The sequence below is a fragment of the Chromobacterium sp. Panama genome, assembly GCF_003052555.1.
Taxonomy (GTDB): Bacteria; Pseudomonadota; Gammaproteobacteria; order Burkholderiales; family Chromobacteriaceae; genus Chromobacterium.
In genome coordinates this window covers 4,187,159-4,302,501 of record NZ_QARX01000001.1, presented here as the reverse complement: position 1 = coordinate 4,302,501, position 115,343 = coordinate 4,187,159, and the positions used below count along the sequence as shown (strand labels likewise).

General features: G+C 63.4%; 95 protein-coding genes and 1 pseudogene (1 of these 96 cut by a window edge). 54 read left to right on the top strand and 42 right to left on the bottom strand.

The window, feature by feature from the left end:
* From DB032_RS19395 to DB032_RS19355, 10 genes are all read left to right on the top strand, one after another.
* Window positions 1–1,271 carry the 3' portion of a glyoxalase superfamily protein gene (locus DB032_RS19395; protein ID WP_107802020.1) on the top strand. It extends 382 nt beyond the left edge of the window, so 1,271 of the gene's 1,653 nt are visible here — the last part of the coding sequence; the start codon falls outside the window, past its left edge; the stop codon is at window positions 1,269–1,271.
* Window positions 1,268–2,221, top strand: a complete 954-nt coding sequence (locus tag DB032_RS19390; RefSeq protein WP_107800910.1) for a DUF2726 domain-containing protein — start codon at window positions 1,268–1,270, stop codon at window positions 2,219–2,221. The genes DB032_RS19395 and DB032_RS19390 overlap by 4 nt, the downstream gene beginning before the upstream one ends.
* A gap of 170 nt (window positions 2,222–2,391) precedes the next feature.
* Window positions 2,392–2,991: a helix-turn-helix domain-containing protein gene (locus DB032_RS24455; protein ID WP_199225938.1), complete on the top strand. Its 600-nt coding sequence runs from the start codon at window positions 2,392–2,394 to the stop codon at window positions 2,989–2,991.
* Window positions 2,992–3,233: 242 nt separating this feature from the next.
* A complete protein-coding gene (locus tag DB032_RS19380; protein WP_107802018.1) occupies window positions 3,234–4,070 on the top strand; it encodes a vWA domain-containing protein in 837 nt (278 codons plus the stop codon).
* An 8-nt stretch (window positions 4,071–4,078) separates the two neighbouring features.
* Window positions 4,079–4,807 carry a protein phosphatase 2C domain-containing protein gene (locus DB032_RS19375; protein ID WP_107800908.1) on the top strand — a complete coding sequence of 243 codons (729 nt, stop codon included), beginning with the start codon at window positions 4,079–4,081 and terminating at the stop codon, window positions 4,805–4,807.
* Window positions 4,808–4,812: 5 nt separating this feature from the next.
* Window positions 4,813–6,561 carry a serine/threonine protein kinase gene (locus DB032_RS23895; protein ID WP_146176738.1) on the top strand — a complete coding sequence of 583 codons (1,749 nt, stop codon included), beginning with the start codon at window positions 4,813–4,815 and terminating at the stop codon, window positions 6,559–6,561.
* A 72-nt stretch (window positions 6,562–6,633) separates the two neighbouring features.
* A complete protein-coding gene (locus tag DB032_RS19370) occupies window positions 6,634–8,184 on the top strand; it encodes a hypothetical protein (RefSeq protein ID WP_107800907.1) in 1,551 nt (516 codons plus the stop codon).
* A 151-nt stretch (window positions 8,185–8,335) separates the two neighbouring features.
* Window positions 8,336–10,729, top strand: coding sequence for a TerB N-terminal domain-containing protein (locus DB032_RS19365; RefSeq protein WP_107800906.1), 2,394 nt, complete (start codon window positions 8,336–8,338; stop codon window positions 10,727–10,729).
* Entirely contained in the window at window positions 10,726–12,030 is a 1,305-nt protein-coding gene (locus tag DB032_RS19360) for an ATP-binding protein (RefSeq protein WP_107800905.1), read from the top strand. Before DB032_RS19365 ends, DB032_RS19360 begins: the two co-directional genes overlap by 4 nt.
* An 8-nt stretch (window positions 12,031–12,038) precedes the next feature.
* Window positions 12,039–14,276, top strand: coding sequence for a DEAD/DEAH box helicase (locus tag DB032_RS19355; protein ID WP_107800904.1), 2,238 nt, complete (start codon window positions 12,039–12,041; stop codon window positions 14,274–14,276).
* A gap of 50 nt (window positions 14,277–14,326) precedes the next feature.
* On the opposite strand, the gene DB032_RS19350 is transcribed toward DB032_RS19355, so the two are convergent.
* The 5 genes from DB032_RS19350 to DB032_RS19330 form a co-directional block, all read right to left on the bottom strand.
* Window positions 14,327–15,508: a type VI immunity family protein gene (locus DB032_RS19350; RefSeq protein WP_107800903.1), complete on the bottom strand. Its 1,182-nt coding sequence runs from the start codon at window positions 15,506–15,508 to the stop codon at window positions 14,327–14,329.
* A gap of 14 nt (window positions 15,509–15,522) precedes the next feature.
* Window positions 15,523–16,701, bottom strand: a complete 1,179-nt coding sequence (locus DB032_RS19345) for a VRR-NUC domain-containing protein (protein WP_107800902.1) — start codon at window positions 16,699–16,701, stop codon at window positions 15,523–15,525.
* Window positions 16,701–19,562 (bottom strand): type VI secretion system Vgr family protein, encoded by a 2,862-nt coding sequence (locus tag DB032_RS19340; protein WP_107800901.1) that lies wholly within the window; start codon window positions 19,560–19,562, stop codon window positions 16,701–16,703. Before DB032_RS19340 ends, DB032_RS19345 begins: the two co-directional genes overlap by 1 nt.
* A gap of 234 nt (window positions 19,563–19,796) precedes the next feature.
* Window positions 19,797–21,119 carry a DUF6035 family protein gene (locus tag DB032_RS19335; RefSeq protein WP_107800900.1) on the bottom strand — a complete coding sequence of 441 codons (1,323 nt, stop codon included), beginning with the start codon at window positions 21,117–21,119 and terminating at the stop codon, window positions 19,797–19,799.
* 99 nt (window positions 21,120–21,218) lie between these two features.
* Window positions 21,219–22,973, bottom strand: coding sequence for an SIR2 family protein (locus DB032_RS19330; protein WP_107800899.1), 1,755 nt, complete (start codon window positions 22,971–22,973; stop codon window positions 21,219–21,221).
* A gap of 323 nt (window positions 22,974–23,296) precedes the next feature.
* On the opposite strand from DB032_RS19330, the gene DB032_RS19325 reads away from it, so the two are divergent.
* The 9 genes from DB032_RS19325 (at window position 23,297) to DB032_RS19280 (ending at window position 38,198) form a co-directional block, all read left to right on the top strand.
* Window positions 23,297–23,785 (top strand): hypothetical protein, encoded by a 489-nt coding sequence (locus DB032_RS19325; RefSeq protein WP_199225937.1) that lies wholly within the window; start codon window positions 23,297–23,299, stop codon window positions 23,783–23,785.
* A 229-nt stretch (window positions 23,786–24,014) separates the two neighbouring features.
* A complete protein-coding gene (locus DB032_RS23890; protein ID WP_146176737.1) occupies window positions 24,015–24,635 on the top strand; it encodes a DUF6037 family protein in 621 nt (206 codons plus the stop codon).
* Between the two features lie 2,330 nt (window positions 24,636–26,965).
* On the top strand, window positions 26,966–27,562 hold the full coding sequence (locus DB032_RS19310) for an HD family hydrolase (protein ID WP_107800896.1): 597 nt from the start codon (window positions 26,966–26,968) through the stop codon (window positions 27,560–27,562).
* A gap of 355 nt (window positions 27,563–27,917) precedes the next feature.
* Window positions 27,918–28,442 (top strand): hypothetical protein, encoded by a 525-nt coding sequence (locus tag DB032_RS19305; protein ID WP_107800895.1) that lies wholly within the window; start codon window positions 27,918–27,920, stop codon window positions 28,440–28,442.
* 326 nt (window positions 28,443–28,768) lie between these two features.
* Complete coding sequence (locus DB032_RS19300) at window positions 28,769–29,404, top strand: hypothetical protein (RefSeq protein WP_107800894.1); 636 nt, start codon at window positions 28,769–28,771, stop codon at window positions 29,402–29,404.
* A 63-nt stretch (window positions 29,405–29,467) separates the two neighbouring features.
* Complete coding sequence (locus DB032_RS19295) at window positions 29,468–30,163, top strand: fimbria/pilus periplasmic chaperone (RefSeq protein WP_107800893.1); 696 nt, start codon at window positions 29,468–29,470, stop codon at window positions 30,161–30,163.
* 61 nt (window positions 30,164–30,224) lie between these two features.
* Window positions 30,225–32,711 (top strand): CS1-pili formation C-terminal domain-containing protein, encoded by a 2,487-nt coding sequence (locus DB032_RS19290; protein ID WP_107800892.1) that lies wholly within the window; start codon window positions 30,225–30,227, stop codon window positions 32,709–32,711.
* A 54-nt stretch (window positions 32,712–32,765) separates the two neighbouring features.
* On the top strand, window positions 32,766–37,475 hold the full coding sequence (locus DB032_RS19285) for a hypothetical protein (RefSeq protein ID WP_146176736.1): 4,710 nt from the start codon (window positions 32,766–32,768) through the stop codon (window positions 37,473–37,475).
* 60 nt (window positions 37,476–37,535) lie between these two features.
* The gene (locus DB032_RS19280; protein ID WP_146176735.1) at window positions 37,536–38,198 is read left to right on the top strand and encodes a hypothetical protein; all 663 of its coding nucleotides are present in this window, start codon (window positions 37,536–37,538) and stop codon (window positions 38,196–38,198) included.
* Between the two features lie 137 nt (window positions 38,199–38,335).
* Here the strand turns inward: DB032_RS19280 and DB032_RS19275 are convergent, their stop codons facing one another.
* Window positions 38,336–40,798, bottom strand: a complete 2,463-nt coding sequence (locus DB032_RS19275) for an ATP-binding protein (RefSeq protein WP_107800889.1) — start codon at window positions 40,796–40,798, stop codon at window positions 38,336–38,338.
* Window positions 40,799–41,277: 479 nt separating this feature from the next.
* Here DB032_RS19275 and DB032_RS19270 point away from each other — a divergent pair, with 479 nt between their 5' ends.
* Window positions 41,278–41,961 (top strand): response regulator transcription factor, encoded by a 684-nt coding sequence (locus DB032_RS19270; RefSeq protein WP_107800888.1) that lies wholly within the window; start codon window positions 41,278–41,280, stop codon window positions 41,959–41,961.
* A 44-nt stretch (window positions 41,962–42,005) separates the two neighbouring features.
* Here the strand turns inward: DB032_RS19270 and DB032_RS19265 are convergent, their stop codons facing one another.
* The 11 genes from DB032_RS19265 to DB032_RS19215 form a co-directional block, all read right to left on the bottom strand.
* Window positions 42,006–42,887 carry an oxaloacetate decarboxylase gene (locus DB032_RS19265; RefSeq protein WP_107800887.1) on the bottom strand — a complete coding sequence of 294 codons (882 nt, stop codon included), beginning with the start codon at window positions 42,885–42,887 and terminating at the stop codon, window positions 42,006–42,008.
* Window positions 42,884–43,387: a flavin reductase family protein gene (locus tag DB032_RS19260; RefSeq protein WP_107800886.1), complete on the bottom strand. Its 504-nt coding sequence runs from the start codon at window positions 43,385–43,387 to the stop codon at window positions 42,884–42,886. Before DB032_RS19260 ends, DB032_RS19265 begins: the two co-directional genes overlap by 4 nt.
* A 2-nt stretch (window positions 43,388–43,389) precedes the next feature.
* On the bottom strand, window positions 43,390–43,779 hold the full coding sequence (locus DB032_RS19255) for a tautomerase family protein (protein WP_107800885.1): 390 nt from the start codon (window positions 43,777–43,779) through the stop codon (window positions 43,390–43,392).
* On the bottom strand, window positions 43,770–44,846 hold the full coding sequence (zapE, locus tag DB032_RS19250) for a cell division protein ZapE (RefSeq protein ID WP_158274365.1): 1,077 nt from the start codon (window positions 44,844–44,846) through the stop codon (window positions 43,770–43,772). The genes DB032_RS19255 and zapE overlap by 10 nt, the downstream gene beginning before the upstream one ends.
* A complete protein-coding gene (locus DB032_RS19245; protein ID WP_146176734.1) occupies window positions 44,839–45,471 on the bottom strand; it encodes an FMN-binding negative transcriptional regulator in 633 nt (210 codons plus the stop codon). The genes zapE and DB032_RS19245 overlap by 8 nt, the downstream gene beginning before the upstream one ends.
* Window positions 45,468–46,769 (bottom strand): FAD-binding oxidoreductase, encoded by a 1,302-nt coding sequence (locus DB032_RS19240; RefSeq protein ID WP_107800882.1) that lies wholly within the window; start codon window positions 46,767–46,769, stop codon window positions 45,468–45,470. The genes DB032_RS19245 and DB032_RS19240 overlap by 4 nt, the downstream gene beginning before the upstream one ends.
* On the bottom strand, window positions 46,750–48,066 hold the full coding sequence (locus DB032_RS19235; RefSeq protein ID WP_107800881.1) for a lysine N(6)-hydroxylase/L-ornithine N(5)-oxygenase family protein: 1,317 nt from the start codon (window positions 48,064–48,066) through the stop codon (window positions 46,750–46,752). The genes DB032_RS19240 and DB032_RS19235 overlap by 20 nt, the downstream gene beginning before the upstream one ends.
* 16 nt (window positions 48,067–48,082) lie before the next feature.
* Window positions 48,083–49,456, bottom strand: a complete 1,374-nt coding sequence (locus DB032_RS19230; RefSeq protein ID WP_107800880.1) for a diaminobutyrate--2-oxoglutarate transaminase family protein — start codon at window positions 49,454–49,456, stop codon at window positions 48,083–48,085.
* Between the two features lie 13 nt (window positions 49,457–49,469).
* The gene (locus DB032_RS19225; protein ID WP_107800879.1) at window positions 49,470–50,516 is read right to left on the bottom strand and encodes an aromatic ring-hydroxylating dioxygenase subunit alpha; all 1,047 of its coding nucleotides are present in this window, start codon (window positions 50,514–50,516) and stop codon (window positions 49,470–49,472) included.
* A 23-nt stretch (window positions 50,517–50,539) separates the two neighbouring features.
* Window positions 50,540–52,066: a 4-hydroxyphenylacetate 3-hydroxylase family protein gene (locus DB032_RS19220; protein ID WP_199225936.1), complete on the bottom strand. Its 1,527-nt coding sequence runs from the start codon at window positions 52,064–52,066 to the stop codon at window positions 50,540–50,542.
* A gap of 160 nt (window positions 52,067–52,226) precedes the next feature.
* Window positions 52,227–52,976: a sulfite exporter TauE/SafE family protein gene (locus DB032_RS19215; RefSeq protein WP_107800877.1), complete on the bottom strand. Its 750-nt coding sequence runs from the start codon at window positions 52,974–52,976 to the stop codon at window positions 52,227–52,229.
* Window positions 52,977–53,284: 308 nt separating this feature from the next.
* On the opposite strand from DB032_RS19215, the gene DB032_RS19210 reads away from it, so the two are divergent.
* Complete coding sequence (locus DB032_RS19210; RefSeq protein WP_107800876.1) at window positions 53,285–53,626, top strand: FKBP-type peptidyl-prolyl cis-trans isomerase; 342 nt, start codon at window positions 53,285–53,287, stop codon at window positions 53,624–53,626.
* Window positions 53,627–53,740: 114 nt separating this feature from the next.
* Here the strand turns inward: DB032_RS19210 and pyrC are convergent, their stop codons facing one another.
* Both pyrC and DB032_RS19200 read right to left on the bottom strand, forming a co-directional pair.
* Window positions 53,741–54,778 (bottom strand): dihydroorotase, encoded by a 1,038-nt coding sequence (gene pyrC / locus DB032_RS19205; RefSeq protein ID WP_107800875.1) that lies wholly within the window; start codon window positions 54,776–54,778, stop codon window positions 53,741–53,743.
* Window positions 54,779–54,974: 196 nt separating this feature from the next.
* The gene (locus DB032_RS19200; RefSeq protein WP_043589636.1) at window positions 54,975–55,205 is read right to left on the bottom strand and encodes a sulfurtransferase TusA family protein; all 231 of its coding nucleotides are present in this window, start codon (window positions 55,203–55,205) and stop codon (window positions 54,975–54,977) included.
* Window positions 55,206–55,394: 189 nt separating this feature from the next.
* Between DB032_RS19200 and DB032_RS19195 the strand changes: the two genes are divergently transcribed.
* A complete protein-coding gene (locus DB032_RS19195) occupies window positions 55,395–56,174 on the top strand; it encodes an NRDE family protein (protein WP_107800874.1) in 780 nt (259 codons plus the stop codon).
* A 14-nt stretch (window positions 56,175–56,188) separates the two neighbouring features.
* On the top strand, window positions 56,189–56,686 hold the full coding sequence (locus DB032_RS24230; protein ID WP_158274364.1) for a CNP1-like family protein: 498 nt from the start codon (window positions 56,189–56,191) through the stop codon (window positions 56,684–56,686).
* A 53-nt stretch (window positions 56,687–56,739) separates the two neighbouring features.
* Here DB032_RS24230 and DB032_RS19185 read toward each other — a convergent pair whose 3' ends face one another.
* Together DB032_RS19185 and DB032_RS19180 are read right to left on the bottom strand one after the other, a co-directional pair.
* Window positions 56,740–59,826 carry an efflux RND transporter permease subunit gene (locus DB032_RS19185; RefSeq protein WP_107800872.1) on the bottom strand — a complete coding sequence of 1,029 codons (3,087 nt, stop codon included), beginning with the start codon at window positions 59,824–59,826 and terminating at the stop codon, window positions 56,740–56,742.
* Window positions 59,826–60,959, bottom strand: a complete 1,134-nt coding sequence (locus tag DB032_RS19180; protein WP_158274363.1) for an efflux RND transporter periplasmic adaptor subunit — start codon at window positions 60,957–60,959, stop codon at window positions 59,826–59,828. Before DB032_RS19180 ends, DB032_RS19185 begins: the two co-directional genes overlap by 1 nt.
* A 720-nt stretch (window positions 60,960–61,679) precedes the next feature.
* On the opposite strand from DB032_RS19180, the gene DB032_RS19175 reads away from it, so the two are divergent.
* From DB032_RS19175 to DB032_RS19135, 9 genes are all read left to right on the top strand, one after another.
* Window positions 61,680–63,296, top strand: coding sequence for a peptide ABC transporter substrate-binding protein (locus tag DB032_RS19175; protein ID WP_107800870.1), 1,617 nt, complete (start codon window positions 61,680–61,682; stop codon window positions 63,294–63,296).
* 235 nt (window positions 63,297–63,531) lie between these two features.
* A complete protein-coding gene (oppB, locus tag DB032_RS19170; RefSeq protein ID WP_107800869.1) occupies window positions 63,532–64,452 on the top strand; it encodes an oligopeptide ABC transporter permease OppB in 921 nt (306 codons plus the stop codon).
* A 25-nt stretch (window positions 64,453–64,477) separates the two neighbouring features.
* Window positions 64,478–65,392, top strand: a complete 915-nt coding sequence (locus DB032_RS19165) for an ABC transporter permease subunit (protein WP_081575942.1) — start codon at window positions 64,478–64,480, stop codon at window positions 65,390–65,392.
* A gap of 18 nt (window positions 65,393–65,410) precedes the next feature.
* Entirely contained in the window at window positions 65,411–66,412 is a 1,002-nt protein-coding gene (locus DB032_RS19160; RefSeq protein WP_107800868.1) for an ABC transporter ATP-binding protein, read from the top strand.
* Complete coding sequence (gene oppF / locus DB032_RS19155) at window positions 66,405–67,397, top strand: murein tripeptide/oligopeptide ABC transporter ATP binding protein OppF (protein ID WP_107800867.1); 993 nt, start codon at window positions 66,405–66,407, stop codon at window positions 67,395–67,397. Before DB032_RS19160 ends, oppF begins: the two co-directional genes overlap by 8 nt.
* A gap of 103 nt (window positions 67,398–67,500) precedes the next feature.
* Window positions 67,501–68,346 (top strand): CDP-diacylglycerol diphosphatase, encoded by an 846-nt coding sequence (locus DB032_RS19150; protein ID WP_107800866.1) that lies wholly within the window; start codon window positions 67,501–67,503, stop codon window positions 68,344–68,346.
* 176 nt (window positions 68,347–68,522) lie between these two features.
* Window positions 68,523–69,266 (top strand): M48 family metallopeptidase, encoded by a 744-nt coding sequence (locus DB032_RS19145; protein ID WP_107800865.1) that lies wholly within the window; start codon window positions 68,523–68,525, stop codon window positions 69,264–69,266.
* 320 nt (window positions 69,267–69,586) lie between these two features.
* A complete protein-coding gene (locus tag DB032_RS19140; protein WP_199225935.1) occupies window positions 69,587–69,913 on the top strand; it encodes a type II toxin-antitoxin system prevent-host-death family antitoxin in 327 nt (108 codons plus the stop codon).
* A complete protein-coding gene (locus DB032_RS19135) occupies window positions 69,910–70,563 on the top strand; it encodes a hypothetical protein (RefSeq protein ID WP_199225934.1) in 654 nt (217 codons plus the stop codon). The genes DB032_RS19140 and DB032_RS19135 overlap by 4 nt, the downstream gene beginning before the upstream one ends.
* Before the next feature lie 25 nt (window positions 70,564–70,588).
* On the opposite strand, the gene tcdA is transcribed toward DB032_RS19135, so the two are convergent.
* Complete coding sequence (gene tcdA / locus DB032_RS19130; RefSeq protein WP_107800863.1) at window positions 70,589–71,389, bottom strand: tRNA cyclic N6-threonylcarbamoyladenosine(37) synthase TcdA; 801 nt, start codon at window positions 71,387–71,389, stop codon at window positions 70,589–70,591.
* Between the two features lie 230 nt (window positions 71,390–71,619).
* Here tcdA and DB032_RS19125 point away from each other — a divergent pair, with 230 nt between their 5' ends.
* Window positions 71,620–71,844 carry a hypothetical protein gene (locus DB032_RS19125; RefSeq protein ID WP_107800862.1) on the top strand — a complete coding sequence of 75 codons (225 nt, stop codon included), beginning with the start codon at window positions 71,620–71,622 and terminating at the stop codon, window positions 71,842–71,844.
* A 133-nt stretch (window positions 71,845–71,977) separates the two neighbouring features.
* Here the strand turns inward: DB032_RS19125 and DB032_RS19120 are convergent, their stop codons facing one another.
* A complete protein-coding gene (locus DB032_RS19120; RefSeq protein WP_107800861.1) occupies window positions 71,978–72,322 on the bottom strand; it encodes a darcynin family protein in 345 nt (114 codons plus the stop codon).
* A gap of 150 nt (window positions 72,323–72,472) precedes the next feature.
* Between DB032_RS19120 and DB032_RS19115 the strand changes: the two genes are divergently transcribed.
* The 3 genes from DB032_RS19115 to DB032_RS19105 are packed head-to-tail and all read left to right on the top strand — an operon-like array spanning window position 72,473 to window position 74,890.
* Window positions 72,473–73,087, top strand: coding sequence for a TetR/AcrR family transcriptional regulator (locus tag DB032_RS19115; protein ID WP_107800860.1), 615 nt, complete (start codon window positions 72,473–72,475; stop codon window positions 73,085–73,087).
* 15 nt (window positions 73,088–73,102) lie between these two features.
* Complete coding sequence (gene ltaE, locus DB032_RS19110) at window positions 73,103–74,131, top strand: low-specificity L-threonine aldolase (RefSeq protein WP_107800859.1); 1,029 nt, start codon at window positions 73,103–73,105, stop codon at window positions 74,129–74,131.
* A gap of 54 nt (window positions 74,132–74,185) precedes the next feature.
* The gene (locus DB032_RS19105) at window positions 74,186–74,890 is read left to right on the top strand and encodes an ABC transporter substrate-binding protein (protein ID WP_107800858.1); all 705 of its coding nucleotides are present in this window, start codon (window positions 74,186–74,188) and stop codon (window positions 74,888–74,890) included.
* Here the strand turns inward: DB032_RS19105 and DB032_RS19100 are convergent.
* The gene (locus DB032_RS19100) at window positions 74,887–75,468 is read right to left on the bottom strand and encodes a TetR/AcrR family transcriptional regulator (protein ID WP_158274362.1); all 582 of its coding nucleotides are present in this window, start codon (window positions 75,466–75,468) and stop codon (window positions 74,887–74,889) included. The genes DB032_RS19105 and DB032_RS19100 overlap by 4 nt on opposite strands.
* 107 nt (window positions 75,469–75,575) lie before the next feature.
* Between DB032_RS19100 and DB032_RS19095 the strand changes: the two genes are divergently transcribed.
* Both DB032_RS19095 and DB032_RS19090 read left to right on the top strand, forming a co-directional pair.
* Window positions 75,576–76,640 carry a saccharopine dehydrogenase NADP-binding domain-containing protein gene (locus tag DB032_RS19095; protein WP_107800856.1) on the top strand — a complete coding sequence of 355 codons (1,065 nt, stop codon included), beginning with the start codon at window positions 75,576–75,578 and terminating at the stop codon, window positions 76,638–76,640.
* A gap of 89 nt (window positions 76,641–76,729) precedes the next feature.
* Window positions 76,730–78,769, top strand: coding sequence for a prolyl oligopeptidase family protein (locus DB032_RS19090; RefSeq protein ID WP_107802012.1), 2,040 nt, complete (start codon window positions 76,730–76,732; stop codon window positions 78,767–78,769).
* Here DB032_RS19090 and blaOXA read toward each other — a convergent pair.
* Together blaOXA and DB032_RS19080 are read right to left on the bottom strand one after the other, a co-directional pair.
* Entirely contained in the window at window positions 78,751–79,584 is an 834-nt protein-coding gene (gene blaOXA, locus DB032_RS19085) for a class D beta-lactamase (protein ID WP_107800855.1), read from the bottom strand. The two genes, DB032_RS19090 and blaOXA, sit on opposite strands and share 19 nt — an antisense overlap.
* A gap of 96 nt (window positions 79,585–79,680) precedes the next feature.
* Window positions 79,681–80,508, bottom strand: a complete 828-nt coding sequence (locus DB032_RS19080; protein ID WP_107800854.1) for an AraC family transcriptional regulator — start codon at window positions 80,506–80,508, stop codon at window positions 79,681–79,683.
* Window positions 80,509–80,615: 107 nt separating this feature from the next.
* On the opposite strand from DB032_RS19080, the gene DB032_RS19075 reads away from it, so the two are divergent.
* Window positions 80,616–81,149 (top strand): carboxymuconolactone decarboxylase family protein, encoded by a 534-nt coding sequence (locus tag DB032_RS19075; RefSeq protein WP_107800853.1) that lies wholly within the window; start codon window positions 80,616–80,618, stop codon window positions 81,147–81,149.
* A 96-nt stretch (window positions 81,150–81,245) separates the two neighbouring features.
* Here DB032_RS19075 and DB032_RS19070 read toward each other — a convergent pair whose 3' ends face one another.
* From DB032_RS19070 to soxR, 3 genes are all read right to left on the bottom strand, one after another.
* Entirely contained in the window at window positions 81,246–81,680 is a 435-nt protein-coding gene (locus tag DB032_RS19070; protein WP_158274361.1) for a CesT family type III secretion system chaperone, read from the bottom strand.
* A 62-nt stretch (window positions 81,681–81,742) separates the two neighbouring features.
* On the bottom strand, window positions 81,743–82,636 hold the full coding sequence (locus DB032_RS19065) for a hypothetical protein (protein ID WP_107800851.1): 894 nt from the start codon (window positions 82,634–82,636) through the stop codon (window positions 81,743–81,745).
* Between the two features lie 227 nt (window positions 82,637–82,863).
* Window positions 82,864–83,358, bottom strand: coding sequence for a redox-sensitive transcriptional activator SoxR (gene soxR, locus DB032_RS19060; RefSeq protein ID WP_233246742.1), 495 nt, complete (start codon window positions 83,356–83,358; stop codon window positions 82,864–82,866).
* 72 nt (window positions 83,359–83,430) lie between these two features.
* Between soxR and DB032_RS19055 the strand changes: the two genes are divergently transcribed.
* Window positions 83,431–84,441 carry a questin oxidase family protein gene (locus DB032_RS19055; RefSeq protein WP_107800849.1) on the top strand — a complete coding sequence of 337 codons (1,011 nt, stop codon included), beginning with the start codon at window positions 83,431–83,433 and terminating at the stop codon, window positions 84,439–84,441.
* Window position 84,442: 1 nt separating this feature from the next.
* Here DB032_RS19055 and DB032_RS19050 read toward each other — a convergent pair whose 3' ends face one another.
* The 10 genes from DB032_RS19050 to DB032_RS19005 form a co-directional block, all read right to left on the bottom strand.
* Entirely contained in the window at window positions 84,443–84,964 is a 522-nt protein-coding gene (locus DB032_RS19050; protein ID WP_107800848.1) for a hypothetical protein, read from the bottom strand.
* Window positions 84,961–85,656 carry an oxygen-regulated invasion protein OrgB gene (locus DB032_RS19045; protein WP_146176733.1) on the bottom strand — a complete coding sequence of 232 codons (696 nt, stop codon included), beginning with the start codon at window positions 85,654–85,656 and terminating at the stop codon, window positions 84,961–84,963. Before DB032_RS19045 ends, DB032_RS19050 begins: the two co-directional genes overlap by 4 nt.
* On the bottom strand, window positions 85,613–86,200 hold the full coding sequence (locus DB032_RS19040; RefSeq protein WP_107800846.1) for a type III secretion apparatus protein OrgA/MxiK: 588 nt from the start codon (window positions 86,198–86,200) through the stop codon (window positions 85,613–85,615). Before DB032_RS19040 ends, DB032_RS19045 begins: the two co-directional genes overlap by 44 nt.
* Entirely contained in the window at window positions 86,193–86,948 is a 756-nt protein-coding gene (locus DB032_RS19035; RefSeq protein WP_107800845.1) for an EscJ/YscJ/HrcJ family type III secretion inner membrane ring protein, read from the bottom strand. Before DB032_RS19035 ends, DB032_RS19040 begins: the two co-directional genes overlap by 8 nt.
* Entirely contained in the window at window positions 86,945–87,250 is a 306-nt protein-coding gene (sctI, locus tag DB032_RS19030) for a type III secretion system inner rod subunit SctI (protein ID WP_199225933.1), read from the bottom strand. Before sctI ends, DB032_RS19035 begins: the two co-directional genes overlap by 4 nt.
* A gap of 42 nt (window positions 87,251–87,292) precedes the next feature.
* Window positions 87,293–87,556, bottom strand: a complete 264-nt coding sequence (locus DB032_RS19025; RefSeq protein ID WP_107800844.1) for a type III secretion system needle complex protein — start codon at window positions 87,554–87,556, stop codon at window positions 87,293–87,295.
* A 17-nt stretch (window positions 87,557–87,573) separates the two neighbouring features.
* Window positions 87,574–88,755 carry a PrgH/EprH family type III secretion inner membrane ring protein gene (locus tag DB032_RS19020; protein WP_107800843.1) on the bottom strand — a complete coding sequence of 394 codons (1,182 nt, stop codon included), beginning with the start codon at window positions 88,753–88,755 and terminating at the stop codon, window positions 87,574–87,576.
* 192 nt (window positions 88,756–88,947) lie between these two features.
* Window positions 88,948–89,418, bottom strand: coding sequence for a hypothetical protein (locus DB032_RS24225; RefSeq protein ID WP_158274360.1), 471 nt, complete (start codon window positions 89,416–89,418; stop codon window positions 88,948–88,950).
* Window positions 89,419–89,723: 305 nt separating this feature from the next.
* Window positions 89,724–90,188, bottom strand: coding sequence for a type III secretion system invasion protein IagB (gene iagB / locus DB032_RS19010; protein ID WP_304502823.1), 465 nt, complete (start codon window positions 90,186–90,188; stop codon window positions 89,724–89,726).
* Complete coding sequence (locus tag DB032_RS19005; protein ID WP_107800841.1) at window positions 90,185–91,879, bottom strand: HilA/EilA family virulence transcriptional regulator; 1,695 nt, start codon at window positions 91,877–91,879, stop codon at window positions 90,185–90,187. Before DB032_RS19005 ends, iagB begins: the two co-directional genes overlap by 4 nt.
* A gap of 614 nt (window positions 91,880–92,493) precedes the next feature.
* On the opposite strand from DB032_RS19005, the gene DB032_RS19000 reads away from it, so the two are divergent.
* The 6 genes from DB032_RS19000 (at window position 92,494) to DB032_RS18975 (ending at window position 99,426) form a co-directional block, all read left to right on the top strand.
* Entirely contained in the window at window positions 92,494–92,895 is a 402-nt protein-coding gene (locus DB032_RS19000) for a hypothetical protein (protein WP_107800840.1), read from the top strand.
* A 58-nt stretch (window positions 92,896–92,953) separates the two neighbouring features.
* Window positions 92,954–95,557 (top strand): hypothetical protein, encoded by a 2,604-nt coding sequence (locus tag DB032_RS18995; protein ID WP_146176731.1) that lies wholly within the window; start codon window positions 92,954–92,956, stop codon window positions 95,555–95,557.
* 35 nt (window positions 95,558–95,592) lie between these two features.
* Complete coding sequence (locus DB032_RS18990; protein WP_146176730.1) at window positions 95,593–96,435, top strand: hypothetical protein; 843 nt, start codon at window positions 95,593–95,595, stop codon at window positions 96,433–96,435.
* A 306-nt stretch (window positions 96,436–96,741) separates the two neighbouring features.
* Window positions 96,742–97,944, top strand: coding sequence for a TcdA/TcdB catalytic glycosyltransferase domain-containing protein (locus DB032_RS18985; RefSeq protein WP_158274359.1), 1,203 nt, complete (start codon window positions 96,742–96,744; stop codon window positions 97,942–97,944).
* 671 nt (window positions 97,945–98,615) lie between these two features.
* Entirely contained in the window at window positions 98,616–98,996 is a 381-nt protein-coding gene (locus DB032_RS18980) for a hypothetical protein (RefSeq protein ID WP_146176729.1), read from the top strand.
* 25 nt (window positions 98,997–99,021) lie between these two features.
* Window positions 99,022–99,426, top strand: a complete 405-nt coding sequence (locus DB032_RS18975) for a hypothetical protein (protein ID WP_107800835.1) — start codon at window positions 99,022–99,024, stop codon at window positions 99,424–99,426.
* 169 nt (window positions 99,427–99,595) lie between these two features.
* Here DB032_RS18975 and DB032_RS18970 read toward each other — a convergent pair whose 3' ends face one another.
* From DB032_RS18970 to DB032_RS18960, 3 genes are all read right to left on the bottom strand, one after another.
* Window positions 99,596–102,232, bottom strand: a complete 2,637-nt coding sequence (locus tag DB032_RS18970) for a hypothetical protein (protein WP_107800834.1) — start codon at window positions 102,230–102,232, stop codon at window positions 99,596–99,598.
* 139 nt (window positions 102,233–102,371) lie between these two features.
* Window positions 102,372–104,249, bottom strand: coding sequence for a GMC family oxidoreductase (locus tag DB032_RS18965; RefSeq protein WP_107800833.1), 1,878 nt, complete (start codon window positions 104,247–104,249; stop codon window positions 102,372–102,374).
* Between the two features lie 9 nt (window positions 104,250–104,258).
* Window positions 104,259–106,709, bottom strand: coding sequence for a hypothetical protein (locus tag DB032_RS18960; protein ID WP_107800832.1), 2,451 nt, complete (start codon window positions 106,707–106,709; stop codon window positions 104,259–104,261).
* A gap of 407 nt (window positions 106,710–107,116) precedes the next feature.
* Between DB032_RS18960 and invF the strand changes: the two genes are divergently transcribed.
* The 8 genes and pseudogenes from invF to DB032_RS24220 all read left to right on the top strand — a co-directional run.
* Window positions 107,117–107,896, top strand: coding sequence for an AraC family transcriptional regulator InvF (gene invF, locus DB032_RS18955; RefSeq protein ID WP_107800831.1), 780 nt, complete (start codon window positions 107,117–107,119; stop codon window positions 107,894–107,896).
* Complete coding sequence (gene sctC / locus DB032_RS18950; protein WP_107800830.1) at window positions 107,893–109,629, top strand: type III secretion system outer membrane ring subunit SctC; 1,737 nt, start codon at window positions 107,893–107,895, stop codon at window positions 109,627–109,629. Before invF ends, sctC begins: the two co-directional genes overlap by 4 nt.
* Entirely contained in the window at window positions 109,619–110,749 is a 1,131-nt protein-coding gene (locus DB032_RS18945; protein ID WP_304529389.1) for a YopN/LcrE/InvE/MxiC type III secretion system gatekeeper, read from the top strand. Before sctC ends, DB032_RS18945 begins: the two co-directional genes overlap by 11 nt.
* Before the next feature lie 106 nt (window positions 110,750–110,855).
* Window positions 110,856–112,916 carry an EscV/YscV/HrcV family type III secretion system export apparatus protein gene (locus DB032_RS18940; RefSeq protein ID WP_107800829.1) on the top strand — a complete coding sequence of 687 codons (2,061 nt, stop codon included), beginning with the start codon at window positions 110,856–110,858 and terminating at the stop codon, window positions 112,914–112,916.
* 15 nt (window positions 112,917–112,931) lie between these two features.
* Window positions 112,932–113,339: an SPI-1 type III secretion system chaperone SpaK gene (gene spaK / locus DB032_RS18935; protein WP_107800828.1), complete on the top strand. Its 408-nt coding sequence runs from the start codon at window positions 112,932–112,934 to the stop codon at window positions 113,337–113,339.
* A complete protein-coding gene (gene sctN, locus DB032_RS18930) occupies window positions 113,336–114,625 on the top strand; it encodes a type III secretion system ATPase SctN (RefSeq protein WP_107800827.1) in 1,290 nt (429 codons plus the stop codon). Before spaK ends, sctN begins: the two co-directional genes overlap by 4 nt.
* Window positions 114,609–115,061 carry a hypothetical protein gene (locus tag DB032_RS18925; protein ID WP_019103510.1) on the top strand — a complete coding sequence of 151 codons (453 nt, stop codon included), beginning with the start codon at window positions 114,609–114,611 and terminating at the stop codon, window positions 115,059–115,061. Before sctN ends, DB032_RS18925 begins: the two co-directional genes overlap by 17 nt.
* A pseudogene (locus tag DB032_RS24220) lies at window positions 115,058–115,343 on the top strand (hypothetical protein); the annotation flags it as partial. The gene DB032_RS18925 and the pseudogene DB032_RS24220, both read left to right, overlap by 4 nt.

Here is a 115,343-nt window from a genome sequence, read left to right as displayed (position 1 = left end):
TCTGTAGCTGGTGCGAAGATTGGGTGGCCCAGCGGGGTCCATGCGTGTTCAGCCTCAGTTTTGCCGCCAGTCACATGGCGATTAATGTTCACGTCAAGCAGCCAGATGCTTCTGAACAGACTTGGCCGTTCCTGTTGGTAACCACCTTAACCGGTAATGGTGAATGGCTGGCCGACGCTTCTGGTGCGCTGGAGAGGCTGCGCCGACATCTAGAGGAACCAGGGAAAGCCATACTGGATGGTCTTGCTGTGTTCCAATTGTGTCGGAGCTTGTCGTCAGGATTGTCGCACGCTAATAGTACAGACCTGACCATGGCCGATGTGGTGAACTCAGAACTTGTCCTGCTTCAAGTGGACCACGAGTTGGATTCGGGCTATGAAATCGCCCGCGGAGATGAGCTGACCTGCTGGTCACAGTTGAAACTAGCGTCCAAAAAACAGGGAGTACAGGCGATTACGTTAAAGGATGGTGCTTGGATAATCGGCGAGGCCCGATATATTTGGCAACTATCCACGATTCGCCCGAAAGACATCAGCCCGGGTCTGCTTATTCAGGAATTTAACGAGGCCAACTCTGCCGCCTTGCTTCGACGTTATCACGCCACAAGTCGCTTCTTTCTACATGGCATACCACATCTTGAGGTTAAGGCTAAGCTTCTGAAAGACTTGGGCGGGCTGAGCGAATGCTACCGTATCGATGTGCCCCGGTTGCTCCGGGAATTGGACCAGGCTGGCTTGACTTGGGAAAGCTACTGCGCAGAAGTTGACGAGCAATTGCCTATGGATTCCCAGCTACCGGTCGGGTTTGTATTGGGCCTCATTGAGCGCTTGCAGCTTCAGGAGCCGAACGTCTTGTTTGCGCGGCCAAACCGTTCGGAGCTTGCTCTGGCAAAAGATGATGTTCTATTGCGCACGCTGCTGCTTCGGGTCGACCATGTGACCTATCGGCTTCCACGTGGCGTGAGCAGTGAGATTCTTGAAAAGGTGCGCGAAGCGATTGATGAACTCAGCACGGGAATGCGGCTGCAAAAGCTAATGGCGGGAGGGACTTTCCTTACCCAAGACGACCCCTTGCCTTATCTGGTGTATGCCAGCGATGCAGAGGAGTTTCGCCTGACGCTCGAAAGTCATTCCATGGTGATGTACGTAGGGATAGTGCCTCGGCTGTTCAGGACTGAAGTGTTGCAGGCTACCCTGCCTCAGGCATTTCCCTTTGCGTTGGGGCAAAGCCTGTTCTTGGACATTGATTTTGCTGAGGAGGCCGCACTATGAATGTCATCGCTCAGGAATTGAGGGCGTGTCTGGAAGAACGGAATCTGGCTGGCTTTCTCGATGGCTTTGAGGCCATGTTGCGGACCGAGGCTCGTCCTCTCGATATCCGCGATATAACACAGCGTATTTTGCCTACGATTCTGCTTGAGCTGCTGCAAAGTCGGCGTATCGACGCGCCTTGTTTGGTGCGCCTTGCGCAGCTTATTCGTAGCAACGTGCTCCTCGTTGTGGACAATGAAGTTCTTGTCGGTATTAACCAGCAACTACCAGCAGCTTGGCGAGTGGTCAAAGATGCAGGGACACCCTTGCCGACTCCTTTGATGACATATTCCGATGAGCCTCCCCGCCGTTCAAAGCGCACCGCTCCTTCTGGCCTGCCTGCGTCCGCGGATACCATTCCTATGCGGCGCATCGTGCTGCACAGTGAGTACGCCCTCGGTGTGGTGAATGTTAGTGACATGATGTCATTTAAGAAAAATGTTTGCGCCAGTCGTCAAGAGCGGGAGTTTCTCAAGGCGGTACGACAGTACTTCCCCAATCTGCAAGCCTACCCCAACGTGCCATTACGAAATTTCATCGAGGTAGAGGGAATGGTCTGTAGATTATCCGAGCGTCACCGTAGCTATGTACGGGCTGCCCAAGTCGATGTGCTGTTGTGCACCCAGGAGGAAGACCCCGTTGTCGGGTTCGAATTGGATTCGGCCTATCACGATGCCGCGGAAGTGGTGGAACGCGACCAGTTGAAAGACGAGCTGTTTTCCTTGGCTGGCATTCCACTGTTTCGTATCCGAGCGGATAACGCTTCACATGTGCGAGCCGAGGATTTTTACGACTTGCTGATTGCTGATGCGGAGTCCTTGGATAAGATACGCCCCCGCCGGCTCCGGCCGCGACGCGACCACGATACCTTGGTGCCTGCATCCTTGCAGGCGAGTGTCATGATGGGCTAAGGGCTGGTACGTATGGGAAACGGCTGCGGAGAGCTCATCCGATGGATAGTTCGTCGCGTGTGCGCCGGCGGACAGAGGTGTCTTGCCAAAGAGCGAGCTTGAGGTGAATCATTCCTTCGCCATCTAACCGCAGCACAAGTCGTTTCCCCGTATCGTTGCTCCGAAGCTTGATGAGCGCGCTAACTCCTAAAACACCGACATGGAGCAACCTATCTGCCCAGGCGGGTGTGGTATTCCATGTCCTGTCTAAAGCAATACGGCTATTCGTCATTACAGGCAAGATTCTGCCTTTAAACAGCTTAAATCCGTTTAATAGGCAAAATCTTGCCTGTTGTGGTGCGAACCATACTACTCGTTTTATTGTTAGGCCGATGCACTGGGCGCGGCTGTTTGATAGCTTGGTACGTTATCGGTCAATCAAGGCGCTTCGGAAAAACCAAGCGAGTGCAATTGTGGCAGCTGCAAATCTAACGTCAGAAGAAATGGAAGCTGAGCTGGGCGAAAAGCTCAGAAGGCTTCGACTGAACAAGAACATCGACCAGCAGACCTTGGCGGCGCGGGCGGGAATAAGCGTTCGTGCTCTGCGAAACCTTGAGAGCGGACAAGGTTCATCAGTCAATACCTTGCTCAGGGTACTTCGCACCCTGGGCCGGGAGTCATGGCTGCAAACCATTGCCCCAGTGCCTACTATCAATCCGCTCACACTAACTCGAGCTGCCAAGCCACGGCAGCGCGCATCGCAGAAGCGTAAGCTACAGAATAAAGATTAACCTTATCGAAGCCGATTGCGGCAACTGCTTTGTCCAATTGTATGACAATAGGCTTACCGGCCTGGCATTGATGTTCTCAAGAACAGTAGAGCTAGGAGCAGATGCAGGCGTTCGCACAGTGAGCTCCCTCGAATCCGTATCTTCCCTCTTTTCCGCGCACCATATCATGAAAATTTGATTTTTATGCCTTGTGGGCATGAATTTGGAATGTAATGATTATGCGTTATCAAAAGGGGACCGCCATGCCATACCAAGCCTCCATCCAACGCAGTACACCGACCGCTTTTCTGTTCTTAGTTGACCAATCAGGTTCCATGGGGGACTTGATGGCTGCTTCCGACAAAACTAAAGCTCAATTCGTTGCGGATGTGCTCAACCGTACGCTGATGAACCTCATCACTCGTTGCTCGAAGCCAGAAGGGATTCGCGACTACTTCCAAATTGGTGTTATCGGTTACGGGGGCATGGGCGCCTGTAACGGTTTTCAAGGCTCTCTGGGTGGTAGCATTTTGCATCCAATTTCCAGTATCGGCGCCAACCCGTTACGTATAGAAGAGCGCCGTAAGAAGATGGATGACGGGGCGGGCGGCCTCATCGAGCAAACAGTCAAATTTCCTATCTGGTTCGAGCCACAGGCCGATGGTGGCACCCCCATGTGCGCCGCGTTGACTCAAGCGGCCGAAGAACTCGCTGCCTGGTGTGATGCGAATCCGGATAGCTACCCTCCGACGGTTTTACATGTGACCGATGGGGAATCCACAGATGGCGACCCAGAAGCAGTCGCGGACACCTTGCGTCAATTTCAGACCAATGACGGTAACGTGTTGTTACTGAACCTGCATGTGAGCGCGCAGGCGGGCAACCCTATCCGTTTCCCCGCTGCGGAGGGTGGATTACCCGACCAGTACTCCAAGCTGCTCTTCAGAATGTCCAGCCAATTGCCCCAGCATCTAGTTAGCTATGCCCAAGGCAAAGGGTTTAGCGTCTCTCATGAATCCCGAGGGTTCATGTTTAATGCAGAGGCGTCTGAGATTGTCGAGTTCTTTGACATCGGCACACGTCCGTCGCAAATGCGGTAGAGCATTCAATGTTACGTGTAGAGTTCCATGCGTCAGTTCCCAAAGAGCTGGAACAGCCAGAGCTGAACGAAGATGCGCTGGCCATCGATGAGGCGGCAGGCAGGTTTGCCGTTTCTGATGGGGCCTCCACAGCATACGATTCGCGCATCTGGGCGAACATGCTGACGGCGCGTTTTCTTCAGTCTCCGGTGGTAAACCATGAATGGGTGACAGCTCTTATCCGCGAATACCGTGCGAGCTACGACTTCGACCAGCTATCGTGGATTCAACAATCAGGTATTGAGCAAGGGGCCTTTGCTACCTTGCTGGCGGCAGAGTTCCAGCCCGAGCGGGTGGAGCTGGAACTCCTCTGTGTCGGCGATAGCCTGGCCGTCCTGGTCGAAAATGGCACTGCCTTAAAAACCTTTCCCTACAGCCATGCTGAGCAGTTCGATGTAGACCCGACGTTGCTCTCAACACGTAGCGACGCCAATGAATTTATAACAGCCAGCCAGTTCTACAGCCAGCACTCAACGACCTGGTCCCTCCATAACAACTCAGTGGTCCTGCTGATGACTGATGCCCTGGGGAAATGGTTGCTAGAAGCGTCGGTAAAGGACCATTCCACATTACAGCAACTGCTCACCATCGGTTCAGAAGAGGAATTCAAACAGCTGGTAATGACACTTCGCGAGACGAAACAGATAAAAGTCGATGATACGACTCTCGTGAGATTGGCATTTGGAGTGAAAGTTTAAGCCTGATGCGTTATCCCAGCCTTGAGCAATACCAAGTAGCACTGCAATCGCCGAGGACAGCCTTTATTGATGCGTCCTTAGCCTCCGGCTCGATACCGACCAATATGCTCAGCCTGCCAGAGGTTATCAGCGGGGGCTTTGCGCTCACCTATCGTGTAGACGTATCGAGCAACCGTTATGCGGTACGGTGTTTTCATAAAGAGTCCACTGCACTTGAGCAGCGTTATACCGCAATAGCGAAACGGTTGAGGTCGCTAGCGTCTCCTTATTTCTTAACTTTCGAATACCAATCACAGGGCGTTAGGGTCGATGGCGCTGTTTTCCCATTGGTAAAAATGGCTTGGGCTTCCGGGGAAACGTTGGGCGAGTTCCTTGAAGCCCACCACAAAGACCGTCAAAAGCTGTCCAATTTGCAGCAGGCCCTGCGGTCGCTGGCGACATATCTGGAACAGCAGGGGATTGCTCACGGGGATATTCAGACCGGTAACCTGATGGTGTCGAAAGATGGTCGAACCATACAGTTGATTGACTATGATGGGATGTTTGTTCCGGAGGTTGCGGCACTAGGTTCGTCGGAAATGGGGCATCTCAATTTCCAACACCCAAAGCGGGATGCTCGGCATTTTGATAGTCGACTGGACCGCTTTTCATTCATTCTGCTGGATTTGGCTCTGCGCGCCTTACAGGGTCACCCTCAGTTGTGGGTGGCCACCCAGTGTGAATCTGACTCGATAATTTTCCGAGCCAACGACTTCATTGACCCACCGTCATCAGGGGCGTTTACACAACTTTTCAAGCTATCCGGCCTTGAACGAGACGTTAAAAATTTTGCGGCTATTTGCCAAGGGGGCTACAGCGAAGTCCCATCCTTAGCAGAGTTCATCAACGGGCAGTACACCCCCAGAACTGTAGTCGCCCTGGGGGCGGGTTCACAGGTCAGGGCACGCGCAGCATATCTTAGCCAGTACCCTGTTCTGGATGGCGGCGACTACATGTTGCTTCAGCGGCATATAGGCCAAATGGTGGAGCTCGTAGGCCGAATTATTGAAGTGAGTGAGAGTAGGACGCGGCACGGCAAACCCTATGTATTCATCAATTTTGCTGACTGGCGTGGCCAATGCGTAAAACTCACTATTTGGAGTACCGCCCTTAGCAAATTCTCCAGTAAGCCGACAAAAAGTTGGGAGGGGCGATGGGTCAGCACCAAAGGGTTGGTTGACCCTATTTATCGTAGCAAACCGAGCGCTCGTCAGCCGTATGAACATATCAGCATAACCATTTCCGCCCCTAACCAAATCCTGTTGCTGGACGGAGAAGAAGCGCTTTATCGCCTTGGCAGGTCAAACAATGCCAAAGTGGTATCACGGGGAGATACCGTTAATAACAGCGAATTGCTCTCGCAATTACGGGGAAATGCTCCTTCGGCAGTAAGTTCATCAGTTCGGCCGAAAATCCAGCAACCACTGCCATCCCCGAATCAACAACTACTGGCCAAGTTGAAAGGCCAGCAAGCCACCCAGAGCCCCATTACACATAGAAGTGCAGCGGCAGGGCAACCACAGCAAAAACCAAGAGTGCAGCGTACGCCGGTATCAACTCCATCGAGACCGTCAGCAGGTTCCATTCAGCACAGAATGCCCATGAATGTCCGGCACACCCAAATCACAGGCAAGAAGGGGAGAATTCGTAAATGGCTGTACTGGGGGATTGGGCTATTTTTTCTGTACTGGGTACTGACGGCTCTTCATGCATGAATGCTTATCGTTTTGTGGCTGAGACTGGCTAGACCGCTTAACCAAATATGCATTTAGGAAACGTAGAACTAAATGAGAAACAAGACCGCGTGGGAGAAAGCAGCCGAGGCACAGGGTACGACCGACTCGGAACGCGCCCTGACCCAGCTCGCTCGCAAAGCGTTCCTGAGCTTGTGGAGCTATCCAAACGTCTATAGCGATGAAGGAAGGTCAGGCGGCAAGGGAGATGGCAAGGAGCTGGTAGACCTACTGGTGGTCTTTGGCTCCGACGTGCTGCTGTTCTCCGACAAGCACTGCGCATTTCAGTCAAACGTAGACATCAAGGTAGCTTGGCCACGTTGGTACAAGCGGGCCATCGAGAAGTCTGCAAAGCAGCTTGCCGGCGCCGAAAATTTCCTTCGGCGGTTCCCGGACCGCGTCTTCGTCGATAAATCATGTCAGACCCCGTTGCCTGTAGCTCTCCCTGACCCAGCCGTAGCCCGCTATTTCCTAATTGCTGTCACGCGCGGAGGTCATGAGGCTACAGCTCGGCACTTTGGTGGTGGCAGCACTGGCAGCGTGATGTTTAACAACCTGCTTGAGGAAGATGCTCACTACAAACAGCCATTCGAAGTCGGTTTCCCACTAAAAGGCCGCCGCTTCGTTCACGTTCTTGATGAGGTGACGGTTGGTGCTCTCCTGGAGGAGCTGGATACAGTACCGGACCTTGTCGACTACCTTGTCTGCAAGGAACGTTTTTTGGGTGCAAATATTGCCTTCATGCACGTTGCCGGTGAAGAAGAATTGCTGGCGACGTATATGTGCACGATGGAGAACGGCCGACATACCTTGCCCAAAGTACCGAAAGGACGTAATGCGGTCATCCTCCCTGAGGGACATTGGCGGTACTACTGCTCAAGCCCCCAACGAGCGGCCAAGCGCCTGGCTGACCAAGACAGCTATATGTGGGATGCGCTCATTGAATACCAAGCGTCTTTCGTTCGCGCAGGGACCGCGATTGGACTCCCTGAAGCACCACCGGAGACCATTGACCACGAGCGTATCCTACGCGCTCTTGCCTCAGAGCCCCGACTAGCCAGGCGTGCGCTAGCAAATGATTTCCGCTTTGCGCTCTCGAAGAGTACGCCTGGCGAGAAGTTTGCGCGCATGACCCTGAGTGGCGACAACATGTCTCGCGCGTATGTTTTCCTGACCGTACCGAAGCAGTCGGATATGGACTACCAAACTTACCGAGAGATGCGCACAGCTTTACTGTTCACGTACTGCCACGGCATCAAGCTACGCTTTCACCATGTGACCGAAGCGGTATGTATAGCCTCTGAGCCATTCTCCGAGGAAGCCGCCTCCCAAGACTTTCTGTATGTCGACCTTTCTGAAGACATGGGGCCAGAAGAATCCGCCATGTGGGCGGACACGATGGTGGAGTTGGATGTATTGCAGACACCGGCCGAGGATATGCAGTACCTGGCGCAAAAAATTCCCGAGTTTCCCATGCCTTTCAACTTCGGTGGACCGCCGTTCTACGAGTATGACCCAAGCGCTCCAACGAACCGTGCCGAGCGACGCAAAATGGAGCGAGAAGCCAGGAAAGAAGCAAAGAAGGCGAACAAGCAGAATGGTTAGGTGTTGTAACTATGACGATGCGCCGATAGCGAAGATATGTAGAGTTAGGCCAATCAAATCGACCGACAGAGCCCGAAACCATATCGACAACTCGTCATCTAGTAGTTCACACTTACAGGACATATAGATATTAAAGGTCCAGGAGGACTGCATGGCTAGGCGTCGGAAGGCCAGTAACATCTTTGTAGGAAAAAGGCGCAGCACTAAGGCTGGCGAGTCGGTAGCGCTTGGTGTCGTAGTTGTGATAGGGATTGTCATTGCCGCGATTTCTATGATTCCGATTTGGGTGTGGTATGGCGTGGCTGTTCTGCTAACGGTTGTTGTCATCAAGTACATCTACAATGCTGTAACCAAGTCTTCTCAAGGGCAGCCTACTGTAGATACAACTATGGCAAGCAGCGTTACCCACCCCAAGGCTGATAATCTTGTTTCAGTACGGTCCAATACCTCCACCTCAGATAATAACGAGCATCGACTGCCGCCGCCCCCGGCAGGTTTAACCGGCATCCATTGGATTCCGATGGGAGAATCCGTAGATATCGCAGGTATTCACATCCCAGGTGGGCTGCTCTATGTCGGAACGCCTCCTCGTAATACATCAAACCCGGCATGGATTGACCCGGCTAAGAAAGTAGCAGCAGCTGGCGACTACCAAGAACGCCAACTTGACTACTGGCCAAGCTATTCAGAGGCAACACCAACGGCCCGTCGGGCCTATCTCAATTGGCTTGCATCCGGGAAATGCGACCCAGATGCCGATATTGGTTTTGTTTTTCTCTACTTTTATGGCCTTGAATACCGGGCGATAAACGATGCACAAGAGAGTGCGGCAGCCAAAGCTGAAATTCCACAAATAGCGAACGAACTGAGGCGCCTGCTCAGCATCTACGGTAATCGTTCTGGGTCATTTCGAAGCTACGCAGGGAATTTATACGAGCTGCTCTCTCTGGCAGACTTGCCAAGCCCACTGTACCGGGCCCCCATTCCCGACCTCCCTCAATCCTATGAGGTCCCCCTATACATTCGGCTTGCCTTAGGCTCTGCAGCCGTTGATGGCGCACCTGTTCCAGCCGCGTTGGCTCGCTCCTGGGTTATGTACTCTCCTGCAATTCGCCTTCGTACCCCAGCAACACGTTGCAGCCAGCAGTTTGACCAACTATTTGGTCTGCGCTATGCCGAATTGTTTGGCGAAGGAATGGTCCTGCCTAGAAATAAAACCAAGCTGAAATGTATGTATCGGCCGGCATCAATGGCGCTAAGCAATAAAGGCATTACCGCTACCTTTGGGGACACTCCTGACGTTACTGTGCTGACAAAGCCAATCAAGCAGCTTACAGAGCTCACAGAATCAGTCACTCAAGAACTGGATGCTTACAGCCGATACCTTGGTAAAAACCCTGAGACCGAAAGTGCGCTCGAAGGACTACTACTGTTACCACCTGTGCTGTGGCCCGAAGCGTCGAAGCAGACCCTGGACGAACTAAAAGCCAAAATTGGTGATGGCATGCTAGTCCTTTCTTTCCAGGAGCTACTCAGCACTCTGGATGCAAGAACGACGTTAACCAAAGACAAAGCCATCGCGATGGCTAAAGCTCTGGAGTCACTGTCTATTGGGATAGAGCCAGACATCCTGAGCGGGGCTCGGTTGCCTAAGCCAGAAGACAAGTTGGCACTTTTTGCCATTCCACCGGGAGAGGAAACGTCCCGCGCTACTCCAGCTTACCAAGTCGCCGCGCTGACACTACAAGTAGCCTCTATTGTCGCAGCCGCGGATGGAGATTTCAGTGCGGACGAGTTGAACAACCTACTGCACCATATTGAGTCCTGGACCCATCTCACCCCGAGTCACATCAGCCGGCTTAAGGCGCACTTGCGTCTGCTGGTGATTACTCCCGCCTCGCTCCCTGCACTGAAGAAAAAGCTGGAGCCCCTAGACGTTGCAACCAAAGAGACCCTTGGCGCATTCATGGCGACAGTGGCCCAAACGGACGGCAAGGTCACTCCCGATGAAGTGAAAATGCTGGAGAAAATTTATAAGGCACTGGGGATTGACCCCAAAAAGGTATTCAGTGATGTGCATGCCGTCGCTGCGGGCTCTTCTCCCACAACCATAGCGATAGAAACAATTGAAAAATCAGGCTTTACACTAGACCCTGCGCGCATCGCTGCACTTCAAAGTGATACAGCTAAAGTCTCCGCGCTCCTCGCCAATATTTTTAATGAAGACGTTCCAGTAGGAATCGGCCATATTGACACAGACTTGGACCAAGCTAACACGGATGATGCCCCCGTATTGGAGACCCATTCCACGCAAAGCCTGATGGGACTTGACGAGTTGCATACTGCCTTTGCCCGACTACTTATCTCTCGCCCCCAATGGACAAGAGACGAACTGCAGGATGTAGCCACAGACATGGACCTGATGCTTGATGGCGCCCTTGAGCGGGTTAATGAAGCCGCCTACGACAGCCATGATATCCCTTTCACTGAAGGCGATGACCCCATTGAGGTTAACGCTGAAGTTCTGGAGAAGATTGACGCATGACTACGACCATTCGCCCGAAAGACCGAGATTCTGTTCTCCAATCTCTTCGTGCCGGCGTTGTACCACGTTCAGGTCAGCACCTCATCCAGGTGGGCCGTACGCGTGAAATCGAAACAATGGTTAATGATATTGACCGGATTGCTGATGGCGGTTCAGGATTCCGGGTCGTCATTGGAGAGTATGGTGCTGGCAAGACCTTCTTTCTTAATTTAGTGCGTGCGGTTGCTATGGAGCGAAAGCTGGTGGTGGCCAGTGCTGACCTGAACCCTGACCGCCGCCTACATGCAAGTGGGGGCCAAGCACGTTCGCTGTACGCTGAATTGATGCGCAATCTGTCGACGCGTACTAAGCCGGAAGGCGGCGCACTGGTTGGTATCGTCGAGAAGTTCATCGCGACGGCCAAGACTGATGCCAAGACGCAGGGCCTGGCCACAGAGGCCATTATTCGTGAGCGGCTCAACCATCTCACCGAATTGGTTAATGGCTACGATTTTGCTGACGTGATTGCGGCCTACTGCCGAGGCTTCGAAGAGGGCAATGAAGAACTCAAAGCCAATGCTATCCGTTGGTTGCGTGGGGAATACTCGACCAAGACGGATGCTAGGCAAGCACTTGGGGTACGTAGCATCGTCGATGATGCCTCCATTTACGACCAGCTTAAGCTGTTGTCGCGCTTCGTAAGATTGGCAGGGTTCACTGGTCTCCTGGTTAGCCTTGATGAGCTAGTCAACCTCTACAAGTTGGCAAATACGCAGGCGCGCAACTCCAACTACGAACAGATTCTGCGTATTCTGAACGATTCGCTCCAAGGCTCCGCTGAAGGCCTTGGGTTTATCCTTGGAGGCACGCCTGAGTTTCTCCTTGACCCAAGACGGGGGCTGTATAGCTATCCGGCTTTGCAGAGCCGACTCGCCCAGAACAGCTTTGCAACAGGGGAGTTAGTCGACTTAAGCGGTCCTGTCGTTCGACTATCAAGCCTGACGCCAGAAGACTTCTACGTGCTACTACAGAAGATTCGGGGAGTATTTGCATTGGGTGACGAGAGCAAATACCTCGTTCCAGACCAAGGTATCTTCAGTTTCATGGAGCATTGCTCGAAACGGATTGGCGATGCTTACTTTCGTACGCCCCGAACTACCATTACGTCCTTCATCAACCTGCTGGCTATCTTGGAGCAAAACCCTGGCACAGCATGGCAGGAGCTGCTGGGGGGCGTCGAAGTGCTCGCCGACACTGGTGGTAACGCAGATTTGGCGGTTGAGGGCGAGGATGACGACGAATTTGCATCCTTCAAAATGTAAGCCGCGCGATGGCATCGCGTACCTCTAACTCGTTTTTCCTGCTGGATGAACGCATCCAGCGCTTTCTCTGGCAAGAGCAGTGGGAGGCGCTGCGAGAAGCTCAGGAAGCCGCCATCCCACTCATCGTAGGGGCTGACCGAGATGTCATCGTGGCTGCGGCAACTGCAGCAGGTAAGACTGAAGCGGCGTTCTTGCCTGCACTCACCCATCTCCTGCAGCAAGAAACCCCGGCTCTTATCGTTTACATCAGCCCATTGAAGGCGCTCATCAACGACCAATTCGGTCGACTAGAGCGCCTCTGCGAGCAGTTAGAGATACCGGTGTGGCCCTGGCATGGTGATATTGCGGCCTCAACCAAGGCCAAGTTCACATCTCAACGGCACGGGGTGCTGCTCATTACACCGGAGTCGCTGGAAGCGCAGCTCTGCAATCGAGGCACGGCAGTTGCAGCCCTGTTCGAGCGTGCGGCCTATTTCGTGATTGATGAGCTGCATGCATTTATCGGCTCGGAACGGGGTAAACAACTACAGTCGCTGCTACATCGGATTGACACCGCCATCAAGAGAACAACTCCGCGAATTGGGCTATCTGCAACGTTGGGGGATATGAATCTAGCCGCGGAGTTTCTCCGTCCCGGCGGTAGAGCAGGCGTAGCGATGGTCGTATCAAAATCAGAAGGTGGGGAGCTGCGCATCCTTCTGAAAGGCTATGAAGAACCCCTGGTCGTCCAGAGCAAGACCTTCTTTGTCGATGACGCCAAGGCCGCGGATGACGATGATGAAGAGCCCCCTGAACCCAAGATGCCTGCGGCCATCGCTACACATCTCCTCAAAAACTTGAGAGGCTCTAACAACCTCATTTTTCCGAACTCACGCCGTGAGGTCGAACGCTACACCTATTTACTCAACCGCTTTTGTGATGAACAACAGGTGCCAAACGAGTTCTGGCCACATCACGGTAGTCTGTCCAAAGAGTTACGCCTGGAGACCGAAGCCGCTTTGAAACAGAAGGAGCGCCCCGCCTCGGCTATATGTACGAACACGCTCGAGCTCGGTATTGATATTGGCGCGGTGAAGAGTGTGGCCCAAATTGGCCCTCCTCCTTCAGTTGCCAGCCTACGCCAGCGCTTGGGGCGCTCTGGTCGAAGGAAAGGTGAGCCTGCCATTCTGCGGGGCTACACCATAGAAAATGCTTTAGGTGGAAAATCCTCATTGGCTACGGACTTGCGCTTAAATACCGTTCAGACCATTGCGATGATTTCGCTGCTGATAGAGGGCTGGTTTGAACCACCAGTAGTACATGGTATGCACTTGTCCACGCTTGTGCAGCAGGTGCTCTCCATCATCGCGCAGTACGGTGGCGCCACCATTGGTCAGCTCTACGGGTTCCTCTGTGCTCCTGGTTGCCCCTTCTCCGGCGTTAGTAAAGATGAGTTTGTCGCACTAATTCGCCATATGGGGCAGAAAGAGCTATTGGTTCAAGAGTCATCTGGTTTGCTCCTCCATGGCCAACTTGGTGAAAAATTCGTTAATCACTACAGCTTTTTTGCCGCATTCGCTTCAGAAGAAGAATTCCGCATCGTTTGCGGCAACCGAACGCTTGGAACCTTACCGGTATCGCAGATGTTGGCCGAGGGCCAGCGGATTCTGTTCGGTGGCCGGACGTGGAAAGTAAAAGAGGTGCTCGAAGACGAGAAAATGGTTGTTGTGGAAAAAGCCCGTGGAGGTGTCGCTCCAGCATTTTCTGGAGGCGCAGGCCGCACACATTCCAAAGTCAGGCAACGCATGCGCGAGGTGCTGGAGGCCGGTGACTCACCGGCTTATCTTGACCCAACAGCGGCCCAGTTTTTGATGGAGGCACGACAAAGCTATCATCGGCTTGGGCTGCACGAGACGGCGTTCCTCGACTTGGGCAGTAGCGTAGTCGTCTTGGCCTGGCTTGGAGACGATGTGAATGAGGCCATTGCTTGTTTGCTGAGATATCACGGCTTTGAAGCCATGCTAGCCGGCCCTTTTGTCGAAGTTCAGAAGAGCTCCCGAGAGATAGCAGAAATAATCCAAGCCCTGAAACAAGGCATTCAGCCTGAGTGCATGGCTGACCTGTTTTCAGAAAGAGATAACCTTCAACGAGAGAAATGGGACTGGGCGCTACCGGCTTCATTACTACGCAAGGCATACACTAGTCGTTATTTGGACCTGGCAGGAATGGCAGCGTGGGCAGCAAACCTAACCGCGGCATCGGCCTGACATTCTGCAGTGTGCTGGTGCACCAGCGACATCATGACACCATAATGGTCTTAAACAGTGTCCAAATACCAAATCGTGTCACCATACTTTGAACTCGGGAAATCAGGCATGACTTCACCTTGTTCGAAATGGCGCTCGGCGCCTTTCTTGGCCGGTGTCCACCAGAAGCCGCTCTGTGGGCACGGTTGACCACCCTCACACCGCCCACCTGGTGCAGCGTGTTCCACTGTAGGCTCCGGGGTGGGTAGGGGGATGTTGTCGAAGCGCGCGTACCAGCTACCGGATTCCGCTTCATCAAAGCCATTCTGTTGCGGCAGGTAGTAGTGCAGCGAGCCCGGCTCGGTGGTGCGCACTGGTTTCACAGCACGGTTTACCGCGACATAGGGGATGGGGGCGCCATCCTCTGGTGCGCCAAGGTCGGGGTACTCGCCGGCCTGAATCATCAAGCCGCTGGCGTAGGTGCTAAAGGTAATCTCAGGCCAGGCTGCGAGTTGCGCACGAATGGCCGCCTCTCCGCCCAACTGCTGCACGAAGCCATCACCCAGGATAGTTAGCCAGTTGGCGCCCTTGATGTGGTGTTGTAACTCAAACGCCCCCGCCACAAATGCCCGAGTATCTACGTCCAGACCGATGAAACGCTGGGCTAGCTCGTACTCGTACGGCATGTACTGGTGATAGTCTGCGGGGAGAATCGATGAGAAACCACCGTAGCCGTGAACCGGATTCAATTTGTTGGCAATAAACGCCACCAGGCGTTGATATTGCTCACGGCCATTGGCAGAAAGGAGTATCTCGGCGGGTAAAGCGAACTTCAGGAAAGACTTTCTTCCCCACTCCTCGTGTACACGTTGAATGGTCAGGCACCCCATTTGGTAGCTGGGTGCGTAGTCCTTGGTTTTTTCCGAGGTAATGAGCCACTCCAGCGCATCATCCGGGTCGACGAGCTCCAGGGCTTTCGTCCGGCACCGTTGGTAGATGGCCGTCGTCATTTGGCCAAACTTTTCGCCTGAGAAAAACTTGCCTTTCAACTGGGCGCCAAACAGCTCATAAAAGTAATCGAAACACTCGACGATTTTGTGACGTACGGCCACCGTACTGCCACCCTCGTAGAAGAAGGTAGCAATCAAGCCAGGACGAATGACCACCGTGTCGTCGGTACCCATGGTCCCCGTCAAATCACCCTGGTATTGCTGCAGTCGTTGCAGCTGCCGCGGTAGCGATGTTTGTTCCATTTCTCAATCCTAATCTATGCCGTGGTCGCCATCGTGGCACCACCGAGAATCCCCACGCAGGCGAGGAAGCCGGCCACCAGCTCAGCCGGCAGGGCAAGTACCATCACCACGGCGGCCGCCACCACCAGTGCAATGCCGACCACCACCTTGCTGACATTGAGCACAATCTGCCCCCACTCAATCTGGCTAATCTCGCTCCAGGCGATGTCGCAGTAGCGTTCAATCTTGGCCCACGCCGCCTTCAACTGCTCCTCGGTCCAACTCGCCAGCACGCGGCCTTGCTCGTTGACCCAGGTCCAGGCGTGACCGGCCTGGTCGCGCACCCAGCGGCCCGACTCTAACAGCCAAGCGGCCTCTTGTGCCAGCCAGTCGCGGGTATCTTTCGCCAGGCCCTCCATGCCTTTCTTGGCACCGGCCCACATCTCATGCAGCTCGCGTTGTAACTGTGTACCCCAGTCCTGGATGTAGCCGGGGGTTGAGACAGGCACTGGGCTATAGATAGGCGCCGGCACGCGCTGGCTTTGTGACTTGGATTGGGTTTGTGACTGCGAACTAAATACTGGCGCTTTAGCTGGTTGCGTCGATTCCTTTTCCTTGCGGCGGTCACGCACATCCAGCACGGTGAACCGAATTGGTCCCCCAGAAATATCTTGGTAGGCCTGTTCTTGCCGCCATTCCAAATAGTCGCCTGGAAATTTAATCTCCACTACTCGAGCCAAATTATCACCATGCGGTACGCCATCATGGTCCGCAGCTGCACGGCCAGGCCAGCGCGTTTCCTTATCCTTCACAATAATCAGGTCAGGGCGCCGCAAATAGCCTTTCGATAACCCTTTGGGAAACGGGTTGACGGTATGCCGTCGATTGCTCCCTTCCGCGCGCAAGCTAGAGCTGAGAAAGGGAATCGGGGGGTTCCGCTTCATGTCGAAGCTCACCTCGGCTTTGTAGAACCATTTGAAGCCATGCCCATACTCATCCAGGCGAATCAGCGTAGACATGGTGATTTGCCGCATATTGAGGTTATAGCGGCGGCCGGTTTTCTTGCTGGTCACCTCTACCGCCTTGGGGGCCAGAATCGCCTTGTCGGCCTTCTCGGTCAGGTAGGGCTTGTTGGCCGGATGGGGCAATTTGGCATACTCGGGACGCTCTTCCACGATGGTCATCGTGCTCCCGGCTGGTTGGTACTTGGCCATCAGGCGTCTTCTCCGTTGTCGTCTTTCAACTGCAGCCCGCGCTCCGCTTGGCCAGTGCCATAGCCGTACAGGGTGTAGTCCTGTTCGACCGGAGGCTTGGGCGCCTCGAGCCCCACCGGCTGGGCATTCGGCGTGAAGGCGGCACTCGTCTTGCCCTGCCAGTCGGTGTAACCCGACAGCGTGCGGCCATTCGCCAATTTGAGCCGGTACGCTTTGCCGACCAGTGGCTCGCCAGTTTTTTCGTCTTGCAGGATATAGCTGCGCTGATAGCCTTTAGGCAGGAACGGCATCGGCATCGAGACGCTCGCAGGTCCGCTCATCTCGTGGCTGCTGCCCTTGATACTGATTTTGCCCGGGCAGTGCAGCTCGATGTTGCCGCCTTTGAGCCGGATATACGCGCCACCGCAGGTCAGCAAGATTTCTTCTTTGCCGGTGACGGTGATGCGGCCTTTGGTCGAAGTGATAGCCACATCTTTGGAGGCCGTCAGCTCCATCTCGCCTTCTTGCGCCTGTACCTGGACTTTGCCTTTGGCGGCAATCAGCTTCATGGTCACTTGGTCCGCCACACCGGCGACAAACAGGCTGATGTGTTTGCCGACATTGGCCAACCAGCGCCGGCCGGAGGTTTGGTTGAGGTCGCGCTGCGCAATCAGGTCCAGGTTGGTGCCGGCAGCCAGGGTCTGGCTCTGCTCGGACACGCTCGCCAGGCCGGCCGGCGCCGACAGCACCAGCAGCGGTTGTTGGCCGGCCTGGTCGCCGGTAGCCATCTTGCCGTCTAAATCGGTGCTGGTCCCAGCTTCCCAGGCGTGCAGCGCATCGAGCTGGTGCTGCAGGTGGCCTATGGGCCGTTGACGCCCCTTGCTGTTGTCGGCGTCGATTTCCTCTGGGCCGGTCTCCATGGTGTCGGCCTGCTGGGCGGTGGCGGTTTCCGCCAGCACCTGGCTCAGCGCCAGCGCAGACTGCAGTTGGCTACTAGCATGCTCGCGAGCCAGCTGTTTGCCGCCGGCGCCGTTCTGCGCCTCGGTGGTCACGAGCAGGCCGTTGGCGGCGCGGATAGCGCCGTGTTGGTCGGTGCGCAGCTCGAAGCCCTCACCGCGGGGGTTCGCTTTGCCGTCTTGTCGTGGCGTGGTGAGATAGCCTTGATTGAGTTGCGTGGCGCCGTGTGTGCTGGCTAACCGTGACCGGACTTGGTTTGGCGTGTCGTCGAATAGCAGTTCGTTGTAGCCCTGGCCGTCGTGCTCCTTGGATTTGATGCCGGACAGCGTTTTGTTGCCTGGCAGGCTGCCGGCACCGCTGAACTGAGGCGGCATATGGCTGCCGTTATACAAAACACCGGTGACGACAGGACGGTCAATATTCCCTTCGATAAAGTTGACCAGGACTTCTTGGCCAACTCGCGGAAGATGCATGTGACCGAAACCAGCGCCGGCCGAGGGCATGGCGACGCGCAGCCAGCAGGAGGAGCGCTCATCCATATTGGCGCCGATGGTGGGGTGCTCTGCGGCTCTTTGCCAATGCAGCTGTACCTTGATACGGCCGAATTCATCGGTGTACACCTCGCGGCAGTCTTTTGGCCCCACAACGGTCCCGGTCTGCGGGCCAAGGCTCGTGTGCGCAGCATGTTCGGTATGCGCGTATGGCGGCGTCAGTGGAATGCCGCGGCGTTGTGCTTGGAAGGTGGTCTGAAACGGCGGCGCGTTGTCTGTGGGCTCGAGCACCAGGCGCGGGGCGGCCTGTCTCAGCTGTTGGGTCAGGTCGGCGCCCAAGTTGTTGTTGGCACGCAGGGTTTGCTGCGTGACGACAAATTCGCGTTGCGCCGCCGCGTCGGCATCGTGCGCGGGGTGGTCGTCCAGACGGAAATATTCGCCAGGCAGCAGGCCGCGCACGGTACCGCTGCCGCTGAATTGCTTGGACTGCAGGTCCAACGCCTGCTGGCGCAATTTGGCGTAGTGGTTCAGTTTTTGCTCGTCGCCGGCAAGGTAGATGCCGGGCGCATCGTAGTTTTGCAGGGTCGACTGCAGCGCCTGCCCGCTCTGTCCCGACTGCTGCGCACTGTCCTGGGCAGCGTGCAGCGTGGCGACCAGTTTGTAGTCGAAACTGGCCAGCGCCGTTTGCCCTGACATCACCTGGCGTTGCGATGCCCAGGCCGTGAGGCCATCCTCTTTTTCTGAGGCGTCGGCACGATGGAACCGCACCCGGCCGACAGCTGCTTGCGGCAAATTGTGGGCGTCATCGAACACTACCAACTTGACCTTGGGGCCATCGTCATCCAGGTGCATAAAGCGCCACGCCAACCCCTCGGAGTGCAACAGCCGTACGATGAAATCGAAGTCGCTCTCTTTGTATTGCACGCAGTAGCTTCTAACCGGCAGCTCGGCGGTTTCGAATGCCAGTGACTGGACACGAGAAAACACCGGATTCGCGGTTTGATGCTCCGAAATAATCTGCCGCACAATCTCCGAAACCGGCATATCTTGGAACACACGCGCTGTGCGTCGATGGCGCAAAAGCGAAAAGGGAGCCTCCACCGCAATCCGATATTGCGCGAACCCGCCGTCGGCACCTAAGCGTTCTGCACTCGATACAATGCCGCAGCGAATTACCTCCGCACCATTGGCATCTTTGATGCCAATACGGGCTGCCTGCCCCAGCAATGCCTTTAGCTCGATGCCGTCGGATGGGGATAAACAAGTCAACAGATAGCGATAGGATTGCGAAACGCCTTCCGTGCCCTCCAGGCTTTGCGGCAGCATCTGCTCGGCGGCAATCTGTCCCTCTCCCAATGAAAGGGTCAGTAGGCGATGCTCTTGAGTGAAAGCAGATGCAAAACTGGCGAGCAGGGTGTTGAGGTTAAGGTCCATCGACAAATCCTGTTGCAGAATAAAAAACACCCTCATCGGAGAGGGTGATGGCCGAGACACGCTATCGTTAGGTTGCTTAAATATATTAAGTTCCCATGCCTAGGCCAGCAATGCATTAGCTCAAGAGATTGATAATCTTTTATGAAGCCTGACAAAAAGAACAGGTTACGGAGTATCTGCCTTGATGACAGCCCTAAATGCATGGTTCTGGTTGCCGGCAAATATTGATGAGAATCAATATTTTAACGTTGAGGACTGTTCGAGGATGTCTAATTCAGGAAAAAGCATATCGATAAGTTCATGATGACTCGTATCCGGAAGGTAAGATGAGTCGCCTTGGCTAATGGCGGATTTGTACATTCTTACTTTTTGCCTCCATTTTCCCGTTGGGTCTTCTGCTTTAATTTGCTCCGCGCGATTATAGACTTGCAGCGCCCTCCGAAATACTTGCAGCACAGGTTTTTGGGCACTGGCAATCCAGTGCGCAGCCTCGACCAATGTCGAGTAATTCCAACCCACTGGGTGGCCATGCTTTGCTGAATACAAGGCATTCAATATTGTACGGGGTAGATAACTTGGGAACTCCGGCAAGTGGTATGGGCTCTGGCTAAACTGCTTCCGAAGCTCCCCCCAAGTTTTGTAGTCGACAGAGCCTCGGTCGGCCGCATAGTCAAGCCAGAAGGCTTCGAATGCTTTCCGGCGCAGGGTTTCCGGAGCGGATTCTTGCTGCTGCCATGTTTGCAGCGCCTTGTCGTAATCGAAATAGAACGCACGTTGCCCCGCTAGGTCGAGCGTCAAGTCGTGAAAAGCAACAACCTGCCGGGACAAGTTGGTCGACGCTGGCTGCGCCCAGATGCACTCAAGATGGAACGCGGCCTGTTTGAGGGAAGTTGCGACGGTCTCTCGGTTAACAATAAAAGCATTTTGATTGTTATTGAAAAACACATCGTCTTGCGTCAGACGCCGGTTATCATCCTCAAACTGGGCGAATATCCAGAACAGCAGAGCCCCTTCCTGCAGGTAGAACTGGCGCCGCTCGGCGATAACATTCAGGTACGTCGTTGAAAGCTGAATCTCGAAGATGACGGGAATATCGCCATACATCGCCTGCACATCCGGGCGCCGCCACTGACCCAAGGAGCCCTTCCAAGTGTCTTCACTGCGAATCTGAGAGAACCTGGGGTCCGCGGAAAGGCATTGCACGACCCAATCCTTCATCCGGCGATGCAAGGCACTTTCTTTGGCACCGTTGTATTTTCTGGCGTTGATGTCCTCTTGGGACAACTCGCCCCGGGTTCGCGCCGGGCATCGGTCGTCCTCAAGTTCATGCCGGAAAAAGAAGTGTTGTTTGTCTGGGCAACTCACAAGGTACACAGGGATACCGCATAAAGAACAAGCGTAAAGCGGCTCCTGCTTATTAATCTGCGTACGCAATGCCATCCGAAGTTTCATTACCTCAGCGTAATCCGAGCTAATAACCTTCGTGACGGGATGATGCTGGCCGGTCTGTAAATCCAGGACGTCTTGGATGGCTGGATTTTCGACTGCGAGCGACATGCATCTCTCCTTACTTATGGTTATGAGCGGCAGTGGTCAGTCGCCCAAGGCTGGTCTTGCCTCAATACGTTGCAGCCGGCTAGACAGACAGTGTCCTGCTCATCCCCACCACTGTAGTTTCGGAACAAATTCCTCTAATGCGTCTAGCTGCTTGCCGCACTCATCGGCTGTGATACCAAACAAATTGCTTGTGACTAAAGGGGAATTGTCACCATCCTTGGCTAGGAGTGACCGAAGAGATGAAATGATTTGAGCTCGGTTGTCATGTCTATAACCAAAGGCCCCTGGCGGTACCCAGTAACCGTAATACTCGCTTGGCTTTGTGTTTACGCCGTATGCTAGGGCCAGCATGAGTTCGAACCTATCGAAGGCCAACTCGTATGCTTTCGCGCTTGAAAAGCGTCGTTCCAGGAGAGATGCCAACTGCTCACGTAGCCACTCACTCAGTGGGGCGTAGTAGCGTTCCTTTCCCGTCAGCAGCTTGGCTCCGTCATTATTAAATAAACATCCCGGAGGAAGCAGGTGTACGGTCAGCTTGTTTTCCTTGTGCTCTCTTACAACGGTGGCCGAAAACAAACGCTGCACAAAGCTGTACCGCGCCGATTCGAGCGCAGGCACACCAATGGCGAAGAGAAGCAGAGTTGCCGGCAAACGTTCCAATTCCAGCCACAGGGTATGGCCTCCTCCCTGTGCTCGCCCGGCCGCTAGCTTTTGAAGGGCTCGTACCCAGACCTCTTGGTGGTCATCATCGGCCCATCGTCCAGCCTCAACAGCCATTGCCACCAGCGTGGTCATCGCAGCTTCATAGGCTTTAACTCGATGGTTGAACTGGGCCGCATCAGGATTCGGCCCGCCTTGGGCGGGGAATTTGTCGACTCCGATTTCAGACAGTACACGCTCGACCTCGCCCTCAACTAAGTCGGCATGCTGAATCTGGTAACGTGGCTCTGACATGTACCGTTTCAGGGCTGTAACGGCCGCAGCTGTAGACAAAGGGTGTGGTCTCGCAAATTCTTCTAGAGCTTCCACTTGTCGATGTACCGTGCTGAAGAAGCTATCGGCATCTGTGATGGAGACAACCTGGGCACCTCGGTGCTCAATCAGCTGTCTTGCAGCATCGCCCGGCTCCCCACGAACTGCCCAATAGGTGGCAAAGCGTCGTGATGGTGCGCGGAAGATGGCACGCCGCAGCGCTTCATCCCAGTCGGCAGACCAACCACAAACAATCAGGCCGAACTCGTCAAAGATACGGTCGAGCAAAGTGTCGAATTCGGCGGGATAGCCACTTAACTCTTCGGGTGTGTTCCGGATGCGAGTATCGAGATAGTCGCCGTGTACCTTAAATACGCAGCACTGCGTATGGATGAGCGGCATTGCGCCGTGAACATGGTCGGAGCTACTGAGCACCGTAGGCGTGACCCCGACATCGAGCAGCGCCAGTTCCATCAGGCGGTCGAAGTTGGTCGTCACAATGACTCGCACAAAGCCCTTGGCAACCAAATCGGCGATGGCACGATGGGCTGCCGTGGGCTGCTTTGCCCCTTCTTCCTTCTCCTGTTCGGTCGGCTCCCAATACTGCCGCAACAGTTGCTGCCGCTCTGCGGGGGTCTTGGCCAGCGCGTCGAGCAATTCGGAGTAGTCCGGCTCCTTATCGAACTTGTCGCGATACCACGCCGAGGGGTCTGCTCCACACTCTTCACCACTCACAGCCGCAAGGCGTCGTACCAGGTCTAGCGTGATTTCCCAACCTGTCGGAATCCTGGCCGACCGTGACAGTCCAGAGCCGAAGAGCACGGCATACACGCCGCGATTGGCCTGCATTGAAAAGGCCAACGAGTGAATCGGTTCAATCATGCATCCCCCGAGATTTTCTTATATGGCGTCGCCAGACACCGTCTGCTCCAGCCCCACATGTGTCGATGTCAGTGCGGTAGCTTGCAGGCGGCAAGACCCCCAAAAGTCTGCACGCGGCTTGTCTCAAATAGATTATATCGACTCACCAAGCCACCCATTTAGAATATCACTTCGGGAATGCCAAGGGCTACTCGGGATTGTCCGCTGCTTGGCCTAGAAAATATGTACCCGTATCTTGGGGTCCCCCCTCCCAGAGCACGCTATGATTCGGTCAGACGACATGTACTTTTGAGCACACGTAAATATGCAATGGGGAATGGACTGTGAGACGTCTCAAAGAGGTAGTCGATAAGCTGTACCACCCACCGAAGGATGGGAGGCGTCAGGTATTCGCGTTATCTCGCCCTGAAGCGGAAAAATTGCCCCGATTGCCAGCGGTAGCCATAATTTCCATCACTGCGCCAGAGCGACCGATTGCAGCGGTTGACGGCTTCGCGTACTTGCTCCGCCTGAGCTTCGCGGATGTGGACTTCCTGAGTTCCTCGCTCTCCAAGAAAGCCCAGCAAAAAGCTCAAAATGCGTTCACGCCTTCTCAAGCCTCCCAAATCCTCGACTTCGTGAATGGCTTGCCTGGTGACGTTCATTCATTAGTTGTGCATTGCGAAGGTGGATTTTCCCGTTCATGCGCCATTGCCCTGGCACTGCATCAACGTTTTGGTTACTTAGCCGAGGTTGAGCGGCTGTCCAAGGGAAATCCGAGCGTGCTACAACTGATGCTGGTTTGTCGCGCGGCTAGTGAAGAAAAAAGCTGACACTGGTCGTCGCAAAGACATTCGGCCTCGTAAAAACCAGCAAGAATATGCTACTTATTAGCCAAATCCCCGTACATGGGGATTTGGTGGGGAACCACTGAAGCCAGAGGGCGCATTGGGGCGCGCGGGAATACAGTCCAAAGACTCTCTGTGCGAGTAAAATGACCCTGCAGAGCGCTTCGATACAGAACTAGGTAGCCGTATTGTCACTTTGTAAAAGGGGATGGCCATGTTCATGAAAAACCTTAAGGCTCTGCATGAGAGCATGCTCAACACATTGAATGCCCATGGAGAAGCTGTTGAGCACCAGCGCTTTCGAAGCCGGCAAGGCGTGGTGACGTTTGAGTGTATCTTCTCGACAGGCGAGACGCCTTATATGCTGTCGTTAACCTCAAGAGGCACAGCAGAACAGCCCCAGTCCGAGTTCTTTCTGTTTGAAGTTACAGACGACTATAAAATTGCCGGTTACTTTGGCGACATGTATGGTCGACTAGCAAAATTGCTTTCTACCAATGGGGGGCTGTCTGGAAACAAGTTGCAGCCGAATGATTTTCTTGCTGAGCTTGATGCCAATACACCAACAAAGGCGACGCAAGACAATATCCCAAGCCCAGATGAAATCATTGCAGGCCGGCCAGACATAACGGAGGAGCGGGAGAAGCCATACTGGAGTCATTGGACCACACCTCGGAGCAAAGCTGACGGGTCGCCTGGCAGCGTCTCACCCGAGAATCGTAAAAAGACAGCTGCGCTTCTGGGCTCGGCCGCATTGGCCTATAGCATCCGGGTCCGTATGTCCTCTTGCTGGAGTCCCACACCGACGCATGCAAATTGGAGACCGCAGGATTAGTGAGGCAGGCGGGCTGTCCAGTCTCCAGGTGGTACCTTGAGTGCGGTTTGACGAGTGCAGTAGTTAACAGATAGTCCGCCCCAGGTTCTCTTTCTTCATCGGTGCTGTGGCCAATCAAGATATGCCAACTTAGTGACCTCGGGGGCTGATTTCCTTGCGCCAGCAGACGCCAAAACCAACGCTTTTATTTCCCAAGAGCGAAAAAGCCTGAAAGGTGGGGTTCTTTCACAAGTATGAAGCGTTGGTTTTGTGAAAAATTGTATTTAATTTCAGTATGTTAGTGCTTTGAGGCTTTGGGCGCCAACGCTTCTATTTACCGCCTACACTAGTGATCAGAAAGAATAAAGGCAGTCACGATGATGACTTGATCTGCTTGTTGTTAGTTGAGTGAAACGAAGAGGCCCGGAAGGGCCTCTTTTCGTTTGAGATTGATTGGTTTGATGGTGTGCAAGGGTAAGGGGCTAAGGGGGTCTCGTCGGTCAAAGCAGAACTTCATACTCCACGAGGCCTTGCCCGTCATGTTCCGGAAAGTAGCCTTAACTTGTCGTTCACTGGACTTGGGGCATCCAGTTAAGAGATACAAGAAGCCATCAGCAGACCGGTACGTAAGCCGTAATACCTGTTCAATATTTGAAAACAGGCCTCACCCTTGCCGCTGACGAATCGACTCCAGCTTGTCTTGGAGAGACTGAACTTTTGGCAATGGATTGTCGGGTGTAAACAAGAGATGAAGATATTGGCCACGATCTAGAGCAATCAGAGCCTTCAAAAAGGTATCAAGATGTCCGAGACCATGTGTTTCTAGTCTTTTATAGGTTCTTAAAGCTATCCCAGCTCTTGTGGCAAATGCTACTTGGGACTCTTTACGAAGTGTCCGCGCTCGCCGAATCTTGGATGCGAGATAAACACGTAACTCGACATGCGAGGCAAACCTAAGGTACTGATTTTCTTGTTCCGGAGTCATTTATCCACAAGATAGGCCATATTTGGCACTATTGTATGGAGATTGTGGGTAACTATGTTGGCCTTTCTTGCGAACTGGGTATCTAGGCGCTAGGATTTGTATTGATCACAGGAATTAAATCAATATGTTGTGTTGTTTCTGTGTGACAAAGTGCAAAACCAAAGGCCGACTTAACGTCGGCCTCTGGTGGTTCCTCGGGCGCCCTTGGGACGAGTCTTTCAGAACGCTTTGGTTGGGACCTGTAGCGTACCTCTGGTTAAGGCTTTCTCGCAAGGTGTAGCGAAGGATGGCACATCTCTACGATGTAATTCTTGGATGAGGGCTCTGCCCATGAGCAATACCAAAACGACCGGCAACAAAGCTGCCACTGCAGCATCTAAAACCCTGCAAAGTACTTCTACAGGTAATAACTCCCGCACTGCGGCTGGAAGCGCTCTTTCTCAAACGAAGGCTCCTCGTAAGCAGACCTCGGCCTCTGCAGCAACAGCCGCCTCTCAAGTACTTCGGGATGGCAGAACTAGTGCGGCCTCCAAGTCTGCGGCTGGCAGCGCGCTTGCCCAAGCAAAGGGGAAAGGTAAATGAAAGTCAGTCTTGCACATTTGAGAGAGAGATCGACATCTGGCGGATGGATCGATTTCGCCGTATTTGATGCAAAATCTACGAGCGGCGACAACAATACCCTACTATACCAGCTGACTATCGCCGCTAGGAACGCAGGGCTCAAGGTGGACCAGTCTGCTTTGGCCTATCAAGTGAATGGTAGAGTCCAGTTCTATGGAGACCGAAATCTTGTCGATTATCTGTCGAGAAGCGGGGTGTCGCATTGGACGCATACTATTGATGTCTAACGATTAGAGAGATGCGTCCCTAACTAAAATTAGGGGGCTATGCCTCTGCTATGATGAGCCTCCCTAGTGAGGCTCATTTCTATTATGAGTGTTCGCAACGAGCGAACGGCGGTTTAGTTTGCCCCGTACTAGCTGGGTATGAAGATAAGGCAGCTTAAAAGTTGATCGCTGCCGATGCCACGGTGAGTGGCTTATGGCTGCGAAAGTTGGCTTGCTGCCTTCCCTTCAGGAGCAGAGGTATGTCGTCGGTCATTGTAGACATTCGTTGGGTCGAATGTAGGTACGCCGGTTTTTAGACCATCAAACGCTGTCTTGGCAAACTAGCAACACGCCTTGCACAGGCACTATTCCGAGCGGACCTACTGAGGTGCAATTGGAATGGAATGTTTCTAGGCAGGCAACCTGTTATCCAAGATTGTTGAGCTAAGCAATAATTGCATAGGCGACACAGGAGTCAGACGAGGACCACAGCTATAATCCTCCTCCGTGGCGAAACAGATCTGAATGCGGGATAAGCGATGCAAGTATCGGCCTTGGAACGGCAACTGAATTTTCTGAGAGAGATAGACCGCTTGAAGTCGGTGCTGCGGCAATCGCCGTTGCTGGACCAGAGCCGCCGGGAGAACTCGGCCGAGCATTCCTGGCATCTGGCGATGTACGCCTTGTTGCTGGGCGATTACGCCAGCGGTCCGGTCAACACCGAGCGGGTGATCAAGATGCTGCTGCTGCACGATGTGGTGGAGGTGGATGCCGGCGATTTCCCTATCCACGGCCAGGCCGTGCCTGGGGCGCAGGCGGAAGCGGAGGCGAGGGCGGCGGAGCGTTTGTTTGGCTTGCTGCCGGCGGAGCAGGGCGCTGAGCTGCTGGCGCTGTGGCGCGAGTTTGAGCGCGCGGAAAGCGCCGACGCCTGTTTCGCCAAGGCTTTGGATCGTTTCCAGCCTTTGCTGATCAATGTCTTTACCGGCGGCGGGACCTGGACGCAGAACGATGTTTCGCTGGAGCAGGTGTTGTCCCGTTATGGCCCGGTGATCCAAAAAGGCGCGCCGCAGCTTTGGCTGTTGTGCGAGCAGTGGGTGCGCCGGCATTTTGCGAAGCAGCCTGAACAGCCGATTTAACGCTATTCCTAGCCCAAGCGATGGCTTGCCTCCGCCGCGCGCGGCGCGCCAGGCGCGGCTTTCTTGTGCTGCCGGGTGCCGCCGGCTTGACGCTCTCCCGCTCCTCCCCAACAATAGCCCCCGTGCCGCAGCAATCGCGGCGCTCGGGATTGGTCTCCCGATTATGAATGCTTGTTGCGGATGCGCTGTTTCCACGGCGTATCCGTTGCCATTGCTTTGCCTATTCGGGCGGGCCGTGGCAAGTGGCGTCCTTATGGGCGCACCGGCTTATGCAAGCATTCACCGGTAGACCAACTCTTGTCATGTGCCCGCCCTGCCGCTTTGCGGCATGGCCCTTCTGCTCAGGAGGTTGCAAATGGTAAAGCTTGTCCGTCCGGTGCTTGGCATCGATCTCTCTTCGTCCCCTGCTGAAACTCAAGACATCCGTCAGGACGTCGCATCCCCACTCCCGCCGCTAGGGCCGCGCTCGCGTTACCGTTTTGTCGGCAGCGAAGCCAAGGACCTCAGTCTGCCCTTTGTCCGTCGCGTCAAAGGCCGCACTTATCCGCATTACTGGCAGCCGGCCGAGGCGGAGAATGCGTTCGAGGCCAGCGCCTTGGGCCGTCAATACGCCGCCCATCTGGCGCAGCTGCTGAAACTCAACCGCCAGCACGCCGCGCGCGGGCTGTTGTTCCGCATCGCTTGCGATATGGATTTCCGCGACCACAGCCACCGCCGCAGCATGTGCAAGAGCTTCTTCAATTATCTGGAGATGTTGTTGAGCCTGGGTGTGGCGCAGATTGATCTGCCGCGGCATGTGGCGGCGGTGCAGCAGCTCTACCTGAGCCTGGACGAGTTGGACGCCTTGCCGCGCAAGCTGGGGCGGAAGAAGAGGCGCTAAGCCGGGGAGGGCGCAGCCGGCCCTGCGGGACTGGCTGTGAGTGCCCTCTTGGACAGGCTTTTATCCCGCTTCCGCATTCCGTTTTCATCCCATCTTCATTCCGCTTTCATCCGGTTTTCTTCGTGCTTTTCCCCTTGTTTTGCGCGCCAGCGGGTCCATTCGCTCTGAGTCGAGAGGGGCGGATGGCATCCGCGCGTTCTCGTCCGCCGGGTGTTTTGAGAGTGCTCTTATAGAGTTTGATCGTCGGCTTTTCGATAATGACGTGCCAAGTACAGCTTAAGGCCGTATTTGCAGGTTTTATTTTATAGACCTCTATTGAAAGCGAAATGATGAATAAAGTCGTGCTGCCTGCATTGCTGGCTGCGGTATTCAGCGTCGGCGCCCATGCCGCCGACCCCATTCCTGGTTCCACTCGCGCTTCCGCCGAATGGGATGTGACCGCGGATAAGGATAGCTCGCACGCTATCGAAATCACGGCTAAAAAGCCGAATGTGCATTTCGTGTACAGCCCGATTTCCAAAACCATTGAATCCAAAAACCTGGATTTCGATATCCGCATGCTGAATTCGGATGAATACACCATCAGCGGCTATAAGGTGAAAGCCTCCTCGGTCCAGCATCAGCTGAGCCATACCGCGTCCATCGGGGAAATGGATTTTGACCTCAGCGTGACGGACCATGCCGGCAAGCAGGTGAAACTGTCGGCCGAACCGAAGGATCTGGACGGTCTGTCCGGGTTTGGCGAATTCGCGAAAGTGGCTTCCATCGCCGGAGAGAATAAAGGCACTTCTCAGCTGAAAGCGGAGTTTGCCGGCGGCAAGGATTCCAGCGGCGTCATGGTGACCGAAGCGTCTAAATTGAGCGATGGCCAATATGTGGGCAAATTCGATTTGATCCTGGACGCGTCCTGGCAGAAAACAGTCAAAACCGAAGAAGAGAATACGCAATTCTCCGTTCGCTGATTTCAAAGGGTAGCGCCAAAAAAGGGAGCCTAGCTCCCTTTTTATTTTGAGGAGTTTCAGCTTATGCCAGGGTGCTTCAGATTTCACGCTTTGGCCTGTTTGCTGCTGCCGGCATGGGCCGGGGCGATTCAGGTTTCCGATATGACGGCGGCGATGCCGTCCAATAAAGAGGCGGTCACGATCCACGCCAGAAACACCGAGCAGCAGGCGTCTTTGCTGTCGGTGAGCGTGACGCAGGTGGACTCTCCGTACGAGGGCGCGCGCGAGCTGAATACGGACGGCGCCAGCCTGCAATTCACGCCGGCGCGGGTGTTGCTGGCGGCGGGGCAGGATCAGGCGGTCCGCTTCATCTACAGCGGCCCCAAGGACGACAGGGAGCGCTATTACAAGGTGACCTGGAAGAACGCCTTGCTGGGCTTGGCGGACGAGGGCGCGGATTCCGAGAAAAGCGGCGATGTCGAGTTTTTGACCGGCATCAGGACCAATCTGCTGGTGCTGCCCAAGCAGCCGCGTTTTGACTACGCCTATCGGCGCGGCCATCTGGAAAACCGGGGCAATGTGTCGTTTCAGGCGATTGCCTACGGGCCGTGCAAGCAAAAGCGGCTGGGCGAGGTCTGCAAGGAGCGCTATTGGATTGGGCCGGGCTACGCGGTGAATTTCAAGACGATAGACAGCAGCCAGGGCCAGGACAAAGTGATGTTGCAGCGGGATGGAAAATTCTTGGACGCGGAGAAAGATGCGCCGCTTGACGACGCATGACGGCGACGACGGTGGGTGAGGCGAGATGAAGCGTGCGCGGGATATCGTTCTTAAAAACGGGATGGCTTTTTTAAGTGCGCTGCTGTTGGCGGAGACGGCGCTGGCGGCGGCGGATGCCGAGCGGCGGCCTTTGGCGCAGCAAGTGCAGTTAAACAAGCTTGCCTTGTCGGCGGAGATCAAGGACCTGCTGCGCGAAGGCGTGTCCATGCCGCTGGTGGCGCGTTCGGCGCGGCAAGCCTCGGACGAGGGCGTGGTGTCGGCCACGCTGACGGTGAGGCTGCAGGCCGACGGTTCGATGCGGCTGGACAAGGTCAAACCGCTGCTGGCCAACAACAAGAGCGTGTTGAGCCCGTCCGCGGTCCAGGCTTTGCGGCAGGCGACGGGGCGGACGTTTTCGCCGGGCGGGGCCTTGAGTCTGGGCGACGCCGAGCGCTTGCAGCTGGACATGATGGCGATGCGGGTGGATCTGTTTCTGGAGCCGGCCGGTTTCGCCGCCGACGATGCGCATCTGCGGGAGTCCGTGTTGCAGGCGCCGTCCTCGGGCGGGCTGTCCAGCGTGCTCAAGTACGCGTTCAACGGCTATAGCTCGCGCAATCAGGGACGCGGCCATTCTTCCGGCTATCTCACTTTCGACGACACCACGTCCTTGGGCGTGGACCACGTCAATGTGATGGGCTCCGCCTATCTGGACGATTCGGCGGCGGATCAGTCCGTAACGCTGGACCGCGTCATGTATGAGCGCGATATCGACGGCAAACGGCTGGCGCTGGGCATGGTGGACGGCTGGAACCTGCAAAGCCTGGGCAATGTGTCCACCTTGAACGGCAGCCGGATGTACGGGTTCTCCTACGGCAACGTCAGCCAGACTCTGAAGCTGGACCCCGGCCAGTCCTTGAATCCCATCGATGTCTATCTGCCGGCCACCGGGGAGGTGCGCGTCAAGCGCGAAGGCCGCTTGTTGAGCACGCAAAGGCTGGGCATGGGCAATCACCGGCTGGACACCTCGGCCTTGCAGGCCGGCGTCTACGACGTGGAGGTGGAGATACTGGTGGCCGGCCAGGTGCAAAGCCGCCGCGTGTACCGGATCAACAAGCCGGTGGGCGGCTCCAGCCTGCGCGACGGCTTGAACTGGCAGCTGTGGGGCGGCGCCGGAGAGGCGATGGCCCGCTACGGCGATCAGGGCGCGCCGGAGGACGAGGGCGGGGCTTACCGGCCCTTGTTCGGTGTGTCGGTGGGGGCGCTGTGGCATGAGGTGGACTGGAATCTGACCCTGTATCAAAACGACAAGACCACGGTGCAGGAAGGTTTCGCCTCTTGGCAGCTGTCCAGCGCGCTGCGCGCCAGCGTGCAAAACCTGTTGGCCAGCGACGGCGCCCGGCGCCGGGTGGGCACGCTCAATCTGGCGCTGCCTCGCGGCATCGGCAGCCTGTGGCTGACCGGGGAGCGCGGCGCGAAGGGCCGGCGTCTGAATTTCTACGCCCGGGATTACGATTCGCTGGGCGCCAATTTCAATTTGCACGGCTGGGGCGTGGACGCCGGGTCGATCAACCTCAGTTACGACCGGGACCGGAGCAGCGGCTATCGCTATATGCGCGCCGATTATTCGCGGCAGATGTACAACGGCAAATGGGGCGGCGCTCAGTTGCAGCTCGGCAGCAGCCGCAATCTCAACGGCGGCTCGGTGGATCAGCAGTATTACGCGATGCTGACTTTCAACCTGGCCATGGACGGCAATTTCAGCGTGGGCATGTCGCATCGAGACGGCGGCGACACGCTGGACCTGTCGGCCAGCAAGTCGTTTGAAAACAGCGTGATCGACGATGTGGGCGCCAATGCCAGCATCAGCCGCGAAGGCGCAGGCGGCCAGTCTTCCAGCTTCGGCGCTTACGTCGGCTTCAACGGCCGCTACGGCCAGGGCAATGTGTCGGTGGACGCGGAGCGGGACAGCCGCAGCGCCAGCGTCAATATGCAGGGCGGCCTGGCCTGGGGCGGCGGCGCGGTCGCCGCCGGCGGCGGGCAGGACGAGGCCGGCATCGTCGTCGATGTGCCGGGAGCGCCGGACGGCGTGCTGGAGGCGGTGCTGAACGAGCAAAGCCACAGTTTGCGCCAGGGGCGCAATTGGATCGCGGCGCCGGCCTACAACACTTATCACTTCTATGTGCGCGACGCGGAAAGCGGGCAGGCCAGCTACGAGGTGTCCGACACCGACCATGAGTACACGCTGTACCCGGGCAATGTGGTGCGGGTGACGCCCAAGATCAAACGGATGGTGACGGTGTTCGGTCAGCTGACCGGCGTCGACGGCGCGCCGCTGCGGCATGTCATGGTGCGCAACCATATCGGCCAGGCCCGGACCGACGAGCAGGGCAACTTCGCCATCGACGTGGATCAGCGTTATCCGGAGGTCAGCGTCGAACCCGGCGCGGCGGAACGCTTCCGGGTCAATCTGGATTTGAAGGACGCCGGCGCCACGGCCTGGCTGGGCAAGATCGTCTATGGCCGGGACGCGGACCGGATTTACGCGCCCTTGCGCGAAGACGAAGGCTGAGCCGGCGTGCGCAATCCCCTCATCACCCCATCCCAGCAGGACAGACGGACTGAAATGAAATACTGGATCTCAACTCTGATCTTCATGGCCGGCCTCGGCGCGGGGCTGGCGCAAACGACGCCGGCCGGCGTTTCGCAGGCCGCGCCCGGCGCGGGATTTCTCCCGGTGCGGCCCCTTCCGGCGCCGGCCAAGCCGCCGGAACCCTTGGGCCGGCAGGAGTGGCGCAGCCAGCAGGACTTGATCCTGATTGAAGACCGGCTGGCCGGCACTCAGTATCTGAGCACCCTGGGCAGCAGCGGCGGCATCCTGCCCGGCAGCCAGGCCCAGGCCGTTTTCGGCGCGCGCACGCCGCGCGGCGGCGCCAAGAAAGTGGCCATCTGGTATACCCATCAGCCGGACGCCCAGGTGCGGGAGATCCGCCAGTTGCAGCCGCTGCAGGCTTTCCGCGGCATGGCGGACGCGCATGGCGCGGCCATGGGCCTGAGCGGCGACGGCTTCAGGCCGGCGCAGGGCCGCCAGGTCAACCCGGTGTTGAGCGAACTGGCTTTCGACACCATCGCCAAAGCGGCGCCGGGCGCGTCGCGCGAGCTGTCCTTCGTGGAAACCCTGGCCGGCGGCGGCGAACGCCGCTTTGTGACCCAGCTCAGCAAACGCGCCCATCTGATCCTCAATCCCGCGCCGGCCAATAGCTGCCGCAATGAAACGGTGGACGGCGTCGCCGGCAAGCTGTGCGTGTTGCGGACCATTGCCGGCCAAAGCAATGCCGGCAGCGGCGGCGATCTGATGTTCACGGTGCGCGCCAAGATGCTGGCAACGCCCAAGGCCCGTTTCCGGGTGGGCGGGGAATGGCGGCATATCAACGACAGCGTGCCCATCGCCGCCTTCGCCCGCGCCAGGGCGGTGGAGGTCTTCTTTGTGCCGCCGCCGGCGGAGCAGTTGCAAGCCTTTATGACCGCCCATCCCAAGATCCGGCTGGATAGCTTGGTGGAGGCCGGTTTTTACTCGCGCTCGCGCTTGTTCCGCGGCGACCGCTTCAATCTGCAATTGCCCGCCATGGGCGGGGGCAAGCCGCCGGTCCAGCGGCGCTATTCGCGGCTGGGTCTGTTGTTGATCGACGATCAGTCCAGCGGCCGTCAGTACGTGACCACGGTCAGCGGCAGCCGGGACCAGGCCATTTACGGCGAGCGCCATCCGCAAGACGGCAGCCGTGCCGCCGCCTGGTATCTGGAGGCCGGCGCGAGACCGCCCTTGTTCGCGCTGCAGCAGCTGGGCCGCGCCAGCCCCGCCGGCGGTTTCGCCGGTTTTGCCGACGCTCAGGGCCAGGTGCGGGGCGGCCTCAGCGCCGCCGCGCCCTATCTCAATCCGGTGTTCAGCGAGGCCGCGTTCGCCGCGCTGCTGCACCAGCCCTTGGGCGGGCAACAGCGCTTGACGGTGGAGGGCTTGCGCAGCGGCGGGGAGGCGGTCAGCTACCAATTGAACGCCAGCCAGCAGGCCAGGCTGACCCTGGCCGCGCCGGAGGGGCCGGCTTGCCGGCCGGACACGGTGGACGGCGTGGCCGGCCAGCGCTGCGTGTTGCGGCGGCTGGCGGCGGAGAGCCGCGGGGGCGGCGACATCCGCCTCTTGATCCGCGCCAAGCGCCCCTTGCCCGGAGGGCGCTTCCGCGCGGGCCGGGAGTGGCGCCGGCTGGGCGAGAGCGCGGCCGTTGCCGAATTGAGCGGCGCCCGTGAGCTGGAGCTGTTCCTGCCGGCTGCGTCCGGCTTGCTGCGCGGGCCGTCGGCGCCGGCGGGCGGGCAGGCGCTGTCCTCGCTGGTGGAGGCCTATTTCTATTCCAGCGGCCGCCAGCACCAGGGGGACCGCTTCGCGCTGAGCTTGAGGGACGGCTATCTGCCGGCGCCGCAGGCCAAGGCCGGCGCGCTCAAGCTGCTGACGATAGAGGACGAACCCAGCCAGCAACACTACATCACCACCTTGCAAGCCGAGCCGGGGCAAAGCCTGTACGGCGCGCGACGACCGCGGGCGGGCCAGCGCGCCGCCACCTGGTATGTGGAGGCGGAGACGGCCAGCGGGCGAAGCGGCGAGCTGCAAGCCAGACAGGCGCTGCCCGCGGCCTTGATCGCCGGTTTCTCCGACCGCCAAGGGCGGGTCAGCGTCGGCCGCGCCATGCGGCAGCCGGGGCAAATCCATCCGGTGTTCAATGAGCGCGCTTTTGCGGAATGGCTGCGTCTGCCCCTGGGCGGCCGCCAGTTGCTGACGCTGGAGGCGGAGCGCGGCGGCCAGCCGGTGACGGTGCGGGCGCAGGCGGAAAAAAGCGCGATGTTGCGCCTGGGCCCGCCGCAGGCCGCTTGCCGTCCGGAGACGGTGGACGGGATGGCGGGACGGGTCTGCGCGCTGCGCTCGGTCGCGGGCGAGTCCCAGGCGCAGAGCGGCGGCGGCGTCCGCTTCAGCGTCCGCGGCCCGCAGATCTCGGCCAAGGCGCGTTTCCGGGTGGGGACGCAGCCTTGGCGCCGGCTGGGCGAGAGCGTGGAAGCGGCGGAGTTCGCCGGCGCCAAGGCGGTGGAGCTGTTTCTGCCCCCGGCCGGGCGCGGCCGCCAGGCGCAGGGGATGGAGGCCGTGTTTTATTCCGGGGAGCGCGACGATGTTCTGGTCTTGCCGCTAGACGCGCCCAAGCCAGAGGCGGCGGGCGGCGAGGTGGATTTCGTCTTCGGCTCCAGTCATGAGGGCATGATGAAAACGGTGCCGGCTTCCATCACTCTGATGCTGAATGAGTCGGTGGTGGCGGGCGGGCCGAACGAGATCCGGTTTGCCGGCGTCAGCGACTCGGTATTGGAGAAAAAAGCGCATGTGACGTTTTCGCCGGCGATTCTCGGCGAGAAAGACATTTCACTGCTCGAGACGCTGAAACTGCCGGTAGGCACCGAGGCGCTGAGTTTCGACTTTAAGCATGCCTGCTTTGAAAAGAATGAAAAGAAGGAGTGCACAATCGATAAGGGTTCCGGGACCAAGGAGGTCGGGGTGATCTTCAACGGCCGGGGAGTCGCTCAACCGCCATGGTTCCGCTGGTTTGAGCAGCCCGCGGCGAGAATCAATAACGTTAGCGTCAGCCCGGATAGGGTCAACACCGCTGTGGGGACCAACGTCGAGTTCGCCATCGATATCGCCAAGGGGCCTGGCGCGTGGACGAATGACCACAAGCTGGAGTGCGATCTGGGCACCGCCAAGGATTTGTTTGGCGATCCCGACTTTGTCGAGCTCAAGGATAAGAATGGAGATCGTATCGGCGACTTGCCCTTGAAGGGCCGTCAAACACTGGAAGTTTTGCCCAGCCAACATCCGTTCCCGGTGAAGTTCTCCTTGCACACCCAGGATAGGGCAACACCAGGCCTTGTTAGACTGTCTTGCGAGTACAACTATTCCGGCTGGTCCTATCCCTCGGTGAAGGCCGTTAAGGAAGACCTGAGTCTGGCCTCGATCGAGGGGCCGGCCGAGGGCTGGGTTGGGGAGGATTTGGAATACCGGATCTTCACCGACGGGGTCTCCCTTGGAGAGCGCAATCTGACCGTTACCGTGGCGGGCAAGGGCGTGCCCTGGGGGCTGGACATCCCCACGCTCCATTTCGACGAGACCGAGATCAAGCCGCAATGCGGCAAGGATTGCGTATTCACTTTCAAGCCCGCCAAGGGCAATAAGGGGATGCTTCGGCTGGGCATCAAGGCCAAATCGGTCAGCGGCCGCCGCGACGCCTACCATATCGCGGTCAGCCTGCAGGAGGACAAGACCTTGGACAAGGATTTCTACATTGTGCCGAACTGGGCGGTGGAGTCGTTGGTGTCCAGCGGCGATGTGGCGGCCGGCGCGCCGCTGCGTTACCGGCTGCGCTTGAACGCGCCGGCGGCCCAGGCGCTGACTTTGTGGCTGCGGACCCGGCCCCAGGACGGCCAGGCCGTGGACGATGGCTACGAGGGCGGCCGGGTGACGGTGAAGGACGGGGACAAGGTGCTGGCCGCCGCGCTGAACACCGGCGATTGGGGCGCAGTGACTCTGCCGCAGGGCAGCGAGAGCATGGTGGTGGAGGTGCCGACGCGAAGCTTTGACGATGGCGTCCGCAACACGCGCGCGCTTGAGCTGGGCGCGGCCTTGAGCGAAGACAAGCCGGAGGCGGAACCGTCCGCCGCCAAATACGCCATCGGGCGGATTTATCAGCCCAAGCCCAGTGTTTCGGTATTGCCGGCCAGCGAGGGTTCGAATCGCGGCAGCGGCTGGGTGGGCGCGCCGGACGGCCGGATTCGGCTGGATTACCTGATCCGCGCGCAAATGGCCAATCTGCCGCCGGCGGGCGGGCCGGAGCGCGGCGCGACGCGGCGCTACCTGAGTCAGCGCGGCCTGGGCGCGGTCAAGGCGAGCTTGTCGCTGGACGGCAAGCACGGCGCGAGCCAGCGGGAGGGCATGTGCCGTTTCGCGCTGCAAAGCGATGCGCGGCAAGGGGTGCTGTTCCCGGCCTGGCTCACCTTCGACGCCGACGGCGGCGGCCGGCGCGAGCCGGACAATTGTTCCGGTACGGTAAGCCACGATTTGAGCGCCGGCGCCTGGCTGGACGAGGGCAGCGATCCCGCCCAAGGGCTGGAGAAACGAAAGCTGCCGTTCAGCCTGTGGTTCCAGCTGGACGATCCGGTGTCGCTGCTGACCACCGAGGGCGCGCCGTGGTATGGCCGCGCGCTGGGCTCGGGCGCGGTGCGGGTGGACATGAGCCTGGAGCTCGCCCAATAAGCAGGCGGATGCGCGCGGCCGTCTCGGCCCGCGCGTCGGCGGAAGGAAACGAAGATGTTCATGAATATGCGAAAGGCCTTGCCGGCGCTGCTGTGCGCCTTGCCGGCGATGTCGGCCTGGTCCTTGCAGATGGCCCCGGTGATCGAGTTGGACGCCGACCGGAGCGAGATGCGGGTGGAGTTGAAAAACGATTCCCGGCAGCCGCACAGCTACCGCATCGTTCTGCGGCCCTTGGCCGGCCTGGAGGCCGGCGCGGGCGAGGACGCCGAACCGGCCACGGTGGACGCGGCGCCGGCGCGTTTGAGCTTGAAGGCCGGCGCCAGCGGCGCGATCAAGCTGCGTTACCGCGGCGCGGCGATGGAGGGGCGGGAGCGCTACTATCGTTTGCAAGTGGTGGAGGACGCGGCGGCCGGCGCGCAGGGCGCGCGCCGGGCCGGGGCTTGGGCGGATTATCCGCTGGCGCTGGGGAGCGTGTTGATTGTCCGGCCGCGCGCGGCCTATCTGGACTTCCATCTGGATCACGGGGTTTTGCGCAATACCGGCAACGCGGCCTTCTGGCTGCTGCAGGACGAGGCCTGCGGCGGCAAAACCGGCAGCACCAAGATACAGGCGCCCGGCAGCGCGGCGCGATTGGCGCCGCTGACGGGGCGCTCGCTGGTGCGGGTGGGCCTGGGCGACGAGATCCGGGTGGTGGTGGATCAGTGCGCGGGCGAGCAGGGTTAAGAGCCTGTTTACGATCTGCCGCGCGTCGGCGATACGGCGTTGAAAACCGCTTCGAAACGCCCATGCGCCGTCCGGCCATTCCGCTTCTTCCGCCGCAAGGCCTTGTCTCGTCCTTGCTTGCGAGGCTTTGAACGGCTTTAGGCGTCGTCCTCGGGCGCTTCTTGCCGCCGCCATTGCGCCAGGGCCTGCTCGAACTCCCGATGCCAGGCCAGCAGCGCTTCCTCCTCCGGGCGCTCGCCTTCCGTCCGCAGCGCGTGCTCCATCCGGGCGGCCAGCCGCGCCAGGGGCTCCGCGCCCACCGTCAGCGCGCCGCCTTTGAGCCGGTGCACATGGTGGAGCATGATGTCCGGCAGCTGGTCGGCGGCGGCTTGCCGGAACTGGAGCAGGTCCTGCCGCGCGCTGCGGCTGTACAGCCGGGCCAGGTCCAGCGCCGAGGCGGGCAGGGCGAGCGGCGGCGGCGCGGCGCCTTCCGTCGTCAACCACAAACGCAATATGTCCTCGATATCCCGCAGGCTGAGCGGCTTGGACAGCATGCCGTCCATGCCGCTGGCGATGCAGCGGTTCTTGTGCGCCAGATCGGTGATCGCGGAGATGGCGATGACAGGGGTGAAGGTCAGATTCCGTTCCGCCTCCAACTGGCGGATGCGCCTGGCGGTTTCGTAGCCGTCGATGCCGGGCAGATTGCAGTCCATCAGGATCATCGCGAAGGCTTCGCCTTGCCGCAGCAGCCGCAAGGCGGTCTGGCCGTCTTCCGCGATGACGGCGTCGCAGCCCAGCTGCGCGAGCTGCCGGCGGATGGCCTGCTGATTCACCTCCATGTCTTCCACCACCAGCAGGCGCTGCGGCGGCAGGGCGTCGGGCGCGGGTCCGGAGACGGGGGCCTGCGCGTCGGCGGCGGAGGGTTCGGCGACATCGACATGCAGGACAAAGCTGACGGCGGTGCCCTTGCCCTCGGCGCTCTCCAGCAGAATGCTGCCGCCCATCAGCTCGATCAATTGCTTGCAGATGCTCAGGCCCAGGCCGCTGCCGCCGTAGCGGCGGCTGGTGGAGCGTTCCGCCTGGCTGTAGGCGCGGAAGAGTTTTTCCTGTTGCGCCTTGGCGATGCCGACGCCGGTGTCGCGCACCGTGACCAGAAGCTTCCCGGATTTGGCGCTTTGCAGATTGAATTGCATCAAGAGCGCCACCTCGCCGCGATCGGTGAATTTGATGGCGTTGGACAGCAGATTGGTCATGATCTGACGCATGCGCAACGGGTCCAGGATCAACAGGCGGTTTTCCAGCCCGTCCGCGGCCAGGGTCAGTTCCAGTCCTTTGCGGCTGGCGCTCAGGCGCTGGCTGTCGCTGATCCCTCTGGCCAGTTCCAGCAGATCGGTGGGCAGTGTTTCCAGCGCCAGATGCCGCGCTTCCAGCTTGGCGGTGTCCAGCACATCGTCCAGCAGCTCCAGCAGATTGAGGGCGGAGGAGCCGGCCAGCGCGGCGAGCTCCTGCTGCTGCTTGCTTTGCCGGGTTTGCTGCAGGAGTTCGATGGCGGCGAGTATCGCATTCATCGGCGTTCTGATTTCGTGGCTCATCATGGCGATGAATTTCGACTTCGCCTCCTCGCTGGCCACCGCCCGGCGTTTGGCCCAGCGGGCCTGCGTGAACAGGAAGACCATCACCGACAGCACGCAGATCACCAGCAGGATTTCCGGCAGGTAGTAGCGGCTGATCTGATGCATGGACGGTTTGCCGAAGTCGATGTCGGCGACCCAATCGTCAAAAATCTCGTCGGTCTCGGACGGGCTGAGCTGGAGCAGGGACTTGTCGATGATGGAGCGCAGCTCCGGATATTGCTGCGCCACCTTGATGTTCAGGCCGGTGAACATTTCCGGCATGGTGCCGGAGATTTGCAGGGTTTTGGGGAAGCGTCCCTGCAACACCGGGCGGAACACGATTTCCGCGCCGATGGCGGCGAACACCTTGCCGTCGGCGACGGCCTTCAAGGCCGCCACCGGGTCGTTGATCAGCACCAGTTGCAGATAAGGGTAGTGCGCGCGCAGATACTGCTCATAACCGCCCCCGCCCTTGACCGCGACGGCCTTGCGTTCCAGTTGGGACGGGTTGAACAAGCCTTCGGCGCCGGCCTTGGTGATGATGATGGTGGCGGTGGAGGCGTAAGGCTGGCTATTCAGCAGCGGTATGCCATATTCCTTGGGAATCAGCTGCGTCGCGCCCATGGTGGCCAGATAGATCTGCCCGCTTTTCAACTTGCCTATCATGTCCTGGGTGTTCGCCGCGGCGACTAATTGAAACCGCAGGCCGCTCTTTTGGGCAATGGCTTTCAGGTAGGCGCAGCTCAGCCCCTTGTGGCTGCCGTTTTCAATATATTCCAGCGGCCAGTAGGGATCGATGGAATAGTAGATGGTGGGGTGCTGTTTGATCCAGGCGATTTCTTCCGCGGTATAGGACGGCGGCTCCGCCTGACTGGCCGCGCTGGACGCGCCCAGCCAGATAATAAACAGCGCGGACCAGAGCAGGGCGTGAAACGCGGTATTAAGGAGCGGGCGCAGGGGCGGGGCGGCAAAGGGGAGAATAGATTGCTTAGCTGTATTGTTTGCCATGCGGCCGCCGTCTTTGCTGTGTTTTCTTGGGCATTATAGTCGGTCCGGCCGTTTTGGCGATGCGGCGTTCTGGAAGGCGGTTAATTGCATGCGGCTTATTTTACCTGGGAAATAAGCGCTTAGCGAACGCCCGGCTTTGAGAATGGTCTTGTTGACGCCGATTTGTCCGGGCATTTAGCATTTTTTATCAATCCGGCGCGCAAGCGCGTTTGCGCGCGCAGAGTATGTTTTTGTATTTTAATCTTTTGAGAAATATTTATTTTGCTTGATTTTATTGCATGATATTGGTGTCCGGCGTCTTATTGTTTTGCCTTGTTTTATCATGGGTCAAAGTTGGCGCTTGAAATATTGCGGCGGGTTTTGAAAGAGAGAGGGGCCGGCTGCGGCGCGCTGACGGCGCATGCTATATTGGGACGTGCTTTTCAAAGAGCGGGAGTTTGAATTGATGCTGAAGTGATTTTTATCGCCATGGAGGAGGAATGAAGAAAAGAAAAATCAAAGTGATGTTATTGGACGACCACGAGGTGGTCAGACAGGGCTTGGGCTTTAGATTGTCGCAGGAGGGCGATATCGTCTTGGCGGGCAGCTTCGGCGACAGCCGCTCTTTTCTGGCGGCCTTGAATCATGAGCGGCCGGACGTGCTGGTGCTGGATTACGCGCTGCAGCCTCAGGACATGGACGGTTTGAACCTGATCCGCGCCATCCGCGCGCGTTTTCCCGAGGTGGTGATCCTGATCATGTCCTCTTATTACAACACGGCCACGGTGTCCCTGGCTTTGAGGGCCGGCGCGCGCGGCTTCGTCGGCAAACAGCAGGACCTGGACGAACTGGTGCGGGCGGTCCGGGTGGCGGCGTCCGGGCGCGTGTATCTGACCGCGGAAATGGCGCTGGAATTGGCGCAGGCCCAGCAGGCGGACAGCGTGCCCGCCGACAGTTCCACGCATGCGCCGGACGCGATGGACCGGGTGGTCCGCCTGTCCGCCTTGTCGCCGCGGGAGCTGGAGGTGCTGCGCTGTTTTCTGGAAGGCATGACGGTCAGCGAAATCGCGGACAAGTTTTCCAAGAGCATCAAGACCATCAGCGGCCAGAAACAGGCCGCGATCAAGAAGCTGGGTCTGAAGTCGGACCACGAGCTGTATTTCATCAAGGACGAAATCCAATAGACGGGCGGGCTGGGCGCCCGCCCTTCGTCGCGGCCCGGCCGCGCTCACTCCCGCCCGGCCGCGCCGTAGCGCGCGTCCAGTTCGTCGTAGAGCGGCTTGTTGACCAGGCGCTGACGTTCGGCGAACGGGGCCACCAGTTGCGGGTCTTCTTGCAGAATGCCGTCGCGGGACAGCGCGCCCAGCGCCCGCTGCATGCCGAGCACCGCGCCTTGCAGCGCGGCGTTGGCGTACAGCACCAGACCGTAGCCCAATTCTTTCAGATCGGCGGCGCTGAGCGCCGGGGTCTTGCCGCCGATGACGATATTCATCAGCAAGGGGCGGTCGAACAGCGCCGGCAGCCGGCGGATGTCGTCCAGCTCGCGCACCGCTTCGATGAACAGCACGTCGGCGCCGGCCTCGGCGTAGCGGCTGGCGCGTTCGATGGCGGCGTCTATGCCGTCCACCGCGCAGGCGTCGGTGCGGGCGATGATCAGCAGGTTCTCATCCTGGCGCGCGTCCGCCGCCGCCTGAAGCTTGCCGCACATTTCGGCGGCGCTGATCAGGCTCTGGCCGGCGAAATGGCCGCATTTCTTGGGCAGGACCTGGTCTTCCAGCTGGATGGCGTCGGCGCCGGCGCGTTCCAGCACGCGCACGGTGCGGCGCACGTTGAGCGCGTTGCCGAAGCCGGTGTCGGCGTCGACGATGATGGGGATGGACACCGCGTCGCGGATGGCGGCGGTCTGGTCCGCCACTTCCTTCAGGCCGACGAAGCCCAGATCGGGCAGACCCAGCTGCATATTGGTCAGTCCGGCGCCGGTCAGATAGAGGGCGCCGAAGCCGAGGTCTTCGACGAGGCGCGCGCTGAGGGCGTTGTAGGCGCCGGGCACCAGCAGGCCGGAGCGGCTTGCTATCAGGCTGCGCAGGACGTGTTTGCTGTTTTGCGTCATGTTTGCGGTTCCAGAGGGGCTAGGGGATGGGTTTGATGGTAGCGGCCGCGCCAGTAGACCAGCGGCTGGCGCGCGGGGTCGTGATGGGTTTCCAGCACCTCGCCGATGAAGATCAGGTGGTCGCCTTCTTCGTAATGGCTTTTGCGGCGGCAGGCCAGCCAGGCGGCGGCGCCGTCGATCAGCGGCGCGCCGTGGCGCCGCAGCGTGAACTGGGCGCGCTTGCGCTCGTCGAGATCGGGGCCGGCGAACAGTCGGCACAGGTCCAGTTGTTGCCGGCTCAGCACCTGGATGCCGAAGCGATCGGCGGAGAGAAAGCTGGCGGCGGCGCGCGATTGCCGGCGCAGACACCACAGGATCAGCGGCGGCTCCAGGGACAGCGCGCTGAAGGCGTTGATGGTCAGCCCCAGCGGGCCGCGCTCGGGGTCCAGGACGGAGGCGACGGCGACGCCGGTGGCGAAGCTGCCCAGGGTTTGGCGCAGGGCCTGCTGGTCTTGGCCCATCGTCAGACGGCGATGGCGTAGCCGAAATCGATTTCGCTGGCGGCCTGGCCGCCGCGCATGCCCCAGTTGTCGGCGGCTTCTTCGCGCAGCAGGATCAGCACCGAGGCGGGCGCGATGTTCAGCAGCGCGGCCAGATCCGCGGCCAGCCTGGCGTAGAGCTTTTTCTTGGTTTCCGGCTTGCGGCCGGCGAAGACGGTGATTTCGATGTGCAGGTAGTCCGGATCGCCGCCCGGCGGCAGCAGGTCTTCCGGCGCGTAGCGCTGATAGCGCGCTTGCAGCTCTTCGTCGCTGACGCCGAACACGGCGCGCAGCGCGTCGTAGACGCAGTGGACGATGGCTTGGCGCTGGGCCGGCGTGCGCGCGGCGGCGTCTTCGATTCTGACTATTGGCATAGGGGGCTCATTTCGATGGCGGTGGCGGCGGCGAAGGAGGCGGATTGCATTTCGGCGAGCCGGCTCAGCGTGCGGTGGGTGTCCGCCGACAGCGTGATTTCGCGCAACATGATTTCGATCGGGCGTTCCGAGATCAGCAGCAGGCGCTGGCGGCGGTCGTAGAGCACGTCCACCAGCCAGATGAAGCGGCGCAGGCCGTCCGCCTTGTTCAGCTGCGCCTGGACGATGTCGGAGACGACCACGGTGTGCCAGCGTTCCGACATTTCCAGGTAATCCAGATGCGAGCGCGGGCCCAGACAGAGGGTTTCGAAATCGAACCAGACGCAGTCCGGGCTATGCGCCCGCGCGGGCAGCGGCCGGCCGGACAGGGAGACGGCGGCGGCGGGGCCGACGGTCCGGCCCTGTTCTTGCAGCAGCCGGCGCAGGTGTTGTTCCGTGTCCGCGCCGCAGGGGTGCAGATAGTGTTCGCCGGCGGCGGCTTCGCGGTAGCGGTAGTCGCGCTCGCCGTCCAGGTGCAGCACTTGCATATGGCGCTGGATCAGCGCGATCACCCGCAGCGCGTAACGGTGCAGCTGCGGGTCCGGCAGCAGTTGTTCCGGCGCGTAGTTGGAGGTCAGGATCACCCGCACCCGCTCTTCCAGCAGAACGGTCAGAAAACGCTCCATCAGGATGGCGTCGGCGATGTCGTGCAGATGGAATTCGTCCAGGCAGAACAAACGGCTTTGCGCGGCCACGCGCCGCGCCAGCGCCGGCAGGTAGTTGGCTTGTTCGCCGCCGGCCTGGGCCAGGCCGCGGTGCAGATCGCGCAGGAACTGGTGGTAATGAATGCGCTGCGCCGGCTCGGCGGACAAGGCGAACAGGCCGTCCATCAGCATGGTCTTGCCGCGGCCGGGCTCGCCCCATAGATAGGCGCCGGTTTGCGGCGACGGCCGGCGCAACGGCCAGGCGGGGCCGGGCCGCGCCTGGACGCGCAGCGCGTCCAGCGCGTCGGCGGCGCGGCGCTGGCCGGGGTCCAGCACGACGCCCTGATCGATGAAGCGCCGGCTCAGGGCGGAGGGTTCAGCCATGCGCCGGCTCCGCGGTTTCGGCGAAGCGCAGCAAGGCGTCGAGCAGCGCGCGCTCGCCGGCTTCGTCGCGGCGCAGCAGATGGTCCAGCGCCGCCTGCTGGTCTTCCGGTTTTTTATCCTGCGATAGCTTGAAGCGGCCTTCCTCGCGCAGCACATGGACGCGCAGGCCGAGGATGTGCGGCGCGTTGGCGATCACCCGGGGATCGGCGGCCTCGTACTGGAACGGCGCTTGCGGCGGCTGCAGCCGCTCGCAGGTGTCGCTCAGCGCGCGGCGGGCGGATTCCAGGTCGTCCAGCACTTCGATTTCGACGTCCATATGCACGGCGACGTAGTTCCAGGTGGGCAGCAGCCGGCTGCGGTAGGCTTCCGGCGGGATATAGCTTTGCGGGCCCATGAACACCAGATGCGCGGGAAAGCGGCCGCGGCCCTGGAATTGGGGGTTGCGGCGGTCGACGTGGCCGAACAGGCTGCGGTCCGCGACGCGGAACAGCGGGATGTGGCTGGCGTACAGCCGGCCCTGGTGTTCGCTGCTGATCAGCGCCAGCGGGTAGCGGGCGATCATCCGGTCTATCAGCTCGGGGCGGCTACAGCAGTATTCCTGGTAATGGAAGGCGCATGAACTCACTGGAGGGTGTCCTTTTGCGTAGGCGCTTCGATCTGCGCGAGCCGGGCGCGCCGGCGGCGGTCGTGGGCGATGGCCGTTTCGGCCATCCACTTTAGCAGCGCGCGGCCGCGCAGCGGTCGCGAGTTGAAGGGCAAGAGGGCCGGGCCGGCGCCTATCAGCTGGCGCGCCAGGGTTCGGCCCAGCATGAAGGACAGCGCCAGGCCGCGGCCGTTGCAGCCGGTCCAGGCCAGGACGCCGTCGCCGACGCGGCGCAGGCTGGGCAGGCCGGACGGGGTGAGGCCGACCTGACCGGCCCATAGCCGCGGCGCGGCGTCGAGCTCCAGCCCGAAGACGGCGCGGACGCGCTGGCGCAAGGCGGCGGCGTATTGCTCCGCTTCGGCGTCGGCGCGCAGCGCGAACAGGCCGGTCAGCAATTGGCCTTCCGGCATTTTGCGGAAAAACCACATGTCGCGGCGGTTGTCGGAGAAGGGGATGTCGGCGGGCAGCACCCGCGCCTGTTGTTCCGGGCTCAGTTCGAACTGTCCGAGCGCCAGCGTCAGCGGCACGCTGTGGCGGGCGACTTCGGCGACGCCGTCGCGGCTGTAGGCGTTGCCCGCCATCAGCACGCGGCCGGCGCGCAGGCTGCCGCGCGGGGTGCGGATCACGTGCATGCCGTCGCGCGGGCTGGCTTCCACCAGCTTGGCCGGGCAGCGCTCCAGCAGCACCACGCCGCGCCGGCGGCAGCGTTCGGCCAGGCCGCGCGCCAGCGCCAGCGGGTCGATCTGGCCGCCGTCTTCGAACAGCAGGCCGCCGTGGTAGCCGGCGGCGGCGCTCAGCGCCCGAGCCTGCTCGGCGTCCAGCGCGCGGGCGCGCACGCCCAGCCTGCGCCAGGCCAGGGCGGCGGCCGGCGCGGAGCCGGGGGCGGCGAACAATTGCATCCAGCCTTTGCGCACCGGGCTGGCTTCGGGCAGCGCCAGCAGTTCGGCCGCGGCCTCGCTCAGGCCGGCCAGATAGCCGTCGGCCTGCGGCCCCAGCCAGGCGCGCAGTTCCGGCGGGCCGCAGCGCGCGGGCACCGGCACCACGAAGCCGGAGTTGCGGCCGGTGGCGCCGCCGCCGACGGCGTCGGCCTCCAGCACCACCACCGAGCAGCCGGCCTCGGCGGCGGCCAGCGCCGCCGACAGCCCGGTGAGGCCGGCGCCTATCACCGCCAGTTCGCAACTGACCGGCAGCGCGTCGGCCTTGGCCGCCAGCAGCCGCGGCGCGCGCGCCTGCCAGCCGCTGGCGGCGCTCAGCAAGGCCTCAAGCGCGGGCGCCGTCATGCCGCGATCCTTGTTCCAGCCGCGCCGTCAGCGATTGCACGATGGCCTGCGAGCGCAGCGCCAGCAGGCTGAAGGAGCCGGCGTCGCCCATGCCGTGCGAGGATTCGCACAGGCCGTTCAGGTAGAGCGGCGCGCCGCGGTCGGCCTCGCCCTGCAGGCGCACGCGGTAGTCCAGCGCGATGTCCACGGTGTCGCGCTCGGCGCACAGCTGCGGCGCCAGCGTTTCCAATACGCGCGGCCAGGGTTCGCGCTTGGGGCCGCGCCCCAGGTCCAGGAAGCCGGTGGCCAAGATCACCAGGTCCACGGTTTCGCTGACGATTTCTCCGCCCAGGAAGTGGCGCAGCCGCAGGGTGACGCCGTCGGCGCCGGGTTCGCAGGCCTCGGTGTCCATGCAGGTGAGCAGGGCCAGGCTGTCCTTGTCCTGCAGCCGGTTGGCGTATTGCTTGACGTAGAGCTGGTTGAGCACGTCGATGTCGGCGGCCGAATAATTGGTGAACACCAGTTCCTGGCGCAGCCGGGTCTTGTGTTCTGGGCTGGCGGCGAAGAAGGCGTCGACGAAGGCGGGGAAATACACCTCGTCGGAGAAGGGGCTGGTGTCTTTCTGACGGTAGCCGAAGTTGCGGGTGACGCCGACTACCCGCGTCAGCGCCGGCTCGGCGCTGGCGTGCAGCAGGATTTCCACCGCGCTCTGGCTGCCGCCTATCACCGCCACCCGGCCGCCGCCCTTGGCCTTGAGCCGTTCCAGCGCCGGCAGGTAGTGGTTGAGGTGGACCACGCGCGGGTCCGGCGCGCGCTGGAACGGTTCCGGGATGTTGGGGGTGCGGCCCGGCGCCAGCACCACGCTGAGCGCCAGGTATTCGCGGCCGTCGGCGCAGAGCACGCGGTAATGGCTGAGCGCGCCGTCGCTGTCGCTGACCGGCAGGATGTCGATGACTTCGCGCTGGTATTCCACCAGGTGCTGGAAGCAGCCGGCGGCCCAGCTGACGTATTGCGCGTACTCCAGCCGCAGCGGGTAGTGCAGCGGCAGGTTCAGGTGCTCGTAGAGCCGGTTGTGCTCGTGCAGGAAGTTGGTGAAGGTGTAGCGGCTGCGCGGGTTGCGCGGGGTGACCAGGTCGCGCAGCGGGTGGTTCTGGATGTCCGAGCCTTCCAGCAGCATGCCGGGCTGCCAGGCGGCGGAGGGCCGCCGCTCGAGGAAGCGCACGGACAGCTGCGGCGCCAGTTCTTCCAGCGCGATGGCCAGCGCGATATTGGCGGGGCCGAAGCCGATGCCGATGATGTCGTGTACGGTGTGCGTCATGCTGTCGCTCCAGGGTTCAGAATGCCATTGCGGCCGGGGCGTGCGCGGCGGCCGGGGCGGCGGGCCACAGGCTGGCCAGCGCGGTTTCAAAACGGCGGACGATGTCCTCCGCGTCGTCGGCGCTGATGATCAGCGGCGGCAGCAGCCGCATCACCGCGCCGTGGCGGCCGCCGCTCTCCAGGATCAGGCCGTGTTCCAGACAGGCGCGTTTCAGCGCCTTGGCCAGCAGGCCGTTGGCCGGCGGGTGGCCCAGCGCGTCCGGCGCGCCGTTGGGGTCTATCAGTTCCACGCCCAGCATCAGGCCGCGGCCGCGCACCTCGCCGATGCAGGAGAAGCGCGTTTGCAGCGCCTGCAAGCGCCGGCGCAGCAGCTGGCCCACTTCCCGCACCTGCTCCAGCACGCCGGGCCGGCGCAGGTATTCCAGCGTGGCCGCGCCGCTGACCAGGGCGATCTGGTTGCCGCGGAAGGTGCCGGCGTGAGCGCCGGGCGCCCAGCGGTCGTATTTCCGGTGGTAGGCCACCAGGGCCAGCGGGTAGCCGCCGCCCACCGCCTTGGACAGGATGACGGCGTCCGGCACGATGCCGGCCCATTCATGGGCGAACATGTCGCCGCTGCGGCCGAAGCCGGTCTGCACCTCGTCCATTACCAGCGGCACGTCGTGGCGCGCGGTGATCTCGCGCAGGCCGCGCAGCCATTCCGCGCTGGCCGGAATGCAGCCGCCTTCGCCCTGGATGGGTTCCACCAGCAGCATGGCCGGCTTGCCTACGCCGCTTTCCGGGTCGGACAGCAGGTTTTCCAGATAGGCCAGCGACAGACGTTCGGTGTCGGCGGCGTCGGCGCCGAAGGGGCTGCGGTAGGCGTAGGGAAACGGCAGGAACTGGATTTCCGCCGGGTAGCCGCTGACCGCCTGTTTCGGCCCCAGATTGCCCATCATGCCCAGCGCGCCCATGGTCATGCCGTGGTAGGCGCCCTGGAAGGCCAGCACCGGGCGACGGCCGGTGGCGGTCTTGAACAATTTGAGCGCGGCTTCCACCGCGTCGGAGCCGGACGGGCCGCAGAACTGCACTTTGGCGTGTTCGGCGAAGGCGGCCGGCAGGGCCTGGTACAGCTGTTCCACGAAGGCGAGCTTGGCCGGGGTGGCGATGTCCAGCGCCTGCTGCAGCTGGCCGGATTGCAGAAAATCGGCCACCCGCTGTTGGACGAAGGGGTGGTTGTGGCCCAGCGGCAGCGCGCCGGCGCAGGCCAGGCAGTCCAGGTATTCGCGGCCCTCGCTGTCGTAGACTCGGGCCAGTTCGCCGCGGCTGATTACGCGGTCTATGCCGCGCGCGTAGGTGCGGGCGTTGGATTCGCGCTCGGCCAGTTGCAGGCGGCGGGGTTCAAAGGCGTCCATCGTTTGCTCCCTGTCAGTTCAGCAAGGCCGCGGCGCGCGGCTCGGCGTGGTCCTGCGCGTCGGTGCGCTGACCCAGTTCCTTGATCCAGCGCCGGTATTCGATGCCCAAGCGGTCGCTGCGCACATGCATTTCCTGCTGGAGGTCCAGCGGCAGCCGCGCCGGGCGCTGCGATTCCACGATCAGCCGGTCCTGCTCGAACACCATGTCCTGGCGATAGAGGATTTTTTCCTCGCTCAAGTCGGCGCCGAAGTTGATGGCGACGATCAGCCAGATCACGCACTCGGCCTCGTCTACCGGGGTGGCGTTGAGGAAGGTGCAGAAGCGCTCGGTGTCGCCGGTCTTCTTGACGAAGTAGGCGGTGGTGGGGTTGAACACCGAGTAGGTGTAGCGCGCGGTGACCGGGATGCCGCGGTGGTCGCCGTAGGGCTGGAACACCGAGATTTCCGAGGTGCGCAGCCCGTGTTCGTCCTTGAACACCTGGTAGTCCGGCAAGGGCTCCGGCGCGTCCGGGTCGCCGTTGAGATTGGCGTGGACGAAGGGGAAGTGCGAGGCGTCGAGGAAGTTTTCCACCGAGCGCAAGGCGTTGCCCATATAGCGATAGGGGCCGGCGAAGACCTTGCGGAAGCTGTCGTCCTCCCATTCCGGGAACACCGGCAGCGGGCGCTGCGGCGCGTCCAGGCTGGCCCAGATCAGGCCGTAGCGTTCGGCCGCGTGGTGGCGGAAGATCAGCCGCGCCGACGAGGGCGTGGCCTGGTCCGGGTGGGCGGGCACCCGCGTGCACTGGCCGCCGGCGTCAAAGCGCCAGCCGTGGTACGGACATTCGATCTCGCCCTTTTTGACGCAGCCCAGCGACAGCTTGGCGCCGCGGTGGCCGCAATAATCTTTCCAGGCGTGGATCTGGCCGGCGCCGTCGCGCCACAGCACCAGTTCCTCGCCCAGCAGCCGCACCGCCTTGGGGCGTTCTGCGCTGACTTCGTCGGCGCGCGCCACCACGTGCCATTGGTTCTTCAAGGCCTGGTAGTCCAGACCGGCGCGGTCCCATTTGCCTGCGTACAGCATGCTTGCCTCCTTTCCGGTCCGGTTCACGCGCGGTCGCGGCAAGCGCCGTCGAACTGCCAGCCCGGACGCGCCCAGCCGTCCGGCGTGTAGTCGGCCATGCAGTCGTCCACCAGCGCGCGGCATTGCTCCAGCACGCCGCTGCTCTCGCAGTGGCGCAGCATGTCCAGCCGCACCTGCTCGTTGTTGCCGGCGTAGTTGTGCTCGTACAGTTCGTGGCGTCCGCCGAACTCGCTGCCCAGCGCGTCCCACAGCAGCTTGATCAGCTTGAGCCGGTCCACCGCCTCTTGATCGGTGCCCTGGAAGTAGCAGCCGATCAGGTCCTTGAGTTCCGGATTGGCCAGGTCCAGCCAGCTGGACACCTGCATGATGGGCGAGCCGCCGAGTATGGTGTTGAACACCGGTTTGAGCTGGGACATCATCTGGGTGCCGAAATAGCGCACCGTGGCGGCGGCTTCCAGCCGCGGCACCACCGAGCCGTCGCGGCGCGGTTCCGGGTTGTGGCACAGCGATTCGGTCAGCGACCACATCAGATTGCGCAGCGCCACGATGTCGGCCAGCCGGGCGCGCACGCCGCGGAAGCCGTCGCTGCCGTTGGATTCCAGCACCTTGGCCAGCAGGCCGCAGATGAAATCCATCTTCACCGCCAGTCGGGTGCCGGATTGCAGCGGATAGCGGTTGAGGAAGCCGGAGGCGGAATAGAAGCTGCGCGCGCGCTCGATGTCGCGGTAGATCAGCACGTTTTCCCAGGGCACGAACACGCCGTCGAAGATCAGCACCGAGTCGTTTTCGTCGAAGCGGCTGGACAGCGGGTTGTCGAAGGGACTGAGCGCCGCGGCCTCGTAAGAGCGGCGGCAGATGATCTTGAGATTGGGCGCGTTCATCGGCAGGATGAAGCACAGCGCGAAGTCCTCCTCGCCGCCGGCCTGGTATTGGGCGGCGCTGTTCTGGGCGACGAAGGTGGCGTTGGAGATGGCCGCGCTGGTGGCCACCATCTTGGCGCCGCGCACGATGATGCCGGCGTCGGTTTCCCTCTCCACGTGCAGGTAAAGATCGCGCATCTCCGAGGCGGCGCGGGCGCGGCCCGCAGGCGGGTTCACCAGCACGTGGTTGAGGAACAGCACTTTGCGCGCGCTCTGGCGATACCAGTTCAGCGCGTTGTCGTGGAAGGGCGCGTACAGATGGGGGTCGGATTTCAGCGTGGCGGTGAAGCCGGCCTTGTAGTCCGGGGTGCGGCCCATGAAGCCGTAAGTCAGCCGCGACCAGTGGGCGATGGCGTCGCGGGCCTTGAGCAAGTCCTCACAGGAGCGGCTGGGCATGAAATAGCGGTGGGTGCGATAGCCTTCCGGATCGATGTCGGTCATCAGCTCCTGGCTGTCCGGATGGTGCAGCGCCTCGTACAGCCGCGACATCGAGTAAGCGCTGTTGCGGAAAGCCGGGTGCCGGCTGACGTCCGCCACCTTCTGGCCGTAGATGTAAACTTCGCGGCCATCGTTGAGACTGGCCAGGTACTCCTCCGGCGTCATCATTTCGTTCAATGCAGCATGATTCACTTGGCACTCCTCATCGTCATTTAAGAGCAGCAAACACATTCCCGGACTGCGGGCGACACGACGCCCTCCCGTCAGGGATGAGAGAATCGACGCCATGGGCGCGGCCGCGCGTGGTTGCGGCCGGCGGATGGCTACGGCGGGTATTGAGTAGTGGGGCCGCTCAGTGGCTGAAGTAACGGCCCAGCAGGACGATGCCGGAAAACAGGACGACGGTATTGATCACCCGGATGAATTGTTCGCGGGTCAGCCGCAGGGTGATGTGTCGGCCGGCGAACACCCCGCACAACATGGCCGGCGCCAGGATCAGCGCCAGCAGCAGCAGGGAGGCGTCCATATAAACGCCGGCCAGCGCGAACAGCACCACCCGGGTCAGGGTGCTCAGGCCGATCAGCGTGGTCTGGGTGATGCGCAGATGTTCTTTCTGCTCGATGCGGCCGGACAGATAAATGGCGTAGATGAAGCCGCCGCTGCCGAACAGCGCGCTGAACACGCCGCCCACCAGGCCGAAGGGCACCGCCGCGCGGGGCTGGAATTGCCGCTTGGGGCTGAGGCCGCTGAGCGAATACAGCGAGTAGGCCACCACGAACACGCCCAAGGCCAGCAGCAGCGCGTCAGGCCGGGTTTTCAGCAGGATGGCGGCGCCGATCAGGCTGCCGGCCACCATCAGCGGGATCAGCCGCTTCAGTTCGCCCAGGTCCGCCTGGCTGCCGTCGCGCAGGATGTTGCTGAAGGCGGCGAACATATCCATCAGCGCCAGCAGCGGCACGATCTTGGCCACCGGGATGAAAATGGCCAGCACCGGGCTGGCGACCAGGGCGGTGCCGAAACCGGCCACGCCGAAAATCACGTAAGCAATGGTGACCGCCGCAAAGATGGCGCTCAGGTCCTGCCATGGCAAATCCAGCAACATAGGGGTTCTCCTGGCCTGCCGGCCACGCTTGGAATACTTTCCCGGGCGTTGGCCTGACGGCTCCTGCTATTTCTCCGACGGCTATTTTGTATGGGATCAGCCGTTCTCAAGTGTTTGCATCCTACTGATTTGTCATGATGTATGTCAAATGGGAAAGTTTGTCCTTGTAGTATTTGAATTGCATTTAATGATTAATATATTTGTAGAAAAAGTTTTACGCGCGACTACCGCGCCGGCCGGCGAGCCGGGCTCGCCGCGGCGGGACGAGTCCGCTATCATCCGCGGCAGATTGAAGGCGAGGAAGCCATATGAGCGATGAACTGCACATCACCGATCTGGTGGAGGGCACGGGCAAGGAAGTGGTCAAGGGCGCCTTGATCACCACGCAGTACACCGGCTGGCTGGAGGACGGCACCGAGTTCGATTCGTCCTACGCGAAGGGACGGCCGTTCCAGTGCGTGATCGGCACCGGCCGCGTGATCAAGGGCTGGGATCAGGGCTTGATGGGCATGAAGGCGGGCGGCAAGCGCCGGCTGTACGTGCCGGCGCATCTGGCCTACGGCGAGCGCCAGATCGGCGCTCGCATCCAGCCCAATTCCAATCTCTTGTTCGAGATCGAGCTGCTGGAAGTGCTGACCCGCGACGATTGAGGCGGCGCGGCGGACAACAGACCGGCGCTGGGACCGGGTGTTGTTCGCCATTGCTCTTTAAGAGTCTGTTTTCAACGCCGTATCGCCGACGCGCAGCAGATCGTAAACAGCTTCTTAGTCCAGCAGCTTCCAGGCAATGCTCTCGCCGGCGCGCAGCGGCACCAGCGCGTCGCCGTCGTAGGCCAGCGTGTCCGGCACGGTCCACGCCTGCTTGGCCAGGGTCACGCGCTCCTCGTTGACCGGCAGGCGGTAGAAGGCCGGGCCGTTGAGGCTGGCGAAGGCTTCCAGCTGGTCCAGCGCGCCGGCTGCCTCGAAGGCCTCCGCGTACAGCTCGATGGCGGCGTTGGCGGTGTACATGCCGGCGCAGCCGCAGCTGCTCTCCTTGGCGTGGCGCGCGTGCGGCGCGCTGTCGGTGCCGAGGAAGAACTTGGCGGAGCCGCTGGTGGCGGCCTTGAGCAGCGCCTGGCGGTGCAGCTCGCGCTTGAGCACCGGCAGGCAGTAATGATGCGGGCGGATGCCGCCGACGAACAGCGCGTTGCGGTTCATCAGCAGGTGGTGGGCGGTGATGGTGGCGGCGACGTTGTCCGGCGCGGCGGCCACGTATTCGGCGGCGTCGCGGGTGGTGATGTGCTCGAACACCACGCGCAGCGCGGGCAGCTTGGCCAGCAGCGGTTGGAACACTTGCTCGATGAACACCGCTTCGCGGTCGAACACGTCGATGGCCGGATCGGTGACTTCGCCGTGCACCAGCAGCGGCAGCCCGGTCTCGGCCATGGCCTCCAGCGCCGGCATGGCCTTGTTGACGTCGGACACGCCGAAATCGGAATTGGTGGTGGCGCCGGCCGGGTAGAGCTTGACCGCGTGGACGAAACCGCTGGCCTTGGCCTTGCGGATTTCCGCCGGCGAGGTGTTGTCGGTCAGGTAGAGCGTCATCAGCGGCTCGAAGCGGCTGCCGGCCGGGCGCGCGGCCAGGATGCGCTCTCGGTAGGCGGCGGCGGCGTCCACGGTGGTCACCGGCGGCTTGAGATTGGGCATGATGATGGCGCGGCCCATCTGGCGACAGGTGTCGGGCAATACGGCGGCCAGCGCCGCGCCGTCGCGCACGTGCAGATGCCAGTCATCGGGGCGGATCAGGGTCAGGGTTTGCGTCATGGTCTTGCCTGCGGGTAGCGGTGAAAAAGGCGGCGGCCAAAAATAACCTGTTTACAAGCTGCTGCGCGTTGGCGATACGGCGTTGAAAGTCTCTTCAGAATGCTCATGTACGCTATGTGCATTCCGCTTCTTCAGCCGCTTTCGCCTGGTCTCGCCTTTGCTGGCGAGCGGGTAAACAGGTTCCGAGCCATCGAAATTATTTCCGTTTCAGCACCATGCGGAATTTGCCTTCCGCCGTGGTGTCCGAGGTCAACAGCGCATTGCCGGTCTGACGGCAGAAGGCTTCGAAGTCCTTGGGCGCGCCGGGATCGGTGGCGATCACCTCCAGCACTGCGCCGCTGTCCATTTCCGCCAGCGCCTTCTTGGCGCGCAGGATGGGCAGCGGGCAGTTGAGGCCGGAGAGGTCTATGGTCTTGTCGAAATTCATGGTCCGGCTTCCTCAGCCTTATCAGTTACAATGGAGGGAAGCCCGGCCGCTTGGAACCCGTTCAAGGCCGCATCGCCGACGCGAGGCGGACATCGAGCGGAATACAGGCCTGGTCGGAACTGTCCGCGGCTGCTCCCTAAACCCTAAGTTTACGCGAGTCGCCAAGCCATCCTCAAATCGGTCTTCATCATGTGCGTGATCGCTTTTGCCTACAAGACCCCCGGACTGGGCCAGCTGGTGTTGCTGGCCAACCGGGACGAATACTATGCGCGTCCGACCGAACCGCTGGATTGGTGGCCGCAATATCAGAATACGCTGGGCGGCCGCGACGCCGAGTCCGGCGGCGGCTGGCTGATGGTGGACGGCCGCGGCCGCATCGCCGCGGTGACCAATATCCGCGACGGCCATCCGGTCAAGGCGGAGCGCTCGCGCGGCGAACTGGTGGAGCGCTTCGTCGCCGGCGACGAGGACCCGTTCGCCTTCGCGGACTGGCTGCGCGCCGAGCAAGGCCGCTATGCGCCGTTTAACCTGCTGTTCGGCTATACCTCGGACCTGTTTCATTTCCACAGCCGCGGCGGCCAGATCGCCCGGGTGACGCCGGGCATTCACACCTTGTCCAACGCCACGCTGGACACGCCGTGGTTCAAGAGCGAGCGGCTGGCGGAGTATTTGCGCGAGTTTCAGCGCGTGCCCACCGAGGATCAGGCTTTCATCGCCCTGTCCGACGGCACGCCGGCGCCGCCGGGACAGTTGCCGAACACCCGCATCGGTTCCGCGCTGGAGCGGGTGCTGTCGCCCATCTTCATCAAGGGCCGCGACTACGGCACCCGCGCGTCCATGCTGCTGACGGTGTCGGCGCGCGGCGATATGCAGTTTTCGGAATTGAGTTGGGGCCTGGCCGGCAGGGAAACCGGCCGCCGCCGTTTCACTTTGCGTCCGGGCCAGCCAAGCGCGGCCCCGGCGCGTTGACGAGGAGTAGTGATTTGAAGACCTTTGCCGCCATCATCGTGCTGGCCCTCTGCGCCGCGCAGCCGGCGCTGGCCGACAACAAGATCAAGAAGAATATAGATTTTGCGCCGGAGGTGCCGTGGCAGGAGGGCGATTACCAGTTGCCGCCGTATCCGGCGCAGCCGGACTGGATCGCGGTCAGCACCGACAATCTGCAGGTCAACCAGTATTTCGTCGACGCCAAGACCCTGAGCGCGGGCGAGGACGGCGTGGTGCGCATGATCGTGCGGGTGAAGAGCCCGGCCGGCGGCGAGAATCTGAGTTTCGAGGGCCTGCTGTGCAATGAGGGCAGCTACCGCGCTTACGCTTTTGGCAACAGCATCGATAAAAACTGGATCCGCTCCAACAAGGCGGTGTGGCGCAAGATAGAGCGCGACGACAAGCTGCGCCGTTCGCTGCGCGATCTGGCCTGCCCGGACAAGCGCGCGCCGCGCGACGCCGAGGAGGCGCTCAAGCGTTTGCGTCAGGGCTGAGGCTGCTGAAAATACAAAGGCCCGCGCCGGAGTCCGGCGCGGGCCTTGTTGCGTCAGGCGCGCAGCGCGCGCCGTTTTTCCCGCCAGGCTGCGTGGCGTTGCGCCAGCGCGTCGAAATACAGATAGAGCACCGGGGTGATGTAGAGCGTGACCACCTGGGAGAACACCAGGCCGCCCACCACCGCCAGGCCCAAGGGCTGGCGCAACTCGGCGCCGGCGCCCAGGCCCAGCGCGATGGGCAGCGCGCCCATCAGCGCCGCCAGCGTGGTCATCATGATGGGCCGGAAGCGCAGCAGACAGGCGGCGTGGATGGCCTGTTCCGGCGACATGCCCTGTTTGCGCTGAGCCTCCAGCGCGAAATCGATCATCATGATGGCGTTTTTCTTGACGATGCCGATCAGCATCAGGATGCCGATGCTGGCGATCACGGTCAGTTCCTGGCCGAACAGCATCAGCGTGCCCAGCGCGCCGATGGCGGCGGAGGGCAGGCCGGACAGAATCGTCAGCGGGTGGATGTAGCTTTCGTACAGCACCCCCAGCAGTACGTAGATCACCGCCACCGCGATGCCCAGCAACAGGATCTGGCTGCCCTGGGTTTCCTCGAAGGCGGCGGCGTCGCCGCTATAGCTGGTGGCGATGGAGGGCGGCAGCGAGATGCGGTCCTTGAGCTGGCGCAGGTGTTGATCGGCCTGGCTCAGCGGGATGCCGGGCGCCAGGTTGAAGGACAGCGTCACCGCCTGCAACTGGCCCTGGTGGTTGACCGAGATCGGGCCGACGGTGCGCTCCACCGAGGCGATGCTGGACAGCGGCACCAGCTGGCCGTCGGCGGCGCGCACGCGCAGCCGCGAGAAGTCGAACTCGTTGACCTTGAACGGGTCGTCCGCCTGCAGGATGACCTGATAGTTGTCGCTGGCGGTGTAGATGGTGGAAATCTGCCGTTCGCCGAAGGCGCTGTACAGCGCGCTGCGTATGCTCTGGATGTCCACGCCCAGCAGATTGGCCTTGTCGCGGTCTATGTTCAGCTTGGCTTGCAGGCCCTTGAGCTGGGAGTCGCTGGTGACGTCGCGGAAGATGGGATCGGCCTGCATCTGCTGCAAGAGCTTGTCGGACCAGGTGTTCAGGCTTTCTGCCTGAATGCCTTGCAAGGTGTACTGGTAGCGGCTCTTGCTCTGGCGTCCGCCCAGGCGCAGGTTCTGCGTCGGGTTCAGATAGACGCTGAGCCCCGGCACCGCGCGCAGGTCGCGACGCAGGCTTTCCATGGTCGGGTCCAGCTTGGCGCGCTCGCCGCGCGGTTTGAGCTGGATGAACATGCGGCCGGTATTGCCGCCGGACAGCGAGGAGGTGGCGAAGGCGACGTTGGGATTGGCCTGGGTGATGGCCGCGGCGCGTTGCTGCAGCTTGAGCATGGCCTCGTAGGAGATGTCCTGCGCCGCCTCGGTGCTGGCCATGATCTGGCCGGTGTCCTCGGTGGGGAAGAAGCCCTTGGGAATGCCGTTGAACATCAGCGCGGTCAGGACGAAGGTGGACAGCGCGCCGGCCAGGGTCAGGCGGCGATGCTTGAGCGCCAGGTCCAGCGTGCGGCGATAGCCGGCCAGCACCGCGTCGAAGCCGCCTTCCAGCGCGGCGGCCAGCCGGCCGCGCCGGGCCTGGTGTCCGATCGAGTCGGCGCTGAGAAAGCGCGAGGACAGCAGCGGGATCAGGGTCAGCGACACCGCCGCCGACACCAGTACCGCCAGCGACACCACCACGGCGAACTCATGGAACAGCAGGCCGATCACGCCCTGCATGAAGAAGATGGGAATGAAGATGGCCACCAGCGACAAGGAGATCGACACGATGGTGAAGGCGATCTCGCGCGAGCCCCTCAGCGCCGCCTCCATCGGCGACAGCCCTTCCTCGATGTAGCGGACGATGTTTTCCAGCATCACGATGGCGTCGTCCACCACCAGGCCCACCGCCAGCGTGATGCCCAGCAGCGAGATATTGTCCAGGCTGTAGCCCAGCCAGTACATCAGACCTATGGTGCCGATCAGCGAGATCGGCAGCGACAGCGCCGGGATCACCGTGGCCGCCATGCGCTGCAGGAACATGAAGATCACCATGATCACCAGCGCGATGGTGAGCAGCAGGGTCAGCTTGACGTCGTGGATGGCTTCGCGGATGGACTGCGAGCGGTCGTTCAGCAGGTTCAGCCGCACCGAGCCGGGCAACTGCGCCTGCAATTGCGGCAGTTCCTTGCGGATGGCGTCCACCACCGCCACGGTGTTGGCGTCGCTCTGCCGCATCACCGCCAGCACGATGGAGCGCTCGCCGTTGACCCAGCTGCCGCTTTTGAGGTTTTCCACGCTGTCTTCCACCGCGGCCACGTCGGACAGCCTCACCGGCAGGCCGTTGCGGCTGGCGATGACCAGATTGGCGAACTGGGCGGCGTTTTGCAGCTGGCGGTTGGCTTCCACCGTCATCAGCTGCGATTTGCCCTCCAGCGTGCCCACCGGGGTGTTGACGTTGGCGGCGCGGATGCTGGCGGCCACGTCGTCCAGCGTCAGATTGCGCGAGGCCAGCTTGCCCGGATCGGCCTTGATCCGCACCGCGTAGCGCTTCTGGCCGAAGATGTTGACCTGGGCCACGCCCTTGAGGGTGGAGATATTGGGCGATATCCAGTTTTCGGCGTAGTCGTTGAGGTCGGACAGCGACATCGCCGGCGAATTGAGCGCCAGCAGCAGCACCGGCGAATCCGCCGGGTTGACCTTGCGGTAGGACGGCGTCGAGGTCATTTCCGTCGGCAGAGAACGCTGCGCGCGCAGCAGCGCCGCCTGCACGTCCACCGCCGCCAGATCGATATTGCGGTCGTTGTCGAACTCCAGCGTGATCGAGGTGCTGCCCAGGGTGCTGGACGAACTGATCACCGCGATGCCGGGAATGGTGGAAAACTGCTTTTCCAGCGGCGCGGCCACCGAGGAGGCCATGCTGTCCGGGCTGGCGCCGGGCAGGCTGGCGGAAACGTTGATGGTGGGGGTGTCGAAGCTGGGCAGCGCGGCGATGGGCAGTTTCTGATAGGCGATCAGGCCGGCCACCACCAGGGATAGGCACAGCAGCACCGTCATCACCGGACGGCGGATGCAGAGCTCGGAGATTTGCATCACTGGCCTCCGCTGGCCTGGCCGGCCTTGGCCGCGCGCACCTTGTCGCCGGGGCGCAGGTTGAGGCCGCCGTTGGACACCACGGCCTCGCCTACGCTCAGCCCTTTGACGACGGCTTTTTCCTTATGGATGGCCAGCAGTTCCACCGGCACACGCTTGACGCTGCCGTCGGCCTGCACCGCGTAGCTGAATTTGCCTTCCGGCCCGGTCAGCAGCGCCGCCACCGGAATGGTGGTGGCCTGCCGGTAGCGGCCGGCGTTAAGCGAGACGGTGACGAATTGGCCCGGCCACAGCTTGCCGTCCGGATTGGAAAACTCGGCTTTCAGCGTCAGCGTGCCGTTGGCGCTGTCCACCGCGCTGTCGATGAAGACCAGTTTGCCGTCCACGCTGTCGCCGCTGTCCGGCAGCGTGGCGCGCACCAGCAGCTTGCCGGCGGCCTCGGCGGCGCGCACCGCGCCCAGTTCGCGCTCGGGCAGGGTGAAGGTGGCGTTGATCGGATGGATGCGGGTGATGGTCAGCATCGCCGCGGCCATGCCCGGCTGTACCAGGGTGCCCGGATAGACGCCGATCACGCCGATGCGTCCGCCGATGGAGGCTCGCAGCGTTTTGTAGTCCAGCGCCACGCGGGCCGCCTCCACCTGGGCGCGGTCCGCGGCCACGGTGGCGCTGAGCGCGTCGGCCTTGGACTGGTTGGCGTCCACCACGCTTTGCGAGACGAAGTTTTTCGCCAGCAGGTCGCGGCTGCGCGCCAGGTCGCGTTCGGCGTTTTTCAGCTGGGCCTGGTCGCTGAGCGTCTGCGCCTGAGCCTTTTTCAGCTGCGCGGTTTCCGCCGCCGCGTCCAGCGTGAACAGCAATTGGCCCGGGCTTACGCTCTGGCCTTCCTTGACGTGGACCTTGGCCACCACGCCGGACACTTGCGGCTTGACCTCCACCTTTTCAATGGCGGTGACATTGCCGGTGGCGCTCAGTTCTATCGGCAGATCCTCCGCCGCCACTTTGGCGATGCCAACGGCAATCGGCGGGCGCGCCGCGGTTTTGGACGCGGCGGCGCTCGTCCTGGAGCCATACCAGCCGGCCAGGCCGGCCGCAGCCAGAGCAAGCGCGGCAGCGCTTGCAACGACTCGTTTCTTCATCTTTTCTTCTCGCTCTTGGGGCGGGCGCCTAGCCCGCCGTGTGGATGCCAGGCGTCGTCCCATCGATACCTGCTGGCGCATGCCGGCGTCGCCGCTTGCCGCGGACATCCATCCGGCGGCGGGCCGCGTTTCCAGGGCGTCCCTCCGCCGCTGGTCGCGCGGCCCGGAAAACCGGGCCGGATTCTGTCCGCATATTGGAATGATAGGGCCGAATAAGGCTTGCGGATCAGGAAGATGCGTTGGCGGCGCGGCCTGGGCTCATGAGCGTGGGGCCGGGGGGCGGGGCTGGCGCGCGGCATGCGTCGGATCGAGCTTACTCAAGCCCTTCCGTTTTCGCCAAGCGCAAAAGCGTTAATGATTTTGGGAAAAGCCGGCAAATTAAAAATAAGCTTTTTGTAATATTTGAACGGGGTAATTGTATAGGCTTATTTTCAATGTCATGAGCAATGCGTATGAGAGGCATTAATTTTTAGAATGAGAAACGAAATAATGGTGGAAAAACAATGTGAAATCAGCAAGCTGTGACAGCTAATGCGGGCAAGGATAGTCAATTTGCGACAAAAACGTTAAATCGCCCGCCGTCGCGCCGTGCTTAGCACTTGAAGTATTCAAAATCCTCAGCGCATAATGGCCGCCAACCACTCTGGATACAATCGAGTGAAGATTCTGATCGCCCCGCGATAGTCGACGGGAGCGGCAATACTTAGGAGAGTAGGCGAGATGGCTGATAAAAAATCGCTACAGACAATCACGGCCGCCGTGGCGCTGGCCCTGACTTCCGGCGCGGCCCTGGCCGCCATTGTGCCGCCGGGCACCAAGCTGGCCGCCAAGCAGGAACTGGTGCGCTCCAACGGCTCCGAACCGGAATCGCTGGATCCCATGGTGGTGGAGGGCGTGCCCGCCAACATCATCACCCACGACTTGTTCGAAGGCCTGACCGCCACCGACAACGAAGGCAGGCTGCAGCCCGGCGTGGCCGAGTCCTGGAAACAGACCGCGCCCACCACCTGGGTGTTCAAGCTGCGCAAGAACGCCAAATGGTCCGACGGCAGCGGCGTCACCGCCGACGACTTCGTCTACGGCATCCGCCGCCTGGTGGATCCCAAGCTGGCCGCTCCCTACGCCGGCACCTTCGGCATCTTCTTCCTGAACGGCGAGGCCATCGTGGCTGGCAAGAAGCCGGTGACCGCCATCGGCGTCAAGGCGCTGGACAAATACACCGTGCAAGTGGACACCGCCTTCCCGGTGTCCTACCTGCCGGAACTGATGTCCAACGCCCAGCTGGGCCCGGCGCCCAAGGCGGTGATCGACAAGTTCGGCAAGGACTGGGTCAAGCCGGGCAAGATGGTCAGCAACGGCCCCTTCGTGCTGAAAGACTGGCAAGTCAACAGCAAGGTGGTGATCGAGAAGAACGCGCAGTACTGGAACGCCAAGAGCGTGCAGCTGACCCGCGTCAGCTTCCTGCCCATCGAAGATCAGAACGCCGACCAGAAGCTGTACCAGTCTGGTCAGACCGACATGACTTACGAGATCCCGCCGGGTAGCTTCGACAAGCTCAAGAGCGCCATGCCCAAGGATCTGAAAACCTCCACCATCCTGGGCCTGCGCTATTACAGCCTGAACAACAAGGATCCGCTGCTGAAGGACGTGCGCGTGCGCAAGGCGCTGTCCATGGTGGTGGACCGCGACCTGATGGCCAAGAAAATCACCGGCGACGGCCAGCTGCCGTCCTATAGCGTGATGGTCAAAGGCGTGCACGGCGGCCTGCCGACCAGCTACGACTGGGCGCAATGGCCGATGGCCAAGCGCGTGGACGAGGCCAAGAAGCTGCTGGCCCAGGCCGGCGTCAAGCCGGGCACCACGCTCAAGCTGTCCTACAACACCAGCGACTACCACAAGAAGATGGCCATCTTCGTGGCCTCCGAGTGGAAGAGCAAGCTGGGCTTCAACACCTCCATGGAAAACATGGAGTTCAAGGTCTTCCTGAAGAAACGCCACGACGGCGACTACCAGGTGGCGCGCAACGGCTGGCTGGCCGACTATAACGACGCCACCACCTTCCTGGCGCTGGTCCAGTGCGGCAATACCCAGAACGACAACTTCAACTGCAACAAGAAAGCGGAAGAGTTGATCAAGCAGGGCAATGAAAGCACCGATCAAGCCAAGCGCACCCAATTGCTGACTCAGGCCACCAAGCTGGCGATGGACGACTACCCGATGATCCCGGTGCTGCAGTACACGCTGCCGCGCCTGGTGAAACCGTATGTGGGCGGCTACTCGCTGAAGAACCCGGTGGATCGCTACCGCAGCAAGGAACTCTACATCATCCAGCATTGATCGCCGGCCTCGCGCCGACGCCTGAACGCCTCCCGTCCCGCAGGGGACCGGAGGCGCGCGGGCGGACGCGCGTTCGGCCCTGATCTGGAAACGGGGGCAACCCCGGTGTGTTGAGCGGGCGGCCGTCGCTGACGGCGCCGCCCGCCCGTGACTGTCGGTGTCAATCGCCGTTGGTCCGTCCGCAGCCCGCGCATCGCGCCGGCGCGGCGGGCGCGGCGAGTCGGAGTAATTTGCAATGTGGTCCTACATCTTACGACGCGTGCTGTTGACGATCCCCACCGTGTTGGCCGTCATCACCGTCTGTTATCTGCTGCTGCACATGACCCCTGGCGGCCCCTTTGACGGGGAGCGCAAAGTTTCCGAGGCGGTATTGGCCAATCTGCAGGCCAAATACCATCTCGACCTGCCCCTGTGGCAGCAATACCTGTATTACCTGAAGAGCCTGCTGCAAGGCGATCTGGGCGCCTCCTTCCGTTATTCGGACTGGAGCGTCAACGATCTGGTGGCCAAGGCGCTGCCGGTGTCGGCGGCGATAGGCGGCAGCGCCATCCTGATTTCGCTGGTGATAGGCGTGGTGCTGGGCATTGTCGCCGCGCTGCGTCAGAACAGCGCGGTGGATTACCTGGTGATGCTGATCAGCAATATGGGCAGCGCTTTCCCGTCCTTCATCATCGGCCCGGTGCTGGTGCTGATCTTCGCCGTCACCCTGCAATGGCTGCCGTCCGGCGGCTGGAACGATTTCGATCCGCGCTTCATGATCCTGCCGGTGGCGCTGCTGACCTTCATCAACGTGGCCACCATAGGCCGGGTGATGCGCGGCAGCCTGATCGAGGTGCTGGGCAGCAACTTCATCCGCACCGCGCGCGCCAAGGGCCTGCCGATGCGCACCATCATCGTCCGCCACGCCTTGAAGCCGGCCTTGATGCCGGTGGTGACGCTGCTGGGGCCGCTGACCATCTCCTCCATCACCTCCGCCGTGGTCACCGAGTCCATCTTCTCCCTGCCCGGCCTGGGCAAGCTCATTGTCAACGGCGCGGCCAACCGCGACTACACGCTGGTGCTGGGCCTGGTGGTGCTGGTGACGGTGATTGCCGTGCTGCTCAATCTGCTGGTCGACCTGGCTTACGCCTTCCTCGATCCCAAGATTCGCTATTGACGCGCGTGACCGCGAAGGATTTCCCATGTTGAGAAGCAAACAGAAGCAAGCGGCGATCGCGCTGGAGACCCGTCTGGACGACGCCGCCGTAGAAGGACGCAGCCCGTGGCGCGACGCCCGCATCCGCTTTTTCCGCAACCGCGCGGCCGTGGTCAGCCTGATCATCCTGTCGCTGATCGTGCTGGCCTGTATTTTCGGGCCGATGTTCCTGCCCCATACCTATGACGACACCGACTGGGACGCCATCAGCCTGGCGCCCACCTGGCAGGGCATGCACTGGTTCGGCACCGACGACCTGGGCCGCGACCTGCTGGTGCGCACCCTGATCGGCGGCCGCATCTCGCTGATGGTGGGCGCGCTGGCCACCGTCGCCGCGGTGATCATCGGCGTGCTCTGGGGGGCCAGCGCCGGCTTCCTCGGCGGCAAGATAGACAATTTGATGATGCGCATCGTGGACATGATGTACGCGGTGCCCTATCTGCTGATCGCCATCCTGATGGTGACCCTGCTGGGCCGCGAGTTCTATCTGGTGGTGCTGACCATCACCATCCTGGGCTGGATGGACATGGCGCGCGTGGTGCGCGGCCAGACGCTGTCGATCAAGTCCAAGGAGTATGTGGAGGCCGCGCGCGCCATCGGCGTGTCCACCGCCACCATCATCGCCCGCCACATCGTGCCCAATCTGCTGGGCATCGTGGTGATCTACACTACGGTAACGGTGCCGGGCGTGATTCTGACCGAATCCGTGTTGTCCTTCCTGGGCCTGGGCGTGCAAGAGCCGATGACCAGCTGGGGGGTGTTGATCGGCGACGGCACCAAGACCATGGAAACCCAGCCCTGGCAGCTGTTGTTCCCCGCCGGCATGTTGTCGCTGACCTTGTACTGCGCCAACTATATCGGCGATGGCCTGCGCGACGCGCTGGACCCGAAAGATCGATGAGCCCGAGGTAGAACCACTATGAGCATTTTGAAAGTCAGCAATCTCGGGGTCCAGTTCCAGACCAACGACGGCATGGTCAACGCCGTCAACGGCGTCAGCTTCGAACTGGACAAGGGGCAGACCCTGGGCATCGTCGGCGAGTCCGGCTCCGGCAAGAGTCAGACCGTGTTGTCCATCATGGGCCTGCTGGCCCGCAACGGCTCCACCAGCGGCGAAGTGCTGTTCCACGGCAAAGACCTGCTGAAGATGGGCGCGCCGGAACTGAACGCCATCCGCGGCGACCGCGTGTCCATGATCTTCCAGGACCCGATGACCTCGCTGAACCCCTACCTGACGGTGGAGCGGCAGATGACCGAGGTGCTGGAGCTGCACAAGGGCATGAGCCGGCGCGCGGCCAAGAAGCGCGCGATCGAGCTGTTGGAAGCGGTGCGCATTCCGGAAGCGGCGCGCCGCGTGGACATGTATCCGCATGAATTCTCCGGCGGCATGCGCCAGCGCGTGATGATTGCGATGGCGCTGCTGTGCGAGCCGGAGGTCTTGATCGCCGACGAACCCACCACCGCGCTGGACGTGACGGTGCAGGCGCAGATCCTGACCCTGTTGAAAGACCTGCAGCGGGACTTCGGCACCTCCATCATCATGATCACCCACGACTTGGGCGTGGTGGCCGGCCTGTGCGAAAAAGTGATGGTGATGTACGGCGGCCGGGTGATGGAATACGGCGACGCCGACAGCATCTTCTACCACCCCAGCCATCCTTACACCATCGGCCTGCTGGGCGCGCTGCCGCGGCTTGACCACGACGGCAGCGAGCTGGTCAGCATTCCCGGCAATCCGCCCAATATGGCGCACATGCCCAAGGGCTGCCCGTTCTCCGAACGTTGCCAGCACAGCACCGAGCGCTGCGCCGACGAACTGCCGCTGCTGCAGGCCAGCAGCCACAATCCGCAGGTGATCCGCGCCTGTCACAAGCCGGCCGTCGAGCTGGCGCAAGCAGCCCAGGAGGTGGCCCATGTCTGAACAAGCCAAACAGGCCATTCTTTCGGTGCGCGACGTCAAAGTGCACTTCCAGGTCAAGGGCAACGACAGTTGGCCGTGGAGCCCCAAGAAAACCCTGAAAGCGGTGGACGGCGTCAGCTTTGACCTCTACGCCGGGGAAACCCTGGGCGTGGTGGGCGAATCCGGCTGCGGCAAGTCCACGCTCAGCCGGGCCATCCTGAATCTGATTCCCGCCACCGACGGCGAAATCGTCTGGATGGGCAAGGATTTGCGCAAGGGCAGCGACAAGGACTGGCTGGCGGTGCGCAAGGACATCCAGATGATCTTCCAGGATCCGCTGGCCTCGCTCAATCCGCGGATGACGGTGGCCCACATCATCGGCGAGCCGCTGCGCGTGCACAAGCCGGAGCTGGGTCCGGAGGAAGTGATGCGCCGGGTCAAGGCGATGATGGCCAAGGTGGGTCTGCGCGAGCAGATGATCAACCGCTATCCGCACGAGTTCTCTGGCGGCCAGTGCCAGCGCATCGGCATTGCCCGCGCGCTGATCCTGGAGCCCAAGCTCATCATCTGCGACGAGCCGGTGTCGGCGCTGGACGTGTCCATCCAGGCGCAGATCATCAACCTGCTCAAGGAGTTGCAGCGTGAGATGGGGCTGGCGCTGATCTTCATTGCCCACGATCTGGCTGTGGTCAAGCACATCTCCGACCGCATCCTGGTGATGTATCTGGGCCGCGAAATGGAGCTGGCGGAAAAGTCCGCCTTGTACGACGCGCCTTCGCACCCGTACACCCGCGCCTTGCTGTCGGCGATTCCCATCCCGGACCCGAAGCTGGAAAAGAACAAGGTGATCCAGATCCTGCAAGGCGACCTGCCCAGCCCGATCAATCCGCCGTCCGGCTGCGTGTTTCGCACCCGTTGTCCGCAGGCGGAGACGCGCTGCGCTCAGCAGGCCACGCCGCTGCGCCGCGTCAGCGAGCAGAGTCAGTCTTCCTGCCTGCTGGCCTGAGCCGGACCCTGTCCCGCGCCAAACCGCCTCTAGGGGCGGTTTTTTCATGTCCGGGCCCGGCCTTCGCTATAGTGGCGGAGTGGCATCAAGCAAAAATCCAAACATGAAAACCACGCTCAAAATCGCCACCGGCCTGTTGGCCGCGCTGGCCTTGGGGTACTCGGCGTTGTTGTGGGCCGATTCCGACGCCTTGTGGAATATCGTCAGCCGGCAATGCCTGCCCAATCAGCAGGCGAGCGGCCAGCCGGCGCCCTGCGCCGCGGTGGAGCCGGGCAGCGGCGAGGCCGGCGGCTACGCGGTGCTGAAAGACCGCAACGGCTGGCTGCAATACCTGCTGATTCCCACCGCCCGCGTCAGCGGCATCGAAAGCCCGGAGCTGCTGAGCGAGCGCGCGCCGGATTACTGGGGGGCGGCCTGGCGCGCGCGCGGCTTTCTGGAGCAGCGCTACGGCCGGCCGATTCCGCGCGAACTGCTGTCGCTGACCGTCAATTCCCAGTACGGACGCACCCAGAATCAGTTGCACATCCACATCTCCTGCACCGACGCCACCGTGCGCCAGCAGCTGGAGGACCTGAAGGACAGCCTGAGCGAGGAGTGGCGCGAGTTGCCGGTGGAACTGCAGGGCCACGCCTATTGGGCGCGCGCGGTGGCGGCCAAGGCCGACGGCGGCCCGGAGGTGGACCCGTTCAAGGCGCTGGCGGCCGGACAGCCGGAAGCCGGCCTGGACATGGGCCGCTACGGCCTGGCGCTGGTGGCGACGCGGCTGGCCGACGGCCGCGACGGCTTCATTCTGCTGAGCAGCCGCGCCAGCCTGATCGGCGCCAACCGCGCCTCGGTCGAGGAATTGCAAGATCACGCGTGTCCGGCGCTGCGGGGCGCGTCCGCCAATGGTTCGGATGCGTTGCGTCGCCGCGACAACCATTCGCAGCCCGCTTCGCCGCCGGTCTAGAGCGGTTCCGGAAAAACCTTTGCGTTGGCAAGGGCTTGCCGGCGGTAAGGTCTGAGGGGGCGTGAATCGGCAATGGGTGGGAGTTATGCCAATCGCTTTTCAAGAGGAGGCAAAGCGGATAGCATCCGTCTGCTTTATTTGTAAATTGAATTTGTAAATTAAATGAGACTGACACAATGAAAAAATTCGCTCTGACCGTTCTGGCTGCTGCTTGCCTTTCCGCCCCGGTGCACGCTTTCGATCTGGGCTCCATGATCAGCGCCGGCTCCGACCTGGTGAAGTCCGCCACCCTCAGCGACGCCGACGTCAAAGCCATGGCCGCCGAATCCAGCGTGGTGATGGACAAGAAAAACAAGGTGGCTCCGGCCTCCAACGCCTATTCCAAGCGCCTGGCCAAGATGGTTAAGGGCCTGGACAGCGAAGACGGCACCAAGCTGAACTTCAAGGTTTATCTGACCAAGGAAGTCAACGCCTTCGCCATGGCCGACGGCACCGTACGCGTGTACAGCGGCCTGATGGACAAGATGAACGACGACGAAGTGCGCTTCGTCATCGGTCATGAAATCGGCCATGTGAAACTGGGCCACACCAAGAAAGCCATGCAACTGGCCTACGCCACTTCCGCGGCGCGCAAGGGCGCGGCCGGCAGCGGCAACAGCGTCGCCAGCAGCTTGTCCGAATCCGAGCTCGGCGGCTTCGCCGAAGCCGTGGTGAACGCGCAGTTCTCCCAGTCTCAGGAAAGCGACGCCGACGGCTACTCGGTGGGCTTCCTCAAGCGTCACAACTACAACGTTCAAGGCGGTCCGGCCGCGCTGCGCAAGCTGGCCGATCTGTACGGCAACGACAGCAGCCTGCTGTCCAGCCACCCGGCGCCGGGCGACCGCGCGGTGAAACTGGAAAAACAGATCCAGAGCATGTAAGCGGCATCCGCCCGCACATGAAAAAGCACCGCCTAGGCGGTGCTTTTTTCATGGCTGCGTCAGCCGCTGTTCAAAACGCGCCGCGCGTCGCGAGCCGTCGCACGGTGAGTGCGACTTGTTGCGTGTGCATCCTGCGCTTGCTCCGCCGCAGCGCCTGGTTTTGCCTTGGCTCGCCAGATCGCGAACGGCTTCTTTGAGCGTGTTAGCCGCATATGGCCGGTGAAAATGGCTAAAAAAGACATTTTTTCAGATTGGGGCTATTATTGCCTTATTGTCATTATTTTCCCGGTGGGGCTGCGATGATTACGGAATTGCCCAGCTTGGACGCCTTGCCGCGTCAAAACGCCTCTCAGGTCAAAAACAAATGGGGGGAGGTCGTGCGCTTGGTTCATCAACAGGGCAGCGTGGCTGTTACCAACCATTCGACCGTGGAGATGGTGTTGCTGGACGCCGCCACCTACCGGCGGCTGGAGGATGCCATTCAGGCGCTGAAGCAGCGCGAGCAAGCGGCGTTGGACGCGCTGAATCAGCGCTTCGATGCTCGGCTGGCCCAATTGCAACAAGCGGGCACGGCACAAAACGTCGATAGTCTGTTCAAGGCCCAGGGCAAGTTAGGCTCGCGGCCCAAGGCCGGCGACGCGTTTTGATCGCCGCCGCCGCGCGTCCCTTCATCCTAGTGCTTGCCGGCGTGAACGGCGCAGGCAAGAGCTCGGTGGGCGGCAGCCTGCTGGCCGAGCACGGCTTGTCCTGGTACAACCCGGACAGTTATGCGCGCGAACTGGTCAGACAACTGGGTTTGGACCCGGACAAGGCCAATGGGCAGGCGTGGGAATACGGCCGCTCCCGGCTGGAGGCCGCCATCCGCGAGGGCCGCAACTTTGCGTTCGAAACCACGCTGGGAGGCCGGACCATGGCGGACATGCTCGCCGCAGCGGCGGGCAGTCACAATGTCATGATGTTGTTTTGCGGCCTGGACTCGCCGGAACGACACATTGCGCGGGTAGGCTTGCGTGTCGCCCATGGGGGCCACGACATCCCGGAGCACAAGATTCACGAGCGCTGGGTCAGCTCGCGTCTTAATCTGATCCGCTTATTGCCGAGACTGGCCCGGCTGCAAGTATTCGACAATAGCGCTGAAGCGGCGCCGGGGCAGGAGATTCCGGACCCGGTGCTGGTGTTGGAAACCGTCAATGGCCGGATGGTGTCGCCAGGGGTGGACGATCTTGCCGCCTTGGCCGCCACTCCCGTCTGGGCCAGGCCCATAGTGCAAGCGGCCATCGAATTGTCATTGTCTTGAGCTCTCTGCCCGGGTTTACGCCGCGTTAGCCGCGCTTGACCTTGGGCGGCTTGGCCAGCTGCTTCAGCGCTTGCGCCACCGCCACCAGGCCGAAGCTGGCGGTCACCGTCATCGCCGCGCCGAAGCCGGCGCAGGACAGACCCTGCGGGCCGCGCGGCTCCGCGGCGTCGCAAGCCTGCTGCTCCGTGTCCGGATAGATCAGTTGTTCGGTGGAGAACACGCAGGGAACGTGCAGCTTCTTGCCGGCTTCGCGGCTGAACTGGTGGTGACGGCGCAGGTTGTAGCGCAGCTTGGACAGCAGCGGGTCGTAAGTGACCTCGCCCAGGTCCGCCACCCGGATCAGCGTGGGATCGGTCTGGCCGCCGGCGCCGCCGGACACGATGAAGGGCTGGCGGCGGCGCGCGCACCAGGCCGCCATCGCGGTCTTGATGCGCAGGCTGTCTATGCAGTCGATGATGAAGTCGTAGTCCCGGCCCAGCAGCTGTTCCAGATTGTCTTCGGTGACGAAGTCTTCGATCTCGATCACCTCGCAGGCCGGATTGATCGCGCGCACGCGTTCGGCCAGCGCGCTGACCTTGGCCATGCCGTAATTGGGGTCCAGCGCTGGCAACTGGCGGTTGGTGTTGGACTCGGCCACATTGTCCAGGTCTATCAGGGTCAGCTTGCCGACGGCGCTGCGCGCCAGCGCTTCCACCGCCCAGGAGCCGACGCCGCCGACGCCGACCACGCAAACGTGGGAGGCCTGAAAGCGGGCCAGCGCCTCCGGCCCGTAGAGACGGGCGATGCCGCCGAAGCGGCGTTCCAGATCTGCGTTGTGGGTGTCCATGGCTGCAATCGTCAACAATCAAATCGGCGAAGGATACTGCAAGCCCCGCTTGCTGACCAGTGCGGCGGCCGTGGGCGCGAGGCTTGCCCGCGGTCAAAAAAACTACAGTTAAGTGGCTGATTGCTGGGAACCTTTCGCCGGCGGAGCTATCCTTCTCTTCAGGTCTGTCATGAAGGGCTTCCTGCTCTTCCTCTGGCTGGCCGGCCTTTGTCACAGCAAGGGAGATTCCCATGAAGCAGCAAAGATTCGATATTGATCTGGACAAGCATTACAACGCCACCGTCGTGGTCGCCTGCGAGGAATGCGGCCATGAAATCCGCCATCATCTCAAGTCCCTGCATCCCGACAGCGTGTTGCGCTGCCATTGCGGCGCCCATATGGCCATGAGCCCGCTGACCGTTCAACAGGCCGAGCGCCGCGTAAGCGAGATCAAGCAATCTTATCGAATCCATTAAGCCACTGCTGACAATCTGAGAGTATCCCCGCCGGCCGTTTCGGGCCGGACTCGCCGGGCATAACCCGGCCTCCCGCAGCAGCGACACGGCGACCGCAAGGTCGCCGTTTGTATTGGCCGGCAGGCTAAGCGGCCTATGATCCGCCTGTGGACAACTGCGCGTCGTAGTCGCGGAAACCGTCCTCCACCGCCGGCAGGATATCGACGAATTCGAAATAGGGCTCGGTGAGGAGCGGGCTGTCGCGCAGCGCGTCGATCAGATAATAGAAATCCTTGATCGATTCGGTTTCGAACAGCGCGATATCGCTGCAACGGGCGGTGAAGGCCTCGGCGTCGAACCAGCGCATGCGCACCGCCGGATAGCGCGCGTAGATCGGCTTCAGGGTTTCCGCTTCGAACCGGCGGCGTTCCGGCCGGCTCAGGCGCAGCCAGTTGGGGTGGACGCGCAGCAGCGCGAAGAAGGCGTAGCTTTGGCTCATGGTTCCGCTTTCATTGAGGATGGGCGACGCTTTCAATGTATCCGCCCTTGTCAGCGGGTAAAACTCGTGTTTTGCTAAGCGTTTGCCGCCGTCTTTTTGCTGTCGGCCCCATGACCGCGGCGCAAGCCTTCCTCCCTTACGGACCGCCGCATGCCCATGATTCCGCAAGCCCGCAAACAGCCCAGCCAAGCTCGCTCCCGCCATGTGGTGGCCGCCATTCTGGAGGCGGCGGCTCGCATTCTGGAGCGCGACGGCTACGCCGGGCTGAGCACCAACAAGGCGGCGGAGCTGGCCGGCGTCGGCATCGGCTCCTTGTACCAGTACTTCCCCAATAAGCAGGCGCTGGTGGCGGCCTTGCACCGCCGCCACGGCGAGGAAACCCTGGCCACGGTGCGGGAGGCCTTGCGGCTGAGCGCCGGCCTGCCGTGGCCGGCGCAGCTGGAGAGCCTGGTGTCCGCCTGCCTGCGTCTACATCTGGCCGCGCCCGGGCTGCACCGGGTGCTGGAGCGGGAGTGGCCGCAGTTCGACCCGCCGCCGGCGGACAATCCCTTGGACGCGGCGCTGCTGGACTGCGTGGCCGAGTGGCTGGCCGCTCGCGGCCTGCCCGCCGAGCGCGCGCCGCGCCTGCTGCGGATGGCGGACAGCCTGATTCACGGCCTGGCGCTGGAAGACGCGCCGGACGAGGCGGAACTGACGCGCTGCGTGGCGGCGGCCTTGGCCGCCTATCTGACCTTGCCGCGGCAAGACCCCGAGATTTCCCCTTAAGAGAAGGAGTTGACCATGCAATGGATTGATGTGCGCAGCGATACCGTGACCCAGCCGACGCCAGCGATGCGCGAGGCGATGTTCAACGCCGAGGTGGGCGACGACGTCTACGGCGACGATCCCACGGTGCAAGCGCTGGAACAGCTGGCCGCGGAGAAGCTGGGCAAGGAGGCGGCACTGTTCGTGCCCACCGGCAATTTCGGCAACCAACTGGCCATCTTCACCCACTGCCAGCGCGGCGACGAGGTGATTCTGGAAGAGAGCTGCCACATTGTCTGGCACGAAACCGGCGGCGCGGCGGTGATAGGCGGCGTGCAGTTGCGCGCCGTCGCCGGCGTGGACGGGGTGATGGCGCCGGAGGCGATAGAGCAGCGCATCCGCGTCGGCGAGGACATCCACTGGCCGCGCACCGGCTTGATCTGTCTGGAGAACGCGCACTGCAACGGCCGCGTGATTCCCTTGGCGGCGATGGCCGCCAGCGCCGAAGTGGCGCGCCGCCACCAGGTGCCGGTGCACCTGGACGGCGCGCGCATCTTCAACGCCGCCGCCCATCTGGGCTGCGAGGCGCGCGAGATCGCCCAATACGCCGACACGGTGATGTTCTGTCTGTCCAAGGGCCTGGCCGCGCCGGTGGGCTCCATTCTGGCCGGCAGCGCCGATTTCATCGCCCGCGCGCGCCGCAACCGCAAGCTGCTGGGCGGCGGCATGCGCCAGGCCGGGGTGATCGCCGCGCCCGGCATCGTGGCGCTGAACGAGATGGTGGACCGGCTCAAGGACGACCACGCCAACGCCCGCTACCTGGCCGAGCGGCTGGCGGCGCTGCCCTGCGTCGAGGTGAGGCTGGAGGACGTGCACATCAATATGGTGTGGTTCCGTTTCACCGCCGACATCGACGTGGCCGAACTGATGGCCGCGCTGCGCCAGGCCGGGGTCAAGGCCAATCCGCCCGAAGGCGGCCTGATGCGCATCGTCACCCATTGGCAGGTGAGACGCGAGGACCTGGACCGGCTGGTGGAGACGCTGCAACGGGTGCTGTCCGACTGAACCGAGGCCCGGCGGCTATAAATAAGCAGCTGCGGCGTGGAAAAGGGAGGCGGAATGAAACAATGGCTGGGCGCCTGCTGCGCCGCGCTGGCCTGCGGCGGGGCCCCGGCGGGGGCTCTGGACGAAGTGCGCTTGTTCAGCAGCGGCGATCCGCCCTATGTGGAACTGGGGCCGGACGGCCGGATCAGCGGCGGGCTGGCGGTGGCGCCGGTCCTGGCGATCCTGGGCAAGCTCGGCCTGCCGCCGTCGCGGATTGAAACGGTGCCGTGGGCGCGTGCCTACGAGGAGGCCAAGACTCGGCCGGGCGCGGCGATCTTTCCCATCGCCAAGACCCGGGAGCGGCTTAAACATCTGGACTTCGCCGTCAAGCTGCTGGATTCCGACGTGTATTTTTATCAGCTGGCGTCGCGACGCGACATCCAGGCGCCGACGCTGGCGGCGGCCAAGCACTATTCGGTGTGCGTGGTGCTGGGGGATTACCGGCAGGAGTACCTGAAGGAAGAAGGTTTTCCAAGACTGGACCCGACCTCGGACTCCAGCATCAACGTCAAAAAGCTGGTGTCCGGCCGCTGCGATCTGCTGCCCGCCACCGAGATAGGCATGCGCAGCAAGCTCAAGTCCCTGGGGCTGGACGCGTCGCTGGTGCGACGCGGCATGAAGCTGGCGCAGCTGGACAGCGCGCTGTACGCCGCCTTCAACCGCGGCACCGCGCCGGCGGTGATCGCCCGTTTCAAGGCCGCCGCGCGGAGCGCGGATTAGGTCTTGGCAGGCGGCAGCGGCAAGGCCGCCAAGGCCAGCGCGGCGTCTACGGCATGGCGCTGGGCTTGCGGCGCCAGCGTTTGCTCCCGGCCGTTGCCGCGCAGGATGGAGAGGCCTTCGATCAAGGCGACGATGAGCGCCGCGCGCTCCCTGACGACGCTGTCGGGCGCGTCCGTCTGAGCCTCGCGGCGCAGCAGCGCGCAAACCCGGTCGGTATAGCCGGCGTAGAAGGTCTTGAGCGCCGTATCGGCGGCCTCGTTGCGGCTGGACAGCGCCCACAGCTCCCAGAGCAAGGCGCAGCCGCCGTGTTGAAGCTGGGTCTCCAGCACAAAGTCCAGCGCGCCGGCCAGGCTGGCGGGCGCGTCCAGCATCAGTTCATCCCAGTCTTCCAGGTAACGAACCATGACGCCTTCCATCACCGCGTCGATATTCTTGAAGTAGTACTGGACATGGCTGATGCCCACCCCGGCTTCCGCCGCGATGGCGCGCATGCGGAAGCCCTGCCCGCCGTCGCGGGTCAGCACCCGCATCGCCGCGCGCAGAATCGCTTCCCGTCTTTCCTCTCCTTTGGCCGACATCTTTCCTCCTTCGTGATCGTCCGGCATGGCTGAAGCGTCAGTTTAATTGTTCAAACGACCAAGTTCATGTTTTAATATTGGTCAATTGACCAAAACTGAGGTGGCGCATGACTTCTTCCAGCGTTGTTCTTGTCGGTGGCAGCGGCGTGGTGGGCGCGCAAGTGGCGTCCTTGCTGGCGCGGCGCAGGCCGGATCTCAAACTCGTCATCGCCGGCCGGCGTCTCGACGCGGCCCAGGCGGCGGCGCAGCGATATGGCGCCGAGGCGATGGCGATGGACGTGAACGCGCCGGCGCTGCCGGACGCTCACAAGGGTGCGCTCATCGTGGGCTTGGTCAACGATGCGCATGACCGGCTGTTGCGGCTGGCCCTGGCCCAAGGTCACGCCTACCTTGACGTCACCCGCTGGACGGAGCGGCTGAAGCAGGCCTTACTGACGACGGCCGCCTACGGGCCTCCCCGCGCGCCGGTGGTCTTGTCATCGGCCTGGATGGCCGGCGCGGCCAGCCTGGCGGCGCGCGACGCGGCGAGGGCCGTCGCCGAGGTCGAGCGCGTCGGCATCGACATCCTGTTCGCGATGGCGGATCAGGCGGGGCCGAATTCGACCGCATACATGGACCGCCTATCCGAACCGTTCCACACCATGGAAGGGGGGAAGTGGGTCAAGCGCGGCGGTTTTCTCGATGGCCGCGTCGCGGACTTCGGCGCCGCCGGCCGTCACAGGGTTTACCGTTTCGATACCCCGGATCAAGCGAATCTGCCCGCCATCGTCGGCGCCGCGCAGGTGGATGCGCGCATCGGCTTCGACGACGGCAAAGCCACCGCCTTGCTGCATGTGCTGGTGCGCAGCGGCGTATGGCGGCTGCTGTCGCGGCCGATGTTCAACAGCGCGCGGCAGGCGCTGCTCTACAACCCCGGGCCGGGCGCGGCTCACCGCATCCGCATTGCCGTCGAGGGCAAGGACGCCGCCGGCAGGCCGTGCGGAAAAACCGTGCAACTGGCGGACCCTTTGGGACAAGCGCATCTGACGGCCTTGGGCGCCGTTTTGCAGATCGAGCATTTATTGGGGGCGGACGCGCCGCCCGCCGGCGTCTATCTGGGGGAAGCGTTGCTGGACCCCGAGCACGCCTGCCGCCAGCTGCGGGAGGAGGGGGTGGAGATCAGCGCGGTCTGAACTTCGGGCGCAGCGGGCATGGCGCATTTGGCGTTGGCGGCGCGGGGTGCTAACCTCGCGGCCATTGATCCGCAATTGTGATGACGCCGATGTCCGACTATAACGCCCTCGATCCCCACGCCTGGCTGGAAAACCTGGACGATCCCGCCGCCGCCGAATGGGTGGCCGAGCAGAACGCGCGCGCCCAGGCGCGGCTGGACGCCGACCCGCGTTTCGCCGGCCTCCGCGACGAAATCCTCGCCCACCTGCGCGATACCCGCCAGATCCCGTTCTGCGCCGAGCATGAGGGCTGGCTGTACAACTTCCACCAGGACGAAGCCCATCCGCGCGGCATTTACCGCCGCAGCACGCTGGCGGCCTACCGCGCCGCCGAGCAGGACTGGCAGACCGTGCTGGACATCGACGCGCTGGCTGACGAGGCCGGCGAGGACTGGTATCTGGACGGGGTGTCCCACTGCACGCTGGCGCCGCTGCAAGCCATGGTGCACCTGACCGCCGGCGGCGGCGACGCCGGCATCGCGCGCGAATACGATCTGGCCGCCGGCGCGTGGCGGCCGGACGGTTTCAGTTTTCCGGAAGGCAAGAGCCATGTGGCCTGGCGCGATCCGGATAGCGCCTGGGCCTGCCCCGGCTGGCCGGGCGCGCCGCTGACCCGTTCCGGCTATCCGCGCGAAGTGTGGCTGGTGGAGCGCGGCGAGGAAGGGCGGCATGCCTGGAGCCAGGTGTTCTCCGCCGGCGAAGACGCGATGATGGTGGCCGCCTGGCGTTTCCTCGACGCCGACGGCGCGACGCTGGACCTGATCGAGTGCTCGGACAGCTTCTACAGCAAGACCTATCATCTGATCGACGAAGCGCTGGAAACCCACGCGCTGCCCTTGCCGCCCAAGGCGGAGCTGGAGGCGTATCTGCACGGCGATCTGATCGTCAAGCTGGCCGAGGATTGGGACGCCGCCGGGGCCCGCTATCCGGCCGGCGCCTTGCTGGCGGTGGCGCTGGAGCCGCTGCGGCAGGGACGGATAGACGCGCAATTGCTGGTGGCGCCGCAGCCGCGGCTGGCGGTGGAGTCGGTGGAGACCACCCGCGCCAGCGTGGTGGTCAATCTGCTGGACCAGGTCAAGAGCCGGCTGCTGGCCTTCGACAAGATCGACGGCGTCTGGCGCGAGCGCGCGCTGCCCACGCCCAGCGGCGGGGTGATCGAGTTCGCCGACCAGCCCTGGGACAGCGATATCCTGTGCTACAGCTTCAGCGATTTCCTGACCCCCACCGGCCTGTACCGGCTGGACGTGGCCAGCGGCCAGCAGGAATGCCTGCGTCGTCAGCCGGAGGCTTTCGATCCGGCCGACTTCGTCGCCGAGCAATGGCAGGCGCGCGCGCCGGACGGCGAAAGCATTCCCTATTTCGTGGTGCGCCGCCGCGACGCGCCGCTGGATGGCGCCACGCCCACCTTGCTGTACGGCTACGGCGGCTTCGAAGTGCCGATGATGCCTTACTACGTGGAGAACTTCGGCCCGCACTGGCTGCAACGCAGCGGCGCCTTCGCGCTGGCCTGCATCCGCGGCGGCGGCGAGTTCGGCCCCGGCTGGCACCAGGCGGCGCAGGGCGTGAACCGCCAAGTGGGCTTCGACGACTTCATCGCGGTGGCGGAAGACATGGTGGCGCGCGGCCTGACCGCGCCGGCCAAGCTGGGCATAGAGGGCGGCAGCAACGGCGGCCTGCTGGTGGGCGCCTGCATGACGCAGCGGCCGGAATTATTCGGCGCGGTGGTGTGCGAAGTGCCGCTGCTGGACATGCTGCGCTACACCGAGCTGCTGGCCGGCGCCAGCTGGATAGACGAATACGGCGATCCGGAGGACCCGGCGCAGCGGCCGGCGCTGGAGGCGTATTCGCCCTACCACCGGCTACGCGGCGATCTGGCCTATCCGCTGGCCCTGTTCACCACCAGCGCCAAGGACGACCGCGTGCATCCGGCGCATGCGCGCAAGATGGTGGCGCGGATGCGGGAGCTGGGCCACGACGCGCTGCTGCTGGAAACCGAGGCCGGCGGCCATAGCGGCAACGCCGGCCAGGAGCAGACCGCGCAGGAGTTGGCGCGGGTGCTGGTCTATCTGTATCAGCGGCTGATGGATTGAGCGGGGGCGGACGCTGCGGCGAGCGCCGGCAATTCCTCCAGGAAGGCCGCGCGCGAGCGCACGCCGGCGGTGCCCGGTTCCTTCTTGTCGTCCTGGATCAGGCGCACGAAGACCAGCGAGCGTTCGCCCTTATTGGCCCAGCCCACGTACCAGCCGTACGGGTGTTCCTCGTCGAACTGGCCGTCCGCCTTGCGCGGATAGGCCATGCCGGTCTTGCCGTGCGCCTGCCAGCCGTCCGCCGCCGCGCTGGTTTCGGTGATCTTCATCGTCAGTTCCTGCGCGTGTTTGGACACCGGCAGTTCAAGATTGACCAGCTTGCGCAGGAAGGCCAGTTGCTCCAGCGGCGACACCTGCAGCGAGGAGGCGATCCAGGCGCGTTCCAGTCCATTGTGCTTGCCCGGGTCGCCGCTAAAGTCGGCGTTGCCGTAGCCGAAGGCGTCAGCGTAGCGTCCTAGCTTCTCCTCGCCCAGCGACTGGGCGATCTGCTGCGAATACCACACCACCGAATACTTCAGCCAGCGCACCGGATCGGTGGGCTGTTTCCAGTTGTCGCCGCCCCAGTCCACATAGCCGTCCCGGTAGGGCAAGGCCGGCTGGTGTTCGCTCTTGAGGAAGCCGGAATCGAAGCCCATCACGCTGAGCGGAATCTTGAACGTGGAGGCCGGGGTGTAGCGTTGTTCGCAGCTGCCTTGTCGCAGCAGGATGTCGCCGCTCTTGGCGTCGGCCAGCAGCGTGCATAGCGTGGCGGCGTGGACGGGCAGACTGAATAGGCCGGCGCAGAGCAGCGCGGCGCCGGCGAGGCGTGGTGTGTTCATGATGTTTCCCTTGATGGATTCAGCGCGGCATCCCTTGGACCGCGCGGTCTGAAGTCAGATGGGGCGCCGGATTCCAAAGTTCCACGCGCGGGCCGCTCAGGAGGCCGCTTGCCGCTTCAGCCAATCGCTGGGCGGCAGCCCCAGCCTCTGGGCAAACACCCGGCTGAGCGCGGCGGGGCTGGCGTAGCCCACTTGCGCGGCGATGCGTTTGATCGGCTGGCCCTGGCGCAGCTGATGACGGACGACGGCCAGCCGCCAGTCGGTCAGATAATCCAGCGGGGCGAGGCCCACTTGTTGCCGGAAGCGGGCGGCGAAGCGCGCGCGCGACATGCCGGCCTGTTCCGCCAGTAGTTCCACGGTCCAGCCGCGCTCGGGGCTGGCATGGATGGCGTTGACGGCGCGCGCCAGCTTGGGGTCGGACATAGCGGCGAAGATGCCGCTGTGGATCTGGCCGGCGTCTATCACCACGCGTATCGCCTGGATCAGGAAATACTCCATCAAGCGGTCCAGCGCCGCCTGGCGGGCGAAGCGCTCGGAGAAGGCCTCGTCGAACAGCAGCCGCAGCGTGGGCAGCAGGCTGGGCGTATCGTCCAGATACAGCACCAGGCATTCCGGCAGCGCCAGCGCCAGCGGCCCGCCGGTCTGGAAGCCCAGGTCCAGCTTGGCGCAGACCAAGTCGGCGCCGCGTTCGCCCTCCGGCAGCAGGATGTGGGCGCTGGGGCGGGGAAACAGCAAGGCGCAGGGGCGGTCGGTGTCCAGCACCAGGACGTCGCGCAAGGTGCAGCGCAGGCGGCCGCCCTTGAGCAGATGCAGATGACCGGCCATTGCGCCAGGGTCGAAGTCCGCCAGATGGCATAGATTGCCATGATGGAATACGCGCGCGGAGAAGGCGCTTTGCTGCAGCAAGGGCGTCAACAGGTCCATTTCGATACGATCTGCAAAGTTTTCGAGACGATAGGCTTCTGATTGTATTGCAAGATGACTTCTGTGCAGTCCCCATCGTCGTTCAACTCGAGAGTCAGGAGCCCATCATGCCCCGCATCCCCACCGTAGACCGCCATCAAGCCAGCCCGGAACTGAGCGCCACCCTGGACGCCGTCAAGGCCAAGCTGGGCAAGGTGCCCAATCTGTTCGCCACCTTCGCCCAGTCTCCGGCGGTGTTGAACGCTTATCTGGGCTTCTCCGAAGCCCTGGCCAAGGGCAAGCTCAGCGCGCGCCAGCGCGAAGTGATCGCCTTGGCGGCCGCTCAGGCCAACGCCTGCCAGTACTGCCTGTCCGCCCATACCTTGATGAGCAAGGGTGCGGGTTTGAGCGAGGCGGACATCCAGTCGGCGCGGGCCGGCCAGGCCGCGGATGCGCAGACCGACGCGATCGCCCGGCTGACCGTGCAAATCGTCAGCCAGCGCGGAGTGTTGTCGGATCAGGACCTGGCCGCGGCGCGCGCCGCCGGCGTCGACGACGTCCTGCTGGTGGAAGTGATCGCCGCGGTGGCGCTGAACACGCTGACCAATTACGCCAATCTGATCGCCGGCACCGAGATCGATTTCCCGGTGGTGGCCTTGTAGGCGACGGTTGCCGCGCGCAGCTTGCGTGCGCGGCCGGGGCTTTGCCGGTGTATACCGGCGGCCCCGGCCGTTTTCGTTTTAGTCTTGCCGCGCCGTTCAGCAGTGCAGCCGGGCGTGCTGCTGGCGCAGCGCTTGCGGCGCGAAGGACGGCGTCGCCGGTTCCGGGGCGTTGCAGTACAGGTCGGCGCAGTCGCTGATGCGCTCCAACTGCCGCTGCAGCGCGGCGGCGTCGCAATGGGCCAGAGGCTGACGGTTCCACAGCACCCAGTCCTGGCTGTGCGCGGATTGGCCGATCACCGGCTTGAGCGGATCGTCGCTGAACAGGTTCTGCCGCAGCGGCGACGCGTCCGCTTGCGCCTGCTGTGGAGACAGGCAGCAGAACATCAGCAACTGACGCGCGGGCTGCTCGCTCAGGTGCACCGCGTGTTCGCCCACTTGCAGGGTGAAGAGGCTGTCGTCCATCTGTTCCGGCGGGGTGAGCGACAGGGATTGGCACAGTTCGGCGACGGCGTGTTGGAAAGGCGTGGGCATGGTTTTTCTTTTTGGATGGGGGAAGAGAAGCCGGCCGCGCGCGGCGGCCGGCGGCATGGTGCTTACTGTCCGGCGTTCAGCTTGGCGCGCAGCTCCTGTATCTGCGCGGCTTGCGGGTCCGACGGGGCGGATGGCTCATCCAGCCAGCTTTGCAGCAGCGCTCCGCCAATCGCCGGCATGGTTTTGGCCAGTTGGAGCTCGGTCATCTGCCACAGCGGCGCGGAAATCTCGATGGAGGTTTTACTAAACGCGCTGCCGGTGCCGGCATCGGCATGGCGATGGCTCAAGGCCAGGGTGCGCATCGCCGCGCTTCCGCACTGCTTGAGCGGCCCTTCCGGCAATTGCGACAACATCTCGCGGTGCAGGCGGGTGACGTCTGCGCCGCTGGCGTGCAGCGCGCGCAGGTCTTGATCGCTGGGCAGCGGCAATTGTTTCAGGGTGTTCTTGATTAGCGCGGCAATCTCGATGTGGCTGAGCGAGTCCGGCGCAATCTCGCCATTCGCCATCTGTTGTTTCACGTTTTGCAATTTCTCGTGCGATGCCGGCACGCGGAAGGCGCCGTCCATATTGCGCTTATCCGCCAGGCTGGCCTGGAACGTGTCGCACAGGCGGCAGAAATTGGTGGCGAACGACGCGGTGAGAGGAGACACGGGCGTTTGCGGCGCGCTGGCCGCGGCCGGCTTGGCCTGGCCCGTCAGCTTGCGCACCCAGTCCGGGATCGCGCCGAAGAAGCGGGCGACCCGGCCGCTCAGCGGCTGGAAGAAGCGGCGCACGTCGGACAGACATTCGCTCAAGACCGCATGGGCTTTGCCGCGGCTTTCGGCGCTGTCGTCTATGCGCACCGGCTTGCCCTTGAGGCTGCCGGTCTGGGCGACGGGGGCCTCCGGGGCCTGGGCAGGGGCGTGCGAGGGGCTGGCGTTGGGCCGGACGGAGGGAAAGCCGAGAGGCAATAGCATGGTGGCGCTCCAGTGGCGTAGAAATGGGCGCTATTACACCGCGCCGTTCCAACCGCGGCTTTCAGGAAGCGCTCAGAACCTGTTTACGATCTGCTGCGCGTCGGCGGGATGGATAGAAATGGGCGTTGAAACCAAGCTCAAAATGCTCATGCACCACGTGTACATTCCGCTTTTTCGCCCGTTTTCGCCTTGTCTCGCTCTTGCACGCGAGACTTTAGAACAGGCGTTCAGCCCGGTTGTTGGCCCGGCGCTTCCGCCGGCGGTTCGCCTATCAGGTAACGCGGTCCGTCGCCCAGGCTGGCCGCGCAGTCGCCGGGGTTGTACAGCGCGCACTGGCTCAGCGACAGGCAGCCGCAGCCTATGCAGTTGCCCAGCCGGTCGCGCAGCCGGGTCAGTTCGTCTATGCGCTGCTGCAAACGCGGCAGCCAGTCCGCGGACAAGGCCTCCCAGTCGCGCGGGGTCGGCGTGCGCTGGCTGGGCAGCGCGGCCAGCGAACCGCGGATGTCGTCCAGGCTGATGCCGACGATCTGGGCCGCGCGGATGAAGGCGACGCGGCGCAGCGCGTCGCGCGGGTAGCGGCGTTGGCCGCCGGCGGAGCGGGCGCTGTGCAGCAGGCCCTGGGTTTCGTAGTAGCGCAGGGCGCTGGCGGCGACACCGGAACGGCTCGCCAGCTCGCCTATGCTGAGCCAGGGAGAGGGTTTGGCCATGGGGGCTGCGGGCATGCGCGGACTCGCTTGACTTAAAGTTGACTTTAACTTTTATCGTAAGCGCATGGATTTTTCAAGGAGGACGCCATGAACGCGCCAAGCCGTCACACTGAACTGCATGCCTTGTTGGACGCCAACCATGAGTTTTCGCTGATGCACAGCGACACCACCAACCATTGCCCGATGGCGCTGACCGCGCTGGCGGAAATGGGGGCGGAGCCGCATCAGCTGCGGGCATTCTTCGACTTCTGGGAGAGCGAGCGCGCCGAGCCGGCGGAGCCGGTGGAATACGATATCGGCTGGGGCCGCTGGGACGCGGCCTTGGGGCGGCTGGACGCCTTCCCGGCGCTGCTCCGGGTGATGGAGGAGCGGGTGGCGGCGCGCGGGGTGGAGGACACCGCGCGGCAAGTGTTGGCCAGCCTGCCGTTCTCGCCGGGCGGCGGCGCCTTCCACCCGCTGATCCGGCTGGCCTTCGCCCTGCGCGCCGGCCACGCCGGCGAAGCGGCGGCGGGGCTGGCCTATTATCTGAGCGGCTATCTGCGCCTGCCCGCCGGCCTGGACGCGCAAGCGCCGGCGGATTCGGCGGAGGACGGGCTGGCGAGTTTGTCGCGGGCGATGAGCGGCTGGAACAGCCCGGATTACTGGATACACGATCGCTTCGACGCGGTGCTGGCCGATCCGCGTTTTGCCGCCGCCTTGCCCGGCGCGCCGAAAACGGCGGACTGGCTGGACGCGCTGGCGCGGGCGGCGCTGCGGGTGTACTGGCAGACCGACAACTTCACCGCGCTGCACATGGTGACGGCGACGCTGGCGCTGCGCGACGTGCTGGAGCATCTGCCCGGCTTGCCGGCGGAGGATTGGTACCCGGCTTTGTGGCAGACCTTTTGCGTCGCCTATGTGTCCATCGGCGCGCCGGCGCTGGAGGCGGAGGAACTGCCGGACGCGCAGCCGGCCTGGCCCTTATTGCTGCAACGCGTGCTGAACGTGCGCAACGAGCATGTGATCAAGCTGGTGTACGCCTGCCATCGCGAGTTCCAGCGCAGCGGCGACGCCTTCTACCACGCGGCGGCGGCGCGGGCCTTGTGGGACGCGGTGTGAATCACCAGTCCTCCATCTCCTTGGGCACGCCGCCTGACATGATGGCGTCCTGCATCCATTGGGTCATCATGCTTCCGATACCCATATTGCTCACCAGCGATGTCAGTAATGCGGTGTGCAGCGGCGAGTTCTCGTCGATCTGTTCCAGCGTGCGCTGGATCATGTCGTTCTTCTGCTTCAAGGTGGTGAAGGCCAGTTCGCCGGTGGCCGGGTCTTTGAAGTCGCGCAGCAGCTTGCCGACGGCGTCGGCGTAGCGCTGTTTGTCTTCTTGCGAGTCGGACGCCGGCGGCGGCAGCCCGTGCAGCGCCGCGAGGAAGGCCACCGCTACCGGGTCGGACTGGAAGTCCGGCCATTTGTGCGGCGGCTCCACCGGCTTGGCGTCGTCGGTCTTTGGCGTGTCCGTCGGCGGCGCGGCGTCGTCGGCGTTTGGCGCCGCGGCCAGCAGCCGTTGCTGCAGCGGGACGATGTCGTCGCCGGCCGCGGCGGCGCGGCCGATGGCGGAAGGGGTCAGCGAGGGGATCATTCCGGGCTCCTGTCTACGGCGGTCAAGGCCGCCAGGTCTTGTTCCAGTTGCGCGATCAAGCCGCGCAGCGCCTGCTCCGACAAACGGCGGCAGTCCTGAGGCAAGGGCTCCAGGCATTGCAGCAACTGGCGGCTGGCCGGCTCCACGTATTGTTCCGGCGAGAATTCCGCCGCCTGGTCCGCGCAGCGCATCATGAAGCGCGTGTCGGCGTGATAGTCGATCTGGATGGCGCCGGGCCAGTTTTCCGTCAGCAGCGTCATCAACTGCGGCTGCAGCGCGCGGGCGCGCTTGGGCAGCTGCAGATAGAGGGTGGCGTCCGGCTGATCCAGGCCGCGCAGCCATTCGTCCAGCAGCAGCAGCAGGGTGTCCGGATGGTCCACGGCGGCGCTCAGCATGGCGCGGGCCTCTTGCTCCAGCCGCTCGCGCCAGTTCCAGGCCATGGCCTGGCCGGCGGCCAGATGGGCGGCCGCGTGTTCCAGCGCGGCGAGCATGCCTTGCTGATAGCCGTCCTGGCAGGCTTGCCGGCGCAGGGCTTCGGCCTGGCGCTCGGCGTCGCGCAGCACGCGCTGCGCCTGTTGCCGCGCCTCGCGTTCCAGCTGATCGGCGCGTTCGGCTCGGCGCAGCTGGCCGCGGCGCACCAGCACGCCTTCAGCGGCGGTCGGAGGGCGGGATGTGGGGATGTCTCTGGGCATGTTGTAGGGCCAAGGTCAGAATCAGGGCGTCGGCGGGCGGCTGCGGCGGCGCGGCGTCGGCCTCCGGCGGGAACTGCAGCGGCAAGCGTTGCGCCAAGGGGCGCGGCAGACGCTCGCGCCAGGCCTGCAGGCGGCCGTAGCCGGTCAGCAGCAGCGCGCCGTGGCTGAGCGCCGGCCGCTGCGCGGCGGCGGCGTCCGGCGGCAGCGCCACGGCGGCGAAGTCCTGCGCCCAGTCCGGCAGCCGCAGCAGGCCCGCCTGCCAGCCCAGGCCGGCGCGCAGCGCGTGGCAACCCAGCAAATAGGCTGTTTGCGGCAAGCGCCGCCAGTGGCGCAGCCATTGCCGCGCCAGCGGGTCCAACTGGGCGTCGGCGCAGTCGCTGTCCAGCCGATAGGCGGAGATCAGCAGCTCATTGGCCGCCGCGCGCGCGGCGGCGGAGGCGGTCAGCGCCGGCGGCAGAACCAAGCGCCGCGGGTGCAGATAGGCCAGCGGGTCGTACAGCAGCGCTTGCAGCGCCGGCGAGCGGGCCGCGGGCCGGCTACTCATGTCCGGCCTGCGGCTCGGCGGCCGGCGGCTCGGCGACGGGTTTGGGCGCGCGGCGCTGCCACAGCCAGGCCGCCGCCGCGCCCAGGAGGGCGATCAGCGCCACGCCGGCCATCAGCCAGCTCAGGCCGGAGCCGCGCTCTTCCGCCGGCGCGGTGGGCGCCTGCTGCTGCGCCTCACTGCGCCGCGACAGCACCACCGAGATATTGTCGTAATCGATGTCGGCGAAGCTGTTCTTCAGGAAACGCTTGATGTCGTTGACCATTTGCTCTGGGTCCACGTCGCGGTCGTACACCGCCAGCGCGGACAGGTGGATGGGTTTGGCGGCGCGGCCGCCTTCGCCGGAATCCAGGTCGTAGCTGACGTGCACGCGCGCGGACAGCACGCCGTCCATGGTTTGCAGCGACTGCTCCAGCCGCTGCTCGATGGCGGAGTACAGCCGCGCCTTTTCCGCGCGCGGCGAGGACACCAGCGAATCCGCAGGGAACATCTGCGCCACTTCCACCCGCGGCCGCGACGGCAGGTTGTAGGCCTTCAGCCAATCCACGGCGGCGGCGAAGTCCGGCTGCGCCACGGCGATGCTGAAGCCGGTCTTGCCGCGGTCGGTCTTGTCGGCCTCGATATTGTGGCGCTGCAAGACGGCGATCACTTCATTGGCCTGCTGCTGATCCAGGCCCTTGAGCAAGTCCTTCTGCTGGCAGCCGGTCAGCAGCAAGGCCAGCAATACGGCTTTGAAACCATGGCGGATCATGAGCGCAGCAGGCTTTCTACCGCGCCCACGGTCTTGCGGGTGAGGGTGCTGATCATGGACACCTCCAGGTTGTAATTGGAGGTGCGCTGCTGCAGCTCCATCAGCACGGCCGGATTGCTCAACAGGCCCGGCTGTTCCAGCCGTTGCAGAATGGCGTCCTTCTCCATGCCTACGCCGACGGCGTTTTGCGAGAAGGCCTGGATCAGGCGGTCGTCCAGCGACACGAGATTGTGCTCGGAGAGGGTGATGTCGCTGACCTGGGCGGTCAGCGAATCCAGAGAGAGGGCGGCGATGGGGGTCATGGGCGGACTCCTGAAGCGCCGGCGCGTGGCCGGCGTCGGGGTTTAGCGGAAGTTCTGGATGATGGCCGCGTCGATGTCCTTGAACACTTTGACGGTGTTGGACTGCGCGTTGCGGTACAGGTTGTACTCGGACAGCTTGCTTTGGTAGTCGGCCAGCAACTGGGGGTTAGACGGGTTGCTGTTCAACTTGCCTAGAGCTTTGCTCAGTTCTTTTTGGAGTGTGCTGGTGCCGGTGTCGAACGTTTTGGATAATTCGCTGAGGGTCCAGCCATCACCCTGGATACGGATGCACTTGGGGTCTGTCATGGTGGCTTACTTTCGGTTTATAGGGGTTTGGGAAAATACCAGTGGCCGGTCGCCATCTTGACGTAACCCTGGTTGCCGTACTTGAAGGACTTGCCCTTGAGCCAGTCGTCCTTCAATTCAATGGCGAATTGCACGTAGCGGCCGCCCCACTGGCGGTAGTAGTCGTCGACGAAGCGGCGCGCGCGCAGCAGCTCGCCATCGTCCAGCGCGCCCTGGATCACGAAGGTGACGCCGTTGGGCTGCTCGCTGCGGGTGAAGGGCAGCGCCTGGCGCGACAGGCCGGTTTCGGCCTGGCTCGCGGCGGCGGCGTCGTCCACCGGCACGATGTCCACCGCGTCGGCGTAGGGCATCTGCTCGGCCAGCCGCTGCGACAGCGCCTGGCTGGCCGGCCCGCCCAGCGCGGCGCGCTGTTGGCTGACCCACAGCTGCGGCCGGCGAGGGTTGTCCAGCTGCAAGCGGTAATAGGGCAGGTGCGGGTAGTTATCCGCCAGCCAGCGGCCCATCCGTTCGTTTTCCTGCTGAGGGCTGAGCACCTGCGCCGGGCGGTTGTAGTCGCCGCGCGCCAGCACTTGCCGCGCCCAGGCGCTGTCGCGCTCATTGGCGGCGGAGACGTAGAACACGCCGTCGCGGCCGGGCAGCACTTGGAAGCGCTGGCTGTCTCGTCCCAGCAGCGCGTTCAATTCCGAGGCCTGGCGTTGCGGGGTGTTCCACAGCCAGTAGCCGCCGCCGGCCAGCAATAGCGCGGCGATCACCGCCAGCGCCACCGCGGCGGCGGCGTGGCGACGCGCCGGTTTCTGTTCCGGCGGGGGCGCGTCCTGGCCGTGACCCAGCACCTCCGGCGACCAGGACAGGTGTTCCGGCCGCAGCGCCAGTTCCAGCGCGCCGATGCGCAGCGGGCGGTTGAATTCGGCCGGGCGCTCGTCCACGCCGGCGTCGCGCAATTCGCGCAGCGTCACTCGGTCGGGCTCGGCGCGGTCGATCAGCACTTCGAAATTGACGCCTCCCTGTTCCAGCGGAATGAACAGCGCGTCGGCCGGCAATTCCGGCAACTGGCCGGCTTCGGTCAGGGCGGCGGCCGGGCCGACCAGAAACAAGGTCTTGCCCGGTTGCAAAAGGAATTCGCAGCCGCGCAGCGGGCTGTTTAGCAGGCGGACCACGATGGGCGCCGGCGCGGAGAGAGTGATGTCTTCAGCTGCCATGGTGTCTGTCGGTGAGTGCGCAAGGTTCTGCGATGTTGACATTTACTTTACGGACAAGCTGGAATGGATTCCTGATGGAAAACCGATGAAATCTCGGGACGGGAATCAGATTCGGGGAGGAGGGAAAAAGCATGGCGGCGTGCCGCGGAAGCGGCGGCCGCCATGTAAAGGGGGATCGGGAGAGTCGCGGAATTACCGCTGCTGAGCGCTGGCGGCCCGCGCCGCCATTTTTTGCTGTCGCTCTTTCAATTCGTTGATGAGCTCCGCTCCCGCCGGGGAGGCGGCGGAGGGCTTCGAGCCAGGTTCCTTGCGCAGTTTTTGGCTTTGTTCGTCACGCAGTTGCTGAATATCGGCCGCGCTGGCCGCCGCGATCTTGTTCCAGACGCGCGCCGGGCCAGCCACCGGGGCCGCCGCGTTGACGGGCGGCGGAGGCGGCGGAGGGGGCGGGGGTGGTGGCGGCGGAATCTGGCCGGGCTGCGTTGGCTGCGGCGCGGCGGCCAGAACCGGGGCTGCTGGTGGGGCTACCGCGGCCGGCGCGGCTTGCACGACGGCGGCCGGCGCTTGAGGTGTCTTGGCCGGGGCGCGCTTGCCGGCGGTGTCTGCCAGTTTCTGCTCGAAATCCTTGAGCGCCTCAGGCGTCATGCGTTGGCGCAGCAGCGCCATCGGGTCGCGTTTGGACGTCGGCGCGGCGTGGGCCGGGCCGCTGTCTGCCTGGGGCGTGGGCTGTCGCAGTTTGCCAGTGGGCCGCGCCGAGGTTTCCGCGCGAGCCTGGGGCGTGGTTTGTTGGAAAGCCAGCCGCAACTGGCCGACCGAGCGGCTAGGCTGCGCCATGCGCGGCGCGGGCTGAGGCGCTGCGCCCTGGCTGACGCCGCGCAACTGGGCGGTCCAGGCCGGGGATGGACAGGCCCTGGGGAGGGCCACCGGGGCCGCGGCGGGCAATGCGCGCGCGGCGGGGGGAAGCGAGCGAATCATGAGAGCTCCTTGCTTGGGGGTGGGGCGGCTTGGCGCAGTTTCTGGTAGCGCCGCCATACTTGCTCGGCGTAACGCATGCGCAAGGCGCGGCGGCTGGGTGCGGTGCCGGCGTTGTAAGCGCCCACCGCCTCCCAGGAATAACCGTAACGTTTCATCATCTCGGCCAGGATGGAGGCGCCGACGACCACGGACAGACAGGCGTCGCCCATCAGCTGCGGTTCGGTGACGCCCAGCTGGCGCAGCCGCGGCAGATGGGTGCTGTTGATCTGCATCAGGCCCAGGTCCCGGCTGCCGTCGCGGTTGCGGCCCACCGCGTCCGGCTTGAGCCCGGACTCCTGCTGGGCGATGGCGTAGAGCAAGTCCGGCGCGATATTGAACATGCGGCCGGCGCGATCCCAGCAGTCCGCCCGCGCCGCGCCGGCGCACAAGAAGAGGGCGGACAACAGACAGACGCGGATCACGCGGCCTCCGGCTGGCAGGGCTGAGCGTGTTCCGCCAGCTCGCTCAGTCGCGGATCGTGGCGCCAGGCCTTGATCCACAGATAGCCTTCGGCCTGCAATTGGCGCCAATGCTGGACCGCGGCCTCCGGGCCCTGCGTGGCCAGGATCAGCGGCAGCAGGCTGGAGCGCACCTGGCGGCTGTCCACCTTGGCGAGGAAAACGCGCAAGGCGGGCACCGCGGCGTCGCCGCGACGGCAATAGTCCACGTAGCTGTGATTGAGGGCGAGCAGGCCGGCTTCCTCGCCGGAGTCGCGCACCGCCTGCACCAACTCGTCGGCTTGCGCGTGCTGGCCTTGCAGCCCCAGCAGCAGCGCCAGCACGCTTTGCAGCACCGGGTGGTTCTGGCCGTATTGGCAGAGCTGGCGCTTGCCCAGCGACACCGCGTCGTCGATGCGGTGTTCGTAATAGGTCAGCCACAGCTTCAGAATGCTGGCGGAGATGCGCGAGGGGTCGCGTTCCAGGCAGGCGTCCAGCGCCTGCTGCGCCTGGGCCAGCTTGCCGGACAGGAATAAATGCCAGGCGTGGTAGTAATGGATGTCGACGGCATCAGGCGCCAGCAGCCGCGCTTGCTCGAATAGCGCCTCGGCCACCGCTTGCTCCGAGCGCATGCTGCTGAGCAAGGCCAGCAGTCCCAGCGCCTGCGGGTTGGCCGCGTCCAGTTCCACCGCCTTGTTTACCGCCTGTTGCGCCTGGATCAGCGCCTGGGCCTGGTCGAACAGGCCCAGCTGGGCCAGGGTCAGATAGCACTCGGCCAGGCTGCAGTAAGGCAGCGCGTGGCTGGGGCCGGCGTTGACGCACTGGCGCAGCAGCATCAGCGCGCGGCGCAGGCTGGACGGGGTGTGTTGCTGCAGTTCGTGGCGGCCGTTCAGATAGGTGATGGCCATGTCCAGCGAGCCCAGCTCGTTGTTCTGGCCCTGGTTCCAGCGCAGGCCGGGAATGCGTTGCGGCAACAGGCTGGCCAGCCTGGTTTGCAGCGCGGTGATCGGCTGTTCCGGGCTCAGCTCTATGCTTTCATGGTGGATCAGCTGATGGCCGGCGGCGCGCACCAATTCCACCCGCAGCTTCCAGACGCCGCCTTGCTGCAGGGTCTGGCCGGCCAGGTAGTAGTCCGGGCGCAGCTGATCGATCATCGCCACGATGTCGGTGACGTCGCGGCAGTTTTGGGTGATGGTGGCCGGCAGCACGATCAGGCCGAACGGCGAGTAGCGCGACAGGCATTGCACCAGAGCGTTGTGCAGGCTGACCGCGTCCAGCTGCGGATGGGTGCGGAAGGGCAGCACGGCCACCGAGCATTGCGCCGCCAGCGGCGTGGGTTTGGACACCATGGCCACCGGGCGGCTGAAGCGATAGCCCTTGCCGTACACCGTGTCGATATAACGGCAATCCTTGGTTTCCAGCAGGATGCGCCGCAGCGCGTAGATACAGCGGGTCAGCGACTCTTCGTTGACTTCGCCGTCCGGCCAGACGCGGTCCAGCAGCGCGTCCTTGCTGACCAGCTCTCCCGCCGCTTCCAGCAGGGTGGTCAGCACAGCCAGTTCCTTGGGCGGAATGCTGATCTGCTGCTCGCGGTGCAGCAGCATGCCGTCGAAGTGAAGGACGAAGTCGCCAAAAACAAATTGCCTGTTCATGAAGCCATCTTTATGTAACGCCATCTTCTAGTTCCTCTTGCGCGCACGGCGCAATAGCGCATGGCGGACCATGCGGATCGAGTCGACCAATGCTGCGACTTGTGTGCTATTCCCCGTAGCATCGCGGCATGTCGGCGTGTTTTTTGTTCGGTGGATCTGTTGGGTGATTTGCGCTGGTTCTTGGGGCCGGCTGCGGATTCGCATCGCGCGGCGTGTGTCCGCCGCTTCCCGCCCGCTGTCGCCTGGAATTGCCAGTGTCGTCAACTGGCGCTCAAAGCCTTTATCCGGTCATAAAAACAGAGAGAGTGGATGGTACTTTTGCCGACGAGGGCCAGCTTGCAAAAAATGTTCAGCGAATGACATGGTCTTGTTTGTCCTGTTGTTATGTCATCGGGTTGTTAGGGAGGTTTTTGATTTCCTTCGCATAAATTGATGTATGTAGGAATACTACATGAGGGAGTGCTTGCTACAAATGGGAAAACTCTCAAAAACGAGGGGGGAGGTTCGGACGAGGCCGCAGCCGATTTATGCAAGTTCGGTTACCGGCGTTGGGGTAGTTTGACGCTGTCGCCGAGCATGCGCCGGCGGCCCCTCATCACCGTCGTTCTGGCCTCGCCGCCAAATCAGGAGCGTTTGAAATGTCTTTTAATGTTTCGTCGAAGCCGACCGCCAATTCCCCCCGTTTGGCGACGCTGTCCGAGCCGCAGCCAGGCGCGCCGTCCACGCCGGCGCAGAGCCCGTTCGCGGCCGCGCTGCGCGGCGGCGGCATGACGGCGCAGGCGCCGGCTGTCGAACAGAAGCCGGCGTCCAAGCAGGCCGACGCCTGGCAGGCCGTGATAGCCGAGCTGGCTCGGGACTGCGCTAAATATTGCGACTTGGCGGCCCAGGGCGTGAAAGACGGGACAGTCAGTCCCGAGGCGCGCGGGCAATTGCAGGGGCTGCTGCTGGGCTGGACGGAGATGGGGCGGGAGCTGCAGTCGGAAAGGCCGTCGCCCTTGGCGTTGGCCGCGAACTTGAAAGCCGGCAACGGCGAAAACTAGGCAGGCGCTCCGGGCTCGGCCCGGCGTTTGAGCCGCGATGCGGCGCGAGGAGGCATCCATGTTGGACACAGTTGCAAGCGGGGCGGGTACGGTGCGGTTGCAGGGCTTCCGCCGCTTATCGGAATCTTCGGCGCCGCGGCCGGCGCAGGGCCTGGCCGCCGCCTTGAGCGGCGCGCGCGGCGCGGCGGAACGCCGCGTGGAAGACGCGCCGCCGGCGCGCGGCAGCCAGGTGGTCCTCAGCGACGACAAGCTGCGCTTGCGGCGCGAAGACCTGGGCCAGACCCTGCTGGCGATGAAACGCGAAGCGTATCGCCAGGCGGAGCCGGAACGCTCGCGCTGGCCGCGCTGGGTGCAGGCGCTGAACATCCTGCCGCGCAGCCACGCGGTGGCGCCCAAGACGGTGGCCATCGTGGAAAGCTTGCGGCAGACGCTGGCGGCCGGCGACGCGCAGACGCCGCTGGACATTAAAGAATGCGCGCGGCTGTCGCTGGATATGGAAGCGCTGGCGCGCGCGGCGACGCCGGGCAGCCCGCTGGCGGAACTGGGCCAGCGGCTGGCCCTGTTGGGCCAGGCGGCCTGGGCGCAGTTGGCGCGGACGGAGGTGGAAGCGCAGCTGCTGCCGCAATTCCAGCGCTTTGATCAGCCGGGCGCCAGCCAGGAGCGCAATGTCGGCGCTTCGGTTGGGGTCGGCCTGGGACTGGGCGAGGCCGGCGCCGGCGCCAAGGCCACCTTCAGCGTGGGCCTGGCCTGGAGCCGCGGCATGGACAACGACGACGAAGGCTTCGTGTTCCAGAACCAGGGCAAGGCGGTGTCCGCGCGCGCCGGGATTCAGGGCGGCGTCGGCGTCGCCTCCTTGTCCGGCGCGGTGGAGGGGCGCCGCCAACGCACCGTGGCGACCGAATACGCCAGCGCCACCGCCTTCGTCAAACTCAAGGCGGACCAACTGGCTCACGGCTCGCGCCGAGACACTTTGGGCCTCAGCGCCCGCACCGCGGTGGGCGCGCTGATCCGCCTGTTCCGCCCCAGCCACGGCAATGAATTGCGTCAGTACCAGCAACTGCAACAGCAGGCGGCGGATCAACAACAACGGCTGGGCGTATTGCTGGGCTGGCTGGGCCAGCGCGACAGCGCCGCGTCCCTGCCCGGCGCGCAGACGCCCTATCTGCCGCCCAGCACGGTGGACAGCGTCAAGGGCAGCGCCTCGGCGCGCGCCGAAGCCGCGGGCATCGGCGTCGGCGTTGGCGCGGCGGTGGAGCGCATCGACATCCAGGCCGACGCGCTGACCCCGATCTGGCAAGGCCTGCGGCAGGAGCAGGGCGCGGCGCGCAACGCGACGATCGCGCAACAGCGGCTGGCCGGCATCGAACAAAAAGCCGCCGCGCTGATGGGCGCGGACGCGCGCAATCATCCGCTGAGCTGGCTCAGCGGCGCGCAGAGCATGGCGGCGCTGCGCGAACAGACGCCGGAACGGCTGCGCGACGCCGCGGACGGCCTGCGCGCCGAATTCGAACATTTCTGCGCTGTCGCCCAGCAATTGGACGCCGGCATCGGCAAACGTCAGGGCGGCGCGGCGGTGGAACGCTCCATCCAGGCCGCTTGGCGCGCGGGAAGCCGCGAGGAAACGCTGGCCAATATGGCGCTGGCCCACGCCGCGCTGACCCTGTGCGCGGCGGGCAAGGGCGACGAGGCCTTGTTGCAGAGCCTGGACGAGCTGGCGCCGCGGCTGTACGCGCCGCCCGTCCGTCACGACGCGGCGGCGCTGGCCAAGCGCACCAGCTTCCATGACGTGCTGCGCCTGCAGATCCGCGACCGCAGCGTCGCGCTGGATCTGGGCGGCGCGCTGGGGCCGCTGGGCCTGAAAGCGGAAGCCTCGCTGACCGAACGCACCCGGGTGCATCACAATCCGGTGCGAGCCGGGGATTACAAGGACGTGAGGATCAGCCTGTCCGGCAATCTGAGCGGTTCTTGGCCGCTGGACGCCTTGCGCGAGGCGTTGAGCGCGCAGCTGGCGCCGCACGGCCTGGCCGCCGAAGTGCCGGCGGCGCTGGCCGGCCTGCAAAGTTCCGTGGGGTTGCAAGGCGGCGGCGCGCTGACCCTGCTGCTGCGCTTTTACCGGCCGCAATACCAGACCCAGGCCGATTTCCCGGCCGAGGCCGCCGGCTTCCGGCTTCAGTTGAGCCGGGTCAGCGCCAGCGGCAACCTCGGTGTGTCCGCCTCCGGCGGCGTGCCGCTGCAGCCGGGGGTGTCGCTGGAACTGGGCCTTAACGCCGGCTCCTCCGCCACCGCGGTGCTGGGCGAGCGTTGGGGCGACAACAGCCTGAGCGCGCCGCTGATGCACTATCTGCACCTGAAGGCGGTGGACGAGAGCGAGCGTTGGCCGGCCATGAGAGAGGCGCAGCGCCCGGCGCTGGAAGCCCTGTGCCGCAAGCTGGCCGAGCCGGGCTCGGCGGTGCGGCGGGAGGCCGATTACTACCTGCGGCGCCAGGGCGCGGACGGCGCGGATTTCTTCGCCGCGATGGAAGCTTACGCTGTCGGCGGCTCCAGGCCCGCCGGGGACGCAGCGCTGAAGGAGCTGGACGCGATGATGGAGCGCCAGCTTCCCTTATGGCAGGCGGACAAGCAGAGTTTCGCCGGTTGGGAAGAACTGCCGCTGGCGCGCTAGCGGCGGTGGATTAAAGATGAAGAGGATCAAAGCGCATGAGAATCTCGGCTAGCGGCGCGGCCATGCCGCCGCCGCGACCGGAAGCGACGCCGACGGCGGCGCCCAGCCGGCTGGCGCAAGCCTTCAAGGGCGTCGACAGCGTGGGCGAGCCCGCGCCGCGGCCCTTGGAGCGCTTCCGCGACATCGCCCGTTTCGTCGCCGCGCTGATGCCCAAAGAAGGCGAAACCGGACTGGTGGACGAAGAGTTGCGCGAGGCGCGCGACCCTCGCCATCGCTACCGGGAGTACGCACAGCCGGCGCACCGGCAATGGGTGGCCAGCGGGGACAGCGCCAGGGAAAACTTCTTCGCCTGGATGGATGCCCGCCCGCAGCTGGAAATCAACCTGGCCAAGCCGGGCCAGCCGCCGCGGATGGCGCGCTTGGGCGACGCGCCGCAAGTCAGCTATCTGAGCGAGGCCGCTGCGCTCCAGCCCTATCTGGCGGAGGTGGCCGACGGCGTATGGCGGCGGCCGGACGGCACGGCTATCGACACCGCCGGCTCCAAGGGCAAGCTGGGCATGCCCGGCTACGCCATCTTGGTGCTGGACCGGGACGACAGGCTGTTTGTCCACGACGCGGTGCTGGGGCGGCTGCACCATACCAGCGCCAGCGCCGGCAAGCCGGTGCGGGCGGCGGCGATGATAGAGCTGCGCGAGGGCAAGGCCAGGTCGCTGATGCTGTCTTCCGGCCACTATATGAGCGATCTGGACGATCTGGAGCGGCTGCTGGATTTTCTGAACGGCAAGATGGATCTGTCGAAACTGGCGGTGCTGGCTCCGCATGAGGACCGGGCGGAACTGGCCGAGGTGCTGGCGCCCTATCGCCAGGCCCGGCACTGAAGCCGGGACGGTTTCAGACGCAAGCGGCGCGCCAATTTGGCGCGCCGTTTTTTTTATGTCAGCTCGGCGCCCGCGGCTTAGGTGAGCGCTTTTTGGAAGTGCTTGATCTTGGCTTGGATTTAAATACTTCCGACTGTTTTATTTTCTTAATTTTCAGGAGTCGCAGACATGATGCTGAATTCAGTCGGAGTCCGTCCGCTTCAAACTACTTCCTCCAGTACCGGCGTGGAATCGGTTCAGGCGAGCAAAAGCTTTGCTCAAATTTATGATAAGGGCGATTTCAAGGCGGTGCCGTCGGAAATTCATATGGTTTGGGTCGGCTCCAAACCTGGCGACAGCCAGCAGAAATATCTGCGCGAGTGGTCGGCGAAAAACCCGAATAGCATGGTGAATTTGTGGGTGGATTCAAAACAATTCGGCGCTTACGCGGCCAATAAGGAAGTCCGCGAACAAGTAAACGCCTTATTCCCCGACGCCAAGCAATACCAGCAAGAAAAACAATTGCGCGGCCTGTTCAGCCAATTGAAAACCATTTTGCAGCCCGCGGACGATCAATTGGGCCGCGCCGCGCAGAAACAGGCCTTGGGCGAATTGAACAAAGAATTGGGCGCCAAGGGCAACGAAGCCTGGGCGCAAGCCTTGCTGCCGAACGGCGGCAAAGTCACGGCGGAAAACGCGGCGGCGGCGTTGCAATCGTTCCAGCAATTGACCCGCGGCAACGATGAGAAATTCTTGCAAGCCGACCGCCTGGTGCTGGATCAGACCGTCAAAGCCTGGGACCGCTGCGCCGGCGACAGCCCGCGCGATGTCGACGCCCTGCAGGCGCTGCAGCAGCAATTCGCCGATTACGGCAATATCCGCATTCGGGACTTGAGCAACCCCAGCGATATCCAGTTGAAGAACCACGACGCTTACCAGCACGAAATACTCGGCCGCAACGGCGCTTACCCGGCGGCCTCCGACATTGCGCGTTACGAGATTCTGAACAACTACGGCGGGGTGTACGCCGACATCGATCTGGAGTGCACTCAGGAATTGAGCGGCGCCTTGCACGCGCACCCGGACCTGATGCTGGTGGGCCTGGCCGAGGGCAAACGCGAGGCCAGCGGCAGCGCGACGCCGTATTTCGCCAACGCCTTGCTGGCCAGCCATCCCAATAGCCAGATGTTGGCGGACTTCATCGACAAGATCGGCAACGATTACCAGAGCATGCGCGGCAACCAGTTTGCCGGCGACCGTTATTTCAGCAGGCCGAACAAAAGCACGATCGAAGGCACCGGCCCCAACGCATTGCGCGGACAGGTGGACGCGGTGCTGCGTCAGGCCGAGGACGAGCCGGAGCGGATGCGCAACGATCCGCAATCGCTGGCGGAGCGGATTTGGGATGTTAATCAGCCTAAGAACGAGGATTTCTGGGCGGCGATGGAGTCCCATTTCAAATTCCCGGACGGCTACGTCAATTTTGAAACCGAGGAGCAGCAGCAGAGCGCGACCAAGGACATGGCCTAAGAACCTGTTCACGATCTACTGCGCTGCGGCGATACGGCGTTGAAACCGAGCTCAAAATGCTCATGTACCACGTGTACATTCCGCTTTTTCGCTCGTTTTTGCCTTGTCTCGCTCTTGCTCGCGAGATCGTGAACAGGCCCTAAGAACCTGCTTACGATCCGTTGTGCGTGGTGAGGCGCAACACGGCGGGAATGTCTTCCGTTGGGTGGGTGAAGCCGTAGGCGATACCTGCCAACGCGAGGCTATTCCGCGGAGTAATTGCGTTAAGCCTGTTTCCTTACGGCTAGAGAAAGCCGGCAGGCCAGGGTGGCGGAGGTCTACGCGCGTCTTCTCTAGAATCCGGCGTGGACATTATCCATGCGGTCTTCCCGTCCCAAGGCGGGATTCCCCTGCGCCTTGACGCCCTCCGCCAGCCTGTTTAGGCTTGGTTCCGCGCCGTGCTCAATCACACAGCGCAGGGCTTGCAAACCCAAAATCGTTTAACCGCAGACGAGCCGTCCGCCTTTGGCACTGCTACGTCTGCTGCCACGCAGTACCCATTCGGGATGGGCCGTGGCAGGGAGTCCTATGGACTGCCGGTCTATTGGTTAAACGAGCCGGTTTTGCAACCTTGTCATGTGCCTGTCCCAGCCTCGCCTGGGCAGGTTTCCAAAGATGACATGGAGACCGTGATGACCTTCTCTACCTTTCCCCCCGCCATGCCGCCGCCTGCCTGTCCTCATTGCGCAGGCCAACACCCCACGCCCGCCACTGTGCCGGTGATGGAGCAGTTGCACCTTTGTTCCCAGTGTTTGCCCGCCGCCGTCGGCGATGTGGCGCTGCTGGGCGAGTTGGGCCAGCAACTGAGTCATTGCTACATCGAACTGGACACCGCCCTGCTGAGCGGGGTGATGGACATGCGCGCCGCCCACACCGGGCTGCTGGCCTTGGTGACCTTGCTGGAACGCCGCGACGAGCCGCTGCTGTTCAGCAGCGAAGAAGCCTTGGCCTTGCTGGAGCCGATACAGCAGCGTTTGCAACGTGGCCTGGAGCACGTCAATGGCTTACTCTGATGGACGGCAGGAGAACCTGGCTCTCATGAAGCTGCTGACCCAGCACAACCACGCGCTGAAGCTCGCAGCGCGCTTGATCATTGTCTATGAAGCGCATATCGGGACGATTGCGCTGGCGAACGACCACCCGGACCACCCGGACCACCCGGACTATCAGGCCAACACCCACGCCATCAATCAGGAGATCAAGAAGGCGCTGCTGAGTTTTTACCTTTGGGAGAAATGGCGGGGCGAGCACGCGCAAGCCCGCGCCGCCTTGCTGGCGATGTGGGCGTCCGGGGAGTGGACCAACCGCGACACCTGCGCGCGGCTGTGTTACCGGCAGGCGGGCTTCAGCAATATGGCCATCGCCCGTCAGGCGCTGGTGGGCGCGCCGATGCCGGCCTCTGTTGCCGTCAAACGCCAACGCACCGTGTGGAAAGCGCCGTAAGCGGCGGTCCGGCGAGCCTATGGCGTCGAATCTGTTTCCGCGTGGGTATCGCTTCGCTCCTCCCACCCTACGGTTGGAGCCGCGTTTGGGTAGGGTGGGTGGAGCCGTCAGGCGATACCCGCCAACTCGCTGCTGTCCGGCGGCTCGGGAAGGCCCGGCTTGCTTCCGTTTACGCGCCGCCGCCGTCCGCCGCCAGCCAGCCCGCGCCGTTGCGGTCCAGTTCGCGCACCGCCTGCCCGCCTATGCACAACCCCAGCTTGCGGTAACTCTCGAACTGGGATTCGTCGAACCACTGGTTGAGCGTCGATTGGTGTGGGAAGGCGGGATGTTCGGCGCGGTATTGCAGCACGTCCACCGGCTCCATGCCCTGGCCTTGCAGGCAGGGTTTCAGATAGAGCAGGTGGCCGTTGGCGCCGGAGGCGTAGCGGATGTAGCCGACGGCGAAGGCGGACCGGCTGAGGCCGGTGGCCGGATCGCGGCGGATGGCGTCCACGTCGATGTGGATTTCCGCGCCCAGGTCTATCCGGCATTTGCGGATGGCGTTGCCCAGGTCCTCGAAAGTCATTTGTTCGTCCTGACCAGCGTCGCTGATCACGATCAGCCGGCATTCCCGCCGCAGCAATTCATACAGGCCCAGGTTTTCGAAGTGGCCGCCGTCGCTGAGATAGACGAAGTCCGAACGGGCGTTGGTCCGGCCCAGCAATTCATTCAACAGATAGACCCAGCCCTGCGGCGGGGACATCGCCTGCAGCGCGGCGCCGGGCTTGCCCGGATTGGGGCACCAGCGGCCCAGCCGCACATTGAACACCGTCAGCAGAAAAGTCACCGCCGGAGAGCTGTGATAACCCTGGTTGGGGCTGACCGCGGCGCCGGACACCGCCATCAGCGAGCCTAGCATCGGTCCCTGCTCGGCCCCGGTGGCGTCGTCGTGCATATAGGCGCGGGTGGGCACGAAGGCGTCGATGACTTCCGGCGCGCTGTCGGGAAATTTGTAGCCGCAGTACAGCGGGGTGAAGGTGAAGGAGGCGGCCTTGCGCTGCTGCCAGGCCAGGTCGTCGCCGGCCACCAGATTGAGGGCGGTGTTGATCAGGTGGTAGGGCCGCTGCGGCGGGCCGGAAGGCGAGCCGGCCAGCTCGGCCAGCGGCAGGTCGTCGCCGGCGTTGAAGCCGGTGAAGCGGTTGACCGTGTCCGCCCGTTGCGGCGCGCTGGCACCCAGATAGCCGCGCGTCAGCCGGTTGCGGTAGAAGTTGTGCAGCGAGAACAGATTGATGTCGAAGCGGGAGGAGGCGAACACGGCCAGTCCGACGAAGGCCAGGATCAGCGCCGCGTACAGCCCGCCGCCCATGCCCTGTTGTTCCGAGGCGGCGAAATGCAGCGCGGTCCAATCGCTGAGGCCGCAGCGCTGAAAGCCGCACAACTGCTGGCGCAGCTGCCAGCCGTCGGCGTGGATCTCCAGCGCCGCCAGCAGCCAGCTGAGGCCGGCGCTGAGCAGGATCAGCAAGCCGGCGACGAAGACGTAAGGCCCGATGCGGGCGACCAGGTCGCGCCAGCCGGCGGACTGGCCGCAGCCGGTTTTGGCGGACTGGCCTTGCCAGACCGCGGCCAAGGTGGTCAGCAGCCAGGCCGGCAGGGTCAGCGCGCGCAGCCAGTCGGCAGTCACCGCCAGCAGCGGCAGCGACAGCGCCACCACGAGGAACAGCAGCACCAGCGCCAGATCCAGCGCCAGCAGCAGGCCGCCCAGGCGCGACCACCATTCGCGCTGCAGATCGGAGAAGCTGCGTTTGACCAGGCCGATGTGCAGCGCGGCGCTGAGGGCGAACACCGGCGGCAGCACGGCGAAGGCGCCGGCCACCACATACCAGGCCTGGGCCAGCGGCGCGCGGATGCCCAGGCCGTAATCCAGCGCCTGCAGCAAGAGCCACAGCTTGCCGCCGCCGGCCAGGCCGGCCAGCAGCGCCCACAGCACGCTGCGCAGATAGCCGTTGCCGCGCAGCTGGCTGAAGCCGCGCGCGAGCAAGGCCCAGTAGCCGGCGTAGGCTAGGCTGGAGACCAGGGCCACCCGCCACAGCGGCAGCTGGTGCCAGAAGTCGGCGCGGTTTTCCAGTTGCTGGAGGGTGAACACCGCCATCGCGTAACAGAAGAGCAGCAATAACCCTATGCTGCAGGCCGGGGCATTGGGCGAGGCGGCTGTTTTGCCGTCGCGGGTGGTGGCGCGCGCCAGCAGGGCGGACAGCACGGCGGAGGCGGCGGCCACGGCCAGCGCGGCGGTGCCCGCGTAGGGCCAGGCGGCGAGGCTGCGCGCCAGGCCCACCAGGAAATGGGGGCCCAGCAGCAGCGCCAGCAGCAGGCTTTGCAGCACGATCTGGTTGAGGATGAAGTTGCGCCAGTAGGTGATGACGGCGGACAGGGTGTCCAGGCTGAACAGGCCGGTCTTGGGCGTCAGGTAGTTGCTGTAGTCGCGCAGGAACTGGATGGCCGGCTGGCGGCCCTGATGGTCGCGCAGCGTCTGTTCCATGCCGGCGTTGCCGGCGCGGCGCTTGAGCGCGGACAGCCAGCCGCCGAGGTAGCCGCCGCCGGACACGGTGGACAGGTAGTCGAACTCGCGCAGCCAGCGGCTGCTGGCCAGCGCCTGCAGCACGCCCAGGTTGAAGGTGGCGCTGCGGATGCCGCCGCCGGAGAAGGCGAGGCCGGCTTGCGGCGCTTCGCCGCCGCCTGGACGTTCCACGCCTTCTTCCGCCCGCGCGGCGGCGAGGCCGGCGCGTTCGTCGGCGTGGACTTGGGAGAAGGGCTGGGTCGGGGTGCTCATCGGGTCCTTTCCGACGGAATGGGTCGAGGCGGCGGCGCGAGTGGGGCGGGGAGATGATATGGGTTTGCTTCCCTATCCTCTCCACGCCTAAAGGCCACTCGGCAAGGCCGGTTCGCGCCTGGACGCCATCCCGCAGCGCTTATGAGCGCTTGGCGTCTTCCAAAATCGCCTCCGCCGCCTTCTCCGCGATCATGTAGACCGCGGAGACGATGAAGAAGCCGGGAATGCGCGGAAACACCGAGGCGTCCACCACGCGCAGGCCGCTGACGCCGTGGACGCGGAAGCGGCTGTCCAGCACGCCGCCGGCTTCGCGCGCGCCGATCGCGCAGCTGCAGGAGGCATGGTGGCCCCAGGCGTTGTCGCGGACGAACTGACGCAGTTCGTCATCGCTTTGCAGCGCCTCGCCGGGCAGTTCCTCCTCCGCGATCAGGTTCTGCTTTTTCAGATCGGCGGTCAGGCTGCGCACGAACTTGATGCCTTCCACCACCGAGTCCAGATCCTGATCGTCGCCGGCGCTGCCTTCCTCGAAGTAGTGGAAGTTGATGTCCGGCGGGTCGCGCGGGTCGGCGGAGCGCAGCTTCACCGTGCCGGCGCGGTTATTGGTGTGCGCCTTGAGAATGGCCCAGGTCAGGTAGTTCAGGTGTTCGGGGAACAGGCGCGAGTAGCCGGGGAAATAGCCTTTGAACAGGCCCAGCAGCGCGAAGCAGAACAGGTCCGGCAGCGGCCGTTCCTGCGCCGAGCGGCGGATCACCGCCAGCACCGCGCCATTGGTGGTGTAAACGCCCTTGCGGCCTTCCGCCCATTGCTTGTATTGCGGGTCGCCGGGCGCGAATTCCGCGTCTTTCAGCACTTCCCAGTGCTTGAAGTTCATCCGGTTGACCACGCCCACTTCGTAGCGGTCCTGCAGGTTCTGGCCGACGCCGGGCAGGTCCACCCGCGGCGCGATGCCGTGCTCTTGCAAATGGGCGGCCGGACCGATGCCGGACAGCATCAGCAGCTGAGGGCTGTTGAAGGCGCCGCCGGCCAGGATGACTTCGCGGCTGCAGCGGACTTCGCGGCGCTCGCCGGCGGCGTCGCTGACCCGGCCGCTGGCGCGGTAAAGGCCGGCGCCCTTCAGGTATTCCACGCCGACCGCGCGCTGCCCTTCGTCGAACAGCACCCGGGTGGCCAGCGCGTCCAGCTCGACGCGCAGCCGGTCCGGGTGGCGGGCCGCCGCGTCCAGCACCCGTTCGCGGCTGCCGTTGCGTTGATGATTGCGGGTGGCCAGCGGCGGGTAGCAGACGCCGACGGCGTTGTCGCGCACCAGCCGCCAGTCGTTGGGATCGGCCTGGCCTTGCAGCAGCCAGCGCCAGCTGCGGTGCGGCACGTCCACCTCCTGGAAGACCTTGTCCACCGACACCAGCAGGGTGTCCACCAGGCCGGCGTCGCCCAGCGCGGATTCCGGGATCGCCTTCTCGGTTTGCAGCCAGCCGCGCCAGCCGTGGCGGGTGGGGTTGACGCCGAGCAGGCCCAGCCAGCGGTAGAGCGGGCGGTGGTGGCAGTTCTCCAGCCGTTCGAAATAGCCGCGCATGTGGTCCGCGCGCCAGCTGGGGTCGCCGGTGAGCTGGGCGATGCCGTCCCAGTCCGCGTTGTGCGGGTAGACGGTGATCATGGCGTTGTGGGCGGTGCAGCCGCCCAGCGCGCCGGCGCGCGGATAGAGCACGCCGTCCACGTTCTGGCCGTTCCATTGCGCGCGGTATTTGGGGTCGCGCTTTTGCTGGGCGTCGTCGGCGTAGTGGCGGACGAAGTAGTCCAGCTTCATTGCTTCGTTTTCCGAGGCCAGCGCGTGGAACACCGGCACATCGTAATCGTCGGGCAGCCGTTCCGCCTGGGGCTGCCAGGCGTCGCCGCCCTTGAGCGCGCGCGGGTCGCCGCCGGCCTCCAGCAGCATGACCCGGTGCCCGGCCTCGGCCAGCCGCGCCGCCAGCGTGCCGCCGCCGGCGCCGGAACCCACCACGATGTATTCGTATTCGTCCATGGAGCGCCTTTAGAAGGTTTTCAGGAATTCGATCAGCGCGTACTTGTCGCTGTCGCTGAGGCCGGGTTCCTTGCTTTGGTAGCCGGTGCCGAAGTAATGGCCGCGATTGACCTCGAAGTCCGGGCAGGTGCTCAGCTCAAGCATCGGCTGCGCCAGGTTGGCGAACACCTTGCGCGCCTCTTCGTCGCTGGCGCCCGGCGGCAGCGCCTTGAGGTCGTGCTTGATCTTGAGCAGCAGGTCCAGCAGCTTCTTGTCGTGCTTGAGCCGTTCGCCCAGCGAGGGGTTGTCCAGCGTCACCTGCAGGTTGGAGATCAGATTGACCGGGGTGCCGGCCGGAATCGGGCCCAGTTCCACGCCGTCCTTGCCGAACAGCCAGGGCAGATAGCGTTGCAGCGGGCCTTGCAGTTCTTGCAGCGCGTCCGGCAGGTAGCCGGTGGGCACGCGCAGATAGCTGCGGGCGGTGGTGCGGTCTATCAGGCCGGGGATTTTGGCGCCCAGCATCGTGTCCTTCTCGCGTTTTTCCGGCCACAGCAGTTTCTGGATGGAGTCGTTGAAGGACTCCATGCGCGCGGCCACCGACGGGCTGGGGTTGAATTTGCCCAGGCTGTTGTTGAGCAGGAAGGGCGCGGTGGACCAGACGCTGATCAAGGAGGCGGGACGGGTGTAGCCGCGGCCGCCGGCCGGCATCTTGTATTGCGAGGGCGCGCCGGTGAAGGGGTTGTGCACGGTGATCTCGCCGACCGAGGGCAGGTCTTTATAGGTTTTGGACGAGAAGTTGTCCCAGATATTGCCCTTGAGTGCATTGGTGGCCAGCGGGCTGCAGGCATTGGTCTGCAGCAGGGTTACCGGCACCCGCAGCTCGGTGGACAGGTAGTTGTCCTTCAGGAAGTCGTCGGCCTGGACGATCTGGCGCATCTGCGATTTGAAGTCCTCGGTCTTGGTCCAGTCCCAGTATTTGTTGAAGCAGCCCAGGTAGTCCGGGCCGGCGCAGCCGGCGGTGGGGTCGAGCGGCGGCACTTTGGGCGGCAGCTTGCTGGAGTGGCAGCGCGCGCAGTTTTCCGCGAACACCACCTTGCCGCGGCTGAGTTGGGCGGCGTCGCGGCTCAGGTATTGCTCGCCGCCGGGGGCGTCCTTCAGCTTGTGCGGGTCCGTGCTCTTCAGGAAGAACAGCGCCATGTTCACGGTCTGCTGCTCGGTGGATTGCCAGTACACCGAGTTCTTGCGCGCGTCCGCGATCTGGATCGGGGTGATGGTCTTGCCGCCCACCAGCGGGTTGAAATGCAGCAGCCATTCCTCGCTGAACAGGCCGATGTTCAGATACACGCGGTTCAGCGCGCCCAGCGCGCCCACCGAGTCCGAGCCGTCTTTCAGCACCCGCGGCGTCCATACGGTCTTGGGCGGCTGGAAGAACTGGGTCAGCGGGCCGTCTTTGACGAAGTCGTTGAACTGCTTGTTGTTGAGCCCGCCGCCGGCCAGGGTTTCCTTGCCCCAGCGCTTGGCGATGTCCAGCCGCGGCCCCAGGCCGTACACCGCGTTCATGGTGCGCGGGTTGTTGATGGAGTCGGTGGAGATCAGCGAGGTGTCCAGCGCGCCGGGGCGCGAGGTGTGGAACAGCTGGAAGGGGAAGCTGCTGGGGTCGGCCTGCCAGGAGAAGATGCGGTCCACCCAGAAATACTGGGCGCCGACGTTGGAGCTCAGGTTTTCCCACTTCGGATGTTCCGGGTCCGCCGGCGGTTTCACCGGATTGGGGCCGACGTGGCAGAACGCACAGGACATGCCCACGCGGTAGGGGCGGATCAGGTCCTTGTCGTTGTAATACGTCGGGTCTTCGTAATAGCGCTTGGCGTCCCATTTCTTGGCCGCGGCTTCGTCGAAGGCCGGGTTGGGGAACAGGCGCAGGCCCACCACGCCGGTGGCGTAGCCGTAGAAGGAGCCGGCGGGCAGGTTCTTGCCGCGCGCGCCTATGGCCACGCCCGGATATTTCTGCTCGTTCTCGAACGGGTCTTTCGGGCAATCGGCGCGGCGTTGGTCCAGCCACAGGCCGAAGCGCTTGTCGTCCGGGCCGCCCGCCTTGTCGAAACAGGGCTCGTTGACCAGGCCCAGATAGTTCCAGCGGTTGTCGCGGCTGAACTTGAGGCCGGGGTGGGAGGACAGGGTCTTGAGCAGGTCCAGATTGCCCACGCTGACGGTGGCGAGCTTATCCCACAGCCTGTCGTTGCCGCCGGTCCACACCAGCCAGGTGTTGCGGCCTTTGACTTCGGCGGCGTCCAGCGCCACCGCGCTGTCCATGTCCTTGAAGTAGTCCTCGTCGGCGGCGGGGAAGGATTCCACCGTGCGTTGGGCCTGCTTGGCTTCGTCCAGCACGGTGCCGGGCTTGGGCTCGCCGTCCCGGCAGCCGGCCAGGCTCAACAGCAAGAGCAACGCCGCTCCCCGGCGCAGGGTTGGGGTCAACTGGGCCATCGCATTCTCTCCATCGGCAGCACGGCGGTTTTTGATTTTGGTTCGATCATTTATTTGGCATGTCGGGCCTATCTCTGCCTATAGCACGGCGGCGGCGCGCCCGCGCCCGCGTAGTTTTGCTGAGCGTTCTTACGGATGGCGAAAAGCCGGCGCCATGGTCGATAGTTGAAAGTTGCCCGCGGCGGGGAAAGGGATAATCGCGGCGCTGATCCCGGCTCAAGCGGGGCGCGCCTGCGCGCTCGCTGCGGCCTGCGCCGCGCGAGGGCCGTCGCGGCGGGCCTGTTCTTTCTATCTGGCGGGCGCTGGAGCGAAAACTCGGGATCCCATCAGATTTGCATCAGGATTCGCCCGCGGCGCTGGGGGACACTTTCCCGGTCCAAGCACGAGCCCGGCAGGGCGTTTGACCGATGACCGATAACGATGTGTTGCTCCCGCTGGAGACTTTGGAGGCCGCCGCCAAGCGCTGCGCGCCGGCCCAGGACGTCTGGCTGCTGCCGCCGCGCCGGGAAGAGGCGCGGCTGGAATTGAGCTGGGAAGAGGGCGCGGAAACGCTGACCCTGGCGGCGGATTGGCAGGGCCTGCTGCTGCTGGACCGCGTGGATGTGAGCGTGGCCGCCGGCGCGCTGGCCTTCCAGCCGGTTCGGCTGGAGCCCTTGAGCAAGCTGCTGGCTTTTGTCGACGAAGCCAAGACCGACGAGGCCCGCGACGCGGACGCGCCGGCTGGCGAGGCGCGTTGCGCGCAATTGCCGCTGGCCGATCTGAGCGCCTGGCAGGACCGCAAGCGCTGCGAATACTGGTTCTTGCTCCAAGTGTTGACGCCGTCGCCGGCCTTCGCCGCGCTGCTGTCGCTATTGCGCCGCAGCGAGAGCTATTGGCTGGTGCGCTTCCTGCTGGCCCAGTCCACCTGCGGCGACAAGCTGCAGGCGCTGGGCGAACGCTACGGCGTGTCCTACTCCCACTTCCGCCGCTTGTGCCGCCACGCCTTGGGCAACGCGGCCAAGACCGAGCTGCGCGACTGGCGCATGGCTCGCTCGCTGCTGGACGTGGCGGAGGGACGGGAAAACCTGACCCAGGTGGCGCTCAAGCACGGCTACGCCTCGTCGTCGCATTTTTCCAACGAAATCAAAGGACTGATCGGCGTGTCGCCGCGCGGTCTGTCCAATATCATTCAACTGGCCACCAAATGAATCGAAGCTTTTTATCCGCCGCGCTGCTGGCCGCGACGCTGCTCGCGGCCCTGCCGGCCGCCGCCGCGCCGGAACCGGCGCGCGCCGCCGACTCCGCCGGCTACGTCGCCAAGAAGGAGGGCCTGCGTTCTTTCTTCGACGCGATTTCCTCGCGGCTGAAAAAGCCGGTGATCGTCAGCAAGCAGGCGGCGCGCAAGCAGATCAGCGGCGATTTCGACCTGGCCAATCCGCAGGCGCTGCTGGACAAGATGACCCAGCAGCTGGGCCTGATCTGGTATCACGACGGCCAGGCCATCTACGTCTACGACGCCAGCGAAACCCGCAACGCGGTGGTGTCGCTGCGCAATGTCTCGCTCTCCGCCTTCAACGACTTCCTGCGCAAGTCCGGCCTCTACGACAAGCGCTATCCGCTGCGCGGAGACAACCGCAGCGGCACTTTCTACGTGTCCGGGCCGCCGGTCTTCGTGGATCTGGTGGTCAACGCCGCCGGCTTCATGGACAAGCAGAGCGACGGCATCGAGCTGGGTCGGCAGAAGATCGGCGTGGTGCGGCTCAACAACACCTTCGTCAGCGACCGCAGCTATGAGTTGCGCGACCAGAAAATCGTCATCCCCGGCATGGCCACGGTGATAGAGAAGCTGTTGCAGGGCGAGGACAAGCCCTTGCAGACCGCCGCCAATCCGGCGCGGCCGCCGGCGCGGGGCAGCGACATTCCGGCGATGCCGGACTTCCCCGCCGGCGGGGAGCTCAAGGCGCCGGCCTACCAGGCCGGCCTCAGCCTGCCCGACGCGCTGAAGCAGGGCGCGGCGGCCGGCGACATCAAGGTGATCGCCTATCCGGACACCAACAGCCTGCTGATCAAGGGCACCACCGAACAGGTGCGCTTCATCGAAAACCTGGCGCTGGCGCTGGACGTGGCCAAGCGCCATGTGGAGCTGTCGCTGTGGATCATCGATCTGGACAAGGGCGATCTGGATCAATTGGGCGTCAACTGGAGTGGCAGCGCCACCGTGGGCAACAAGCTGGGCGTGACGCTGAACCAGTCCTCCTCCCTCAGCACCCTGGACGGCACCCGCTTCATCGCCTCAGTGATGGCCTTGTCGCAGAAGAAAAAGGCGAATGTGGTGTCGCGCCCGGTGGTGCTGACCCAGGAAAACGTGCCGGCCATCTTCGACAACAGCCGCACCTTCTACGCCAAGCTGGTGGGCGAACGCAATTCCAGCCTGCAACACGTGACCTACGGCACCCTGGTCAGCGTGCTGCCGCGCTTCTCCGCCGACGGCCAGATCGAGATGTCGCTGAACATCGAGGACGGCCGCGAGGCCAAGACGCCGGATTACGACAAGGACCCGCAGGACGCCTTGCCCGAGGTGGGCCGCACCCGCATCAGCACCGTGGCGCGGGTGCCGCAGGGGAAGAGCTTGCTGATAGGCGGTTACACCCGCGACGCCAATATCGAACAGAACAACAAGGTGCCGTTCTTGGGCAGCTTGCCGCTGGTGGGCGGCCTGTTCCGCTACCGCAGCCAGAACCAGAGCAATACCGTGCGCGTGTTCCTGATTCAGCCGCGCGAGATCGACGACCCGCTGACGCCGGACGCCAGCGATCTGTCGGCGGCGGTGGCCAAGGAGGGCGGCATCTCCAGCGATCCGCTGCAGCAATGGGTGCGGGATTATCTGGACCGCGAACAGCGCGCCGAGGGCGCGGCCAAGGGCGCGACGCGTGGACATTAGCGGCCGTCCGCCGCCGGTCTTCGGCGTCCGCTCGCCCAAGCACCAGGGCAAGCTGGACGCCCAGCGCGACGCCCAGCGCCAGGGCGAGGCCCGGCAGGCGGACGCGCAGCAGGTGGAGGACGCCAGCCCGGCGGCCGAGGTGCAGCGCTTCGTCCAGTCCACCGATGAAATGTCGGCGGCGCTGACCCAGTTCCGCAACCGCCGCGATTACGACAAGAAGCTGGGCCATCTGGCCGACAGTTTCGAACGAGTGCTGGACGAGGAAGCCCAGCCCAAGGCGCAGCAGATCGTGAACGTGGCCAAGTCCCACGGGATCAGCGCCGAGGACTTGCTGCGCCAGGCGCGTTCCTTGTTCCCGGACGACAGCGATCTGGTGCTGGTGCTGCGCGAACTGCTGCGTCGCCGTCAGCTGGACGAGGTGGTGCGCAAACGCCTGCAGGCCCTGCTCAAGCAGGTGGAGGAGCAAGCCGAGGCCAAGCCTTTGAAGGCCGGCATCAATTGCGCGCTGAAGGCGAGGCTGTTCGGCAAGGCGCTGTCGCTGAGCCCCGGCCTGCTGCGCGCCAGCTACCGCCAGTTTCTGGAGAGCGAGACGGCGGAAGTGGAGATTTACGCCGACTGGGTGGGCAGCTACGGCTACCAACGCCGGGCGGTGGTGTTGGATTTCATCGAAGGCGCGCTGCTGGCCGACATCGATTCGCTGGACGCCAGCTGTTCGCGGCTGGAGTTCGGCAACCTTCTGGGCCGGCTGAGCCAGCTCAAGCTGCTGCGCTCCGCCGACGCGCTCTTCGTCGGCCGCATGTTGGGCAATCCGCAGGTATGCGCCTTCAATCCCAGCGAGGCGGACTGGTTGTTGTTCCTGCTGTCGTTGCTGCAACAGCCGCAGCAGCTGGACGGCCTGTTGGCGGAGACGGTGGGCGACACCGCCTTGCTCAGCCGCCACAGCGAGCATTCCACCTTGCTGCAGGCGCTGTACCAGGCTTGCAAGGCGCTGCCGCCGCAGTTGTTCGTCGACGAACGCTGGCTGGACGCCTTGCAAGAGGAATTCCGCCATCTGGCCGCCATCGCTTATCGCCACGAGCTGGCCGAACGCCGGCGCGAGGCCGAGGGCGGCGCGGAGTAAACGAGAGCCGCCAGGCAAGGCGGGGGACACGTCCCGTCTTGCCTGGCTGTTTTTCCCGGCGGGCCGCGGCCCGTCGCCAATATCGAATCGCTTTGGATGACTAACGGTGTTTAATTCCCTGCTCAACGGCGCGCGCTCGCGGCCGGAATTGCTGATCCTGCTGTTGATGGTGATGATCATCGCGATGCTGATCATCCCGCTGCCCACCTATCTGGTGGACTTCCTGATCGGCCTCAACATCGTGATCGCCGTGCTGGTGTTCATGGGCTCCTTCTACATCGACCGCATCCTCAGCTTTTCCACCTTTCCCTCGGTGCTGCTGATCACCACCCTGTTCCGGCTGGCGCTGTCCATCAGCACCAGCCGCCTGATCCTGATCGAGGCGGACGCGGGCGAGATCATCAACACCTTCGGCCAGTTCGTGATCGGCGACAGCCTGGCGGTGGGCTTCGTGGTGTTCTCCATCGTCACCGTGGTGCAGTTCATCGTCATCACCAAGGGCTCGGAGCGGGTGGCCGAGGTGGCGGCGCGCTTCTCGCTGGACGGCATGCCCGGCAAGCAGATGAGCATCGACGCCGACCTCAAGGCCGGCATCGTGGACGCCGACGGCGCGCGCGAACGCCGCAGCGTGCTGGAGCGCGAAAGCCAGCTTTACGGCTCCTTCGACGGCGCGATGAAGTTCATCAAGGGCGACGCCATCGCCGGCATCATCATCATCTTCGTCAACTTCATCGGCGGCATCGCCGTGGGCATGACTCAGCACGGCATGGACCTGTCCACCGCGCTGTCCACCTACACCATGCTCACCATCGGCGACGGCCTGGTGGCGCAGATCCCCGCGCTGCTGATCGCCATCAGCGCCGGCTTCATCGTCACCCGCGTCAACGGCGACAGCGACAATATGGGCCGCAACATCATGAGCCAGTTGCTGGGCAACCCGTTCGTGCTGGTGGTGACCGCGGTGCTGGCTTTGGCGGTGGGCATGCTGCCCGGCTTCCCGCTGATCGTGTTCCTGATCCTGGCCGCGGCGCTGGGCGGCCTGTTCTATTACAAGCGCCGCATGGCCGGCAAAGGCGCGCCGGGCGCGGCCCAGTCTCCGGCGGCGGCCGCGGCCGGCGGGGCGCCGGCGAGCGGCAAGGACAGCTCCCTGGGCCTGATCGGCAATCTGGACAAGGTGGCGGCGGAAACCGTGCCGCTGATCCTGCTGGTGCCCAAGGCGCGCCGCGCCGCGCTGGAGCAGGCGCAGCTGGCCGAGCGCTTGCGCAGCCAGTTCTTCATCGACTACGGGGTGAGGCTGCCGGACATGCTGCTGCGCGACGGCGAAGGCCTGCCGGACAACCGGGTGGCGGTGCTGATCAACGAAATCCGCGCCGACGAGTTCGAACTGCATTTCGATCTGCTGCGGGTGATCAATTATTCGGACGAGGCCGCCGCGCTGGTGCAGCCGGTGTTCAGCGCCCAGGGCGCCAGCCAGTGCGCCTGGGTGCGCCCGGCCGACGGCGACAAGCTGGCCAAACTGGGCTACCAGCTGCGCCCGGCGCTGGACGAGCTCTATCACTGCCTGGCCGCGCTGCTGGCGCGCCACGTCAACGAATACTTCGGCGTCCAGGAAACCAAGCACATGCTGGATCAGCTGGAGGCCAAATACCCGGACCTGCTCAAGGAAGTGCTGCGCCACGCCACGGTGCAGCGCATCGCCGAAGTGCTGCAACGGCTGCTGGCCGAGCGCATCTCGGTGCGCAATATGAAGCTGATCATGGAGGCGCTGGCGCTGTGGGCACCGCGCGAGAAAGACGTGATCAATCTGGTCGAGCATGTGCGCGGCGCGCTGGCGCGCTACATCTGCCACAAGTTCGCCAGCGGCGGCGAACTGCGCGCGGTGATGATGTCCGCCGAGGTGGAGGACATGGTGCGCAAGGGCATACGCCAGACCTCGGCCGGCGCCTTCCTCAACCTGGAGCCGGCGGCTTCGGACGAGCTGATGGACCTGTTCGCGCTCGGTCTGGACGGCATGGGCATCGCGCACAAGGACCTGGTGCTGCTGGCCTCGGTGGACGTGCGGCGCTTCATCAAGAAACTGGTCGAAACCCGCTTCCGCGACCTGGAAGTGGTGTCCTTCGGCGAAATCGCCGACAGCGTGTCGGTGAACGTGATCAAAACCATTTAAAAAAGGATTCCGCCTATGTTCGCCATGGATATCGCCCAACTGGTCCGCTCCGCCTTGGAAGAGAGCGGCTGCGATCCCGCCCTGCTGGGCGAGCTGGACAGCCATTCCACCATTGCGCTGGATCTGCACGATCTGCCCAGCATCCACGTCAGCGCCCAGGACGGCGAGGTGTGGCTGTGGTCGCGGCTGGGCGAGCACAACGAGGCGGTGCTGGCCCAGCGCGCCGGCCAATTGCTGCAGGACCTGATGCAGGGCTGCCACTTCGCCCGCGGCGGCCAGCTGCAACTGGCCGCCAACGACGGCTATCTGGAGCTGAAGGCGATGGCCCACCCGGATTATCTGGCCGACGGCAAGCGCTTCTCCGAGGCCTTGAACGGCTTCTTCGACGCGCTGGAACGCTTCAGCGAGTCGCTGCTGCGATGAAAGCGCCGCGCCTGCTGCGCCGGCTGGCGTATCCGCAACGCCTGTCCGGCCCCATTCTGGAAGCCGCGCTGCCCGAGGTGGCGATAGGCGAGCTGTGCGACATCCGCCGCAGCTGGCAGGACCGCGAGGTGGTGGCCCGCGCCCAGGTGGTGGGCTTTCAAGGCCCGCGCGCTGTGCTCAGCCTGATCGGCAACGCGCGCGGCCTGTCGCGCGAGGCGGTGCTGCAACCCACCGGCCGCGCCTTGGCGGCCTGGATAGGCGAGTCGGCGCTGGGCGCGGTGCTGGACCCCACCGGCCACATCGTCGAGCGCTTCGCGCCCGAGGCCGGCGTCGGCGGCGAGGAGCGCGGCATCGACGCGGATCCGCCGCCGTACTCGCGGCGCGTGGGCATACGCGAGCCGCTGGCCACCGGCGTGCGCGCCATCGACGGCTTGCTGACCTGCGGCGTCGGTCAGCGCGTCGGCATCTTCGCCTCCGCCGGCTGCGGCAAGACCGTGCTGATGCACATGCTGATCGAGCAGAGCGACGCCGACGTCTTCGTTATCGGCCTGATCGGCGAGCGCGGCCGCGAAGTGACCGAATTCGCCGAATCGCTGCGCGCCTCGCCCAAGCGCGAGCGCTGCGCGCTGGTGTTCGCCACCTCGGACTTCTCCTCGGTGGACCGCTGCAACGCGGCGCTGCTGGCCACCACGGTGGCCGAGTACTTCCGCGACCAGGGCAAGAAAGTGGTGCTCTTCGTCGACTCCATGACCCGCTATGCCCGCGCGCTGCGCGACGTGGCGCTGGCCGCCGGCGAACCGCCGGCGCGGCGCGGCTACCCGGCCTCGGTGTTCGACAGCCTGCCGCGGCTGCTGGAGCGCCCCGGCGCCACCCGCGGCGGCAGTATTACCGCCTTCTACACCGTGCTGCTGGAGAGCGACGACGAGCCGGACCCGATGGCGGACGAGATCCGCTCCATCCTGGACGGCCACATCTATCTGAGCCGCAAGCTGGCCGGTCAGGGCCATTACCCGGCCATCGACGTGCTCAAGAGCGCCAGCCGCGTGGCGGGGCAGGTCTGCGACGGCGGCCATCTGCAGGCGGCCTCGGCGCTGCGCGCCTTGATGGCGCGGCTGGAAGAGTTGCAAGTCTTCATCGACCTGGGCGAATACCGCCCCGGCGAGAACCCCGACAACGACCGGGCGATGAACGCGCGCGAGGCGCTGTGCCGCTGGCTGCGCCAACCGGTGGACGAGGGCGCGGGTTTCGCCGACACCCTGCGCAGCCTGCATGAGCTTGTTGCCTAAGCTGGGCGCGCTGCTGCGCCGTTGTCAGGCGGCGCAATCGCGTTGCGAGGCCGAGCTGGCTCAGCTGGCGCGCCAGGACGGCGCGCTGGCGGCGGAGCAAGAGGCGTTGGCCTCGCAGGGCCAGGGCCTGCGCCAATTGCTGCTGGCGCAACGGCCGGCCGGGGCGATGAGCCGCGGCCAACTGTTCGCGCTGCAGCGCAAGCAGGCGGTGCTGCGACGCCAGTTGCAGAACCTGGACCTGCAAAGCGGACAGCTAGAAGAACAGCGCCAGGGCCTGGCCGGCCGGCGCGAGGAACAACAGGTCTTGCGTCGGCAATGGCTGCGCAAGGAAGACAAGTATCAACGCTGGGCCAAGCTGCAGCGCCGTCAGGAACGCATGCGGCGCTTGCGGCTGGACGAGGCCGAGCAGGAAGAGAGGACGATATGGAAGCGATGACGCCTATTCCCGCGCCGAGCATGGACGCCCGGCCGGCGGCCGAAGCCGACGGCGCCGCCGAAGCCTTTGCCCGCGAAGCCCAAAGACAGCGGCAGGACGCCGCCGATCCGGACCGCGACGGCGAGGACGAGGCCGACGAGCGCGAGCGGGACCGCTCCCGCCTGCCGGCCGGGGCGCTGTGGCAGCCGCCGCTGCCGCCGCACTGGAACGCGGCGCGGCTGAGCGCCGGCGGCCGCCATGCGGCGGAAGCCGCGCTGTCCGCGCCGGGCAAGCGCGGCCGGA

Excerpts from the sequence above, each read along its gene's own strand:
- DB032_RS19390 (WP_107800910.1), top strand. The coding sequence starts at position 1,268 with ATGAATGTCATCGCTCAGGAATTGAGGGCGTGTCTGGAAGAACGGAAT.
- DB032_RS24455 (WP_199225938.1), top strand. The coding sequence starts at position 2,392 with ATGAGCGCGCTAACTCCTAAAACACCGACATGGAGCAACCTATCTGCC.
- DB032_RS19380 (WP_107802018.1), top strand. The coding sequence starts at position 3,234 with ATGCCATACCAAGCCTCCATCCAACGCAGTACACCGACCGCTTTTCTG.
- DB032_RS19375 (WP_107800908.1), top strand. The coding sequence starts at position 4,079 with ATGTTACGTGTAGAGTTCCATGCGTCAGTTCCCAAAGAGCTGGAACAG.
- DB032_RS23895 (WP_146176738.1), top strand. The coding sequence starts at position 4,813 with ATGCGTTATCCCAGCCTTGAGCAATACCAAGTAGCACTGCAATCGCCG.
- DB032_RS19370 (WP_107800907.1), top strand. The coding sequence starts at position 6,634 with ATGAGAAACAAGACCGCGTGGGAGAAAGCAGCCGAGGCACAGGGTACG.
- DB032_RS19365 (WP_107800906.1), top strand. The coding sequence starts at position 8,336 with ATGGCTAGGCGTCGGAAGGCCAGTAACATCTTTGTAGGAAAAAGGCGC.
- DB032_RS19360 (WP_107800905.1), top strand. The coding sequence starts at position 10,726 with ATGACTACGACCATTCGCCCGAAAGACCGAGATTCTGTTCTCCAATCT.
- DB032_RS19355 (WP_107800904.1), top strand. The coding sequence starts at position 12,039 with ATGGCATCGCGTACCTCTAACTCGTTTTTCCTGCTGGATGAACGCATC.
- DB032_RS19350 (WP_107800903.1), bottom strand. The coding sequence starts at position 15,508 with ATGGAACAAACATCGCTACCGCGGCAGCTGCAACGACTGCAGCAATAC.
- DB032_RS19345 (WP_107800902.1), bottom strand. The coding sequence starts at position 16,701 with ATGGCCAAGTACCAACCAGCCGGGAGCACGATGACCATCGTGGAAGAG.
- DB032_RS19340 (WP_107800901.1), bottom strand. The coding sequence starts at position 19,562 with ATGGACCTTAACCTCAACACCCTGCTCGCCAGTTTTGCATCTGCTTTC.
- DB032_RS19335 (WP_107800900.1), bottom strand. The coding sequence starts at position 21,119 with ATGTCGCTCGCAGTCGAAAATCCAGCCATCCAAGACGTCCTGGATTTA.
- DB032_RS19330 (WP_107800899.1), bottom strand. The coding sequence starts at position 22,973 with ATGATTGAACCGATTCACTCGTTGGCCTTTTCAATGCAGGCCAATCGC.
- DB032_RS23890 (WP_146176737.1), top strand. The coding sequence starts at position 24,015 with ATGTTCATGAAAAACCTTAAGGCTCTGCATGAGAGCATGCTCAACACA.
- DB032_RS19310 (WP_107800896.1), top strand. The coding sequence starts at position 26,966 with ATGCAAGTATCGGCCTTGGAACGGCAACTGAATTTTCTGAGAGAGATA.
- DB032_RS19305 (WP_107800895.1), top strand. The coding sequence starts at position 27,918 with ATGGTAAAGCTTGTCCGTCCGGTGCTTGGCATCGATCTCTCTTCGTCC.
- DB032_RS19300 (WP_107800894.1), top strand. The coding sequence starts at position 28,769 with ATGATGAATAAAGTCGTGCTGCCTGCATTGCTGGCTGCGGTATTCAGC.
- DB032_RS19295 (WP_107800893.1), top strand. The coding sequence starts at position 29,468 with ATGCCAGGGTGCTTCAGATTTCACGCTTTGGCCTGTTTGCTGCTGCCG.
- DB032_RS19290 (WP_107800892.1), top strand. The coding sequence starts at position 30,225 with ATGGCTTTTTTAAGTGCGCTGCTGTTGGCGGAGACGGCGCTGGCGGCG.
- DB032_RS19285 (WP_146176736.1), top strand. The coding sequence starts at position 32,766 with ATGAAATACTGGATCTCAACTCTGATCTTCATGGCCGGCCTCGGCGCG.
- DB032_RS19280 (WP_146176735.1), top strand. The coding sequence starts at position 37,536 with ATGAATATGCGAAAGGCCTTGCCGGCGCTGCTGTGCGCCTTGCCGGCG.
- DB032_RS19275 (WP_107800889.1), bottom strand. The coding sequence starts at position 40,798 with ATGGCAAACAATACAGCTAAGCAATCTATTCTCCCCTTTGCCGCCCCG.
- DB032_RS19270 (WP_107800888.1), top strand. The coding sequence starts at position 41,278 with ATGAAGAAAAGAAAAATCAAAGTGATGTTATTGGACGACCACGAGGTG.
- DB032_RS19265 (WP_107800887.1), bottom strand. The coding sequence starts at position 42,887 with ATGACGCAAAACAGCAAACACGTCCTGCGCAGCCTGATAGCAAGCCGC.
- DB032_RS19260 (WP_107800886.1), bottom strand. The coding sequence starts at position 43,387 with ATGGGCCAAGACCAGCAGGCCCTGCGCCAAACCCTGGGCAGCTTCGCC.
- DB032_RS19255 (WP_107800885.1), bottom strand. The coding sequence starts at position 43,779 with ATGCCAATAGTCAGAATCGAAGACGCCGCCGCGCGCACGCCGGCCCAG.
- zapE (WP_158274365.1), bottom strand. The coding sequence starts at position 44,846 with ATGGCTGAACCCTCCGCCCTGAGCCGGCGCTTCATCGATCAGGGCGTC.
- DB032_RS19240 (WP_107800882.1), bottom strand. The coding sequence starts at position 46,769 with ATGACGGCGCCCGCGCTTGAGGCCTTGCTGAGCGCCGCCAGCGGCTGG.
- DB032_RS19235 (WP_107800881.1), bottom strand. The coding sequence starts at position 48,066 with ATGACGCACACCGTACACGACATCATCGGCATCGGCTTCGGCCCCGCC.
- DB032_RS19230 (WP_107800880.1), bottom strand. The coding sequence starts at position 49,456 with ATGGACGCCTTTGAACCCCGCCGCCTGCAACTGGCCGAGCGCGAATCC.
- DB032_RS19225 (WP_107800879.1), bottom strand. The coding sequence starts at position 50,516 with ATGCTGTACGCAGGCAAATGGGACCGCGCCGGTCTGGACTACCAGGCC.
- DB032_RS19215 (WP_107800877.1), bottom strand. The coding sequence starts at position 52,976 with ATGTTGCTGGATTTGCCATGGCAGGACCTGAGCGCCATCTTTGCGGCG.
- DB032_RS19210 (WP_107800876.1), top strand. The coding sequence starts at position 53,285 with ATGAGCGATGAACTGCACATCACCGATCTGGTGGAGGGCACGGGCAAG.
- pyrC (WP_107800875.1), bottom strand. The coding sequence starts at position 54,778 with ATGACGCAAACCCTGACCCTGATCCGCCCCGATGACTGGCATCTGCAC.
- DB032_RS19200 (WP_043589636.1), bottom strand. The coding sequence starts at position 55,205 with ATGAATTTCGACAAGACCATAGACCTCTCCGGCCTCAACTGCCCGCTG.
- DB032_RS19195 (WP_107800874.1), top strand. The coding sequence starts at position 55,395 with ATGTGCGTGATCGCTTTTGCCTACAAGACCCCCGGACTGGGCCAGCTG.
- DB032_RS19185 (WP_107800872.1), bottom strand. The coding sequence starts at position 59,826 with ATGCAAATCTCCGAGCTCTGCATCCGCCGTCCGGTGATGACGGTGCTG.
- DB032_RS19180 (WP_158274363.1), bottom strand. The coding sequence starts at position 60,959 with ATGAAGAAACGAGTCGTTGCAAGCGCTGCCGCGCTTGCTCTGGCTGCG.
- DB032_RS19175 (WP_107800870.1), top strand. The coding sequence starts at position 61,680 with ATGGCTGATAAAAAATCGCTACAGACAATCACGGCCGCCGTGGCGCTG.
- oppB (WP_107800869.1), top strand. The coding sequence starts at position 63,532 with ATGTGGTCCTACATCTTACGACGCGTGCTGTTGACGATCCCCACCGTG.
- DB032_RS19165 (WP_081575942.1), top strand. The coding sequence starts at position 64,478 with ATGTTGAGAAGCAAACAGAAGCAAGCGGCGATCGCGCTGGAGACCCGT.
- DB032_RS19160 (WP_107800868.1), top strand. The coding sequence starts at position 65,411 with ATGAGCATTTTGAAAGTCAGCAATCTCGGGGTCCAGTTCCAGACCAAC.
- oppF (WP_107800867.1), top strand. The coding sequence starts at position 66,405 with ATGTCTGAACAAGCCAAACAGGCCATTCTTTCGGTGCGCGACGTCAAA.
- DB032_RS19150 (WP_107800866.1), top strand. The coding sequence starts at position 67,501 with ATGAAAACCACGCTCAAAATCGCCACCGGCCTGTTGGCCGCGCTGGCC.
- DB032_RS19145 (WP_107800865.1), top strand. The coding sequence starts at position 68,523 with ATGAAAAAATTCGCTCTGACCGTTCTGGCTGCTGCTTGCCTTTCCGCC.
- tcdA (WP_107800863.1), bottom strand. The coding sequence starts at position 71,389 with ATGGACACCCACAACGCAGATCTGGAACGCCGCTTCGGCGGCATCGCC.
- DB032_RS19125 (WP_107800862.1), top strand. The coding sequence starts at position 71,620 with ATGAAGCAGCAAAGATTCGATATTGATCTGGACAAGCATTACAACGCC.
- DB032_RS19120 (WP_107800861.1), bottom strand. The coding sequence starts at position 72,322 with ATGAGCCAAAGCTACGCCTTCTTCGCGCTGCTGCGCGTCCACCCCAAC.
- DB032_RS19115 (WP_107800860.1), top strand. The coding sequence starts at position 72,473 with ATGCCCATGATTCCGCAAGCCCGCAAACAGCCCAGCCAAGCTCGCTCC.
- ltaE (WP_107800859.1), top strand. The coding sequence starts at position 73,103 with ATGCAATGGATTGATGTGCGCAGCGATACCGTGACCCAGCCGACGCCA.
- DB032_RS19105 (WP_107800858.1), top strand. The coding sequence starts at position 74,186 with ATGAAACAATGGCTGGGCGCCTGCTGCGCCGCGCTGGCCTGCGGCGGG.
- DB032_RS19100 (WP_158274362.1), bottom strand. The coding sequence starts at position 75,468 with ATGTCGGCCAAAGGAGAGGAAAGACGGGAAGCGATTCTGCGCGCGGCG.
- DB032_RS19095 (WP_107800856.1), top strand. The coding sequence starts at position 75,576 with ATGACTTCTTCCAGCGTTGTTCTTGTCGGTGGCAGCGGCGTGGTGGGC.
- DB032_RS19090 (WP_107802012.1), top strand. The coding sequence starts at position 76,730 with ATGTCCGACTATAACGCCCTCGATCCCCACGCCTGGCTGGAAAACCTG.
- blaOXA (WP_107800855.1), bottom strand. The coding sequence starts at position 79,584 with ATGAACACACCACGCCTCGCCGGCGCCGCGCTGCTCTGCGCCGGCCTA.
- DB032_RS19080 (WP_107800854.1), bottom strand. The coding sequence starts at position 80,508 with ATGGACCTGTTGACGCCCTTGCTGCAGCAAAGCGCCTTCTCCGCGCGC.
- DB032_RS19075 (WP_107800853.1), top strand. The coding sequence starts at position 80,616 with ATGCCCCGCATCCCCACCGTAGACCGCCATCAAGCCAGCCCGGAACTG.
- DB032_RS19070 (WP_158274361.1), bottom strand. The coding sequence starts at position 81,680 with ATGCCCACGCCTTTCCAACACGCCGTCGCCGAACTGTGCCAATCCCTG.
- DB032_RS19065 (WP_107800851.1), bottom strand. The coding sequence starts at position 82,636 with ATGCTATTGCCTCTCGGCTTTCCCTCCGTCCGGCCCAACGCCAGCCCC.
- soxR (WP_233246742.1), bottom strand. The coding sequence starts at position 83,358 with ATGCCCGCAGCCCCCATGGCCAAACCCTCTCCCTGGCTCAGCATAGGC.
- DB032_RS19055 (WP_107800849.1), top strand. The coding sequence starts at position 83,431 with ATGAACGCGCCAAGCCGTCACACTGAACTGCATGCCTTGTTGGACGCC.
- DB032_RS19050 (WP_107800848.1), bottom strand. The coding sequence starts at position 84,964 with ATGATCCCCTCGCTGACCCCTTCCGCCATCGGCCGCGCCGCCGCGGCC.
- DB032_RS19045 (WP_146176733.1), bottom strand. The coding sequence starts at position 85,656 with ATGCCCAGAGACATCCCCACATCCCGCCCTCCGACCGCCGCTGAAGGC.
- DB032_RS19040 (WP_107800846.1), bottom strand. The coding sequence starts at position 86,200 with ATGAGTAGCCGGCCCGCGGCCCGCTCGCCGGCGCTGCAAGCGCTGCTG.
- DB032_RS19035 (WP_107800845.1), bottom strand. The coding sequence starts at position 86,948 with ATGATCCGCCATGGTTTCAAAGCCGTATTGCTGGCCTTGCTGCTGACC.
- sctI (WP_199225933.1), bottom strand. The coding sequence starts at position 87,250 with ATGACCCCCATCGCCGCCCTCTCTCTGGATTCGCTGACCGCCCAGGTC.
- DB032_RS19025 (WP_107800844.1), bottom strand. The coding sequence starts at position 87,556 with ATGACAGACCCCAAGTGCATCCGTATCCAGGGTGATGGCTGGACCCTC.
- DB032_RS19020 (WP_107800843.1), bottom strand. The coding sequence starts at position 88,755 with ATGGCAGCTGAAGACATCACTCTCTCCGCGCCGGCGCCCATCGTGGTC.
- DB032_RS24225 (WP_158274360.1), bottom strand. The coding sequence starts at position 89,418 with ATGGCGCTGCTGCGCCAACGCATGACGCCTGAGGCGCTCAAGGATTTC.
- DB032_RS19005 (WP_107800841.1), bottom strand. The coding sequence starts at position 91,879 with ATGGCGTTACATAAAGATGGCTTCATGAACAGGCAATTTGTTTTTGGC.
- DB032_RS19000 (WP_107800840.1), top strand. The coding sequence starts at position 92,494 with ATGTCTTTTAATGTTTCGTCGAAGCCGACCGCCAATTCCCCCCGTTTG.
- DB032_RS18995 (WP_146176731.1), top strand. The coding sequence starts at position 92,954 with ATGTTGGACACAGTTGCAAGCGGGGCGGGTACGGTGCGGTTGCAGGGC.
- DB032_RS18990 (WP_146176730.1), top strand. The coding sequence starts at position 95,593 with ATGAGAATCTCGGCTAGCGGCGCGGCCATGCCGCCGCCGCGACCGGAA.
- DB032_RS18985 (WP_158274359.1), top strand. The coding sequence starts at position 96,742 with ATGGTTTGGGTCGGCTCCAAACCTGGCGACAGCCAGCAGAAATATCTG.
- DB032_RS18980 (WP_146176729.1), top strand. The coding sequence starts at position 98,616 with ATGACCTTCTCTACCTTTCCCCCCGCCATGCCGCCGCCTGCCTGTCCT.
- DB032_RS18975 (WP_107800835.1), top strand. The coding sequence starts at position 99,022 with ATGAAGCTGCTGACCCAGCACAACCACGCGCTGAAGCTCGCAGCGCGC.
- DB032_RS18970 (WP_107800834.1), bottom strand. The coding sequence starts at position 102,232 with ATGAGCACCCCGACCCAGCCCTTCTCCCAAGTCCACGCCGACGAACGC.
- DB032_RS18965 (WP_107800833.1), bottom strand. The coding sequence starts at position 104,249 with ATGGACGAATACGAATACATCGTGGTGGGTTCCGGCGCCGGCGGCGGC.
- DB032_RS18960 (WP_107800832.1), bottom strand. The coding sequence starts at position 106,709 with ATGGCCCAGTTGACCCCAACCCTGCGCCGGGGAGCGGCGTTGCTCTTG.
- invF (WP_107800831.1), top strand. The coding sequence starts at position 107,117 with ATGACCGATAACGATGTGTTGCTCCCGCTGGAGACTTTGGAGGCCGCC.
- sctC (WP_107800830.1), top strand. The coding sequence starts at position 107,893 with ATGAATCGAAGCTTTTTATCCGCCGCGCTGCTGGCCGCGACGCTGCTC.
- spaK (WP_107800828.1), top strand. The coding sequence starts at position 112,932 with ATGTTCGCCATGGATATCGCCCAACTGGTCCGCTCCGCCTTGGAAGAG.
- sctN (WP_107800827.1), top strand. The coding sequence starts at position 113,336 with ATGAAAGCGCCGCGCCTGCTGCGCCGGCTGGCGTATCCGCAACGCCTG.
- DB032_RS18925 (WP_019103510.1), top strand. The coding sequence starts at position 114,609 with ATGAGCTTGTTGCCTAAGCTGGGCGCGCTGCTGCGCCGTTGTCAGGCG.